97 protein-coding genes and 5 pseudogenes (2 of these 102 only partly in view) are annotated in these 115,343 nt (G+C 64.5%); 62 read left to right on the top strand and 40 right to left on the bottom strand.

Annotation, left to right across the window (positions count from 1 at the left end; all coding sequences use genetic code 11):
• Window positions 1-211 (bottom strand): annotated as a pseudogene (locus tag NDY25_RS03790) (alpha-N-arabinofuranosidase) (it extends 1,351 nt beyond the left edge of the window).
• A 287-nt stretch (window positions 212-498) separates the two neighbouring features.
• Between NDY25_RS03790 and NDY25_RS03785 the strand changes: the two are divergent.
• Window positions 499-1,553, top strand: a pseudogene (locus NDY25_RS03785) (aldose epimerase family protein).
• A 52-nt stretch (window positions 1,554-1,605) separates the two neighbouring features.
• Here NDY25_RS03785 and NDY25_RS03780 read toward each other — a convergent pair.
• Window positions 1,606-2,397, bottom strand: a complete 792-nt coding sequence (locus NDY25_RS03780; protein WP_074056958.1) for a cytochrome C assembly family protein — start codon at window positions 2,395-2,397, stop codon at window positions 1,606-1,608.
• A gap of 192 nt (window positions 2,398-2,589) precedes the next feature.
• Here NDY25_RS03780 and ffh point away from each other — a divergent pair, with 192 nt between their 5' ends.
• Entirely contained in the window at window positions 2,590-3,966 is a 1,377-nt protein-coding gene (ffh, locus tag NDY25_RS03775; RefSeq protein ID WP_168957924.1) for a signal recognition particle protein, read from the top strand.
• Between the two features lie 306 nt (window positions 3,967-4,272).
• On the opposite strand, the pseudogene NDY25_RS03770 reads toward ffh, so the two are convergent.
• Window positions 4,273-5,195, bottom strand: a pseudogene (locus NDY25_RS03770) (IS110 family RNA-guided transposase).
• Between the two features lie 508 nt (window positions 5,196-5,703).
• Here NDY25_RS03770 and NDY25_RS03765 point away from each other — a divergent pair.
• From NDY25_RS03765 to rplS, 7 genes are all read left to right on the top strand, one after another.
• On the top strand, window positions 5,704-6,534 hold the full coding sequence (locus tag NDY25_RS03765) for a DUF2314 domain-containing protein (RefSeq protein WP_168958292.1): 831 nt from the start codon (window positions 5,704-5,706) through the stop codon (window positions 6,532-6,534).
• Between the two features lie 100 nt (window positions 6,535-6,634).
• A complete protein-coding gene (locus tag NDY25_RS03760; RefSeq protein ID WP_233366502.1) occupies window positions 6,635-7,633 on the top strand; it encodes an NAD(P)H-dependent flavin oxidoreductase in 999 nt (332 codons plus the stop codon).
• Entirely contained in the window at window positions 7,624-8,421 is a 798-nt protein-coding gene (locus NDY25_RS03755; protein WP_168958294.1) for an aminotransferase class IV family protein, read from the top strand. The genes NDY25_RS03760 and NDY25_RS03755 overlap by 10 nt, the downstream gene beginning before the upstream one ends.
• Before the next feature lie 110 nt (window positions 8,422-8,531).
• Window positions 8,532-8,792: a 30S ribosomal protein S16 gene (gene rpsP / locus NDY25_RS03750; RefSeq protein WP_006449156.1), complete on the top strand. Its 261-nt coding sequence runs from the start codon at window positions 8,532-8,534 to the stop codon at window positions 8,790-8,792.
• Window positions 8,793-8,833: 41 nt separating this feature from the next.
• Window positions 8,834-9,346 (top strand): ribosome maturation factor RimM, encoded by a 513-nt coding sequence (rimM, locus tag NDY25_RS03745; protein ID WP_168958295.1) that lies wholly within the window; start codon window positions 8,834-8,836, stop codon window positions 9,344-9,346.
• A gap of 79 nt (window positions 9,347-9,425) precedes the next feature.
• Window positions 9,426-10,196, top strand: a complete 771-nt coding sequence (trmD, locus tag NDY25_RS03740; RefSeq protein WP_168958296.1) for a tRNA (guanosine(37)-N1)-methyltransferase TrmD — start codon at window positions 9,426-9,428, stop codon at window positions 10,194-10,196.
• A gap of 147 nt (window positions 10,197-10,343) precedes the next feature.
• Entirely contained in the window at window positions 10,344-10,751 is a 408-nt protein-coding gene (gene rplS, locus NDY25_RS03735) for a 50S ribosomal protein L19 (RefSeq protein WP_006449159.1), read from the top strand.
• Window positions 10,752-10,912: 161 nt separating this feature from the next.
• On the opposite strand, the gene NDY25_RS03730 is transcribed toward rplS, so the two are convergent.
• Window positions 10,913-12,388 carry an MATE family efflux transporter gene (locus NDY25_RS03730; RefSeq protein ID WP_256627779.1) on the bottom strand — a complete coding sequence of 492 codons (1,476 nt, stop codon included), beginning with the start codon at window positions 12,386-12,388 and terminating at the stop codon, window positions 10,913-10,915.
• Between the two features lie 320 nt (window positions 12,389-12,708).
• On the opposite strand from NDY25_RS03730, the gene NDY25_RS03725 reads away from it, so the two are divergent.
• Window positions 12,709-13,116: an RNA-binding S4 domain-containing protein gene (locus NDY25_RS03725; RefSeq protein WP_006449161.1), complete on the top strand. Its 408-nt coding sequence runs from the start codon at window positions 12,709-12,711 to the stop codon at window positions 13,114-13,116.
• Between the two features lie 305 nt (window positions 13,117-13,421).
• Here NDY25_RS03725 and katG read toward each other — a convergent pair whose 3' ends face one another.
• The 3 genes from katG to mutS all read right to left on the bottom strand — a co-directional run bounded on the left by katG (window position 13,422) and on the right by mutS (window position 19,597).
• Window positions 13,422-15,668, bottom strand: a complete 2,247-nt coding sequence (gene katG, locus NDY25_RS03720; RefSeq protein WP_168958297.1) for a catalase/peroxidase HPI — start codon at window positions 15,666-15,668, stop codon at window positions 13,422-13,424.
• Window positions 15,669-16,040: 372 nt separating this feature from the next.
• Window positions 16,041-16,655 carry a DUF937 domain-containing protein gene (locus NDY25_RS03715; RefSeq protein ID WP_168958298.1) on the bottom strand — a complete coding sequence of 205 codons (615 nt, stop codon included), beginning with the start codon at window positions 16,653-16,655 and terminating at the stop codon, window positions 16,041-16,043.
• Window positions 16,656-16,975: 320 nt separating this feature from the next.
• Complete coding sequence (gene mutS / locus NDY25_RS03710) at window positions 16,976-19,597, bottom strand: DNA mismatch repair protein MutS (protein ID WP_168958299.1); 2,622 nt, start codon at window positions 19,595-19,597, stop codon at window positions 16,976-16,978.
• A 1,192-nt stretch (window positions 19,598-20,789) separates the two neighbouring features.
• On the opposite strand from mutS, the gene NDY25_RS03705 reads away from it, so the two are divergent.
• From NDY25_RS03705 to NDY25_RS03665, 9 genes and pseudogenes are all read left to right on the top strand, one after another.
• The gene (locus NDY25_RS03705; RefSeq protein WP_168958300.1) at window positions 20,790-21,320 is read left to right on the top strand and encodes a VOC family protein; all 531 of its coding nucleotides are present in this window, start codon (window positions 20,790-20,792) and stop codon (window positions 21,318-21,320) included.
• A gap of 17 nt (window positions 21,321-21,337) precedes the next feature.
• Window positions 21,338-21,697 (top strand): annotated as a pseudogene (locus tag NDY25_RS03700) (tryptophan 2,3-dioxygenase family protein); the annotation flags it as partial.
• 65 nt (window positions 21,698-21,762) lie between these two features.
• On the top strand, window positions 21,763-22,500 hold the full coding sequence (locus tag NDY25_RS03695) for a tryptophan 2,3-dioxygenase family protein (protein WP_315974243.1): 738 nt from the start codon (window positions 21,763-21,765) through the stop codon (window positions 22,498-22,500).
• An 88-nt stretch (window positions 22,501-22,588) separates the two neighbouring features.
• The gene (locus tag NDY25_RS03690) at window positions 22,589-24,043 is read left to right on the top strand and encodes an NAD(P)/FAD-dependent oxidoreductase (protein ID WP_168958302.1); all 1,455 of its coding nucleotides are present in this window, start codon (window positions 22,589-22,591) and stop codon (window positions 24,041-24,043) included.
• 94 nt (window positions 24,044-24,137) lie between these two features.
• Window positions 24,138-25,325 carry an aminotransferase class V-fold PLP-dependent enzyme gene (locus NDY25_RS03685; protein ID WP_256627778.1) on the top strand — a complete coding sequence of 396 codons (1,188 nt, stop codon included), beginning with the start codon at window positions 24,138-24,140 and terminating at the stop codon, window positions 25,323-25,325.
• A 72-nt stretch (window positions 25,326-25,397) separates the two neighbouring features.
• Window positions 25,398-25,670: a Rossmann-fold NAD(P)-binding domain-containing protein gene (locus tag NDY25_RS03680; protein ID WP_256627777.1), complete on the top strand. Its 273-nt coding sequence runs from the start codon at window positions 25,398-25,400 to the stop codon at window positions 25,668-25,670.
• A gap of 13 nt (window positions 25,671-25,683) precedes the next feature.
• Window positions 25,684-26,112 carry an SDR family oxidoreductase gene (locus tag NDY25_RS03675; protein WP_256627776.1) on the top strand — a complete coding sequence of 143 codons (429 nt, stop codon included), beginning with the start codon at window positions 25,684-25,686 and terminating at the stop codon, window positions 26,110-26,112.
• A gap of 11 nt (window positions 26,113-26,123) precedes the next feature.
• Window positions 26,124-27,248, top strand: a complete 1,125-nt coding sequence (locus NDY25_RS03670; RefSeq protein ID WP_168958304.1) for an aminotransferase class I/II-fold pyridoxal phosphate-dependent enzyme — start codon at window positions 26,124-26,126, stop codon at window positions 27,246-27,248.
• A 325-nt stretch (window positions 27,249-27,573) separates the two neighbouring features.
• Window positions 27,574-29,500 (top strand): annotated as a pseudogene (locus tag NDY25_RS03665) (alpha-L-fucosidase).
• Window positions 29,501-29,759: 259 nt separating this feature from the next.
• Here the strand turns inward: NDY25_RS03665 and galA are convergent.
• From galA to NDY25_RS03645, 4 genes are all read right to left on the bottom strand, one after another.
• Entirely contained in the window at window positions 29,760-32,327 is a 2,568-nt protein-coding gene (gene galA / locus NDY25_RS03660) for a beta-galactosidase GalA (RefSeq protein WP_168958306.1), read from the bottom strand.
• A complete protein-coding gene (locus tag NDY25_RS03655) occupies window positions 32,324-33,535 on the bottom strand; it encodes a glycoside hydrolase family 53 protein (RefSeq protein ID WP_168958307.1) in 1,212 nt (403 codons plus the stop codon). The genes galA and NDY25_RS03655 overlap by 4 nt, the downstream gene beginning before the upstream one ends.
• A 159-nt stretch (window positions 33,536-33,694) precedes the next feature.
• The gene (locus tag NDY25_RS03650) at window positions 33,695-36,382 is read right to left on the bottom strand and encodes a TonB-dependent receptor (protein WP_256627775.1); all 2,688 of its coding nucleotides are present in this window, start codon (window positions 36,380-36,382) and stop codon (window positions 33,695-33,697) included.
• 375 nt (window positions 36,383-36,757) lie between these two features.
• Window positions 36,758-38,143 carry a helix-turn-helix domain-containing protein gene (locus NDY25_RS03645; protein WP_168958309.1) on the bottom strand — a complete coding sequence of 462 codons (1,386 nt, stop codon included), beginning with the start codon at window positions 38,141-38,143 and terminating at the stop codon, window positions 36,758-36,760.
• Between the two features lie 124 nt (window positions 38,144-38,267).
• Here NDY25_RS03645 and NDY25_RS03640 point away from each other — a divergent pair, with 124 nt between their 5' ends.
• The 7 genes from NDY25_RS03640 to NDY25_RS03610 all read left to right on the top strand — a co-directional run bounded on the left by NDY25_RS03640 (window position 38,268) and on the right by NDY25_RS03610 (window position 47,222).
• Entirely contained in the window at window positions 38,268-39,773 is a 1,506-nt protein-coding gene (locus tag NDY25_RS03640; protein WP_168958310.1) for a CoA-acylating methylmalonate-semialdehyde dehydrogenase, read from the top strand.
• Window positions 39,774-39,783: 10 nt separating this feature from the next.
• The gene (locus NDY25_RS03635; RefSeq protein WP_168958311.1) at window positions 39,784-40,965 is read left to right on the top strand and encodes an acyl-CoA dehydrogenase family protein; all 1,182 of its coding nucleotides are present in this window, start codon (window positions 39,784-39,786) and stop codon (window positions 40,963-40,965) included.
• Window positions 40,962-41,759 (top strand): enoyl-CoA hydratase, encoded by a 798-nt coding sequence (locus tag NDY25_RS03630; protein ID WP_168958312.1) that lies wholly within the window; start codon window positions 40,962-40,964, stop codon window positions 41,757-41,759. The genes NDY25_RS03635 and NDY25_RS03630 overlap by 4 nt, the downstream gene beginning before the upstream one ends.
• A complete protein-coding gene (locus NDY25_RS03625) occupies window positions 41,744-42,946 on the top strand; it encodes an enoyl-CoA hydratase/isomerase family protein (RefSeq protein WP_180336550.1) in 1,203 nt (400 codons plus the stop codon). Before NDY25_RS03630 ends, NDY25_RS03625 begins: the two co-directional genes overlap by 16 nt.
• A gap of 156 nt (window positions 42,947-43,102) precedes the next feature.
• Complete coding sequence (mmsB, locus tag NDY25_RS03620) at window positions 43,103-44,005, top strand: 3-hydroxyisobutyrate dehydrogenase (protein ID WP_168958385.1); 903 nt, start codon at window positions 43,103-43,105, stop codon at window positions 44,003-44,005.
• Between the two features lie 798 nt (window positions 44,006-44,803).
• Window positions 44,804-45,769, top strand: coding sequence for a cation diffusion facilitator family transporter (locus NDY25_RS03615; RefSeq protein WP_168958314.1), 966 nt, complete (start codon window positions 44,804-44,806; stop codon window positions 45,767-45,769).
• Window positions 45,770-45,938: 169 nt separating this feature from the next.
• Complete coding sequence (locus NDY25_RS03610; RefSeq protein WP_168958315.1) at window positions 45,939-47,222, top strand: aspartyl/asparaginyl beta-hydroxylase domain-containing protein; 1,284 nt, start codon at window positions 45,939-45,941, stop codon at window positions 47,220-47,222.
• Between the two features lie 12 nt (window positions 47,223-47,234).
• Here the strand turns inward: NDY25_RS03610 and NDY25_RS03605 are convergent, their stop codons facing one another.
• Window positions 47,235-48,737 carry a tetratricopeptide repeat-containing sulfotransferase family protein gene (locus tag NDY25_RS03605; RefSeq protein WP_168958316.1) on the bottom strand — a complete coding sequence of 501 codons (1,503 nt, stop codon included), beginning with the start codon at window positions 48,735-48,737 and terminating at the stop codon, window positions 47,235-47,237.
• 142 nt (window positions 48,738-48,879) lie between these two features.
• On the opposite strand from NDY25_RS03605, the gene NDY25_RS03600 reads away from it, so the two are divergent.
• From NDY25_RS03600 to NDY25_RS03590, 3 genes are all read left to right on the top strand, one after another.
• A complete protein-coding gene (locus NDY25_RS03600) occupies window positions 48,880-49,356 on the top strand; it encodes a hypothetical protein (RefSeq protein ID WP_425526357.1) in 477 nt (158 codons plus the stop codon).
• Window positions 49,357-49,396: 40 nt separating this feature from the next.
• On the top strand, window positions 49,397-50,968 hold the full coding sequence (locus NDY25_RS03595; RefSeq protein ID WP_168958317.1) for a tetratricopeptide repeat-containing sulfotransferase family protein: 1,572 nt from the start codon (window positions 49,397-49,399) through the stop codon (window positions 50,966-50,968).
• 400 nt (window positions 50,969-51,368) lie between these two features.
• On the top strand, window positions 51,369-54,221 hold the full coding sequence (locus NDY25_RS03590) for a TonB-dependent receptor (protein ID WP_168958318.1): 2,853 nt from the start codon (window positions 51,369-51,371) through the stop codon (window positions 54,219-54,221).
• A 170-nt stretch (window positions 54,222-54,391) separates the two neighbouring features.
• On the opposite strand, the gene NDY25_RS03585 is transcribed toward NDY25_RS03590, so the two are convergent.
• On the bottom strand, window positions 54,392-56,473 hold the full coding sequence (locus NDY25_RS03585) for a 3-hydroxyacyl-CoA dehydrogenase NAD-binding domain-containing protein (RefSeq protein ID WP_251754790.1): 2,082 nt from the start codon (window positions 56,471-56,473) through the stop codon (window positions 54,392-54,394).
• A 235-nt stretch (window positions 56,474-56,708) separates the two neighbouring features.
• Here NDY25_RS03585 and rpoE point away from each other — a divergent pair, with 235 nt between their 5' ends.
• The 9 genes from rpoE to recO all read left to right on the top strand — a co-directional run bounded on the left by rpoE (window position 56,709) and on the right by recO (window position 65,511).
• A complete protein-coding gene (gene rpoE / locus NDY25_RS03580; RefSeq protein WP_168958386.1) occupies window positions 56,709-57,329 on the top strand; it encodes an RNA polymerase sigma factor RpoE in 621 nt (206 codons plus the stop codon).
• A complete protein-coding gene (locus NDY25_RS03575; RefSeq protein ID WP_168958320.1) occupies window positions 57,326-58,207 on the top strand; it encodes a sigma-E factor negative regulatory protein in 882 nt (293 codons plus the stop codon). The genes rpoE and NDY25_RS03575 overlap by 4 nt, the downstream gene beginning before the upstream one ends.
• Window positions 58,208-58,317: 110 nt before the next feature.
• Window positions 58,318-59,904 (top strand): DegQ family serine endoprotease, encoded by a 1,587-nt coding sequence (locus NDY25_RS03570; protein ID WP_256627774.1) that lies wholly within the window; start codon window positions 58,318-58,320, stop codon window positions 59,902-59,904.
• A gap of 187 nt (window positions 59,905-60,091) precedes the next feature.
• Window positions 60,092-61,882: a translation elongation factor 4 gene (lepA, locus tag NDY25_RS03565; protein WP_168958387.1), complete on the top strand. Its 1,791-nt coding sequence runs from the start codon at window positions 60,092-60,094 to the stop codon at window positions 61,880-61,882.
• A gap of 104 nt (window positions 61,883-61,986) precedes the next feature.
• Window positions 61,987-62,787 carry a signal peptidase I gene (gene lepB / locus NDY25_RS03560; RefSeq protein ID WP_256627773.1) on the top strand — a complete coding sequence of 267 codons (801 nt, stop codon included), beginning with the start codon at window positions 61,987-61,989 and terminating at the stop codon, window positions 62,785-62,787.
• Window positions 62,788-63,195, top strand: coding sequence for a DUF4845 domain-containing protein (locus NDY25_RS03555; RefSeq protein ID WP_176340642.1), 408 nt, complete (start codon window positions 62,788-62,790; stop codon window positions 63,193-63,195).
• Window positions 63,185-63,865 carry a ribonuclease III gene (gene rnc, locus NDY25_RS03550; protein ID WP_023903249.1) on the top strand — a complete coding sequence of 227 codons (681 nt, stop codon included), beginning with the start codon at window positions 63,185-63,187 and terminating at the stop codon, window positions 63,863-63,865. Before NDY25_RS03555 ends, rnc begins: the two co-directional genes overlap by 11 nt.
• Window positions 63,862-64,761, top strand: a complete 900-nt coding sequence (era, locus tag NDY25_RS03545; RefSeq protein ID WP_023903250.1) for a GTPase Era — start codon at window positions 63,862-63,864, stop codon at window positions 64,759-64,761. The genes rnc and era overlap by 4 nt, the downstream gene beginning before the upstream one ends.
• Window positions 64,762-64,788: 27 nt before the next feature.
• Window positions 64,789-65,511: a DNA repair protein RecO gene (gene recO / locus NDY25_RS03540; RefSeq protein ID WP_256627772.1), complete on the top strand. Its 723-nt coding sequence runs from the start codon at window positions 64,789-64,791 to the stop codon at window positions 65,509-65,511.
• Between the two features lie 152 nt (window positions 65,512-65,663).
• Here the strand turns inward: recO and NDY25_RS03535 are convergent, their stop codons facing one another.
• On the bottom strand, window positions 65,664-66,386 hold the full coding sequence (locus NDY25_RS03535) for a response regulator (protein WP_168958323.1): 723 nt from the start codon (window positions 66,384-66,386) through the stop codon (window positions 65,664-65,666).
• A 157-nt stretch (window positions 66,387-66,543) separates the two neighbouring features.
• Here NDY25_RS03535 and rlmD point away from each other — a divergent pair, with 157 nt between their 5' ends.
• On the top strand, window positions 66,544-67,878 hold the full coding sequence (gene rlmD / locus NDY25_RS03530; RefSeq protein ID WP_168958324.1) for a 23S rRNA (uracil(1939)-C(5))-methyltransferase RlmD: 1,335 nt from the start codon (window positions 66,544-66,546) through the stop codon (window positions 67,876-67,878).
• Between the two features lie 70 nt (window positions 67,879-67,948).
• Here the strand turns inward: rlmD and NDY25_RS03525 are convergent, their stop codons facing one another.
• The gene (locus NDY25_RS03525) at window positions 67,949-68,596 is read right to left on the bottom strand and encodes a hypothetical protein (protein ID WP_256627771.1); all 648 of its coding nucleotides are present in this window, start codon (window positions 68,594-68,596) and stop codon (window positions 67,949-67,951) included.
• A gap of 95 nt (window positions 68,597-68,691) precedes the next feature.
• Here NDY25_RS03525 and NDY25_RS03520 point away from each other — a divergent pair, with 95 nt between their 5' ends.
• From NDY25_RS03520 to NDY25_RS03480, 9 genes are all read left to right on the top strand, one after another.
• Entirely contained in the window at window positions 68,692-69,216 is a 525-nt protein-coding gene (locus tag NDY25_RS03520; RefSeq protein ID WP_168958326.1) for a CYTH domain-containing protein, read from the top strand.
• A gap of 115 nt (window positions 69,217-69,331) precedes the next feature.
• Window positions 69,332-70,015 carry a DsbA family oxidoreductase gene (locus NDY25_RS03515; RefSeq protein WP_168958327.1) on the top strand — a complete coding sequence of 228 codons (684 nt, stop codon included), beginning with the start codon at window positions 69,332-69,334 and terminating at the stop codon, window positions 70,013-70,015.
• A gap of 15 nt (window positions 70,016-70,030) precedes the next feature.
• Window positions 70,031-71,065, top strand: a complete 1,035-nt coding sequence (locus NDY25_RS03510) for an NAD(P)/FAD-dependent oxidoreductase (RefSeq protein WP_425510773.1) — start codon at window positions 70,031-70,033, stop codon at window positions 71,063-71,065.
• A gap of 4 nt (window positions 71,066-71,069) precedes the next feature.
• Entirely contained in the window at window positions 71,070-72,635 is a 1,566-nt protein-coding gene (locus NDY25_RS03505) for a cryptochrome/photolyase family protein (RefSeq protein ID WP_168958329.1), read from the top strand.
• Window positions 72,636-72,891: 256 nt separating this feature from the next.
• Window positions 72,892-73,896 carry a beta-N-acetylhexosaminidase gene (nagZ, locus tag NDY25_RS03500; protein ID WP_168958330.1) on the top strand — a complete coding sequence of 335 codons (1,005 nt, stop codon included), beginning with the start codon at window positions 72,892-72,894 and terminating at the stop codon, window positions 73,894-73,896.
• A complete protein-coding gene (locus NDY25_RS03495; RefSeq protein ID WP_168958331.1) occupies window positions 73,896-74,450 on the top strand; it encodes a hypoxanthine-guanine phosphoribosyltransferase in 555 nt (184 codons plus the stop codon). Before nagZ ends, NDY25_RS03495 begins: the two co-directional genes overlap by 1 nt.
• Window positions 74,451-74,536: 86 nt before the next feature.
• Window positions 74,537-75,289, top strand: coding sequence for an S-methyl-5'-thioinosine phosphorylase (locus NDY25_RS03490; RefSeq protein ID WP_115038373.1), 753 nt, complete (start codon window positions 74,537-74,539; stop codon window positions 75,287-75,289).
• An 87-nt stretch (window positions 75,290-75,376) separates the two neighbouring features.
• Entirely contained in the window at window positions 75,377-75,583 is a 207-nt protein-coding gene (cspE, locus tag NDY25_RS03485) for a transcription antiterminator/RNA stability regulator CspE (protein WP_003488188.1), read from the top strand.
• A gap of 96 nt (window positions 75,584-75,679) precedes the next feature.
• A complete protein-coding gene (locus NDY25_RS03480; protein WP_233366488.1) occupies window positions 75,680-76,975 on the top strand; it encodes an FAD-dependent oxidoreductase in 1,296 nt (431 codons plus the stop codon).
• An 86-nt stretch (window positions 76,976-77,061) separates the two neighbouring features.
• On the opposite strand, the gene pdeM is transcribed toward NDY25_RS03480, so the two are convergent.
• From pdeM to NDY25_RS03425, 11 genes are all read right to left on the bottom strand, one after another.
• Window positions 77,062-77,706: a ligase-associated DNA damage response endonuclease PdeM gene (pdeM, locus tag NDY25_RS03475; RefSeq protein WP_168958332.1), complete on the bottom strand. Its 645-nt coding sequence runs from the start codon at window positions 77,704-77,706 to the stop codon at window positions 77,062-77,064.
• The gene (locus NDY25_RS03470; protein WP_168958333.1) at window positions 77,696-80,191 is read right to left on the bottom strand and encodes a ligase-associated DNA damage response DEXH box helicase; all 2,496 of its coding nucleotides are present in this window, start codon (window positions 80,189-80,191) and stop codon (window positions 77,696-77,698) included. Before NDY25_RS03470 ends, pdeM begins: the two co-directional genes overlap by 11 nt.
• The gene (locus tag NDY25_RS03465; protein WP_168958334.1) at window positions 80,188-81,792 is read right to left on the bottom strand and encodes an ATP-dependent DNA ligase; all 1,605 of its coding nucleotides are present in this window, start codon (window positions 81,790-81,792) and stop codon (window positions 80,188-80,190) included. Before NDY25_RS03465 ends, NDY25_RS03470 begins: the two co-directional genes overlap by 4 nt.
• Entirely contained in the window at window positions 81,789-82,022 is a 234-nt protein-coding gene (locus NDY25_RS03460) for a hypothetical protein (RefSeq protein ID WP_168958335.1), read from the bottom strand. Before NDY25_RS03460 ends, NDY25_RS03465 begins: the two co-directional genes overlap by 4 nt.
• Window positions 82,019-83,029: a ligase-associated DNA damage response exonuclease gene (locus NDY25_RS03455; protein WP_168958336.1), complete on the bottom strand. Its 1,011-nt coding sequence runs from the start codon at window positions 83,027-83,029 to the stop codon at window positions 82,019-82,021. Before NDY25_RS03455 ends, NDY25_RS03460 begins: the two co-directional genes overlap by 4 nt.
• 354 nt (window positions 83,030-83,383) lie before the next feature.
• The gene (locus tag NDY25_RS03450; RefSeq protein ID WP_168958337.1) at window positions 83,384-83,749 is read right to left on the bottom strand and encodes a hypothetical protein; all 366 of its coding nucleotides are present in this window, start codon (window positions 83,747-83,749) and stop codon (window positions 83,384-83,386) included.
• The gene (locus NDY25_RS03445) at window positions 83,746-84,321 is read right to left on the bottom strand and encodes a bactofilin family protein (RefSeq protein ID WP_168958388.1); all 576 of its coding nucleotides are present in this window, start codon (window positions 84,319-84,321) and stop codon (window positions 83,746-83,748) included. Before NDY25_RS03445 ends, NDY25_RS03450 begins: the two co-directional genes overlap by 4 nt.
• 96 nt (window positions 84,322-84,417) lie before the next feature.
• Window positions 84,418-86,127 carry a diguanylate cyclase gene (locus tag NDY25_RS03440; RefSeq protein WP_168958338.1) on the bottom strand — a complete coding sequence of 570 codons (1,710 nt, stop codon included), beginning with the start codon at window positions 86,125-86,127 and terminating at the stop codon, window positions 84,418-84,420.
• A gap of 257 nt (window positions 86,128-86,384) precedes the next feature.
• Window positions 86,385-86,711: an XAC1346 family secretion chaperone gene (locus NDY25_RS03435; protein WP_115038383.1), complete on the bottom strand. Its 327-nt coding sequence runs from the start codon at window positions 86,709-86,711 to the stop codon at window positions 86,385-86,387.
• Between the two features lie 257 nt (window positions 86,712-86,968).
• Window positions 86,969-87,310, bottom strand: a complete 342-nt coding sequence (locus NDY25_RS03430; RefSeq protein WP_039528386.1) for a hypothetical protein — start codon at window positions 87,308-87,310, stop codon at window positions 86,969-86,971.
• A gap of 122 nt (window positions 87,311-87,432) precedes the next feature.
• Window positions 87,433-88,608: a thiolase family protein gene (locus NDY25_RS03425; RefSeq protein WP_168958339.1), complete on the bottom strand. Its 1,176-nt coding sequence runs from the start codon at window positions 88,606-88,608 to the stop codon at window positions 87,433-87,435.
• A 173-nt stretch (window positions 88,609-88,781) separates the two neighbouring features.
• Between NDY25_RS03425 and NDY25_RS03420 the strand changes: the two genes are divergently transcribed.
• Window positions 88,782-91,631 carry an autotransporter serine protease gene (locus tag NDY25_RS03420; protein ID WP_256627770.1) on the top strand — a complete coding sequence of 950 codons (2,850 nt, stop codon included), beginning with the start codon at window positions 88,782-88,784 and terminating at the stop codon, window positions 91,629-91,631.
• A 43-nt stretch (window positions 91,632-91,674) separates the two neighbouring features.
• Here the strand turns inward: NDY25_RS03420 and NDY25_RS03415 are convergent, their stop codons facing one another.
• The 3 genes from NDY25_RS03415 to NDY25_RS03405 all read right to left on the bottom strand — a co-directional run bounded on the left by NDY25_RS03415 (window position 91,675) and on the right by NDY25_RS03405 (window position 94,763).
• Window positions 91,675-92,775, bottom strand: coding sequence for a Glu/Leu/Phe/Val dehydrogenase dimerization domain-containing protein (locus tag NDY25_RS03415; RefSeq protein WP_023903276.1), 1,101 nt, complete (start codon window positions 92,773-92,775; stop codon window positions 91,675-91,677).
• Between the two features lie 156 nt (window positions 92,776-92,931).
• A complete protein-coding gene (locus NDY25_RS03410) occupies window positions 92,932-94,200 on the bottom strand; it encodes a 2OG-Fe(II) oxygenase (protein ID WP_168958341.1) in 1,269 nt (422 codons plus the stop codon).
• 35 nt (window positions 94,201-94,235) lie between these two features.
• Window positions 94,236-94,763, bottom strand: coding sequence for a M48 family metallopeptidase (locus tag NDY25_RS03405; RefSeq protein ID WP_168958342.1), 528 nt, complete (start codon window positions 94,761-94,763; stop codon window positions 94,236-94,238).
• Between the two features lie 176 nt (window positions 94,764-94,939).
• On the opposite strand from NDY25_RS03405, the gene NDY25_RS03400 reads away from it, so the two are divergent.
• On the top strand, window positions 94,940-95,113 hold the full coding sequence (locus NDY25_RS03400; RefSeq protein WP_006452844.1) for a DUF1328 domain-containing protein: 174 nt from the start codon (window positions 94,940-94,942) through the stop codon (window positions 95,111-95,113).
• A gap of 196 nt (window positions 95,114-95,309) precedes the next feature.
• Here the strand turns inward: NDY25_RS03400 and NDY25_RS03395 are convergent, their stop codons facing one another.
• On the bottom strand, window positions 95,310-95,564 hold the full coding sequence (locus NDY25_RS03395; RefSeq protein WP_006452845.1) for a DUF2789 domain-containing protein: 255 nt from the start codon (window positions 95,562-95,564) through the stop codon (window positions 95,310-95,312).
• Between the two features lie 131 nt (window positions 95,565-95,695).
• Here NDY25_RS03395 and NDY25_RS03390 point away from each other — a divergent pair, with 131 nt between their 5' ends.
• Entirely contained in the window at window positions 95,696-95,962 is a 267-nt protein-coding gene (locus NDY25_RS03390) for a DksA/TraR family C4-type zinc finger protein (protein ID WP_115038393.1), read from the top strand.
• A gap of 16 nt (window positions 95,963-95,978) precedes the next feature.
• Here NDY25_RS03390 and NDY25_RS03385 read toward each other — a convergent pair whose 3' ends face one another.
• Together NDY25_RS03385 and NDY25_RS03380 are read right to left on the bottom strand one after the other, a co-directional pair.
• The gene (locus tag NDY25_RS03385) at window positions 95,979-96,572 is read right to left on the bottom strand and encodes a mechanosensitive ion channel family protein (RefSeq protein ID WP_168958343.1); all 594 of its coding nucleotides are present in this window, start codon (window positions 96,570-96,572) and stop codon (window positions 95,979-95,981) included.
• A 72-nt stretch (window positions 96,573-96,644) separates the two neighbouring features.
• Window positions 96,645-96,893 carry a hypothetical protein gene (locus NDY25_RS03380; RefSeq protein WP_233366487.1) on the bottom strand — a complete coding sequence of 83 codons (249 nt, stop codon included), beginning with the start codon at window positions 96,891-96,893 and terminating at the stop codon, window positions 96,645-96,647.
• A 187-nt stretch (window positions 96,894-97,080) separates the two neighbouring features.
• Between NDY25_RS03380 and NDY25_RS03375 the strand changes: the two genes are divergently transcribed.
• Genes NDY25_RS03375 through NDY25_RS03365 form a run of 3 tightly spaced genes read left to right on the top strand, consistent with a single transcriptional unit; the run spans window position 97,081 to window position 99,088 of the window.
• A complete protein-coding gene (locus NDY25_RS03375) occupies window positions 97,081-97,668 on the top strand; it encodes an RNA polymerase sigma factor (RefSeq protein ID WP_168958344.1) in 588 nt (195 codons plus the stop codon).
• Window positions 97,665-98,192, top strand: coding sequence for a hypothetical protein (locus tag NDY25_RS03370; RefSeq protein ID WP_168958345.1), 528 nt, complete (start codon window positions 97,665-97,667; stop codon window positions 98,190-98,192). The genes NDY25_RS03375 and NDY25_RS03370 overlap by 4 nt, the downstream gene beginning before the upstream one ends.
• A gap of 11 nt (window positions 98,193-98,203) precedes the next feature.
• Window positions 98,204-99,088: a DUF4097 family beta strand repeat-containing protein gene (locus tag NDY25_RS03365; RefSeq protein ID WP_168958346.1), complete on the top strand. Its 885-nt coding sequence runs from the start codon at window positions 98,204-98,206 to the stop codon at window positions 99,086-99,088.
• 74 nt (window positions 99,089-99,162) lie between these two features.
• Here the strand turns inward: NDY25_RS03365 and NDY25_RS03360 are convergent, their stop codons facing one another.
• The 4 genes from NDY25_RS03360 to NDY25_RS03345 all read right to left on the bottom strand — a co-directional run bounded on the left by NDY25_RS03360 (window position 99,163) and on the right by NDY25_RS03345 (window position 102,895).
• Complete coding sequence (locus NDY25_RS03360; RefSeq protein WP_010366034.1) at window positions 99,163-99,348, bottom strand: hypothetical protein; 186 nt, start codon at window positions 99,346-99,348, stop codon at window positions 99,163-99,165.
• A gap of 232 nt (window positions 99,349-99,580) precedes the next feature.
• Window positions 99,581-100,936 (bottom strand): Hsp70 family protein, encoded by a 1,356-nt coding sequence (locus NDY25_RS03355; RefSeq protein WP_168958347.1) that lies wholly within the window; start codon window positions 100,934-100,936, stop codon window positions 99,581-99,583.
• 124 nt (window positions 100,937-101,060) lie between these two features.
• On the bottom strand, window positions 101,061-101,534 hold the full coding sequence (locus NDY25_RS03350) for an FKBP-type peptidyl-prolyl cis-trans isomerase (RefSeq protein ID WP_168958348.1): 474 nt from the start codon (window positions 101,532-101,534) through the stop codon (window positions 101,061-101,063).
• 290 nt (window positions 101,535-101,824) lie between these two features.
• The gene (locus NDY25_RS03345; protein WP_425526348.1) at window positions 101,825-102,895 is read right to left on the bottom strand and encodes a cation diffusion facilitator family transporter; all 1,071 of its coding nucleotides are present in this window, start codon (window positions 102,893-102,895) and stop codon (window positions 101,825-101,827) included.
• Window positions 102,896-103,010: 115 nt separating this feature from the next.
• On the opposite strand from NDY25_RS03345, the gene NDY25_RS03340 reads away from it, so the two are divergent.
• On the top strand, window positions 103,011-103,346 hold the full coding sequence (locus NDY25_RS03340; RefSeq protein ID WP_168958350.1) for a zinc ribbon domain-containing protein YjdM: 336 nt from the start codon (window positions 103,011-103,013) through the stop codon (window positions 103,344-103,346).
• Between the two features lie 117 nt (window positions 103,347-103,463).
• Here the strand turns inward: NDY25_RS03340 and NDY25_RS03335 are convergent, their stop codons facing one another.
• The 3 genes from NDY25_RS03335 to NDY25_RS03325 all read right to left on the bottom strand — a co-directional run bounded on the left by NDY25_RS03335 (window position 103,464) and on the right by NDY25_RS03325 (window position 107,007).
• Window positions 103,464-104,255, bottom strand: a complete 792-nt coding sequence (locus NDY25_RS03335; RefSeq protein WP_233366484.1) for a hypothetical protein — start codon at window positions 104,253-104,255, stop codon at window positions 103,464-103,466.
• A 205-nt stretch (window positions 104,256-104,460) separates the two neighbouring features.
• The gene (locus tag NDY25_RS03330; protein WP_168958352.1) at window positions 104,461-105,516 is read right to left on the bottom strand and encodes a L,D-transpeptidase; all 1,056 of its coding nucleotides are present in this window, start codon (window positions 105,514-105,516) and stop codon (window positions 104,461-104,463) included.
• A 372-nt stretch (window positions 105,517-105,888) separates the two neighbouring features.
• On the bottom strand, window positions 105,889-107,007 hold the full coding sequence (locus tag NDY25_RS03325) for an alkene reductase (protein ID WP_168958353.1): 1,119 nt from the start codon (window positions 107,005-107,007) through the stop codon (window positions 105,889-105,891).
• 221 nt (window positions 107,008-107,228) lie between these two features.
• Here NDY25_RS03325 and NDY25_RS03320 point away from each other — a divergent pair, with 221 nt between their 5' ends.
• The 7 genes from NDY25_RS03320 to NDY25_RS03290 all read left to right on the top strand — a co-directional run bounded on the left by NDY25_RS03320 (window position 107,229) and on the right by NDY25_RS03290 (window position 112,639).
• Window positions 107,229-108,434: an MFS transporter gene (locus tag NDY25_RS03320; protein WP_168958354.1), complete on the top strand. Its 1,206-nt coding sequence runs from the start codon at window positions 107,229-107,231 to the stop codon at window positions 108,432-108,434.
• A 149-nt stretch (window positions 108,435-108,583) separates the two neighbouring features.
• Entirely contained in the window at window positions 108,584-108,754 is a 171-nt protein-coding gene (locus NDY25_RS03315; RefSeq protein ID WP_043908770.1) for a hypothetical protein, read from the top strand.
• 227 nt (window positions 108,755-108,981) lie between these two features.
• On the top strand, window positions 108,982-109,437 hold the full coding sequence (locus tag NDY25_RS03310) for a PA2169 family four-helix-bundle protein (RefSeq protein ID WP_168958355.1): 456 nt from the start codon (window positions 108,982-108,984) through the stop codon (window positions 109,435-109,437).
• Between the two features lie 268 nt (window positions 109,438-109,705).
• Window positions 109,706-110,308 (top strand): RNA 2',3'-cyclic phosphodiesterase, encoded by a 603-nt coding sequence (gene thpR, locus NDY25_RS03305; protein ID WP_168958356.1) that lies wholly within the window; start codon window positions 109,706-109,708, stop codon window positions 110,306-110,308.
• A gap of 35 nt (window positions 110,309-110,343) precedes the next feature.
• Window positions 110,344-110,949: an HD domain-containing protein gene (locus NDY25_RS03300; protein ID WP_168958357.1), complete on the top strand. Its 606-nt coding sequence runs from the start codon at window positions 110,344-110,346 to the stop codon at window positions 110,947-110,949.
• A gap of 62 nt (window positions 110,950-111,011) precedes the next feature.
• Window positions 111,012-111,194: an oxidoreductase-like domain-containing protein gene (locus tag NDY25_RS03295; RefSeq protein WP_023903301.1), complete on the top strand. Its 183-nt coding sequence runs from the start codon at window positions 111,012-111,014 to the stop codon at window positions 111,192-111,194.
• 71 nt (window positions 111,195-111,265) lie between these two features.
• The gene (locus NDY25_RS03290; protein WP_168958358.1) at window positions 111,266-112,639 is read left to right on the top strand and encodes a virulence factor; all 1,374 of its coding nucleotides are present in this window, start codon (window positions 111,266-111,268) and stop codon (window positions 112,637-112,639) included.
• Between the two features lie 213 nt (window positions 112,640-112,852).
• On the opposite strand, the gene mprF is transcribed toward NDY25_RS03290, so the two are convergent.
• A protein-coding gene (gene mprF / locus NDY25_RS03285) for a bifunctional lysylphosphatidylglycerol flippase/synthetase MprF (RefSeq protein ID WP_168958359.1) crosses the window boundary here: on the bottom strand, window positions 112,853-115,343 show its 3' portion. The gene runs 74 nt beyond the window's last position; only the last 2,491 of its 2,565 coding nucleotides appear in the window; its start codon lies beyond the right edge, outside the window; the stop codon is at window positions 112,853-112,855.

Below are 115,343 nucleotides of genomic sequence, written 5' to 3'. Positions count from 1 at the left end.
CGACCCACACCCCGCCATAGATGCCGGTGCCCAGATGCTCGGCGAACTGGCCGAACAGTTGCCGCGACACCAGCGCACCGGGCTGATCCGCCCGCAGCGTACCGCTCACCTTGACCTCGGCAGCGGAGGCGACGAGCGCGCTGACGAGCAGGGTGATGCCAGCCATTGAGGGCAACAACGGCCTGCGTGAGCTCTGCATTGCGAAAGACATCCACTGCATGGGCTTGGCGCTCCTGTGCTGGTCGGTTGAGTCGGTCATGCGCTACCGGTTGGGCACGCGCTGTCTAGCGTAGTGCGTGCAGCGCCGTGCTGTCTGTGTGCATCGGCGCAGTGAGACCCACGCCGGACTAGCATCCGCAGACGAACGCAGCCGCGCATACCTTTGCATGCGATGTGCAGCCGTCAGTCGCTTCGCAGGCCAGTCTGTGCGCATCGGCATGGCGGCCAGCTATGCGACACCGCTATGCTCGCCAGCTTCCACTATCGGCGGGACGATCCATGCAGCGCGTATTCGGGCAGTTGCCAGACCCAGACGGTGTTGAGGTCCATGCGCTTACGCTGCGCAGCGATGCCGGGCTGGAGGCGGAAGTGCTCACCTATGGCGGCATCCTGCATGCGCTGCGGCTCACCACCGCACGGGGCGTGGTGCCGCTGCTGCTGGCCTTGCCGGACCTGCCTGCCTACGCGGCCGACGGCGACAGCCTCAATATCCTGGTTGGCCGCTTCGGCAATCGCATCGCCGGGGCGCGTTACACATTGGATGGCGTCACCCACACGCTGGCGGCCAACGAAGGGCGCAACCAGTTGCACGGCGGCTTGCGCGGCTTCGGGCGGCGTGTGTGGCGCGTGCTGGAGCAGGCGTCGGATCAGGTGTTGCTCGGCTACGACTCCCCGATGGCGAAGAAGGCTATCCCGGTAATCTGCAGGTGCGTGCGCGGCTGCAACTGGAGGGACGCAAGCTGCAGCTGGATTTCGAGGCGCAGTGCGATGCCGCCACCCCGTTGAATCTCACCCATCACCCGTACTTCAATCTATCCGGCGACCCGCATCACCGCGCCGCCGCGCAGGTACTACGCGTGCCGGCCGATCGCTATCTGCCGGTGGATGCCGAATCGATTCCGACCGGCGAGATCGCTTCGATTGCCGGCACGCCGTTCGATTTCCGCATTGCTGCCGCGTTGGCCAATAACACTGACCCATCGCATCCACAAGTGGTGCTAGGCAAAGGCTACGACCAATGCCTGGTGCTGGCAGCCGACGCCGATTGCGTTGCCGAGCTGTATTCGCCGCGCAGTGGCGTGGCGCTACGCATCAGCAGCGATGCACCGGCGGTGCAACTCTACGAAGGCCAGCATCTGGACGCACATCATCCCGGCCTGGGCCGCGGCGTGTGTCTGGAGCCGCAGGACTATCCGGATGCGCCCAATCACCCCAACTTCCCGTCGACGATCCTGCGGCCCGGCGAGATCTACCGCCGCCGCATCGCCTATCACTTCGCCAGCGCTGGCCCGGATCAGCCGTGGGCCGCGGTGAACGCTGCGCTGGATGCCTGAGCGCGGGTACCGCAACGACGGTGAGGCCAGGACGCTCCTGAAGCCAACGCCATCAGCGCGGCCCCAACACCAGCTCGATCACGAACTTGCTGCCGAAGAACGACAGCACCAGCAGCACCATCGCGGTCAGCGTCCAGTGCACCGCCTTGGTGCCGCGCCAGCCATTGCGCCAGCGGCCGATCAGCAGCGCCCCGAACACGATCCACGACAGGATGCTGAGCACGGTCTTGTGCAACAGCCGCTGCGCCAGAAAATCCTGCACGAACAGCAGGCCGGTCAGCAGGGTCAGACTCAGCAGCACGAAGCCCACCGTGATCGTGCGGAACAGCAGCGTCTCCAGCTCGGTCAACGGCGGCAGCGCACGCAGCCAAGTGTGGAAGTCGCGTCGGCGTAGCGCGCGCTCCTGCAACCACAGCATGATCGCCAGCAGCGCGGCGATCCCCAGCGTGGCGTAGGCCAGTAGCGCCATCCACGCGTGCAGCTCCAGCCGCCAGCCCAGGTCCGAGCTCGGTTCGTGACCGTAAGCGTGATAGCAGGCCAGCAGAATCGCCGACAGCGGGAACACCACCACGCCCACCGCCGCCATGCGCCCGCGCCCGCCGAACACCGCCGTCAGCGCGGCCATGCCCAGCCCGCACAGCGATAGTGCCGCGAAGAAGTGCATGTCCGGCCCGCCGGCGGTGCGGAATGCCACCAGCACGTGGTACCCGGCGTGCAACGCCACTGCCGCCAGCGCCGGTATCAACCAGCGTGCAGGCGCCTGGTTGCCATCGCGCAGCACCGAGCGGGTGAGCAGCGCGGTGGCCAACAGATACAGGGCGAACGCGATGAGAACGATTGTCATCGTGGAAGTTTCGCACACTGGGGGCTGGCGCCGGAATCGGGAATCGGGAATCGGGAATCGGGAATCGGGAATCGGGAATCGGGAATCGGGAATCGGGAATCGGAAGAGCGGGCATGCCCAGCCGGGCAGGGCGGCAGATTGGGCTGTGCCGCTATAATCGACGCCCGTTTCCCCTTACGCGGTCCTTTGCGCATGTTCGAGTCCCTTACCCAACGTCTCTCCGGCACCATGGAGCGCCTGCGCGGCCGCGGCCGCCTGACCGAGGAGAACATCCGCGAAGCCACCCGTGAAGTGCGCATCGCATTGCTCGAAGCCGACGTCGCGTTGCCTGTGGTACAGGCCCTGATCGAACGCATCAAGGTGCGCGCGGTCGGCCAGGAAGTGCTCAAGTCGCTGACCCCGGGCCAGGCGCTGATCAAGATCGTCCGCGACGAACTGACCGCGGTCATGGGCGCGGCCGCCACCGACCTCAACCTCAACGTGCCGGCGCCGGCGATCATCCTGATGGCGGGCCTGCAGGGTGCGGGCAAGACCACCACGGTCGGCAAGCTCGCCAAGCACCTGAAGGAAAAGCGCAAGAAAAAGGTCATGGTGGTCTCGGCCGACGTCTATCGCCCGGCTGCGATCGAGCAGCTCAAGACGCTGGCCGAACAGGTCGGCGTGCTGTTCTTCGCCTCCGACGCCTCGCAGAAGCCGGTGGACATCGTGCGCGCCGCCATCAGCGACGCGCGCAAGTCCTTCGTCGACGTGCTGCTGGTCGATACCGCCGGCCGCCTGGCGATCGATGCGGCGATGATGGACGAGATCAAGGCGCTGCATGCCGCGGTCAACCCGACCGAAACCCTGTTCGTGGTCGATGCGATGACCGGCCAGGACGCGGCCAACACCGCCAAGGCCTTCGGCGAGGCATTGCCGCTGACCGGCGTGGTACTGACCAAGACCGACGGCGACGCCCGTGGCGGTGCCGCGCTGAGCGTGCGCTACATCACCGGCAAGCCGATCAAGTTCGTCGGCACCGGCGAAAAGACCGACGGCCTGGACGTGTTCCATCCCGACCGCGTCGCCAGCCGCATCCTGGACATGGGCGATGTGCTGTCGCTGGTGGAGCAGGTCGAGCAGAGCGTCGATCAGGAAAAAGCCGCCAAGCTCGCCGCCAAGGTCGCCAAGGGCAAGAAGTTCGACCTCAACGACATGAAGGAACAGCTCGAGCAGATGCAGAACATGGGCGGCATCCATGGGCTGATGGACAAGCTGCCGGGCATGGGCCGGATCCCGGACAACGTCAAGCAGCAGGTCACCGGCAAGGAAGTGCCGCGCATGATCGCGATCATCAATTCGATGACCAAGAAAGAGCGCCGCAACCCGGCCCTGCTCAACGGCTCGCGCCGCTCGCGCATCGCGCGCGGCTCGGGCATGCAGCCGGCCGACGTCAACAAGCTGATGAAGCAGTATCAGCAGATGGAAAAGATGATGGGCAAGCTGGCCGGCGGCGGCATGAAGGGCCTGATGCGCAACATGAAGGGGATGATGGGCGCCATGGGCGGCCGCGGCGGCATGCCGTTCCGTTGAGTTCAGTGATGCGCTGACACGGCCAGCGCGGCGCCACACGGTCCCTGCGCTGGCAATGTAGGGCATCGCGCAGATGCAGCTGCGATTGCGTGGATGCAGTCAGAGGTCCAGATCAAACGCTGCGTGGGTCGAGGGCGCGGTGCCCTCACCGCTCGCGGGGCACGCCGTAAATCCATCCGTGGAGCAACTGTGTTGATCAGGACCCCGATTCGCGGCCTTCGATCGGTTTCCTTCGGGTGCGTCCATCGGTAGGTGCCGGCCGCTGGCCGGCACGCTTTTGCGTTTGCGCATGGCCGTCAAATGCGCTCAGGCGGGCTTCATGGCGGCTCTTTCATCGCGCACGCGCGCATTGAGGATCACCAGCATCTTACGCATCACCGCCACAAGGGCGACCTTGCCCTCCTTGCCGCGTGCCCGCAGCGCTCTGTAAAAATCGCGCAGACGTGGCTCGTGCCGAGCTGAGGACATGGCCGCCATATACAGCGCCTGTCGGATGTCGGCTCGGCCTCCGCCAATCCCCCGTTTACCTCGCATCGCGCCGCTGTCGCGCGAGAGCGGGGCAACGCCAACCAATCGGGATATCTGCTTTCCGCTGAGCGTCCCAAGCTCTGGTAACCGGCACGCCAGCACGGCCAGCAGCACCGGACCGACCCCTTTGAGCGTCTTCAACGCAGCCAGGTGCGGTTGCTCGGTGAGCAGCGTCTTCAGCTGCCCGGCGATCAGTTTGTCTAACCGCGCCACACTGCGCACAAGCTGGTTCACGTTGCCCTGCAGCAGCTTGCGCAGCGCTTTTCCGCAACCTGCTGCAGCTGCTGCCTTGCTGTTTTCAACAGATCCACCAGTTGCCGACGGGCACGCACATGCTCGCCCAGATCGCGCTGCCATGGTTCCAGTGGAACATACTGATGGAGCTCCATCTTCTCGGCCATGCAGGCCAACATGGCGGCGTCCAGCCGGTCGGTCTTGGCCAGTCCCAAACCGTTGGCCAAGTTGCGTGCCCGTTGCGCATTGACGCGCGCCACCGGCAATGCGGCGTGATGCAAGGCATCCAGCGCTGCCAGCTCGTAGCCCCCGGTCGCCTCCAGCACCACCTGCCGCACCGACAGCGTATTCAGCCAATCGACAAGCTTCCGATGACCGCCTGCGGTGTTGGTGAACTGACGGGTCTGGCCTCGAAAAACCGCAACGTCAAGAGAGTGTTTGCACACATCGATCCCGATTCCGCTCATGGGAAATCTCCGCTAGGCTAGAAATGTCGAGAGCTCCCTCGCTTGCCCAGTCTTATCGTTTCGAGTGTCACCTCGGGCAACTGTTCGGGCGAATCAAGGGAGAATCCGGCGTGGGTACCAAGCTACACGACGATCGCTGAGATCCAGGCTCTCACGGTGGCCCACGCCGGCTCTCGACACCTAAACTGCCAGATTCCGAACAGATAAGGCTCAGTGGCGGCATCCATGCCGCCACATGGTCCCGCAATCGGTGAGGGCGCCGCACCAGAGAGTGAGTCGGTTGCTTTGAGAAGAGCTACGCACACCGACCATCTCGACTGGTCCTTGCCGGCCCACCGTCGCGGGACCTTACGCGGCATGGATGCCGCGTAAGAGCCTACATGGACGTACTTGCGGCGTGTCCCGCGATGGTGGGCCGGCAAGGGCCCTGCAGCCATGCCGCAGATCAGCCGGCCTGCATTAGACTGACGTGAAGTAGTTTTGTAGGCGGCTCTTCGTCGAGGTAACCATGACCGATAACCGCATGTATTTCGCAAACGATGAAGACGCTGCACTGCAGGCGGCCTACGCCGCAGCGCGCGACACCTTCAAGTTTTTCTGGCGCGAACTGTCCTGGGAATACCGCCGCATCGTGCCGGGCCTGGAGATGGCGGCAGTGAAACTGCCTTTCGCCACCGACGCTTCCGCGACTGATGCGCCTTCGCACGAGCATATGTGGATCTCCGACGTGCAGTTCGATGGCGAGCAGGTCTCCGGCAGCCTGCTCAACGATCCGGAATGGATCGCAGGACTCACCGCCGGTGACGCCGTGTCTGCACCGATCACCGACCTGGAAGACTGGATGTACGTGACCGATGGCCAGGTCTACGGCGGCCATACCATTGCAGCGATGCGTCGCACGATGTCGCAGGCCGAACGCGCCGAGCACGACGCTGCGTGGGGCCTGGACTTCGGTGAGCCGGGCGTAGTGCGCCTGGTGCCTGCACCTGTGCCGGAGCGCAAAAGTGGCTTGTTCGGCAAGATGTTCGGTAGCAAGCCGGCTCAGGTCGTTGCAACGGAGCAGGCTCCGTCCGAGCGCGAGCATCCGATGAGCGAGAACATGGGCGCAAAGTTCGACGAAGGCCTGCGCGATCAGCCGGACATGGTGCATTTCCGCGACGACGCCGGTTGGACGCTCCTGCAGCGCGATGCCTTGGCGGGCAACTATCAGCCGGTGTCATTGTTGCTGAAGCACGGCGCGGATGCGTCGCTGCGCACGCCATCGGGCAAGACGGCATTGGATCTGGCTCGGCAGATGCAATGGCCCAGAATCGTGCAGCTCCTCGAAGGCGATCACTGAGGTGTCGGTGACACCGTCGCTTGCGTCGGATGGCCGGTACGCAAACGTCGCGCGTTTTTGCCGGCGTTTTGGCTTAGGCGCTCCCATTCTGCTCAGCCCCATGGCCGGCGCCTGCCCGGTGCCGTTGTCGACGGCGGTTGCCGAAGCCGGTGGCATGGGCGCGATGGGTGCGGTGTTGTCGCAGCCGCAGGAGATCGTGGCATGGATGATGGCGTTTCGTGACGCGAGCACCGGGCCCGCGCAGATCAATCTATGGATTCCCGATCCTGCACCGGTACGCAACGCAGATGCGGAAGCGCGCATGCGGGAATTTCTATCGCAGTGGGGGCCGCCAGTTTCTGCAGCCGTAGGTGACACAACGCCAGCCGACTTCGACGCACAGTTCGAGGCCTTGCTCGCCGCGCGTCCTGCGGTTGCCTCATCGATCATGGGGCTGTTTCGGCCCGATCAGGTTGCGCGTTTGAAGGCTGCCGGCATCGCGTGGTTCGCCTGCGCCACCACACTGGACGAAGCGCTTGCGGCACAGGCAGCAGGTGCCGATGCGGTGGTCGCACAAGGGGCCGAAGCCGGTGGCCATCGTGGCGCCTTCGATGCCAGCCAGGCCGAGCGCCAGACGACCGGGTTGTTCGCCTTGTTACCGCGATTGGTCGATCACCTGCACATCCCGGTGATCGCCGCAGGCGGCATCGCCAGCGCACGCGGCATTGCTGCGGCGCTCACACTGGGCGCAAGTGCAGTGCAGATCGGTACCGGCCTGCTGCGTACGCCCGAAGCTGCACTGCCGAGCGCCTGGGCCGAGGCACTGACGCAGGCCGAACCGGAACAGACCCAGCCGACCCGCGCATTTTCCGGCCGACTGGGTCGTGCGCTGGTCACACCGTATGTAAGCGCCGCCAGCGCTGCAGATGCGCCGCCGCCAGCGCCGTATCCGGTGCAGCGCGCGCTGACCGCGCCGATGCGCCAGGCCGCCGCGCGCGACAACCGCCTGGATGCCATGCAGGCCTGGGCCGGGCAATCGGCCTGGATGGCGCCCGCGCAGCCCGCCGCGCAGGTGGTAACGCAATGGTGGGCTGACGCGCAGGCGCTGTTATGTCGGTGATCTTCTGCAATGGCGTACCCGCCAGCGCGGCGCAGCTCGGGGCTGCCGCGCTGATCAACTACGGCCACTTCACCACGCTACAGGTGCGCAGCAGTGCCACGCTCGGGCTGGATCTGCATCTGCAGCGCCTACAGCAGGGCAGTAGCGCGCTGTTCGGCATGGAGCTGGCGCAGGAGGCATTGCGTCTGCAAATGCACGCCGCGCTGGAAGCCTCGGCAATGGCCGATGCCAGCCTGCGCGTCACCGTGTTCGCGCAGGATTACGACTTTCGCGATCCCTTGCGCGAGGTCGCGCTGGACGTGCTGGTTGCGGTGTCGCCGCCAGCGGACATGCCCGAGACCGGGCTGCGCGTGCAGGTGACCAGCTATGTGCGCGATCAGCCCGAGCTCAAGCATGTCGGGACATTTCCGCTGTTGCGTCTGCGCCGGCTGGCCATGAATACCGATCACGACGATGTCGTGTTGCAGGATCCGCAGGGCAGGGTGCTGGAAGGCGCGTTCTGGAATCTGGGTTTGTGGGAGCGCGGTGGCGTGGTCTGGCCGCAAGGCCCGGCCTTGCTGGGAACGCGTCAGCAATTGCTGCAGACCGGGCTGGAAACGCTGGGGATCAGCCAGATTCGGCGGCCGGTGCAACTGGACGAACTGGATCGTTTCGATGGCGCCTTCGCCTGCAATGCGCGCGGGCAGCAGGCGATCGTGGCGATGGGGCCGGCCCGCTGGGGCCCACATGCAGCGCAGCTGCCGCTGCTGGAGCAGGCCCTGCAAACCCATGCGTGGCAAGCGATCTGAGGCTTGGCGCGGGGCGGTCACCGGGTGACTTGGCTTCGCCGCCGGGGCCCGCTATAATCGCCGGCTTACCGCGCCACTCTGGCGACTGGGCAACTCAGGAAAACGACACCATGGTCAAGATTCGACTGACCCGCGGCGGCGCCAAGAAGCGTCCGTTCTACCACATCATCGTGACCGACGTGCGCAGCGCGCGCGACGGCCGCAACATCGAGCGTCTGGGTTACTACAACCCGGTTGCCCAGGGCGCAGAACCGCGCGTCGTGCTGGACATCGCGCGCGTCGACCATTGGGTCGGCCAGGGCGCACAGCTGACCGACAAGGTGCGTAACCTGTATCGCGAAGCATCCAAGCCTCAGGCCGCCGCGGCCTGATTTGGGAGGGCCGAGCGCATCGCTCGGCCTAGCTGACGCAAATGAAACAGACCGAGCGCCGTATCCTGCTGGGCAGGGTTGCCGGCGCTTTCGGTGTCAAGGGCGAACTCAAGATCGAGTCCTGGACCGAGCCGCGTAGCGCAATCTTCCGGTACCAACCGTGGATTCTGCGTACGCCCTCGGGTGAGGAGTCGACACTGAGCGGAGCGCGCGGGCGCGATCAGGGCAAGCATCTGGTCGCAACATTCCCCAACGTTTCCGATCGCGACACCGTCGAAGCCATGCACGGGATCGAGATTTACGTCTCGCGCAGCGTGCTGCCGCCACCCAAGCCCGATGAATATTATTGGGTGGATCTGGAAGAGCTGCAGGTGGAAACCGTCGAAGGCGTCAAGCTCGGCACGGTGTCGCATCTGTTCTCCACCGGCTCCAATGACGTGATGGTGGTACGCGGCGATCGCGAACGGCTGGTGCCGTTCGTGCTGCCGGATTTCGTCAAGTCGGTCGACTTTGAAGCCAACGTGATCGTGGTGGACTGGGATCCGGATTTCTGATCGGAATTTCTGATCTGATCTGAGCGGTGCTTGCGCTCCGTTCTTGCTGTACCCATTCCCCAATCCCGATTCCCATCCAGTGCGCATCGACGTCATCAGCTTGTTCCCCGAGTTCATCGCGCAATGCGCGGCGTTCGGCGTGGTCGGGCGGGGGCAGGAGCGTGGCTTGCTGGAACTGCAGGGCTGGAATCCGCGCGACCATGCGCAGGGTAACTACCGCCGTGTGGACGACCGTCCGTTCGGTGGTGGGCCCGGCATGGTGATGTTGATCGAGCCGTTGCGGGCCTGTCTGGCTGCGGTGCAAGCCGCAGACACGCGTCCTGCACCGGTGATCTACCTCAGCCCGCAGGGGCGGCCGCTCACCCAGCCGCTCGCCCGCGAGTTGGCGCAGTTGCCGCGCATGGTGTTGGTGTGCGGGCGTTACGAAGGCGTGGACGAGCGGTTTCTGGCGCAGGCGGTGGATATGGAAATCTCCATCGGCGACTACGTGTTATCCGGTGGCGAGCTTGGCGCAGCGGTGCTGGTGGATGTGGTGACGCGGTTGCAGGAAGGCGTGTTGAACGATGCCGAATCTGCGGCCCAGGACAGTTTCGAAGGCCCGCAGGGTCTGCTGGATTGCCCGCACTACAGCCATCCATCGGCCCACGACTGGGGCGATGTGCCGGACGTGCTGCGCTCTGGTAATCACGCTGCGATTGCGCGCTGGCGCCGGCAGCAGTCGCTGGGCCGGACCTGGCTGCGTCGCCCGGATCTGCTCGACGAGGCAGGGTTGGACAAGAACGATCGCCGCTTGCTGGAGGAGTTTCGTCGCGAACTCGCCTCAGGCGACGATAAACCAGGCAACAAGTAATAAGGGCTCACCCCTAGCTCTTGCAACATTGATTGGGGTACAATATGCGGCTTGCTGGCCAGCCTTGCGTCTGGCCCTCCTACGAACCTCGAGCAATCGCCGTGCGGCGACTGCCGGTCCAATATCACCAGACACGCGGTGCCCATCGTGAGCAAACTCAACAAGACCATCCTGGCTGACTTCGAAGCCGCCCAGATTCAGCGCCAGCTGCCGGAATTCAACCAGGGCGACACCGTTGTGGTGAACGTCAAGGTGAAGGAAGGCAATCGCGAGCGCGTGCAGGCCTATGAGGGCGTCGTGATCGGTACCAAGAATGCTGGCCTGAACTCCGCGTTCACCGTCCGCAAGATCTCGCACGGCTTCGGCGTCGAGCGCGTGTTCCAGACCCACAGCGCCATCATCGACTCGGTCGAAGTGAAGCGTCGCGGTAAGGTTCGCGCCGGCAAGCTGTACTACCTGCGTGGTCTGGAAGGCAAGGCTGCCCGCATCAAGGAAGATCTGGCCGCCGCTGCGCAGGCCAAGGCTGCTCGCCAGGCTGCTGCCAAGGCTCAGTAAGTCACACTGGCAGGTTGCTTCTGCCACTGCCAAACGGCCGCTTTCGGGCGGCCGTTTGCGTTATGAGAATCGGGATTCGTGAATCGGCAGGTGGTGATCCCACAACGTTCGCGGGAACGTGTGGGCGCGCGAGCGTCTGTTCTTCGCACTGCCAGTGGACATCAGCGCTGGCGAGGCCTCGGCAATTCCGTCAACGGTGCCGTATCGGCGACCGGCGAAGCCGGGTGTGCCGGAACCTCCGCAGCGGCCGCCAGCTCCGCCGGATCCGCAGGCGTGGTCAACATGCGCGCCTTGCGCCAGCCGCCCCAGCGGTAATACGCCAGCGACAGCAGCATCGAGCAGACCGAACTGATCGGAAGACTCCACCAGATGCCGTCGGCTCCCAGATGCGGGATCAAGGCGTTCGCCAGCGGCACGCGCACACCCCATAGACCGAATGCCAGGATCAGCAGTGGCGGGATCACCGCGCCGGTCGCGCGCACCACGCCGGAAATGACGAAGCTCACGCCAAACAGCAGGAACGACCAGATGCCGATGTGATTGAGATGCCGCGCCACTTCCAGCGTCGGGCTGTCGGTCGGCAGGAACAGGGCGAGCGTCCAGTGATCGAACAGGATCAGCAGCACGATCAGAATGCCGGTCATCAAGAAGTTGGCGACGATGCCGGTGCGTGCGGTCGCATCGACGCGGTTCCAGAGCCCGGCACCCACATTCTGCGCCGCCATCGTGGAGCATGCAGCGCCCAGCGCCATCGCCGGCATCTGCACATACGTCCATAGCTGCAGCGCTGCGCCGTAAGCGGCCGCAGTGTCGGTGCCGAAGCCGTTGACCAGCGTCATCATCGCGATCATGGACAGCGAGATCAGCACCATCTGCAGGCCCATCGGCACGCCTTTGACGATGAGCGCGCGCAGGATCGTCGGTGAGATCCGGAACAGCTGCAGATCGCCGCGCCCCAACCACAGGACATGGCGTTTCTTGCGTAAATACAGCAGCAACCCGCCGAGTGCGACCACTTGCGCCAGCAGCGTGGCCCAGGCCGCACCGGCGATACCGAGTGCCGGAAACGGGCCGAGACCGAAGATCAGCAATGGGTTGAACACGATGTCCAGCACCACCGACACCAGCAAGAAGCGGAACGGTGTGCGCGCATCGCCGGTACCACGCAGTGCCGCCGACAAAAACGCGAACACATAGATCAGCGGCATCGCCAGGAAGATGACACGCAGGTACTCCTCGGCCAATGTCTGCGACGCCGGTGGTGTACCCATCGCGGTCAATAGATGCGGCGCCAGAAACCAGCCGAAGACCGCAATCGCTGCCGACAGGCCGCCGAAAAAACTGGCGCTGGTGCCCATGACCTTGCGTGCCTGCGCGATGTCGCGTGCGCCCATCGCCTGGCCGATCAGGATGGTCGAGGCCATGCCGATGCCGAACACCGAGCCGATCAGGAAGAACATGATGCTGTTGGCGTTGGCTGCCGCAGTCAGTGCCGCCTCGCCGAGGTAGCGGCCCACCCAGATCGCATTGATCGAGCCGTTGAGCGACTGGGCGATATTGCCTGCCAGGATCGGCGGTGCGAACAGCAGCAGATTCTTGCCGATCGGGCCTTCGGTCAGGACAGCGGATTTAGGCATCGCAGACGCGCCGTGGTGCGGAAGCTGCGAACACTAGCATTGGCGTGTGTGCCGCGTGCGGTCGCCTGGCAAATCTCAACAGCCGCGGAAGAGCGAGCTCGCCAGGCCGATGTCACGGGGCACCACACGGGCCATGCAGCTCTGCCTGTATCGGTCAGCCAGTGTGTGGCAGGCAGGCTGGATCTGGCCGGCGGTGGCGCTTGAGTTCCGGTGCGGTTGCCCAGATATTTCTTGCTCGATGCAGCCGGTTGCACCGCGCCGATGCAGCGCGATGACCACACCGGCATGCAGCCAATGGACCCAACGGCAAGCACAACGCGATGACTCAATTGGTGGAACAAGCGACGACGGTCAGGCTGGATGTGTGGTTGTGGGCAGCACGCTTCTTCAAGACCCGCAGCCTGGCCAAGACGGCGGTGGACAACGGAAAGGTGGATGTCGCCGGCCAGCGGCCAAAGCCATCGCGTGCGGTACGCCAGGGCGAGCAGTTGCGCATCGACCGTGGCGGTGAAATCTTCGAGATCACGGTTGCCGCGCTCAGCGACGTGCGCGGGCCGGCACCGGTGGCGCAGGCGCTGTACGTGGAAAGCGATGCCTCACGCGAGGGACGCACGCAGTGGCGGCTGCAGCGTGTGGCCGAACGCACCGGCTATCGTGCACCTATCGGCAAACCGGACAAGCGTGCACGTCGGTTGATCACTGCGTTGGGCGATATCGACGCGTTGTAGCGCTGCGTGATTGTCGTGCTGCGTCTGGAATGATGGAAACGCAAACGCCCCGATTATTCGGGGCGTTTGCGTTAATGCGGTCATATGCCTGCATTGCGCTTGACGCGTGGAAACCAACATCGCCGCAACCGCCATCCGTGCTCAAGGGCCTGCTCGATGCAAGCTTCTCGATGCCACGTTGATTGGGCGACAAAAGTATCCAGCAATCGTCAGTCGCGCATTCGGAATAGCACGCGTGGCAAGTGCCGCCCCGAGCAACGACGGCACACACCTGGTGGCAAGTGCCGTCGTCCTGATCGCCGCTGTTACGCCAGATCGAAACGATCTAGCTGCATCACTTTGGTCCAGGCCGCGACGAAGTCGTGCACGAACTTTTCCTGTGCATCGGCGCTGGCGTAGACCTCGGCGACCGCACGCAGGATGGAGTTGGAGCCGAACACCAAGTCCACACGCGTGCCGGTCCACTTCTGTTCGCCGGTGCTGCGGTCGCGGCCTTCGTAGAGGTCCTTCGCTTCGGAGGTGGCTTTCCACTCGGTGCGCATGTCGAGCAGGTTGGCGAAGAAGTCGTTGCTCAGCACGCCGGGACGGGTGGTGAACACGCCATTCTTCGAGTCGCCGACATTGGCGCCGAGCACGCGCAGGCCGCCGACCAGCACGGTCAACTCGGGCGCGGTCAAAGTGAGCAACTGCGCCTTGTCGATCAGCAGCGCTTCGGCAGGCACCGCGTAGCTGCGCTTGGCGAAGTTGCGGAAGCCATCGGCCACTGGCTCCAGCACAGCGAACGATTCAACGTCGGTCTGCTCCTGAGAGGCATCGGTGCGGCCGGGTGCGAACGGCACGGTGACGCTGTGGCCTGCGGCGTGCGCTGCATGTTCCACCGCGGCGTTACCGGCAAGCACGATCAGGTCGGCCAGCGAGATCTGCTTGCCGCCGGCATGCGCGCCGTTGAACTCGGCCTGGATGCGCTCCAGCGTGCGCAGCACGTTTGCTAGCTGCTCGGGCTGATTGGCCTGCCAATCCTTCTGCGGTGCCAGACGGAGACGTGCACCGTTGGCGCCGCCGCGCTTGTCCGAGCCGCGGAAGGTCGATGCCGATGCCCACGCGGTGGAGACCAGCTGCGCCACGCTCAGGCCGGAATCGAGGATGGTCTGCTTGAGAGCAGCGGCGTCCTGCGCATCGACCAGCGGGTGGTCGACGGCGGGCACCGGGTCCTGCCACAGCAGTTCTTCGCTCGGCACCTCGGTCCCCAGGTAACGCGAACGCGGACCCATGTCGCGGTGGGTGAGCTTGAACCAGGCGCGCGCAAACGCATCGGCGAACTGGTCGGGGTGTTCGTGGAAGCGACGCGAGATCGCTTCATAAGCCGGGTCGAAGCGCAGCGCCAGATCGGTGGTCAGCATGGTCGGCCGGTGCTTCTTCGAGGCATCGTGCGCATCGGGAATGATGGCGTCGGCATTCTTGGCCACCCACTGGTGCGCGCCGGCCGGGCTCTTGCTCAGCTCCCACTCGAACTTGAACAGATGATCGAAGAAGTCGTTGCTCCATTGCGCCGGGGTGGTGGTCCAGGTGACTTCCAGGCCGCTGGTGATGGTGTCTGCGCCCTTGCCGGTGCCGTAGCTGTTGTGCCAGCCCAGGCCCTGGCTTTCCAGATCGCTTGCTTCCGGCTCGGCGGCCACGTTGTCGGCCGGGCCGGCGCCGTGGGTCTTGCCGAAGGTATGGCCGCCGGCGATCAGCGCCACGGTCTCTTCGTCGTTCATCGCCATACGCGCGAAGGTGTCGCGGATGTCGCGCGCGGAGGCCACCGGGTCGGGCTTGCCGTCCGGGCCTTCCGGATTGACGTAGATCAGGCCCATCTGCACGGCGGCCAACGGGTTTTCCAGATCGCGGGTGTGCGGCACTTCGCTGTCGTCGTCCTTCACCAGCACGCCGTGCGCTTCGTCCACGCCTGGCGAGCCGCGCGAGTAGCGGTCGTCGCCGCCCAGCCACTTGGTTTCGCGGCCCCAGTACAGATCCTGATCCGGCTCCCAGGTGTCTTCGCGGCCGCCGGCAAAACCGAAGGTCTTGAAGCCCATGCTTTCCAGCGCGACGTTGCCGGTGAGGATCATCAGATCGGCCCAGGAAATCGCCTGGCCGTACTTCTGCTTGATCGGCCACAGCAGGCGGCGCGCCTTGTCCAGGCTGACGTTGTCGGGCCAGCTGTTGAGCGGTGCGAAGCGCTGCTGCCCGCGACCGCCGCCGCCACGGCCATCGCCGATGCGATAGGTGCCGGCGCTATGCCAGGCCATGCGCACGAACAGCGGACCGTAATGGCCGAAGTCGGCCGGCCACCAGTCCTGCGAATCGGTCATCAGCGCGCGCAGTTCCTGCTTGAGCGCAGCAAGATCGATGCGCTTGAACGCCTCGGCGTAATTGAAGGTCTGGCCCAGCGGGTTGGACTTGCTCGAATGCTGGCTGAGCAGGTCCACACGCAGCTGCTTGGGCCACCAATCGCGGTTGGTGGTTCCGGTACCGACGACGGCGTGATTGAACGGGCACTTTGCTTCGGTTGTCATGGCAATACCTGTGTGCGTGAGCACTTGGGGAGCTGTGTGCCGAAACTGCGGACACGTGCTGGTGGAGTCGAAGTGGTGGGCAATGCGTCAGCTGTGGTGATCGATCGAAGGCGCACATGCGGCCGTGGGGTCATCGAGCATCGTTGCCGCGTGTGCCGATGCTAGCGCCTGCCCGCAGGGGCCGGTATAGGCCGGTATCCGGAATGTGACTGGCGGAGCTGCGCATCAGGCGGACTCATCGTGGCGGCGTGTGCACACGATAAGGAGCATCGATCGGTTGGGGAATTCGAATTATTCAACAATATCGATAGGGTGTCGCTATGGATGGGGAGGAGACACCCGGGCGGAACCCTGGCGCACGGCAGCGACCTGTCAGCGCTTGCCGAACAGGCTGCGGCCGAGTTTCATGACATCGCCCAGGCCCAGCTTCCCGTCGCCATCCTGATCCAGCACGCTGCTCAGCAGGCCGCTGACGCCGCTATTGCTGCCGACTTGCTGGCGTTCCTGTGCCAAGGCCGGGCCGAGCTGACTGCTGGCCGTCGTCGTGCCAGTGAGGAAGCGCCTGGCCAGATACGCCATCACGATGGGCGCCAAGAGTTGCAGCAGTTGGCTGGCCTTGCCGGTTTCCAGCCCGGTGGCCTTGCCCAGGCCCGCAGCCGCCTGCGGTGCCTTGTCGCCGAACAGATGACTCACGATGCCGGCGCCATTGCCTTGCGCACCATTGGCCGAGCCGCCCAGCAGCGCGCCAAGCAGGCTGCCGATGTCCGGGCTGCCGGCGTGGTCGCGCTGCAGGGCGACCAACAAGGCATCGGTGCCGCCGGCCTGCTGGCTGTTGCGGCCCAGTGCGCCCATCAACAAGGGCAGGGCGGTCTGCACCGCCGATTGCGCCTGCTCGGGCGCGATGCCGAGCCGGCTGGCGAGTTGCTGCAACTGCGGGCCCTGCAGTTGCGCGGCCAGTTGATCGGTCAACGAGGCGGGCGTAGTCATCGGTGTGCTCTCCGGTTGGACAAAACGTCGAGGCAGGGTGCGCCTGTCGCGGCAGCAGAGCAAACCGCGCGGTGTGCGTCACCGTGCAGCATGATGTCGCGCGAGCCGGCGCTATTGCAGGGCAGCGTTCAAGCGAACGCACAAATCTGCAACTGCACTGGACTAGCAGGCCACGCAAGCTTCAGTCTTGCAGCTACGCCGTGACGAATCCCCCGAACCAGCATTCAAACGGCCACCCAACCCCGTTGCCGCAACGGATCCGCAAGCGCCTCAAACGGCGCTGTTACGAATCCCAAATCCCGACCCTCCAATCCCCGCACTCACAGCAACGCCTTCAGCCGATACAGCGCCTCCAGCGCCTGCTTGGGCGTGAGTTCGTCCGGGTCCAGCGCCTGCAGTGCTTCTTGCGCAGCAGAGGAGGGCGCGGTGAACAGGCCGAACTGCTGCGGCGCATCCAATGCGGCCGGGGCCATCTGCGCGACATGGCTTTCGCCGCCGCGTTGTTCCAGTTCAGCCAGACGATGACGCGCCTGGGTGACCGCAGCCTTGGGCAAGCCGGCCAGCGCGGCGACCTGCAGACCGAAGCTGCGATTGGCCGGGCCGTCCTTGACCGCATGCATGAACACCAGACGCTCGCCGTGTTCGACCGCATCCAGATGCACGTTGGCAATGCCGCTGGCACCGCCGGCATGCGATTCGTCGGCCAGTGCGGTGAGCTCGAAGTAATGCGTGGCGAATAGCGTGTAGCAGCGATTGGTGTGGGCCAGATGGCGTGCAACGGCGTCGGCCAATGCGAGGCCATCGTAGGTGGAAGTGCCGCGGCCGATTTCGTCCATCAGCACCAGCGATTGCGGCGTGGCGTGATGCAGGATGTAGCTGGTTTCGGCCATTTCCACCATGAAGGTGGATTGCCCGCGGGCCAGATCGTCGCCGGCACCGATGCGGGTGAGGATGCGGTCGATCGGCCCGATCACTGCACGGCTGGCCGGCACATAGCTGCCGATATGCGCCAGCAACACGATCAAGGCGTTCTGGCGCATATAGGTCGATTTACCGCCCATGTTCGGGCCGGTGATGACCAGCATGCGGCGGTCGGTGTGCAGGTCCAGATCGTTGGGTTCGAACGGTTGGTCGCGCACCGCTTCTACCACCGGGTGGCGGCCGCGCTCGATACGCAGGCACGGTGCGCTGTCCAGTTCCGGCTGCGACCAGTCCAGTGCCTGCGCGCGTTCTGCGAACCCAGCCAACACATCCAGTTCGCTCAATGCACTGGCGCAGCGCTTGAGGCCCTCAAGCTCGCCGCCGAGCGCGTCGAGCAGGCCTTCGTAGAGCAGTTTTTCGCGCGATAGCGAACGCTCGCGCGCCGATAGCACCTTGTCCTCGAAGCTCTTGAGTTCTTCGGTGATGTAACGCTCGGCGTTGGTCAGCGTCTGCCGGCGGCTGTAGTGCAGCGGGGCCTTTTCGGCCTGGCCCTTGCTGATCTCGATGTAGTAGCCATGCACGCGGTTGTAGCCGACCTTGAGCGTGGCGATGCCGCTGCTGGCGCGTTCGCGTTGTTCCAGGTCGATCAGGAATTGGTCGGCGTTGGTGGACAGGCGACGCAACTCGTCCAGATCGGCGTCGTAACCGGTGGCGATGACGCCGCCGTCGCTGAGTTTGAGCGGCGGTTGCTCGGCCACTGCGCTGATCAGCAGATGCGCGGTGGCATCGTGTTCGCCGAGTTCTGCGTACAGCGTCTGCAGGCGCGGCGAATCCAGTGGCGCGAGGATGGTGCGGACCTTCGGCAGCAGCGCCAGGCCATCGCGCAAGGTGGAAAAATCGCGCGGGCGCGCCGAGCGCAGTGCCACCCGGGTGAGGATACGTTCCAGATCGCCAAGCGCGCGGAAGGCCTCGCGCACGTCGGCATCGGCGCCGGTGTCGATCAGGCTGCCGACTGCGTGGTGGCGCTGTACCAGCACCTCGCGCAGGCGCAACGGGCGATGCAGCCAACGGCGCAGCAGGCGCCCGCCCATCGGCGTGACCGTGCTGTCCAGCACCCCGAGCAAGGTGTTGCGGGTGTCGCCATCGACGCGCGTGTCCAGCTCCAGGTGCCGGCGCGTGGCCGCGTTCATCGAGATCGCCTCGCTGGCCACTTCCATCGCGATGGAGGTCAGATGCGGCAAGCGCTGTTTCTGGGTTTCTTCGACATAGCCGAGCAGCGCGCCGGCCGCCGCAGTGGCGCAGGGCTTGTCGTCGATGCCGAAGCCGGACAGGTCGTGCAATTTGAAGAACGCCAGCAGCTGGCGCCGGCCGCTATCGGCGTCGAACAACCACGGCGGCCGCCGCCGCACGCCGATGCGCCCGCGCAGGAATTCCGGCCAGTTGTCTTCGTCGGGCACCAGCAGCTCGGCCGGTTCCAGGCGCGCGATTTCCGCTTCCAGCGCATCCACGCTGTCCACTTCATTGACCAGAAAACGCCCGCCGGCCAGATCGGCCCAGGCCAGGCCGTAGCCTTGTTTGCTGCGCGAGATCGCCATCAACAAGGTGTCGCGACGCTCGTCCAGCAGCGCCTCGTCGGTGACCGTGCCGGGCGTGACGATGCGCACCACCTTGCGTTCGACCAGGCCCTTTGCTAGCGCCGGGTCGCCGATCTGCTCGCAGATCGCCACCGACTCGCCCAACGCCACCAGCCGCGCCAGATAGCCCTCGTAAGCATGCACCGGCACGCCGGCCATCGGAATCGGCGCACCACCGGAACTGCCGCGCTGGGTCAGCGTGATATCGAGCAGCCGCGCGGCCTTGCGCGCATCGTCGTAGAACAGCTCGTAGAAATCGCCCATGCGGAAGAACAGCAGCAGGTCGGGGTAGTCCGACTTGGCTGCGAAGAATTGCTTCATCAACGGGGTGTGCTCGGCGGCGCCCGTGCTGACTTTGGTGGTGTCTTTGGTGTTGATGGTTTGCAAGAACGTTGTCCGGAATCTGGCGGCCGATGGGTGCGCGAGTGGTGCGTTGCGGGTCTTTGCGGCGCTATGTGGCTGCGCGGCGCGAAAGAGGCCGATGCGCTGTCGCGACCAACCGACCGGGTTGCGATGGAACGGAAGAGGGCGGCGGCCGGAGTGCGTCTGGCCGTTGAGAAGCAAGTTTAGCCGACAGACCGAAAAATCCTTGGGTTGTTCGTCTAGGCTGCCGGCGACTTGTTGTACGGGGCGCACTAGCGCGTTAGGGATCTGGGAGTGCTGGGGATGCTGGGGATGCAGATTCCTGTGGGAAGTTGCGTCTCTCCGCTGGAAACGCACTGGCGCGGAAGAACCCATGTTCGCTGGCGGGAAATGTTGATAGGTCAGCGAGGTCTGTGCAGCTGCGGCGGCGACTGCCGGATCTTCAGTGCGATGGGGTTGGGTCGGTTCCGCTGCGGTGCCTGCTGCGATGTTGGCGGGTGGAGATGGCGATGTCCTCCGTCGCTTCCTTGTCTATCTGCTCTGTGTTGCCATACCGCTGCAGCTCGACATATAGACGATCGCTTGAGCCCATCGGCAAGGCCTACCTCATGCAGCGTGCACAGTGAGCCCTCGCTGGAAAATGCATGGATCCCGCCGCGCTTCGCAGTTGCAACCCGAAGCACTTGGTGTGCTGAAAGGAAGCAGGTGAGGTGTGAAGCACTCAGGTTAGCGCAACGCCTTTTCTGCAGTTGGATATATTTTCCAACTAATACCTCGTACCTGGATCGGATTATTGCGTTCGCTTCCAAAGTGCGAGTCGCAAAAAATTCTGTGTCGTCATTCGTGATGTCAGTCGCGTGTGGATTGCGTGCTCATCCGCAGATGACGATCCATTTGCTTGTTTTTCGTGATTTCGATTTATGAAGTCGCCGCACATTTGGTGGATCGATCATAAAAACCTCTTGGAGATTTTTTCGATATTGCCGAGAGTTGCGCAACGGAGGCTTGGCTGAATTGGCAGGGCCGAGCATCTTCAAACTCAATCCAGTGATGGTGCCTCGAAAAATCGAGTGGCGTTTTTTCGCCTATTGAAAAATATATAGATTTATAACCCGTCGGTATGCCGCTTGATGAGTGGATTCGCCGCGTGAGTTATTAAGTTCGGCAGCAGTGAGCTGGATCTGTTTTCGTTTTTCAACGAATCAAGCGAGGGTTTATGCTGAGTAAGCTTCATCATGTGGGATATCGCTGCCGGGACGCAGTTGAAACCGTGGATTTCTACGTCCAGGAAATTGGCTTGAAGTTTGCTGCCGCGTTGATCGACCACGTGCCGTCCAGCGGGCTCCGGGCGACCAATAACAACGTCTTCTTCGAAATGGAGGACGGCAGTTATATCTGTTTCTTCGAGGTGCTTGGCAGCGACCAGCCGCTGGTACCGGTGCCGGACGACTGGGCGCAGCATCTGGCGCTGGAGGTGCGCGATCAGGCCCGGGCCGAAGAAATCAGTGCGCGCCTGCAAGCGCGCGGTGTCGCAGTCGAAGGCCCGGTGATTCATGACGTGGCAGGCGATGGAATCCATGGGGAGTTGGCGCGCTCCTGGTATTTCCGTGATCCAAACGGGCACCGCATGGAATTGATCGTCAAGCCCGAGGTGGCCCAGACCGCAATCTGGAACGATCTGGAAAAAGCCGCTTATGCAAATCTCGCTGAGTGGGAAGCGCTGAAAAGAGCCTTTGTCGCCGCATAGGTGCTACCGCGCGCTGATTGTCTGGTCGATGTGAATATCACAGCAGCGATAAACCCCACCGAGGAATACGATTGAAGGCGATCAATTACTGGGATTACATCAAGGTCGAGCAGCTGCTTGCCTTGCAGGGCGGCTTCGATAACGACGAACACGGCATCAGTAATGATGAGGCGCTGTTTATCAGTGTGCACCAGATCTATGAGCTGTGGTTCAAGTTGATCCTGCGGGAGCTGAGCGCGTTACGCACGATTTTAGCGACGCATTCGAGCAAGAGCCCGGAGATTGTGCTGGCTGTGCGCTCATTGAAACGCGCCATTTCGGTCTTTGGGCAAGCCAATCAGCACTTTCAGCTGATGGAGACGATGACGGCGCGGGATTTCCTGGAGTTCCGCGAGCGCCTGGCTCCGGCCAGCGGTTTCCAGTCGGCGCAGTTGCGTGAGAAATCGAGATCCTGCTGGGCCTGGAGGATACGCAGCGTATTTCGATCGGCAACGGGTGCTCGTATCGGGACGCGCTCAAACTACCGGATGGCGCGCTCTCATCGTCGGCGCGGCGGGTGGAAGCACGTACGGCCGATGGGCCAAGCGTCAAGCAGTGTCTGTACGACTGGCTGGTACGTGTGCCGATCAATGGCTCGAATGCGCCGGCCGAGATCACGCGGTTTCTCGAGGCGTACATGGCGTCGATACGTGCGGAGAATGCTCGCCGTCTCATGCTGGCAAGCGGCAACCTGGCTGCTGCGGAGGTCGAGCAGCTGAGGGCACGCTACGCGGCGGAAGATGCCAGCGCGCAAGCCTTCTTGCTGGCCGAGGACGACCCGCTGGCCAGCGATGCGGAGCGAGAAACGCAACGCGCGGTGCGCGCGGCGATGCTGTTTATCGAGAGCTACCGTGAGTTGCCGCAGCTTGCCTGGCCGCATGCCTTGCTCGAAAGCGTGCTGGAGCTGGAGCAGGCCATGCTGATCTGGCGACAACGGCATGCCCGCATGGTGGAGCGCTTTATCGGGCGGCGGGTGGGCACCGGTGGCTCCAGTGGCGTGGACTATCTGGATCAGACCGCGCTGCGTTACCGCGTCTTCGCCGAGTTGTGGATGGTGCGCTCCTTGTTGCTGCGCAAGGCTGCCGTGCCGGAGATCCGATCGAGTGCGGGCTATGGATTCGTGATGGAGGGCTTTGCTTGATGGATGCTTCCTCGGATGTTGCGGCCAACGCGCAAATGCAGCGTGTCGTACGAGAGTGCAAAGATGCAGCGCGGCTGGCGGTGTCTCCATGAGCGCGCTCCCCGTCGTGGTACTCGGCGGCAGCGTGGCCGGCCTGATGACAGCGCTCGCACTCGCGCGCACTGGAACGCAAGTGGAGCTGGTCGAGCGCGATGCGCTGACTGCGCAGCCGTCAGAACCCGCGATAGCGGACAACACCATCGAACATTGGTGGCGAAAGGGCGCACCGCAGGCGCGGCATACCCACGCACTTGCCGCGCTCGGGCGGCGGACATTACAGGCGCGCGCAGCAGATGTGTGGCAAGCATTGATCGACGCAGGCGCCATCGAGATGCCGTTCGGCGCGCAGCTGGAAGGTGCCATGGCGTTGCCACGATGTGCGGACCCGGAGTTGTTTGGATTGTCGGTGCGGCGCTCGCTCGTGGAGGATGTCCTCAAGCCGCTGGTGTTGGCCGAACCCATGATCCGCGTGCAAGACCAGACCAGCGTGAGCGGTTTGCTGATTCGCGCTACCGACATCCCGGTGGTGGAGGGTGTGACGACCACGCAAGGCGATCTGCGTGCAGCGTTGACCATCGATGCGCTGGGGCGTGGCTCCTCCTTCGCCAAGTGGCTGCGCGCAGCCGGTGTGCAGCCGCCCGAAGACACGGTGGAAGGCTGCGGCCTGGCCTATTTCACCCGCTGGTATCGCATCTTGCAGCGGCCAAGCGTGCGGCTTGATGCGGGCTTTTCGGCCGGTGGCTACGCGCCGTCGAGTGGGTGCATCGTGTGCCCGGCCGACAACGGCTACGCGTCGATCACCATGATGGTGCCGTACGCCGACAAGGCGTTGCATGCGTTCACCGAGCCGGCCGCGTTTACCGCTGCGGCACGGTTGCATGCCGGCATTGCGCCATGGCTTCAACCCGGCGTCATGGAAGCGCTCTCGGGCGTGTTGCGTTGGCCGCTCTGCGAAAACCGCTATCGTACTGCGCTTGTTGAAGGGCGCCCGCGCGTGTTGGGTGCGATCGCGGTTGGCGATGCGCTGTGCATCACCAACCCGACCTATACGCGCGGCATGTCGCTGGCGATACGGTATGCGTTTGCCATCGCCGATCTGCTGCAGCGCGATGGTCTGAATGATGCATATCGGTTTGCAGTGAATGCGGATGCCCTGGCACAGGATCTGGTGCGTCCCTGGCATGACGATAGTGTGGCGCAGGACCGCGTGCGCACAGCGCTCTGGGCGGGCGGGCCGGCTCCAGCCACGCCGCCAGGTGCGATCACCTTGCAGCAGATCGCGATGGCAGCGCGCCACGATGAAGTTGTTTGGCAGCCGCTGGCGCGGCGCTCGGGCATGCTGGATGCGCCTGAGGCCATCTTTCACCAAGCCGATGTGCTGGCGCGTGTGCGTTCCACCCTTGCGCAGATGCGGCCGTCGCCGCCGGCCGGGCCATCGCGAGCCGATCTGCTGCGTGTGCTCGAACAACACCGCAACGTTGATGTCGCGCATCCACTTGCGTGATGCCCTTGATCGTTATGGAGTCCGCCATGCAGTCCACGTGGGAGTTGGAGGTCAATCCAACACGCTTCAAAGCGCTTTTTCGCTGGATACGGGCGTGGCATGCCTCAACCACGGCATGCTCGGTGCCTGCCCAATTGCAGTGCAACAGCGGCAAAGTGCGTTGCGTGCACAGATGGAGCGGCAACCGGCTGCATTCGTGCTCCGCGCGTTACCCGGCTTGCTCGATGACGCGCGGCAAGCCTTGGCCGAGCTGGTCGGTGCCGACCCGCAGGATCTGCTGCTGTTACCTAACGTCACCACTGCAATGAGCGCGGTGCTGCGCTCACGTACCTTCGCGCCTGGCGACCAGATTCTGACCACCGACCACGCCTATCTTTCCTGCAGCAATCTGCTGGATTTCATTGCGCGCAGCACCGGTGCCGAGGTGGTCCTCGCGCAGGTCGAGGTGCCGGTGCAACATCCCGATGAGATCGTCGACGCCGTGCTCGAGCAGGTCACCCCGCGCACCCGCCTGGCGGTGCTGGACCATGTCACCAGCCCGAGCGCGATCGTGTTCCCGATTGCCGTTCTGGTCGAGCGGCTTGCAGCGCTCGGCATCGACACATTGGTGGATGGTGCGCATGCCCCGGGCATGCTGCCGCTGGATGTCAGTGCCATCGGTGCAGCGTATTACGCCGGGGATTGCCACAAGTGGCTGTGCGCTCCGCGTGGTGCAGGGTTTTTGCACGTGCGCCGCGATCGGCAGGAGGGTTTGCATCCGCCGGTGATCAGTCGCGGCTACGGCGATGCAACGCAGGGCAGGCCGCGGTTGCATCTTGAATTCGATTGGCTGGGCACCGCCGATCCGACCGCATTGCTGTGCATTCCCGCTGCGATCGAATTTCTTGCCGGGTTGCTGCCCGGTGGGTTGCCGGCCGTGTACGCACGCAACCATGCACTGGTGACGCAGGCCGCAACGCGGTTGGCGCGGGCCTTGCCGCTCACGCGCCTGGCCCCGGATGCGATGGTGGGGAGCATGGTGGCATTCCAGCTGCCAGACGTTGCAAGCGACGCGCCCGACGCTGCAGCAGCGGCATTGCAACGCTGGCTCTACGACGCACATCGCATCGATGTGGCAGTGACGCCTTGGCCGCATCGAAGCAGCCGCACCTTGCGTATCTCGGCGCAGGTCTACAACACAGTGGAGGATTTCATGCAGCTGGAGACACCACTTGCGCGGTGCTTTGCCGCCGATGATAGGCCGCTGGACGATCAGCACCGCACTGCCGAGACGATGCGATGAACACGACAGGACTCGAAGACAAGCACGTGTTGATCACCGGTGGCGCCGGCGGCATCGGGGGAGTTGATCCGCGTGTTCGCAGAGGCATCCTGCCGGGTGAGCTTTACCCATCGGCCGGGCGAAGACAGCCGGCGCCGCGCGCTGGATCTGGTTGCCGCGTTTGGCAACGATCGCGTGCAAGCGCACGCGCTGGATGTCGGCGATCGGCAGAGCCACGCGGATTTCATGCAGGCCTTGAGCATGCCGGTGGATATTGTGATTCACAACGCCGGGGTCGGAACCAAGACCGTGGAGCGTGCGGCTGCCACCTACAAGGGAACAGGACGAGGCGTTCTTTCGCGTTAACACGATCGGCCCGTTGTGGTTGAGCGAGGATCTGATTCCGGGCATGCAGGCGCGCGGGCAGGGCAAGATTCTGTTCATGAGTTCGGTGGATGGTGGCATTACCCACTTTCCGCGCTTCCGTGCCGCCGATGGCATGAGCAAGGCCGCGGTTGCGTTTTTGGGCAGGCAACTCGCAGCCACGCTCGCCTTCACCGGTATCGACGTGTTCACCGTGTGCCCGGGTGCTACCGATACGCCGATGTTTCAAGCCAGCACCTTGAACGCGCTCTCGCCGGAACAACGGCAGGAACTGGAAGCCTCGCTGCCCGGTGGCCGTTTGATCGAACCAAGCGAGATTGCCGAGCTGTGTTTTTACCTTTGCCGCGATGAGGCACGCATCTTGCGCGGCGCCGTTATCGATGCATCGCTTGGCCTGGGTGTCTGCCCGGCCGTCATGGGATAAGGAACCTGCGCATGCCTGTACCGTCGAACAGTTTTTGGGAGCAGTGGCTCACTGCGCATCGTGCCAAGCCCGAGGCGTGCGTGACGTACTCGCTGTCGCCTTCGCCGCCGCTGCAGCAGTTTCTCTCGCAACTCGATCCGGCGCTGTCGCTGGACTGGTCGGGCGAGGATTACCAGGGATTGCCGAGCCTGCGCGAGCGGGTGCTGGATCAATACGGATATCGCCCCAGCTGCGGCGTGGACGATGTGCTGATCACCGCCGGCGCGCAGGAGGCCAATTACCTGGCGCTGACGCAGCTATTGGGCGCGGGCGACGAGTTCGTCATCGATGCGCCAGGCTGGCAACAGCCGCTGGTGCTGGCCGAGCAAATCGGTGCGATTCCCAGGCGCGTAGCACGCACGGAAGCAACCGGATGGGCGCTGGATATTGCACAACTCGAATCGCTGGTCACACCGAAGACCAAGCTCATCTTCCTGTGCAACCCGAACAATCCCACTGGACGTGTGGAAGATGCGCAGACACTGCAACGCATCATCGCCGCGGCAGATCGGGTCGGTGCGTACATCGTGTCCGACGAGGTGTATCGGGGCCTGGAGTGGATCGATCAGGAGACGCCGCGCATCGCAACGCTGTACGAGCGCGGTATCAGCACCGGTAGCGTGTCCAAATTACTGGGTTTGCAGGGCTTGCGGACTGGCTGGATGGTGACGCGCGACCGTGCGGTGCTCAATGCTGCGATGGTGCTGCGCGAAAACACCAGCGAGATCATGAACGTGCTGGGCGAGCGCGTGGCCGAAGTTGCCTTGCGACCGGAGCACTTCAATACGGCGGTGGCGCACTCGCGCGCCGTCGGGCGCGAACGGATCGCCTTGCTGGATCGCTTCGTCGTCGAACAACCTGCGCTGACCTGGACACCGCCGCAAGCCGGGCTGCTTGGGCTGGCACGATTGCAGTTGCCGATCAGCGCCGATGATTTCAGCAAGCAGCTGCTGGCGCCGCCGTACAACACGTTCGTGATGTCAGGCGCTGCGTATGCGTGCCCGCAGCATCTGCGGCTGGGAGCGGGTGGTGTGTCGTTGCCCGAGCTTGAGTTGGGGCTTGCACGGATGGCGCAGTTGTTGGCCGTCGTTGGATGAAGCCGATGGCTGCTTGATTGCACAAGTGTCTTGCGATCGTGGTTTGGTCAGAACACGGTGCCAACCTGCCAGGATCCTTTGCGCCGGAATCGGGGCTAGCCGGACGCCGCCTGCGATGCCATGCGCGCTCCAACTAGGTATCGCGGGGTCGGGCAATCAGCCGTCAAGCCACGAACGCTCGCTGCTTGCTTCGCACGCCCTCAACGCCAGCCGCACAGGGGCCTGCCCGTGCGCGGCTGCTTGCACACCCCTTGTTGCTTCGGGGAGGACTCTTTCGTCCTTGGAAAAGCTAAGATCGAGGACTTGTGCAAAGTTGGAGGCGCTAATGATCGACCGTCGTACCTTTCTTGCCACGGGTGTGGTAGCCGCTGCCGCCAGCTACAGCGCATCGGCGGCGCGTATCGCGCAGACGCCGCGCGCCAGCGGGCCGGCGCCGTGGGGTGCGCTGCCCAGCAAGCGACAGCTGCAGTGGCATCGGTGGGAGCAATACGCCTTCGTGCATTTTGCGATGAACACCTTCACCGACAAGGAATGGGGCTACGGCGACGAGGATCCGCGCAAGTTCGATCCCAGCGATTTTTCGGCCGATCAAATTGTCGCTGCCGCCAAGGCCGGTAATCTGAAAGGGCTTATTTTCACGGCCAAGCATCACGATGGCTTCTGCCTCTGGCCCACGCGCTTGACCGAGCATTGCATCCGCAACTCGCCCTACAAGGACGGCAAGGGCGACATCGTCGGCGAGATGGCTGCGGCGTGTCGACGCGCTGGCCTGGCATTCGGCATCTACCTCTCCCCTGGGATCGCAACCACGCCGAGTACGGCCGGCCCGGCTATGTCGACTATTTCCGCAAGCAGATCGTCGAACTCTGCACGAGCTATGGCGACCTGTTCGAGTTCTGGTTCGACGGTGCCAATGGCGGCGACGGTTATTACGGTGGGGCGCGCGAAACGCGCAAGATCGATGCGCCCGCGTACTACAACTGGCCACGGATGATCGAGCTGGTGCATCAGCACCAGCCGATGGCCTGCACCTTCGACCCGCTCGGCGCCGATATCCGCTGGGGCGGCAACGAGGATGGTATCGCAGGCGATCCGTCCTGGCCGACCATGCCCGATGCTCCGTACACCCAGGAAAACGGCAATTCCGGCGTGCGCGGGGCGGCGTTGTGGTGGCCGGCCGAAACCAACACCTCGATCCGCCCGGGCTGGTTCTACCATGCCGATGAAGACGGCAAGGTGCGCAGCCCGGAGAATCTGGTGCGCTATTTCGACACCTCCGTCGCGCGCGGCACCAACATGAATCTCAATCTTCCGCCCGACCGACGCGGCCGCATCGCCGACCACGACGTAGCGGTGCTGCAGAGTTTTGGCGACGCGATCCGCGCCAGCTTCGCCATCGATCTGGCCAAGGGCGCCAAGGCCAGCGCCAGCGCGTCGCGCGGTGCCGGATTCGAACCGGCGCGCGTGCTCGATCGCCAGCCGGACAGTTACTGGTCCACGCCGGACGATGTCACCACGCCGACGTTGACGCTGGAGCTGTCGGCGGTGCACAGCTTCGACCTGATCCGGCTGCGCGAATACCTGCCGCTGGGCGTTCGCGTCACCCGCTTCGCGGTCGAAGCCGAGATCGATGGACAATGGCGGCGGCTGGCCGAAGCGCAGTGCATCGGTGCGCAGCGAATCGTGCGGTTGGATCGTCCGGTCGCCGCGCGCCGTGTGCGCCTGGTCGTGCTTGAAGCGCCGGTGTGCCCGGCGATCAGCGAGTTCGCGCTGTTCCGCGCCGTGGCGCCAGTGCCGGTTGCGCGGCCAACGGCGAATGCGCCGGACGTGCTGTCCACCGCTGGCTGGCGCATTGTCGAGGCGAGCGCGCCAGGGGCAGAAAAATTGCTTGACGACGATGCCGGCACGGTCTGGATCACGCCCGCTCCCAAGCCGGGACATCCCGTGCAGGCGATCATCGACCTCGGTGCGCTGCGTCAGGTTGCCGGTTTCAGCCTCACGCCCTCGCGTACGGTGATGAACGGTGCGGCGCCGCCAAGGGCTATCGCGCCGAAACCAGCGACGATGGCCAGCATTGGCAGCCGGCCGGCGCCGGTGAGCTGGCCAATATCGCCTATGCGCTCTCGACCCAGCGCCTGAATTTCCCCGAGGTCCGCCAGATCCGCTACCTGCGGCTGTCGTTCGCGGAAACGGCAGTGCCCGCCGAGCGCCTGGCGATCGCGGGTATCGGCGCGTTCTCGCGCTTGCGATGAGCGCTTGCGCTCCTTAGCGGCCATACGCCGCGCGGGAGTGCATCGCTGGGGCGTGCCAGTGTCACGAGTTTGAAGATGCGTGAGGTGAGGCCCTTTGCGCAATCTACTGGCGACGATGATCTACGCGGTGATGCAGAGCCAGTGCCAAGGTGCCGATGGATGACCCCGGCTAGGGTTTGACGTCAGCGCATTGCCGAGGCCGATGCTGGCCGCGGCAATGCCGTAGTTCTCATCGCATCGCGCAGCGACTACTGCTTCTTCAAACCACCGACGCGCGCGATTTCGTGGCGTCTGCCTGCAGGCGCAGCGTAGCCGAGGTCAGCCCAGGCGCACTGGCCTCCAACACAAGGTCGCCAGCCTTGCGCGTGGTTTGCAGCAGCGCCGCACACAGCCCATTGAATGCCTTGCGCTGCGCTGCCTTGTCGTCCTCATGGCTACTGGGGTCGCCGTTGCCGACGCCGATCAGTTTGCCTGCGCCGCGTAAAGAGAATTGCACCAGCGTATCGGCGGTGGGAACGACGCGGCCCTGTGCATCGACAATTTCGACCTTTACCACCGCCACGTCTTCGGCATCGGCGCGCAATGCGTTGCGATCGCAACTCAAGCGGATTGCAGCCGGCTTGCCGACCGTCTCGCGACGTTCGGTGAGCACCAGCTTGCCGCCGCGATAGCCGCGCGCTTCGATCACGCCCGGCGCATAAGCCACGCGCCATTCCACATGCCCGTAGGCGGGCACCTGCTGCAGGCCCTGGCTGACGCCGTTGACCAGCAGTTCCACCGCGTCGAGATTGCTATGGCACCAGACGGCGACGCGGCCTTTGTCGTCGGGCTGCAGCAGGCCGTCCCAGTTCCAATGCGGGAACACGTGCAGCACCGGCTCGCTGGTCCATTGCGCGCGGTAGTACCAGTAGTTGTCCTTGGGAAAGCCGCAGCTGTCGAGCACGCCGAATTGCGAGGCGACATTCGGCCAACGGTTATACGGTGTGGGTTCGCCGCGGTAGTCGAAGCCGGTCCAGATGAAGCCGCCAGCGATGTACGGTCGCTGCGCGACGTAGCTCCACCAGGCTTCGGCAGTGCTGGCCCACCACGGGTGGTCGGTGTCGTAGGCGCGTGTGTAGCCGCGGCTATCGTCGCGCTGGTAGTTGCCGCGCACCGACACGGTGCTGCCGGTTTCGCTGCCGTAGATCGGAATGTTCGGGTATTGCGCGTGGAAGCCGTCCATCTGGCTGGTGCGGTAGTTGAAGCCCACCACATCGACGACTTGCCCGACGCCATCGCCGAAGCCCTTGTCCATCGCAAACGTGGTGGGGCGGGTGGGGTCGAGTTGACGCACGCGTTGCTGCATGCGGCTCACGATCCGTGCGCCACGCTCGGTGACCTGCTGCGGCTCTTCGTTGCCGAGCGACCACAGGATCACGCTGGGATGATTGCGCCCGCGCCTTACCATCGTCTCCAGTTCGCCCATCGCTTCCGGGTCGGTGGACATGCGCCGGGTTTCTTCGATGACGAACATACCGAGGCGATCGCATAGCGCGAGCAGTTCGGGCGTGGCTGGATTGTGCGAGCTGCGATAGGCGTTGCAGCCCATCGACTTGAGCTGGCGCAGGCGCCACTCGTGCAGGCTGTCCGGGATGGCGGTGCCGACGCCGGCATGATCCTGGTGGTTGTTGGTGCCATGCAGTTTGAGCGGTGCACCATTCAAGAGAAAGCCGCGTTGCGCATCGAAGGCAATGCTGCGTACGCCGAACGGCGTCACTAGCGCATCGACCGCGTTGCCGTCACTGTGCACGCTGGTGGTGAGGCTGTAGAGCTGCGGAGTTTCGATCGACCACAGCGCGGCTTGGCCGAGCGGCACGGTTTGTTCGACAACCTGCACCTGTCCCGGTGCAACGGTGACCGCTGCACTGACCGCTTGTGCGACGACGCGCCCATCCGGTGCAGTGACACGTGCTTGCACGGCGCACTGGCGCGGGGCGATGCCGTCGTTGCGGACTTCGGTGGACACCTGCGCGGTTGCGTTGTCGCCTTGTACGGTGCTGCGCACGAACACGCCGTCCTGCGGCAGATGCAGCGAGTCGGTCTTTTGCAGCCACAGATGCCGATAGATGCCGGCACCTTCGTAGAACCAGCCTTCGCCCAGCGTGGCATCTACGCGCACGGCAATGAGGTTGGGCTTGCCGTAGTCGAGCACTTCGCTGAGGTCGACCTCGAAGCCGCAATAGCCGCTGGCATTGCGCCCGACGATGTGGCCGTTGCAGAACACGATGCAGTCGCGGAACACGCCGTCGAACACCAGGCTGATGCGCTTGCCTAAATCGCTTGCGGGAATCTGCAGCGTGCGGCGATACCAACCCACGCTGTGTTCCGGAAAGCTTGTGCCCAGCGGTTTGTAGCCGTGCGCGGCGGCCGGGTCTTCTTCGGTGATGGTGGCGGAGATCGGTTCCTGGCGGAAGGGCAGGGTGACGGCCCAATCGTGCGGAAGATCCAGCAGTTCCCAGGCACTGTCGTCGAAGGCGAGCTGCGCGGCGGTGGCGGTGTCCTTGCCGGCCTTGGCAAAGGTGCGCTGGAAGGTGCCGAACTCGAAGTCGCGCGACGCATCGCTGGCATGGCCGAGATGGAAGCGCCAGCCGAAGTCGAATAACAGACGTTCGCGCGGTGCCAGCGTTGCATCGCCAAGCGCGCCAAGCGGCATGGCGTTCTTATCTACGGCTGGCGCTGCACCGGCGATGGCGGGCACTAACGCACCGGCTGCGCCGACGGGGAGAGCGGCGCTTACTCCGCTTGCCAGCATGCCGCGCAGCAGCTCGCGGCGATTGATGCCGGTCATGGCTGTGTCCTCTTGCTGGCGTCGGCAGCTCGGTCTTGTTTGGTCGAAGCAGGGTTGCCTGTTGCCCGCTTGCGCGATGCAGGCACGCCCGTATACGGGTGGCGCATGAAATCGATCGCCGGCAACATTTCATTGCCGTGCTTGAAATCGAAGAAGCTGGCGTTTTCCCACGACGAGCCGGTGCCCCATCGCGTCTTGCAGCTGCTGCTGGTCCATGCCGGTTCCCAATACACCACGCCGGCGCCGCCGGTGTCGATCACCAGCTGGGTGAGATCGATCATGTACTTGGACTGGCCTTGCGGTGTGGCCGGGTAACCGGGAATCAGCGAGTCCTGGCCGAGCAGATTGTGCGAGGTGTCGCCGGACTCCAGCGTCCACGGGTAGGCGGTTTCCACCACCACCACATCGGCATCAAAGCGGCCGCGCAGGCGCTTGATGGTCTTGCCCAGCTCGGCCATCGATTGGGTCGACCATTTGCGGTAGTAGCTGATACCGATCAGGTCGTAGTCGGTAACGCCGGCCTTGGTGGCGGCTGCAAACCACGGCTCCACATTTTCCGGCTGGGCGATATGCAGCATCACCCGTGGCTTGATCGCCGAGCGTGCGCTGATGTCACGCACCGCCTTGATGCCGGCGTTGAACAGTTTGGCATTGCGCTGCCAGTTGATGGGGCGCTTCTTGTCCCAGGGAATGCTGTCCATCAGATCGGAATTGCTTTCGTTGCCCACCTGCACCAGTTCCGGCATTAGGCCGGCACGGTCGAGCGCGCTGAGCGTGTCGTAGGTGAAGCCATACAACGTGCGCGCCAGCTCATCGGTGTCGGTGATACTGGCCCAGGCCTTGGGAATCAGCTGTTTTTCGCCATCGGCCCAATCGTCGGAGTAGTGCAGGTCCAGCAAGACCTGCATGCCTTGCGCGCGTGCACGCGCGATGGTCTTCTTGACGTCGGACAGGTCGCTGTAGCGGGTCCAGCGTGCGTCGTTCCACAGCCGCACACGTACCAGATTGGCACCGTGGGCGTGGAAGAGTTCGAACGGGTCTTTGACCACGCCGTTCTCGCGGTACTGCACACCGCACTCTTCCATCTCGTTGACGTAGGACAGGTCCGCACCGAGATACAACGTGGCGGGGGCCGGGGCGGCGTGTGCGAAGGTGGAGATGGCCAGCGCGAGTAGCGCGGGCGTCCAGAGACGGCGTGTAGAGCGCATGCAATTCCTCGACGGAAAACGTGGAGCGGCTGACAGCATGCCGCATGGGGCCGTGCTGTCGTGTGGTGTGTGCGCGGAATCAGAACGTCGATGACAGATCCGATTCCGCGCATGCACCGCACCTGTGTAGCGGTTACGCAGTAAGGGTGTCGGCCGCGCTTAGAACTTGTAGCTGGCTTCTAGCGCATACCGACGGCCGAACACCTGGTAGCCGCCGTCGTCCTGATTGGCCAGACGATTGGGCTTGTTGTCGGTGTAGGCGCGCAGCGGTTCGTTGGTGAGGTTGCCGGCCTGGAAGCGGAAGCTGAGCTGCTTGCTGTACTGCCAGTTCAGGCTTAAGTCCACCGTGCCTTCGCTCTGCAAACGGGCAAGACGCGCCGCATTCCAGCCGTACACCACGGTGTAGGGGCTGTGGTACTTGTAACCCACACGCGCCTCGAAGCTGCCGTTGCTGTACCAAAGATCGAAGGTGCCAGTCTTGCGCGCCAGGCCGCTCAGCGGCAACGGGTTGTCGACCGGCGAGAATTCCTTGAGGTTGGAATCGACCAGCGAGAAGTTGGAATAGACGCCGAAGTTTTCCATGTGCGGGATGAAGTAGAACGGCGTCTGGAAGGTGAGCTCCACACCGTTGATATGTCCGCCGCCGCCATTGAACGGTGCGCTGACCAGGTAATCCAGGCCGTTGATCACTTCACGGTCGGTGCGGTAGCCGATGCTGGAATCCACTTCCTTGCGGTAGACCGCAATCGCCGCGAGCGCTTCCTTGTGGAAGTACCACTCGTAGGACACATCGACCTGGGTGGCCTTGAACGGATCCAGCTGCGGGTTGCCGCCGCTGCCGGTGAGCTGGCCGACGGTGACATTGGGGTCGTCCAGACGACGGCCGGTGCGCAGCTCGTCCAGCGGCGGACGCGCGATGACCTTGGCCACTGCAAAGCGCAGGATGCGCTGATCGTCGATCAGGAAGTTGACCGTCGCACTGGGCAAGACGTCGGTGTATTCCTTACTGTCGGTGCTGGCCTGCACGGTGGTGCCGACCGAATCGAAGCCGTCGCTGGTGGTCTTGGTGTTGACCAGGCGCACGCCGATATTGCCGGTGACATCGGTGCCGAACACCTGCGAGCTGAACACCGCTTTGGCGAAGGCTTCGCGCACGTCTTCCTTGACGTTCCAGTGGTCGAGCAGTTGTTCGTCGAGCGTGCTCGGATCGAAGCCGCCGAAGCCGATCTCGGCGATGGCAGCCATGTTGCCGCCGGTCAGCGTGGGCACGTTCAAGTCCGGCATGGTCACCGGATAGATCAGGCCCTGATACGCAGAAATCGGTTGGTCGTAGCCGGATTGATTGCTGATGAAGCGGCGGTTCTGCTTTTCGCGACGCGCGGCGCGTACGCCGAATTCCAGCGAGGTGAAGGCCGCTGCATCGACCGCGCGGCTGGCGTTGAGCGCGAGCGCGGCGATCTTGTCGCGCAGCGCCTGCGGCTCGGTCTGGCCGGCGATGCCGTATTCGGGCGTGTCCGAGCTGGTGCTGATGGTGGGGGTGACGCTACGGCGGAAATCGAACGAGACAGTGTCCGGATTGCTGCCGAAGCGCACCGCCTGCCAGGTGTTGTCGCGCTTGGCCTGCGAGAACGACAGGTCGCTGCCCAGCGTCCACACATCGCCGTTCCACTTGGCGTTCAAGCCGCCGGCGGTGAGCGTCTTGACCTCGTTGTAGTGGCTGACCACATGGTCGACCTGCAGGTTCGAATTGGCCAGCGTACCGGCGACCACATCGCCATCGACGATGGTGTAGGACGAGCCAGGCGTGGTGTACGGATTGGCACCGGTCGAAAAGGTGCTGAAAGCCAGCCCGTTGAACCAGTTCTGCAACTGGTCTTCGTCGATTTCGATCCGCGAATACAGGCCGTCGAACTTCAACTCGAAGTTGCCCGAGCGCCATTGCACCGTGCCCATTGCACCGGTGCGGGTCTGGTCGGTCAGCTTGAGCTGGTCGGCCGCGCCGAATGGCGTGGGATCCACGGTGCCGTCACCATCCACATCGCGCGAGGTGGTGGCATCGGTGTAGCCCCAGCTGCCGATCGAGGAGTTGGAGTTCTTCTGCTTCTGATAGGTGGCGCCCAGCGCAACCGCCAGGTTGTCGTTGATCTTGTGCACCCAGCTGGCGCCGAAGCGGTTGCCCCACGGGGTGTAGCCGTCCACGTCCTTGGCGTGGTCGTAGAACACCGGGCCGGCGGTGCCGACGAAGCCCGGGCCGGTGTAGTCCAGCGGGCTGATGGTGGAGATGTCCACCGTTGCGGCAAGGCCACCGGCCACCAGATCCGCCGACTGGGTCTTGTAGACCTTGACGGTGGAGACGATCTCGGTGGGGAACACTTCCCAACGCACCGCGCGGTTAGGCTCGGACGAGGCGATCTCGCGCCCGTTGACGGTGCCCATGGTCATGCGCGGGCCCAGGCCGCGCACGGTGGCCAGGCTCTCGTTGCCGCGGTCGCGGGTGCCGTTGACGCCGGGCAGGCGCACCAGCGCTTCGGCCACGGTGACATTGGGCATCTGGCCCATGTTGTCGGCGGAGATCACTTCCATGACGTGATCGGACATCTGCTTGGCCTGCACGGCCTGATTCAGGCTGGCGCGCTGGCCGATCACGGTGATGTTGTCGAGCGTGACCGGTGGCGGCGCGGCGGCGCTGTCGCTGGCCGGCGCTGCGGCAGGCGCAGGCGCGCTGTCCTGAGCGTGCGCACTGAACGCGCTGGCCAGAACGAAGGCGATGGTGGTGCAGAGGACGTCGCGCGCAGGGGTGCGGCGCAGGCGCCGGCTGGCCGAGTGGCCGGTGTGGTGAACGGGCATCGTTTGATCCCTCCCAGGATAAAGTTACCGAATGGAGATGGTGGCCGTTGCTGCGGCCGTCTGGCGCAGGGGCGCTTCTGGCGCATCCGCGCGGGCATGACTGAGGTGGTGCGGTACTGCGGTGTGAAGCACGGTTCGTTTGCGCGACGCTTTAACGATCATCGAGCGATCGCGTTGGCGTCCCCCTGTCCTGCATGTGTCCGCTTCAGGGTAGAAGCGCAAGCCATTCCATTCCAATGAAGCATTTTGCGTGAGCTATCTCACGTTGGAATGCTGCAGTGCAGCGATAGCGAATGGCCCGTCACAGTTGCGGCGTAAGTGGCGACACGGCCACCAAAGGTTGCACTGGAGCGCATGCGCAGCCTTGTCTGCTGCCTAGCGCGTGCTGGCAGGCAATCGAGGCAATGCCGGGAAGGCACGCTGCACGCAGTCGCTGCGCTCGCAGGTCAGGCAGCCCGGGCCGATCGGCACCGCATCGTCCACCGCATCCAGGTCCCAGCCGCGCGCATACACCAGTTGATCGGCATGGCGCAGGTCGCAGCCCATCGCCAATGCAAAGGTCTTGCGCGGGCGGCCGTAACCGGGCGCGCCGCTGCTGACCTGGCGCGCAAGCCAGAAATAGCGGCGGCCATCGGGCATGCGCGCGATCTGGGTCAGGATGCGGTCGGGCTGATTGAAGGCTTCGTAGACGATCCACAGCGGGCAGGCGCCGCCGACATGCGAGAAGTGGAAATCGGTGGCCGAGTGGCGCTTGGACACATTGCCGGCGCGGTCCACCCGCATGAAGAAGATCGGCAAGCCGGCCGCACCGCGCCGTTGCAAGGTGCTGAGCCGGTGGCAGACTGCCTCGAAGCCCACATCGAAACGATCGGCCAGCCATTCGATGTCGTAGCGGCAGGCCTGCGCGCTGTACAGAAATTCGCCATACGGCATCACCAGGGCGCCGGCGAAATAGTTCGACAAACCGATGCGCGACAACGCGATGCGCTCGGCATCTTCGAATCCGGCATCGGCAATGCGCGCCTCCAGCAGCGGCGCACACTCCAGCAACGCCAACTGCGCCGCCATCTGGAAGGCCTGCTGGCCGGGGCGCAGATGCGCAGGCAGCCACAGCACGCGCGCCTGCGTATCCACGCTGCGTTTGTCGCTGAGCAGGTCGGTGGCGTCCTGCACCAATAAGCCATGGCGATCGGCCAGGCGTTGGCGCAGCCGCAGCGCAAGGTTGTCCGGGGTCAGCCCGAGTTCGGCATACAGCGCTTCGGCGCGCTCATCCAGTTCGGGCAGGTAGTTGTGCGCGCGATTGAAGTAATCGCGCACCTGCTCGCCGGGCGACAGCGAGGGCAGTGCGGCGTGGTCGGCACCGATCTGCAGTTCCAGTGCGGCATTGCGCTCGAGCAGATGCCGATGGGCGCGGTGCAGATCCAGCAGTGCCTGCGCCACCTGCGGCAGATTACCGGTGAGCACGCGCAGCTCGGCGGCCGACAGGCTGTGGCCCAGGCTGCGCAGCGATTCGTCCAAGGGTTCCACCAGCGCGGCGGGGTCGTCCAGGTCCAGCAGGCCTTCGAGGTCGCCCAGGGTGGCCTTGAGCCGCTGCTGGATCGCCAGCGTCAACGGGCGCTGGTTGCGCTCGATCTGGTTGAGATAGCTCGGCGACAACGCCAGCCGGCGCGCCAGTTCGGCCTGGGTCAGGCCGTGGCGCTGGCGCAGCCGCTGCAGGCGCAGGCCGAGCTGGTGGCGCAGAGGTGGCTGCGTGTGTGGCATTCGCAAGATTCGCAAAATTATGCCGCCAGCTTAGCGCGATTAAGCAATTGGCGGCTGGGAATGCCAGCGAGGGGTGCGAACAATGCGAAGCATCTGCATCGACCCTTCTGCGAGCGAACCTGCAATGAGCGAATCCGTCCCCCGCGTGTCCCTATTGATCGATGGCGAATTTGTGGTTTCCGACAGTTCGCACTGGCAGGACGTGGTCAACCCGGCCGACCAGTCGGTGCTGGCGCAGGTGCCGTTCGCCACCACGGCCGAAGTCGACGCCGCAGTGGCCGCCGCCAGCCGTGCCTTTGTCAGCTGGCGCAAGACGCCCATCGGCACCCGCGCGCGTGTCTTCCTCAAATACCAGCAACTGATCCGCGAACACATGCCCGAGCTGGCCGCGCTGCTGAGCGCCGAGCAGGGCAAGACCCTGGCCGATGCCGAAGGCGATGTGTTCCGCGGGCTGGAGGTGGTGGAGCACGCCGCGGCGATCGGCAATCTGCAGCTGGGCGAGCTGGCCAACAACGTCGCCAACGGCGTGGACACCTACAGCCTGTTGCAGCCGCTGGGCGTGTGCGCCGGCATCACCCCGTTCAACTTCCCGGCGATGATTCCGCTGTGGATGTTTCCGATGGCCATCGCCACCGGCAACACCTTCGTGCTCAAGCCCTCCGAGCAGGATCCGATGGTGACCATGCGGCTGGTGGAGCTTGCGCTGAAAGCCGGCATTCCCAAGGGCGTGCTCAACGTGGTGCACGGCGGCGAAGAGGTGGTCAACGCGCTGTGCGACCACCCCGAGATCAAGGCGCTGTCGTTCGTCGGCTCGACCAAGGTGGGCACGCACGTCTACCGGCGCGCATCGCTGGCCGGCAAGCGCGTGCAATGCATGATGGGCGCCAAGAATCACGCCGTGGTGCTGCCGGACGCCAATCAGGAACAGACCCTCAACGCGATGGTTGGTGCCGCTTTTGGTGCCGCGGGCCAGCGTTGCATGGCGGCATCCACCCTGGTGCTGGTGGGCGAGGCGCAGCAATGGATTCCGGCGCTGGTTGCCAAGGCCAAGGCCTTGAAGCTGGGTGCGGGCAATGCGCAGGGCACCGACGTGGGCCCGCTGATTTCCTGCGCCGCACGCGAGCGTGTGGAGAGCCTGATCGCCTCCGGTGTGGAGCAGGGCGCCACGCTGGAACTGGATGGTCGAGCGCCGACCGTACCTGGGTTCGAACAAGGCAATTTCGTCGGCCCGACGATCTTCTCCGGCGTCACGCCGGGCATGCGCATCTACGACGAAGAAATCTTCGGCCCCGTGCTGGTGATCCTGGGCGCAGACACGCTGGACGACGCGATTGCGCTGGTCAACGCCAATCCCAACGGCAACGGCACCGCGTTGTTCACTCAGTCCGGTGCTGCCGCGCGCCGTTTCCAGGAAGACATCGACGTGGGCCAGGTCGGCATCAATGTGCCGATTCCGGTGCCGGTGCCGCTGTTCTCGTTCACCGGCTCGCGTGCCTCCAAGCTCGGCGACCTGGGCCCGTACGGCAAGCAGGTGGTGATGTTCTACACCCAGACCAAAACCGTCACCGCGCGCTGGTTCGACGACCAGACGCTGGGCCATGGCGTCAATACCACCATCTCTCTCAAGTGATCCGATCGCCATGAATGCAGCCATCCAGCTACACCCCAACGCGGCCGATTTGAACGACGAGCAGGAGGCCTTCCGCGCCGCCGCGCGCGACTTCGCCGACAAGGAGCTCGCACCGCACGCCGCGCGCTGGGATGCGGAAAGCTACTTTCCGCGCGAGGCGATCGCCAAGGCGGCGGAGCTGGGATTTTGCGGGCTTTATACCGATGAAGGCGTGGGCGGCCTGGGCATGCGCCGGCTCGATGCGGCTGTGGTGTTCGAAGAACTCGCCACGGTCGATCCGTCCACCTCGGCCTTCATCAGTATCCACAACATGGCCACCTGGTTGATCGCCAGTTACGGCAACGACACGGTGCGCGCGCAGTGGGGCGAGGCGATGACCAGCGGTACCAAGCTGGGCTCGTATTGCCTGACCGAGCCTGGTGCCGGCTCGGATGCGGCATCGCTCAAGACACGCGCACAGCGCGACGGCGACAGCTACGTGCTCAACGGCAGCAAGGCCTTCATTTCCGGCGCCGGTGCCACCGATGTGCTGGTGGTGATGGCCCGCACCGGCGAAGACGGCGCTCGCGGCATCAGTGCCTTCGTGGTGCCTGCCGATGCGCCGGGCATCGGCTACGGCCGCAAGGAAGAGAAGATGGGTTGGAACAGCCAGCCCACGCGCGGTGTGAGCTTCGAGAACGTGCGCATCCCAGCCGACAATCTGCTTGGCAAGGAAGGCGAGGGCTTCAAGATGGCGATGAAGGCGCTCGACGGTGGCCGCATCAATATCGCGGCGTGTTCGCTGGGTGCGGCGCAAGGCGCACTGGACGCGGCGCGGCGCTACATGGGCGAGCGCCGTCAGTTCGGCAAGAAACTGGCCGATTTCCAGGCACTGCAGTTCAAGCTGGCCGATATGGCCACGCAGTTGGTGGCAGCGCGGCAGATGGTGCACACCGCGGCGCGCAAGCTCGATGCCGGCAGTCACGATGCCACCGTGTGGTGCGCGATGGCCAAGCGCTTTGCCACCGATGCCGGCTTTGCGATCTGCGACGACGCCTTGCAGATCCACGGTGGCTACGGCTATATCCGCGAGTACCCGATCGAGCGCTTGCTGCGCGACAGCCGCGTGCATCGCATTCTGGAAGGCACCAACGAGGTGATGCGCATGATCATCGCGCGCCATCTGCTCAACGGCGAGGAGGAGCTGCGATGAGTGCTTGGGAAGGACGCGTGCATAGCGGGCTGCAGGTCGAGCGCGATGGGCATGTGGCCATCGTCACGTTGAGCAACCCGCCGGCCAATACCTGGACCGTGCACAGCCTTGCAGCCCTACGCGATCTGGTACACGCGCTGGATGCCGACCGCAGCATCTACGCCTTGGTGATCACTGGCGAGGGCGAGAAGTTCTTCAGTGCCGGCGCCGACCTCAAGCAGTTTGCCGATGGCGACAAGGCCGCTGCACGCGAGGCCGCGCGTCGCTTCGGCGAAGCGTTCGAGGCCTTGAGCGCCTTCCGTGGCGTGTCGATTGCCGCCATCAACGGCTATGCCATGGGCGGCGGCCTGGAATGCGCGCTGGCCTGCGACCTGCGCATTGCCGAGCAGCAGGCACATCTGGCGCTGCCGGAAGCCAGCGTCGGTTTGCTGCCGTGCGCGGGTGGCACCCAGAACCTGCCGCGCCTGGTCGGCGAGGGCTGGGCCAAGCGCATGATCCTGCTGGGCGAGCGTATCGATGCCGCCACCGCGCACCGAATTGGCCTGGTGGAAGAGGTGGTGGGCAAGGGCGAATCGCGCGCGCTGGCAGTTGCATGGGCGCAGCGTGCCGGCAAGCAGAGCCCGGTGAGCGTGGCGGCCTGCAAACGCCTGGTGCAATCCACCCGCCATGGCACGCACGCTGCGGCCTTGGTTGCCGAGCGCGAGGCCTTTGTCGACCTGTTCGAGCAAGCCGATCAGGCCGAGGGCGTCGCGGCATTCCTCGAGAAGCGCACGCCGCAGTGGAGCAATGGCTGATGGTGGATGTCAACGCAACTGAAGAGGCACCGGTGCTGTTCGAGCAACGCGATTGCGCGGACGGGCATCGCATCGGCATCGCCACCCTGAATTCGCCCAAGACGCTCAATGGCTTGTCGTTGCAGATGACGCGCCTGCTGGATGCGCAGCTGCGCCTCTGGGCCGACGATGCGCAGATCGCCTGTGTGGTGTTGCGTGGCGTCGGCGAGAAAGCGTTTTGCGCTGGCGGTGATCTGCATGGTCTGTATCAGAGCATGCGCGCGCATCGCGATGCGGTGCCGGATGCGCAGGAACGCATCGGGCAACCGCAAGGCAATGCGCACGCCGCTGCGTTCTTCGAAGAAGAATATCGGCTCGATCATCGCATCCATACCTATCCCAAGCCGCTGCTGTGTTGGGGCCACGGTATCGTCATGGGCGGCGGCATCGGCCTGATGTCCGGCGCCAGCCATCGCGTGGTCACCGAGCGCTCGCGTCTGGCGATGCCGGAGATCAGCGTCGGCTTGTTTCCCGATGTCGGTGGCAGTTGGTTGTTGCGCCGCGTGCCGCACGGCGCCGGCCTGTTTCTCGCATTGACCGGCGCACCGCTCAATGCCAGCGACGCCATCTACGCGGGTCTGGCGGATGTGCGTCTGGAACATGCGCAATATGCCGCCGTGCTGGATGCTTTGAGCGCGCACGCCTGGACGGGCAATGTGCCGGACGACCGCGGCCAACTCAGTGCGTTTTTGCACGGCATTGCGCAAGCTCTGGAGCCCGGCCCCTTGCAAGTGCATGCGGCCTTGATCAAACAACTGGTGGCGGGCGACACGCTGGAAGAGGTGGTCGCTACGATCCTGGCACTGCAAAGCGAAGACGCCTGGCTGCAAGCCGCACGCGCAACGCTCGCAGCTGGCGCGCCCAGTTCCGCGCGACTGGCCTGGGAGCTGCAACGTCATCCGGCTACAAGCACCCTGGCCGACACCTTCCGCACCGAATACGTGGCGGCGCTCCATGTCGCCGCACATGGCGACTTTGCCGAAGGCATCCGCGCGCTGCTGATCGACAAGGACCGCCAGCCGCAATGGCAACCGGCCTCGCTGGAAGAAGCGGATACGCAGTGGGCTGCTGCATTCTTTCAATCGCCCTGGCCAGCCGCAGAGCACCCGCTTGCCGATCTTGCTGTACGTGAAGTCGGTGAACGCTGAGTGGCTGGCAAATGCGGTTGATGGCTAGCGCAACGCGCACGCGGCGGGGGAATCGCAAGGTTCGCATTGGCACCGGCAAGCCTGAAGTTTGCGACAGCCGCCTTGCGATCCAGCCGCCAATCCATGACCGCACTAACTATTGATGATCGTTCTAACCTGGAAACCGACACCATGAGCAAGATCGCCTTTATCGGCCTGGGCAATATGGGCGGGCCGATGGCTGCCAACCTGATCAAGGCCGGGCACCAGCTACGCGTCTTCGATCTGGTGCCCGCCGCACTGGACGCCGCCGCCGCAGCCGGCGCGCATGCCGCCGGCTCGGCGCACGACACCTTGGCCGATGCCGAGATCGTGATCTCGATGCTGCCGGCCAGTCGCCATGTCGAAGGACTGTACTTCGGGGAGGCCGGCATTCTGGCGCAAATTCCCGAAGGTGCCTTGGTGATCGACTGCAGCACTATCGCACCGGTCACCGCGCGCAAGGTCGCCGCCGCAGCGCAGGCGCGTGGCCTGGCGATGCTGGACGCGCCGGTTTCTGGCGGTACCGCGGGCGCGGCGGCCGGCACGCTGACCTTCATCGTCGGCGGTGCAGCCGAGACGCTTGAGCGCGCCCGCCCAGTGCTGCAGGCAATGGGCAAGAACATCTTCCACGTTGGCGACAGCGGCGCCGGCCAGGTCGCCAAACTGTGCAACAACATGGCGCTGGGCGTGATCATGGCGGCCACCGGCGAGGCACTTGCGCTCGGTGTCGCGCAAGGGCTGGACCCGGCGGTGCTGTCGCAGATGATGGCGGTCAGCACCGGGCGCAGCTGGGCCACCGAAGTCTGCAATCCCTGGCCGGGCGTGTTGCCCAACGCACCGGCTTCGCGCGGCTACAGCGGCGGTTTCGGTAACGACCTGATGCTCAAGGATCTGGGGTTGGTCGCCGAATCCGCAGTGCAGGCGGGCGTGTCGATTCCGCTCGGCGAGCTGGCGCGCAATCTTTACGCGATGAACAGCCAGGCCGGTAACGGTGCGCTGGATTTTTCCAGCGTGATCAAGCTGGTGGCCAAGGTTTGAGAGTGGCTAATAGAGCTACTACGCCCACCACCAGGTGGGCGTCGCCGGCGTTGTAACTCGCATCCGTCTTGATGTAACTCGCATCCGTTTTGATAGGTGATTGAACGGGTATGCGTCGGGTGCAGAGCGGATGATTTGCGGCTTGGCTGCGAGGCCCTTGCCCGGCCACCATCGCGGTACACGCCGAAAGGCAGAGCGGCTGATCTGTGGCTTGGCTGCGAGGCCCTTGCCCGGCCATCATCGCGGGACACGCCGCAAGGCAGAGCGGCTGATCTGTGGCTTGGCTGCGAGGCCCTTGCCCGCCCAGCGTCGCGGGACACGCCGTAAGGCAGAGCGGCTGATCTGTGGCTTGTCTGCAGGGCCCTTGCCCGCCCACCATCGCGGGACACGCTGCAAGTACGTCCATGTAAGCTCTTACGCGGCATCCATGCCGCGTAAGGTCCCGCGACGGTGAGCGGGCAAGGACCAGTCGAGAGTGTCGGTGTGCATGGTTGCAAGCAGGGCAAGCAGTGCGGCCGTCCGATGATGTGCGGTCTGATCGGCTCCTCTCGATCCGAGCAATGTCACTGCCACTGCCGACATCACTCCACTCACCAACGAAGGCAGTGTGGCCAGCACGTTGCCGCCATCGCTGCGGCGTTCGAGAACTTTTGTTAGCCGCTCCAAGTTGCCACCCGGCCTGTGGGCAATAAGGCACATCACCGCGCCCACGTGATGTGATGTCATCACGCCCAGGTGTAATAGTCTCCGCCATCGCGTGCGCCTAAGGTGCGCGGATCGCACGAGGCCACCGCATCCATGGGACACGACCACAACCACGCACCTAGCGAGATCCGCCACGAGAAGCCGTTGTGGTGGGCGCTCGCACTGACCGCCACCTTCCTGTTGGCGGAGGTCATCGGCGCGTTCATCACCAACAGCCTGGCGCTGCTGTCCGACGCCGCGCATATGGCCACAGACACCGTCGGCCTGATGATCGCGCTGGTCGCGGTGCGGTTGAGCCGACGCCCTGCCGACGCGCGTCGCACCTATGGCTATGTGCGTCTGGAGGCGCTCGGTGCGCTGGCCAATGGCGCGCTGTTGTTCGCAGTCGGCGCCTACATCCTGTGGGAAGCCGCGCAACGCTTCCGCGCACCGCAGGATATTTCCTCCAGCGGCATGCTGCTGATCGCCGGCTTCGGCCTGGTGATCAATCTGATCGCGATGAAGCTGCTGCACGCCGGCAGCGGCGAGAGCCTCAACGTCAAGGGTGCCTATCTGGAAGTCTGGAGCGACATGCTCGGCTCGGTGGCGGTGATCATCGGCGCGCTGCTGATCCGCTGGACCGGCTGGCAGTGGATCGACCCGGTGCTGGCCGTGCTGATCGGCCTGTGGGTGCTGCCGCGCACCTGGGTGCTGCTGCGCGAAGCGATCAATGTATTGCTGGAAGGCGTGCCGAAAGGCATCGATCTGCCCCAGGTACAGCAAGCGCTGAGCAGTTATCCCGGCGTCGAAGATGTCCACGACCTGCACGTCTGGGCGCTGGCCTCCAGCACTCCCGCACTCACTGCACACGTGGTGGTCAGCGAAACCACCGACCGCGACCGCCTGCGCGAGGCGCTCGGTGAACTCCTGCACGAGCGCTTCGAGATCACTCACGTCACTCTGCAGGTGGAAAGCGGCGACTGCGGCACCGAGCCGTGCGGGACGCCAAGCGCGTCGAAAGAGGCTGCGGAGCACGAACACCAGGGGCACGCGCACTCTCACAGCGGCCACTCGCACTGATGCGTTGTTGCGGGGCATAAGCATCCTGAAGCGGTGCCGCTGGCAGGTCGTCGCTCACAGCAGCGTGTGCAGGTCGCGCACAGGCAACGTGCTACGTAGCAGCCTGGCTGTTGCGATGCCGCTCAAGCCGTATGATCGAGCCGGGGAAGGCTGACAGGCTGCGGGTGTCATGGCGGTACAGATCGAACAGACCAACGAACAGATCGCCGCGCTGATCGCCGAGGCAGGTGCAGCGGCGTCGGCGGGGCAATGGCAACAGGCCGAGCAGTTATGGGCACAGGTGCGTCAACTGGCGCCTGCGCATCCGCAAGCCTTGTATAGCCTGGGCGTGCACGCCTATCAGCGGGGCGACACAACGGCAGCGTTGGAGTATCTGAGCGGCGCACGCGCAAGCAGCCCAGGCGACCCGATGATCGTGCTGACCATTGCGGTGGTGAAGCAGGCGCAGGGCGACCTGGATGGCGAGTGGCAGGCCATCAGTACCGCCTTGGCGCTGGATGCCTACTTCCTGCCCGGCCTGCTGGCCAAGGCGGCGTTTTTGGAAGCGCGCGGTCGCCCACGTGCAGCCGCCGCGGTCTATCGCGATGCTTTGAAAGTGGCACCGCCAGAACCGCAATGGCCGGCGGTGTTACGTCGCAAGCTAGCCCTTGCCAAGCAAGCGGTGGAACAGGACACGCTGGAACTGGAAACGCAGTTGCGGACCTTGCTTGCGAGCCCAAGTGCAGCGGTGGATGCAGCGCTACAGGGACGCTGGGACGAGGCCGCAGCGATCGCCTGCGGGCGCAGTCGCCCCTTCCATTCCCAATCCAACCGCCTGTATGTGCCGCGATTGCCGGCCTTGCCGTTTCATGCAACGGAAGCCTTACCGTGGATCGATGTGGTGCAGGACCAGACCGACGCAATCGCACAGGAGTTGCATGCGGTGATGCACGACGATCAACGCGGATTCGCCCCTTATATCGCCTACGCGCCTGATCAGCCGGTCAATCAATGGAAAGACCTCAATCATTCGCCTGCGTGGAGTTCCTATCCGCTCTGGGCCCATGGCAAGCCGGTGCAGGAGCATCTCGTGCGGTGTCCCGCCACTGCAGCCGCATTGTCATTGGTCGACGCCGCGCAGATCGACGGCGTGTGTCCCAACGCGATGTTTTCGGTGCTGGCGCCGCAGACCGTCATTCCGCCGCACCATGGCGAAACCAATGCGCGTCTGATGGCGCATCTGCCGTTGATCGTGCCGGAGGGCTGCAGTTTTCGCGTGGGTTATGACTGGCGGCGCTGGGAGGTCGGCAAGGTGCTGGTGTTCGACGACTCGATCGAGCATGAGGCGCGCAACGAGAGTTCTCGGGTGCGCGTGGTACTGATCTTCGATATCTGGAACCCGCTGCTGACCCAGGAAGAGCGCAGCATGGTCAATGCCATGGAGACCGCCATCGCGCGCCACCGCGCTGGTTGAAGACAGCTAGGTTCAATCGGCAAGCGTCATGCCGGCTTGGGCAAGCGCGGCGCGCAAAGGAGAAAGTTGCGCAGCGTAGTGTCGCCAGCGTCCAGACGCATCCGCATGCAAGGGGCGACGCACCTGCCAGTAGCTGGCGGTTCTCACTGCGCCACCTGCAAGGTGAAAGTCCAGGCAGTCCGGTTCCCACGGCAACTGCAGAAAGTCCAGCAATGCGCGCAAGGTCGGTTCTGGCGCGGCGACGAATGCGTCATAGTCGAAGGTGTGGATGCTGTCTGGATACAGCGACAGCCAGTGCTCCATCAACCGTTGATAGTGCGCATAGAAATGGCCGATATTCTCCAGCCGACCCGCATAGCCAAACCCGTGCGGATTGAGCTGCTGCATAAAGATCGACAGCCCGTTGTCCAGTGGATGGCGACGCGTGTGCACGATCCTGGCGGCAGGAAACAGCTGCTTGATCAAACCGATCAGCTGGAAATTATCCGGTCGCTTGTCGGTGATATAGCGCAGGCGTGCCTGCTCGGGAACGGCAGCTGCCACACGTTGCCGATAGCGTGTTGCCAACTGCGCCAGGGTTTGAGCGGGCAGCGCATGTGCGGCTTGCGGAAACGGCGACAGCGACTGTGCAACCAGCCGTGGCAGCGCATCCAGTTCACCGCCCGCAGCAATGCAGGGATGGCGCGATAAGGCCTGTTCGATCAAGGTGGAGCCGGAGCGGAACATGCCGCAGATAAATATCGGAGACACCGTGTCGTGCTCAGCAACCTGCGGCAGCGGGGTGGTCGCGTCACCGGCTGCGGCAAATACCTTCGCGATGTGGTCGAAATGCTGTTGTGTCCGGAGCGGGTCGTAGCGCCTTGCCTGTGCATGAGCATGACGATTGCCAGCGCTTGCTGCGTCGAATGCGCGTGCGTGCAGACCGAGACGGTCGTAGGCGTGGGCCAGCGCATGCAGCAAGCTGGCGACAAGCTCCGGATCCTGGTTGGGTGCCGAGACTGCCTGCCCGAGGGTGAGCAGGCGAACGTCCTCGGCGTGGGTAGGCGGCTCCAGATGCAGCAGGCGTGCAGTGGCTTGCAGTTGCAGCGCGTGCGTAGCGGCGTCGGTATCGACAAGAGCGACAAGTCGGCAATAGGCTGTAATCGCCTGATCGCGTGCGCCCAGTTCCTCGTGCAGATTGCCCAGATTGAGCAGCGCCGGAGCGTAGTCGGGCCGGCAGCGCAGCGCCAGGTCGAGTTCGCGCAACGCCGCCGCCTCCTGATGGAGATGGTCGCTGTAAAGTGCGGCGCGATTGAGGTGGATCTGCTCGGGCGATGTCGCGCCACAGAGCAATGCCTGCGCATAAGCGTCCAGCGCACCGGAGGCGTTGCCGGTCCGGCGCAACAAGTATCCCAGGTTGTACCAGGCATCGGCCGAGCGCGGCTGTGTCTGCAGCACGCGCTGATACGCCACGATCGCCTGCTGCAACTGGCCCTGCTGCAGTAGTTGTGCGGCCTGCTGCAACGACATGTTCAAGGCGTATTCCCGGGCGGCGGTGCGTCAGTTCAGACCCGCAGCTTAGATGGCGCTCGCAGCCTGTTCAATCGATGCCAGGCAAAACAGTGCCGGCCTGTCTCTCCACCGCCGTCCGGTTGCCTTGTATGCTCAGGCGCAATCGATGATTGAAGATGCGCAAATGCACAAGCGGAGATTGTATGGGCTGGCAATCATGTGCTGCACATGGGCTGTGGTGGCTCAGGAGGCTCCAACGCATCGATGCGCGTCGGTACTCGAGCCATTGCCGCGGCTGGCCTGTTATGACGCCAGCTTCCCGCCAGCGCAGGCCGTGCGGGCCGTAGAGGCCAGCAGGGGCGTGCGCGAGTTTGGCCATAGCGCAGATAAAGTATCTGCTGCTGCTGTGGCGAGACGGTCGTCGCCTGCACAACTGAGCGCAACGGTGCTTGCAGTGACCTATCAGGCAGATGGCACCCGCACGGTGTCTCTTGATACGCACCAGCGCTGGGCATTGACAGAAGCAAGCAGCCGCGGCCATTTGGCCGAAGGTGATGTGATAGTGCTTCGCAAGGCGGCAATGGGCAGTTACATGCTGGTGACCGCTGCCGGCGTGACGCTGCGCGCGCGTCGTATCGACTAGCCGGATGACCGGCCACAGTGCACCAAACAGGGAGAATGGATTGACTGAGACACAACTGCGCGCCCTCTTGCGCGACGGATATCAATTGCTGCGTCAAGGCCGTTATGCCGACGCAATTGCTCTGGCCGATCGCGCCTGCGCAGACCAGCCTGACAACGCGCACCTGCTCGAATTCGCAAGCGAAGCCCGGTTGGCCAACGGTGATCCACACGCTGCAGCCGAGTGCATCGCCAACGCTGCAGCGGTGGCATCGTCGCCACTTCCCTTATTGATCAAATATGCCAGCCTGCTGATACAGCTGCGCCGTCGCCGTGAGGCGACGTTGGTCGCGCGTCAAGCGCAGGCGCTGGCAGCAGCGGATGGCAACGCGTGGTGGCGGATCGGCGCGCTGTACAGTGGCTGCCAGGACGTGGCCGCAGCCCGTGACGCGTATCAGCATGCGCTGACGCTGCTGGGGGACCAGCCCTCCTTGCTGTACGACCTGGCGACCATGCAGTTCTTCGGTGGCGAATTCGATGCCGCCGAGGTCACCGTGGAGCGGCTGTTGCAACTGGCCCCAAATGCTGGCGATGCGCTGTACCTGCGCGCCACGCTCCGGCGGCAGACCGGGCAGCACAACCATCTGGACGATCTGCGTCACCGGCTGGCAACCACGCTATCGGAGCCATCTGCCAGGGCCGCAGGCCTGTACGCCTTGGCCAAGGAACTGGAAGATCTTGGGCAACATGCACAGTCCTTCGAAACGTTGACGGCAGCAGCGGCATGCAAGCGCAAGACCTTGCAGTACGACGTGACCGCCGAGTGTGCGCATATCGCTGCGGTGCGCCAAGCCTATGCTGCGGATGCCCTACGCACGTTGCGGCCGGGTCACGACGGTGAGGGTGTGATCTTCATCGTCGGCCTGCCGCGGTCAGGCACCACCTTGTTGGAACGACTGCTCATACAACGCGGCGGCGCGCGCTCTGCAGGCGAATTGATGGATTTCGGAGCAGTTCTTGGAAGCGCCACCTCTGGCGTGATGGCGAGCAATCCCGGCCTGACAGCGGCGCAGGCATCGCTGAAGATCGATTTCGCAGCAGTCGGCAAAGAGTATCTGCGCGGCGCTCGCGAAGTGGTGCATGACCATCCGGTACTCATCGACAAAATGCCGGTCAATTACCTTTACTGCGGCATGATTGCGACCGCGCTGCCGCGAGCGCGCATCATCCATCTGGTGCGCGATCCGCTGGACACGTGCTATGCAATGTACAAGACCCTGTTCTATAACGCGTATCCGTTTTCATACGCGCTCGATGAGCTTGGCGACTATTACCTCGCGTACCAGCAGACCATGCGCCACTGGCACACGGTACTGCCCGAGAAAATTCTCGATGTGCATTACGAAGATCTGGTGCGTGATACCGAGCATCAGATCACGCGGGTGCTGACGTGGTGCGGACTTTCATCGAATGAAAATACGTCCGAATTTAAGGACGTGGCGTTTGTCACTGCCAGCGCTGCGCAGGTGCGTGGCGAGGTCCATCAACGGTCGGTGCACAGTTCTCGGCGGCATTTGAATGAGCTCGCTCCGTTAATGAAGCGGCTTCAAGCGGCGGGTGTGAGCGTGTCTTGAGTTTCAGATTTTCGGGATTCGCTCTCAATTACCAACAAGCCCAACTGGCACTCGCAAGCGAGCTCTAGCTTGTGTGGGATAGACAAAACCGTGATTGCGGAGACCAGCCTCTACAGGTCGTGGAGGTGCATCAAGGCAGTTTTTCCGTGACGGGCGCACTCTTTTGGGGCTTCAACGCACCTATTCAGAGCATTTCTGAATGGCGCTTTAACTTTCGTCAACATCGTCTTAACATCGGGTTGGCAACGTTTTTCGGAGCGCTCTTCGCCCGGCCGTTTGCCAGTTTGGCTGTGCAATTTGAATGCGTTCGCCAACGATGTCGCAGTCGATCCGCGCTCGCATCACTTCAGATGCCGACGCATTGCGCTGCTTTCCCCCGTTCGGACTTTCGGAGAGAAAGATGAGATTGAAGACCACCAAGTTGCGCGATGCCATCAGGGTATCGCTCACGGTTGGCGCTGCTGCGCTGGCCTTGTCGGGAACCGTCATGGCACAGGAGCAGCCGTCGTTGGATGCCAAGAGCCTGGACACGGTCAATGTCACCGGCACGCGCATCAAGAGCCAGACAATGACTGCCTCCAGTCCGGTGGCAGAAATCAACAAGGAAGAATTCCAATACTCCGGCTCGACCAAGGTCGAAGATCTGATCAATCAATATCCGCAACTCGCTGCCACCTTCGATAACTTCGCCAACAATGGGTCGGCCGGCTATGCAACGGTCGATCTGCGCGGCCTCGGTGCGCAGCGCACCTTGACCCTGGTCAATGGCAGGCGCATTCCCAAGGGCATCGGCGAAAGCCCGGATATCAGCATCATTCCCGCGTCATTGGTGCGCCGTGTGGACATCCTGACCGGTGGCGCCTCTGCGGTGTACGGCTCGGATGCCGTCGCCGGTGTGGTCAACTTCGTGCTGGACGACGAGTTCGAAGGTGTCAGCGTCGACATGGGCTACAACGCCTACCAGCACGACAATGGCAACAAGCTGATGCGCGGCCTGATGGATGATGCGGGATACGATTATCCGACCGGCAATTCCGGCTTCGACGGTATCTCCCGTAACGTGGACCTTGCCATCGGCGGCAGCTTCGGCGAATCCGGTCACGCCACCGCATGGGCGACCTGGCGCGAGAACGATCCATTGCTGCAGGGGCAGCGCGACTACTCTGCGTGCGCATTGAGCAACCGTGGTACCGCTTGCGGTGGTTCGGCCACCGCCGACCCGGCAAACTTCTACGTCGTCGCGCCGTCTGCGGGTGCGTTCTACGTGCAGCCTTCCGCAGGCGGCACCTGGTCGCAGGTGGCGTCTCCGAATCTCTACAACTTTGCGCCGGTGAATTACTACCAGCGCCCGGATACGCGCTATACCGCCGGCAGCAGCTTCAAGTACGAAGTGAACGAGCACTTCAAGCCCTACCTCGAAACCTTGTTCGTCAACCGCAAGAGTTCGACGCAGATTGCGCCATCGGGTGCGTTCTTTACCGATCTCAATGTCAATTGCGGCACTTCGGTGCTTGGCAGCCTGTGTAACGATGTCGGCATCACCGATGACGAGTTCACCGTGTACGTTGCCAAGCGCAACGTCGAAGGTGGCCCGCGTATCACCAATTCGGACAGCAACAGTTTCAGCATCACCAGCGGTGCGCAGGGCGATATCAACGACAACTGGTCCTACGACGCATCGTTTACCTACAACCGCAGCACCACCAAGTCCGAGAACATCAACGACTTCGTGACCACCCGCGTGCGTGATGCACTGTTGGGCTGCCAGCCCGGCTCGTTCGACGGCTGCGTTCCGTACAGCGTGTGGAACGATAGCGTCACCGCAGCCGAGGCAGAAGCCCTGCAGGGCGTGGGTATCGTCAATTACGAAACCTCGATGCGCGTGTTCAACGCCTACGTGACCGGCAACTTTGGCTATAGCCTGCCGTGGGCCGGCGATAACCCGATCAGCGTGGTCGGTGGTGTGGAAACCCGCACCGAGACCTTCAAGCGGGTGGCCGACAGCAATATGCAGACCGGCAACTTCACCGGTCTGGGTGGTCCCACCTCCAACGTGTCCGGCGACATCAGCGTCAAGGAACTGTTTCTGGAAGGTGCGGTGCCGTTGTTGGCGAAGGCAGGTAGCCTGGACAACCTCGACATGCAGCTTGGCTATCGCTACTCGGACTACGACATCTCCGGGGGCGTCAGCACTTACAAGGCCGGTCTGGGTGCGACGTTTGTCGATGGCAAATACCACCTGCGTGCAGGCTGGAACCGTGCGATCCGCGCTCCGAACGTCACCGAGCTGTACAACGAAAATACAATCAATTTGTGGAACGGGAGCGACCCCTGCGCTGGCGCCAATCCGACATTTACCCAGGCCCAGTGCGCCAACACTGGCGTGACGGCGGCGCAGTACGGCCGCGTTGCAGCAAACCCGGCGGGTCAGTACAACGAAATCGGCGGCGGTAATGCTTCACTGCAGCCGGAAACGGCCAACACCTGGACCGTCGGCTTTGCTGCCAGCCCGATCAAGGGGCTCGATCTGAGCGTGGATTACTACGACATCAAGATCGACGATGCGATCCGTTCGATCGGTTCATCCAACATCCTGACCGCCTGCGGTGTGACCGGCAATGCGGATATCTGCAGCCGCGTCCGCCGCAATGCCACGACAGGCGATCTGTTCCGCGGCAGCGATGCGGACATCTCCGGTCTGATCTTCAATTCCCAGGACAATTTCGGCTCATTGCACTTCCAGGGTATCGATCTGACTGCGTCGTATGCATGGAGTGTCGGCCCGGGCCGCCTGACCGCCTCGATGATGGGTAGCTATGCCCTCAAGCAGGAATACGAGCCGGTTCCGGGTGTGCAGGAAGTGACCTACGACTGCGCGGGCGTGGTCAACGTAGCGTGCAACAGTGCCGAGTGGCGGCATGTGCTGAGCACGCGCTACAACTTCGATCGCTACACCGTCAGTCTGCGCTGGCGCTATATCGGTGAGCTGGACTACCAGAACACCGACGGCACGCCGGGGACCACCGACGTGCGCCTGGTCAATCAGGACAACAAGGTCTCTGCCTACAACTATTTCGACCTTTCCGGTTCGATGCAGTTGGGCGATTACGTGACCTGGACGCTGGGCGTCAACAACATCGCAGACAAGGAGCCGCCACTGGTGGGTGGCAGCTTGACCTACAACGGCAACTCGCTCGGCGGCTACGACCAGGCTGGCCGCTACGTCTTCACCAGTGTGGGCCTGCGTTTCTGAGTCAATTTGCAACTGTGTAAACAACAACGGCGAGCCTTGGCTCGCCGTTGTTGTTGGTTGCTTGCAACGTCTCTGTCGATGGCTTGCTGCGCAACGATGTTCAGATCATCTCATTCGCCAATTGCTTCTCGATTGAGCGTCTGATTGCAGCAACAGACACCCTCAACATCTCACGCCACCGCTTCACGCAACAACGGCGACTCCCAACCTGGGCGCGGCGCAAAACGATCGCCGTAACGCGCATGCAGTGCCTGCAAACGTTCCAGTAGCGCGTCGGCGCCGACACTGCGGATGTGCTGGATCGGGCCGCCGCGGAACGGGGCAAAGCCGGTGCCAAAGATAACGCCCGCATCGAGCAGATCCGCATCGGCCACTACGCCGTCGTGCAGGCAGGCGACCGCTTCGTTGAGCAGCGGCAGGATCAAGCGGTCTTCAAGATCGGCCGGTACCGCGTAGCCGCTGGCGACCTCGGGTTTGACCGCGCGCCCGTTCTCCCACTTGTACAACCCCTGGCCGTCCTTCTTGCCGCGCTTGCCTGGCTCCACGGTGGCCAGCGCCGCAGGAATCGGCAGGTGCAGGAACGGCGCGAGCTCTGCGCCCACGCCGGCGGCAACATCCAGCCCCACCGTATCGATCAGTTCGATCGGTCCCATCGGCATGCCGAACTTCACTGCGGTCTTGTCCAGCACCGGGCCCGGCACGCCTTCGGCATACGCGGTGGCCGCCTCGAGCAGATACGGGAACAGCACGCGATTGACCAGGAAACCGGGTGTGCCGGCCACCGGCACCGGGAATTTGTCCAGCGCCTTGCAGAACGCGGCCAGGCGCGCGACGTTGGCCGGATCCAGGCCGTCGTGCTGCACGATTTCCACCAGCGGCATCATCGACACCGGATTGAAGTAGTGCAGGCCGGCGAACTGCGCCGGACGCTGGATGTGTCCACGCAACTCGGTCAACGGAATCGACGAGGTGTTGGTGGTCAGCAACGCATCGGGCTTGAGCTGTGGCTCGATGGATTGATACAGATCGCGCTTGGCCTGCGGATTTTCGATGATCGCTTCGATCACCAGGTCCGCCTGCGCCACGCCCGCACCGGCCAGATCGCCGCGCAGGCGCGCCGCCACTGCCGGCCGCTTGGCCTCGTCTTTCACGCGCTTGTCGAACAACTCGCCGCCGCGCGTCAGCGCGGTATCGATAAAGCGCTGCTCGCGATCCTGCAGCGTGACCTCGAAACCCTTGTAGGCCGCCCAGGCCGCGATATCGCCACCCATCACGCCGGCGCCGATCACATGTACATGGCGGATAGGAGCCAGCGCCGCAGTGCCAGCGTCCTTGCCGCCCAGTGCTTTCAAGCGCTCGGTGAGGAAGAAGATGCGGATCAGATTGCGCGCGGTCGGTGTGCTGGCGAGTTTCACCACCGCCTTGCGCTCGGCGGCCAGACGAGCCTGGATGCCGCCGCCGCCGGCACGTTCCCACACGTTGATCAGCGCGTACGGCGCCGGGTAATGCTCCTTGCGCGCCTTGCGTGCGACCTGCTTGCGCATCTGTGACGCCAGCAGCTTGCGCGCAAGCAAGGTGTTGGTGGCCCACGCAGTGGCGCGTTGTTTGAACGGGCGTTTGCTGCCGGTGAGCGCCAGTGCGGCGGCGACATCGACCAGCACCGCAGGCGCAGCGACCTTGTCGATCAGGCCCATCGCGCGCGCGGCCTTGGCCGACACGGTACGGCCGGTCAGCATCAAATCCATCGCTGCCGGCGCACCGATCAAACGCGGCAAGCGGGCGCTGCCGCCCCAGCCGGGAAAGATGCCGAGCTTGGTTTCCGGCAGGCCGATGCGCGTGCTGCCATCGTCGGACGCCACGCGGTAACGGCACGCCAGCGCAATCTCGGTCCCGCCGCCCATGCAGAAGCCGTGGATCGCCGCGACCGTAGGGCAGGGCAGTTCGGCCAGCTTCTGAAACACGCTCTGGCCGCGCTGGATCGCGTCGTTGACGGTGCCTTTGCGGTCGAATTCCTGAAATTCCTTGAGGTCGGCGCCGGCGATGAAGCCGTTGGCCTTGCCCGAGCGCAGCACCACGCCCTTGGGCGGCTCCAGTGCCAGTCGTTCGATCAGCGCGCCCAGTTCGAGCAGCACCTCCTGCGAAAACGCGTTGACCGGTGCACCTTGGCGATCAAGGCTGAGCACGACCACGCCGTCCTCGCGCAGGTCGGCCTGCCAATGGCTGAATCGGAGCCCGTCGAAACCTGGAAGCATGCGTCTGGCCGTCCGGAGATATAAGGAAAGATCGTTATCATCCAGAGGTTGTTTCCTTCACGTCAAATACCCATACCTGTCGACAGGGCCGCGTGCGCTTGGTGCGAGGCGTCGCCAGCGGCGCATCGGTGCCGCTACCCTGATGCGTGACGATCGTACGGATCGGTATGAACTTTTCTTTTCAATGGCGGTCTCATTGCCCGACTTCGGTGGGCTGACAGGAGTGCGGCCCGACATGGCCGAAGTCGATACACCTCAGGAGCTGGACCTGGAACTGGTCCGGCGTGCGCAGCGCGGAGAGAGCGCAGCGTTCGATGTGCTGGTGCGCAAATACCAGCACCGCATCGTTGCGTTGATCGGGCGCTACATCGCCGATTGGAGCGAATGTCAGGATGTGGCCCAGGATACGTTTGTGCGCGCCTACCGCGCGATCAACAGTTTCCGCGGCGATTCGCAGTTCTATACATGGTTGCACCGCATTGCCGTGAACACTGCCAAGAACCATCTGGTTGCGCACAACCGCCGTCCGCCCACCGACGACATCGAGATCAGCGATGCCGAGCAGTTCGATGGGGCGACACGCTTGCGCGACACCGACACCCCGGAGCGCGAATTGATGCGACAGGAGCTGGAACAAACGGTGATGCGTGCGGTCCAAGCCCTGCCGGAAGAACTTCGGTCGGCCATCACCCTGCGCGAGGTGGATGGGCTGAGCTACGACGAAATCGCGCGAAAAATGGATTGCCCGATCGGAACGGTGCGCTCGCGCATCTTCCGGGCGCGCGAGGCCATCGACATCGAGCTGCGGCCTCTGCTGGAGACCGAAAGCGCTACCCGTGAGCGACACCGCGTATGAGCCATACCCCTGTGATGTCCACCACTGACAAGTTCGAGCTTCACTATCGCCAGCAGCTGTCTGCGCTGGTGGATGGCGAATTGAACGCCGACGAGTCGCGCTTCTTGTTGCGCCGTCTGGCCCACGACGACGAGCTGGCCGGTTGCCACGAACGTTGGCAGCTGTGCGGCGATGTGCTGCGTGGCGCAGCCAGTGCGCCTGCACCGCTGGATTTCGCAGCGCGTGTGCGCACGGCTATTGCCGAAGAGCCCGTACCTCAAGCGCAGCCATCCACGCGTCCGGCAGCACGCTGGCGCTGGGGTGGTGGCGCGGCGATTGCGGCATCGGTCGCAGCGATCGCCTTGTTCATGGCGCGCGAGCGTTTGCCCGAGACGGCGCGGCCCGCCGCCCAGGTGCCGGTATTCGCCTCGGCCGCGCAGATGCCCGCCGCAGTGCAGCCGCCTGCTGCGCCGAAAGCGCCGGCGACACCGGATCCGGCCGCACCTGACGAGGTTGTCGCGCTCGCTGCAGCGGTGCCTGCCGCCGCGCTGGCTTCCGCCCGTCGCGGTGCGGCCACGCGCAATCAGCAGGCCGCACGCAGTGTCGCTGCCCGCCAGCAGCAGACGCCGAACCGCATGGTGGCCGCTGCCACGCCGGCACCGGTTGCCCCGGCAGTGAGTCCGGTCGCGCCGTCGAACCCGTTCACGCATTCCGAGACGACATTGCAGGCGCGGCCCTGGCCGCGCGCGGCCTTGTCCGGTGCTGGCGACAGTCCGCTCAATGCCAGCTTCAGTCAAAGCCGCCCGGGCCCGGCGTTCTATCCGTTCGAGCCTGCGCCGCAAGCGATTGCCAGCCCGTCAGCGAGCCGGCCGCTGCCGGTGCAGCCGCCGCAAGACTGATCCCGCCGCCAACCTTCATCCGTTCGGCGTCCTCCCTTCCGTTATCGTGCCGGACCCCTGCAAAGGCAGGGGCTTTGGCCCCTGTCGCCCTGCCATCGGAGGCAATCCTGATGAACCATCGCATCCGCACCCAGATGTTCGGCCTGATCGCCATGACCCTGCCGTTGGCCGCCTGCGCGCAGCAGCCCGCGCCCGCTGCCAAGGACGCCGCACCGATTGCCGCCAACCGCAGCGCCACGCCGGCGCCGCAGCTGGTGGCGGGCCTGCCGGACTTCACCAATTTGGTCGAACAGGTCGGCCCGGGCGTGGTCAATATCGAAACCACCATCACCCGCAAGGACGCCATGGCGCGCCAGCGGCGCGGTGGGCCGGGTGGGCAGGACGGCGGCGCGATGCCGGGCGATGAGCAGATGCCGGAGTTCTTCCGCCGCTTCTTCGGGCCGGATTTCCAGATGCCGGGCGGGCCGCGCCAGGGGCCGGGTGGCCCAGGGCAGGGAGATGACGATGGCGGCATTGCCGGCAAGTCGATGGGCTCGGGCTTCATCATTTCGGCCGATGGCTATGTGCTGACCAACCACCACGTGGTCGATGGCGCCAGCGAAGTGACCGTCAAGCTGACCGACAGGCGCGAGTTCAAGGCCAAGGTGGTCGGCAGCGACGAGCAGTTCGACGTGGCGCTGCTGAAGATCGAGGCCAAGGGCCTGCCAACGGTGCGCCTGGGCGATTCCAATCCGCTCAAGCCGGGCCAGTGGGTGGTGGCGATCGGCTCGCCGTTCGGGTTGGATCACTCGGTGACCGCCGGTATCGTCAGTGCCACCGGCCGCAGCAACCCGTATGCGGATCAGCGCTACGTGCCCTTCATCCAGACCGACGTGGCGATCAATCAGGGCAACTCCGGTGGCCCGCTGCTCAACACGCGTGGCGAAGTGGTCGGCATCAATTCGCAGATCTTCTCCGCCTCGGGCGGCTACATGGGGATCAGTTTTGCGATCCCGATCGACCTGGCCTTCAGTGCCGCCGAACAGATCAAGGCCACCGGGCATGTGAGTCGCGGCATGCTGGGTGTGGCGGTCGGCCCGATCGATTCGCTCAAGGCGCAGGGCCTTGGCCTGCCGGACACGCGCGGCGCGCTGGTCAACGACATTCCCGCCGGCAGCCCGGCAGCAAAGGCCGGGATCGAAGTGGGCGATGTGATCACCGCCGTCAACGGCAAGCCGATCGAGGCGGCCAGCGATCTGCCGCCGATGATCGGCCTGATGGCGCCGGGCACCAAGGTCACGCTGGATGTCCTGCGCGACGGCAAGCCGCGCAAGGTGACGGTCACGCTGGCGACGCTGGACAACCCGGCCGGCAACGCTGCACCGCGCACCGCTGCCGACGACAGCAAGCCCAGCGCACCGGCCAGTGTGGAATTGCTCGGGCTGCAGCTCGCCGATCTGACCGCCGCCGAGCGCAGTCGCCTCGGCCTGGAAGCGGGCGAGGGCGTGCGCATCGCCTCGGTCACTGGCGCGGCAGCGCGCAGCACCCAGCCGCCGTTGTCGCCGGGCCTGATCATCGCGCGTGTCGGTCGCACCAAGGTCGGCAGCGTCGCCGACATCAATCGCGCGCTGGCCAGTGTCAAGAAGGGCGATGTGGTCATGCTGCTGGTCACCGACGGCAAGGCCACCAGCTATGTCGCTTTGAAGGCTGGCGGCTGAGGGAGGGAATGGAGAATCGGGAATCGGGATTGGCAAGAGCGGCTCCGCGAGGCGATAGCTCGCCTGGCTTTTCCGATTCCCCACTTCCGATTCCCGATTCTCGGCCCTGCGGGGCCGTAGCGTGCGATAATGCTGCGTTACCCTGACGACGGCACCGCCGGCGCCCACCTCAATGTCCTCTGATTCAATGCGGAACATCCGCAACTTCTCCATCATTGCCCACGTCGACCACGGGAAATCCACCCTGGCCGACCGGATCATCCAGCTGTGCGGCGGCCTTCAGGCGCGCGAGATGGAAGCCCAGGTGCTCGACTCCAACCCGATCGAGCGCGAGCGTGGCATCACGATCAAGGCGCAGTCGGTGTCTTTGCCGTACACGGCCAAGGACGGGCAGGTCTACCAACTGAACTTTATCGACACCCCCGGGCATGTCGACTTCTCCTATGAAGTCAGCCGCTCGCTGGCCGCGTGCGAAGGCGCGTTGTTGGTGGTGGATGCAGCCCAGGGCGTGGAAGCGCAATCGGTCGCCAACTGCTACACCGCGGTGGAGCAGGGCCTGGAAGTGGTGCCGGTGCTCAACAAGATCGACCTGCCCACCGCCGACATCGAGCGCGCCAAGGCCGAGATCGAAGCGGTGATCGGCATCGATGCCGAAGACGCGGTGGCGGTCAGCGCCAAGACCGGCTTCAACGTCGATCTGGTGCTGGAAGCGATCGTGCAGCGCATTCCGCCGCCCAAGCCGCGCGATACCGACAAGCTGCAGGCGCTGATCATCGACTCCTGGTTCGACAACTACCTGGGCGTGGTCTCGCTGGTGCGCGTGATGCAGGGCGAGATCAAGCCGGGCAGCAAGATCCTGGTGATGTCCACCGGCCGCACCCATCTGGTCGACAAGGTCGGCGTGTTCACCCCCAAGCGCAAGGAATTGCCCGCGTTGGGCGCCGGCGAAGTGGGCTGGATCAACGCCTCGATCAAGGACGTGCACGGCGCGCCGGTCGGCGATACCTTGACCCTGGCCTCCGACCCGGCACCGCATGCGCTACCCGGGTTCCAGGAAATGCAGCCGCGCGTGTTCGCCGGCCTGTTCCCGGTCGATGCCGAGGATTATCCGGACCTGCGCGAAGCGCTGGACAAGTTGCGTCTGAACGATGCCGCCCTGCGCTTCGAGCCGGAAAGTTCCGAGGCGATGGGCTTCGGCTTCCGCTGCGGCTTCCTGGGCATGCTGCACATGGAAATCGTGCAGGAGCGGCTGGAGCGCGAGTACAACCTCAATCTGATCTCGACCGCGCCGACCGTGGTCTATGAAGTGCTCAAGACCGACGGCAGCATTATTCCGATGGACAATCCGTCCAAGCTGCCGCCGTTGAACCATGTGGAAGAGATCCGCGAGCCGATCATTCGCGCCAATATCCTCACCCCGCCGGATTACGTCGGCAACATCATCACCTTGTGCGAAGAAAAGCGCGGCAGCCAGATCGGCATCAACTACCTGGGCAGCCAGGTGCAGATCAGCTACGAGTTGCCGATGGCCGAAGTGGTGCTGGATTTCTTCGACAAGCTCAAGTCGGTCTCGCGCGGTTACGCCTCGCTGGATTATCACTTCCTGCGTTTCGATGCCGGCCCGTTCGTACGTGTGGACACGCTGATCAACGGCGACAAGGTCGATGCGCTGAGCATCATCGTGCACCGCAGCTACGCCGATCGGCGCGGCCGCGAGCTGTGCGAGAAGATGAAGGAATTGATCCCGCGACAGATGTTCGACGTGGCAATTCAAGCCGCCGTCGGCGCGCAGATCATCTCGCGCTCCACGGTCAAGGCGATGCGCAAGAACGTGTTGGCCAAGTGCTATGGTGGCGACGTTTCGCGCAAGAAAAAGCTGCTGGAAAAGCAGAAAGAAGGCAAGAAGCGCATGAAGCAGGTCGGCCGCGTGGAGATTCCGCAGGAGGCCTTCCTGGCTGTCCTGCAGATGGATAAGTAGCTGGGAATGGTAAATCGGGAATCGGGAATCGTAAGGGCGCAAGCGCTCCTGCTGTTCCGATTCCCCATTCTCGATTCTCGATTCCCTTTCCGAAAGGAACATCAATGAAATGGTTTGAAATCGCCCTGGTCGTACTGACGCTGGGCACCGGCTTCATCTGGCTGCTGGACAAGTTGTTTCTGGCCAAGCGCCGCGCCGCACGTGCCGGGCTGCTGGACAGTGAGCCGGCGATCATCGACTACTCGCGCGCGTTCTTTCCGGTGTTGGCGGTGGTGCTGATCCTGCGCAGCTTCGTGGCCGAGCCGTACAAGATTCCGTCCAGTTCGATGATGCCCAATCTGCTGATCGGCGACTTCATCCTGGTCAACAAGTTCGCTTACGGTTTCCGTCTGCCGATCACCAATACCAAGTTCATTCCGACCGGCGAGCCCAAGCGTGGCGACGTGGTGGTGTTCAAGCTGCCGCATGCGCCTGATCAGAACTGGATCAAGCGCGTGGTCGGCCTGCCCGGCGACAAGATCGGTTTCCACGGCGATACGCTGTACATCAACGACAAGCCGATGCGCTACACGGTCAAGGGCGAGTACATCGGCAAGGGCAAGGGCGCCGAGATGACCGGTACCACGTTGCTGGTCGAGGATTTGCCGGGCCGCACGCACACCGTGCTGGAATGGGTCGATCGCAACATGCCGGCCGGGCAGGGTGACTGGACCGTGCCGGCAGCCAGCTATTTCGTGATGGGGGATAATCGCGACAATAGTGAAGACAGCCGGTTCTGGACCCAGACACACTTTCTGCCGGAGGCCAATCTGCGCGGCAAGGCGTTCCTGATCTGGCTCAATTGCGAAGGGTGGTTCTGCAAGGGGAGTTTCGATCCGTCGCGGATCGGGACCGGAATCCAGTAAATGCACGCACAGCGTGCCAGAGGAAGCACAATGAAGCGCAAGCAGAGCGGTATGACGTTGACGTCGTTCGTGGTGGTGCTGGCGGTGGTGGGGTTTGGCCTGTATCTGGGAATGAAGCTGTTTCCGATGTATCAGGAATATTATTCTGTGCGCACAGCGATGAAGGGTCTGGCCAAAGAGCCCGGCGCCGGCGAGATGGATCCGTCCAAGTTGCAGGATCTGTTCTTCCGTCGGCTGTACATCAATTACTCGGAAAACGTCAAAAAAGAAGACGTCAAGTTCGAGCGCATCGAAGGCGGCTGGCGCATGAAGGTTAACTACGAAGTGCGTCGCGAAATGATCGGCAATCTCGATGTGGTCGGCAAATTCGATACATCGCAGGACATGACTGGACGTGGTGGGCAATAGAACTTTCCAGCGTGGCGATCCGATCGGGCACGCGTTTGCCGATCCGGGTCTGCTCGCCCAGGCGCTGCGGCATCGCAGCGCCGGGACCCCGCATAACGAACGACTGGAATTCCTCGGCGACGGCATCGTCAATCTGCTGATCGCCGAGGCGCTGTATCAGCGCTGGCCCAAGGCCGATGAAGGCGCATTGACCCGTGCGCGCGCCGAACTCGTTCGCGAAGGCGCGCTGGCCGTCATCGGTCGTACGCTGAATCTGGGCGAGCGGCTGACGCTCGGTCCGGGCGAACTGAAATCCGGTGGCCACCGGCGCGATTCGATCCTGGCCGATGCGGTCGAAGCGATCGTTGCGGCGATCTATCTGGACTGTGGCTTCGAGCGTTGCCGTGAGGTGGTGCTGCCCTGGTTCGAGCCTTCACTGGCTGCGCTGCCGGTGGGCAAGGCTGAAAAAGACCCCAAGACCCGGCTGCAGGAATGGCTGCAGGCGCGACAACTCCCGCTGCCCAATTACGCGCTGATCAGTGAAAGCGGCGACGAGCATGCCAAGCAGTTCCATGTCGCCTGCATTCTGGAACAGCCCGTCGCCCGCGCCGAAGGCCAGGGCACCTCGCGTCGCCTCGCCGAGCAACAGGCGGCCACCCTCGTCATCGCACAACTGGATTCAAACACGTGAGCGAAACCTCTTCCCCCCACCGTAGCGGCAGCGTCGCCGTGATCGGCCGTCCCAATGTCGGCAAGTCCACCCTGACCAATGCGCTGGTCGGCGCAAAGGTCAGCATCGTGTCCAACCGGCCGCAGACCACGCGGCATCGCTTGTTGGGCATCGCTACTTTCCCCGAGGGTCAGCTGGCACTGGTGGATACGCCCGGATTGCATCGCGAGCAGAAGCGCGCCATGAACCGGGTGATGAATCGCGCCGCGCGCGGTTCGCTGGAAGGCGTGGATGCCGCAGTGCTGGTGATCGAGGCCGGCCGTTGGGACGAGGAAGACACGCTGGCCTTCAAGGTCCTGAGCGACTCCAAAGTGCCGGTGGTGCTGGTGGTCAACAAGGTCGACCGGCTCAAGGACAAGACGGCCCTGTTCCCGTTCCTGGCCCAGGTCAGCGAAGGCCGCACCTTCGCTGCAGTGCATCCGGTGTCGGCGCTCAAGCGCAAGGGCCTGGAAGCGCTGGTCGGCGATCTGCTCAAGCTGGTGCCCGAGGCCGAGGCGATGTTCGGCGAAGACGAGATCACCGATCGCAGCCAGCGCTTTCTGGCCGGTGAACTGGTGCGCGAGCAGTTGATGCGCCAGCTCGGCGAAGAACTGCCGTATGCCACCACCGTGGAGATCGAGCGCTTTGCCGAAGACGGCGCATTGCTGCGCATCGGTGCGGTGATCTGGGTCGAGCGCGAAGGCCAGAAGGCGATCGTGATCGGCAAGGGTGGCACCCGCCTGAAGGAAATCGGCGGCAAGGCGCGCCTGCAGATGGAACGGCTGTTCGGTGCGAAAGTGTTCCTGGAAACTTGGGTGCGCGTCCGCGAAGGCTGGTCGGACGACGAAGCGGCATTGAAGGCGTTCGGGTACGAGTAAGGCCGGGACCCGGTCCCGCCTGCCGCCATGTTGATCGACAACGAACGCGGTTTCGTCCTGCATGTGCGTCCCTGGCGCGAGACCAGTCTGCTGGTGGAAGTGCTCACCGAGCAGCAGGGGCGGGTGGGGTTACTGGCGCGTGGTGTGCACGCGCCGCGCAAGCAGGCCTTGCGCGCTGCATTGCAGCCATTGCAACTGATCCAGTTCACGGCAATGCAGCGCGGCGAGCTTGCGCAACTGCGCCAGGCCGAGGCCTTGGACACTGCACCGCGCCTGGCCGGCGAAACCATGTTGGCCGGCTTCTATATCAGCGAGTTGCTGCTGCGGCTGGCTCCACGCAACGACCCGGTGCCCGAGCTGTTCGATTGCTATGCGCGGGCGCGGGCGCATCTGGCCTCCAACCTGCCGTTGGCCTGGGGACTGCGCCAGTTCGAGCGCGATGTGCTCGATGGGCTCGGATTTGCGTTCGATCTGCAACACGACAACGATGGCCAACCGATCGACCCGGCGGCGCGCTACCGCCTCGATCCGCAGGAAGGCGCATTGCGCGTGTTGAGCGAGCGGTTGGCGCAGGACCGGCGTGAGACCGTGACCGGCGCTGCGCTATTGGCGCTGGGCGAAGACGTCGTGCCGGCGGCCGACGACATGCCGGGATTGCGTCGCAGCATGCGCGGCGTGCTGCTGCATCACCCGGGCGGACGCGGCCTGAAATCTTGGGAAATGCTCGAGGATCTGGCGCGCCGGCGTTGAGAAGCGCAAGGCGGGTCAGCCAAACCTGGCGTGTACTAGCAAGATGCGCGTTGGGGACCATGCGCACTCCGCCGTGCATGCGTAGTGCTCAATTTCGCCTGTTTCGATCGCTGACACTGCGCCGAGTCTAGAGACATCGGTGCAGTCGTCCTTCAGTGCAGCAACGCCGCCACCGCCGCATGAAACTGCGTCTGCGCCGTGCTCGATTGCGGGTCGCCGCGCAGTAAACGCACCGCACCGGCAAGCCGCGCCGCGCCGACAAAGCCGCAACTGGCCTGCAGCCGGTGCAGATGGTTGCGCAGTGCCGGCTCGTCGCTGATCTGCAGGGCCGAATCCACCGCGTCGCGCGTGCCCGGCAACTCGGCCAGGAACAATTCGCGCAGCGCATTCAGATGGTGCTGCTGACCGTTGAGCGCGCTGAGTGCGGCCGCTTCGTCCCAATCGCTGGCGGCGATGTCGATCACGCCGACCGGCGCCACGCTGTAACGGCCGCGCGCCAGTCCGCGACGCACCGCCTGCAGCAGACGTTCGGAGCTCAGCGGCTTGACCAGCATTTCCAGAAACCCATCGGACTGCAGGCTGCGTTGCATGGTCATGGTGCCGTCGGCGGTGTGGGCGAGTGCGGGGACGTCGGGATGCAACAGGCGCAGTGCGCGCAGCAGCTCGCTACCGGTGCCATCGGGAAGATTGACGTCGATCAGCCAAAGGTCGTGACGATGTTCGCGGGCGCGGTCGAGCGCCGACGACAGCGAATCGGCGCAATCCACCCGGGCGGGCAGGTCTTCCAGGACGGCCTGGAGAAACCCGCGGCTGATCGGGTCGTCTTCCACCAGCAAGAGTCGTGGGTGGGGTTCCTGACGTGTCGCCATATTCATGCTGCCTCCTTGTCAGCGATGCCGCGTCGTGACCGCCGCGCGCAGCCGGAGTTTGCCTGTGTTTGCGGCGCACGACAATTGTCCCATTGCTTCAAGCGGCCTCCATCGATCGCATCTGCGACAATAAGCACCCTTTTTGCCCGCAGCTCGTCGCCACGTGGCCAGAACCAGAAACCGTTTCGACCGTACCCCGTTCCAGACCGCCATCATCGACCTCAGTCACGACGGCCGCGGTGTTGCGCGCCGCGAGGGCGAAGGCGGCAAGGTCACCTTCATCAGCGGCGCCCTGCCCGGTGAGGTGGTGCGTGCCGAACCCACCGCGCGCAGCCGGCATTTCGATGAGGCCAAGACGGTGGAGGTGCTGGAGGCATCGCCGCAACGGGTGATCCCGCGCTGCCCGCATTTCGGCGTCTGTGCCGGCTGCGTGCTGCAGCATCTGGACGAGTCGCAGCAGATCGTGGCCAAACAGCGCGTGCTGATGGATAACCTGGAGCGCATCGGCCACGTCACCCCGCAGGCGACCCTGCCGGCGTTGGTGGGCGACAACTGGGGCTACCGCCGCAAGGGGCGCTTCTCGGTGCGGCGGGTGGAGAAGAAGGACAAGACGCTGGTCGGTTTCCGCGAGCTCGATCCGCGCTTCGTGGCCGATCTGTCGGTCTGCTACACGGTGATCCCGCACATCGGCGAGAAGATTCCGTTGCTGGCCGCGCTGGTCGAAGGCCTGGACGGCAAGCGCGACATCCCGCAGATCGAATTCATTGCCGGCGACGACGCAGTCGTGCTGACCATCCGCCACATGCAGCCGCTCAGCGAGCGCGATCTGCAGGCGCTGACGGAATTTGCGCAAGCGCACGCGTTTGCGATCTTCCTGCAGCCGGGCGGCGTGGAGAGCGTGCATCCGCTGTGGCCGCAACAGGTGCCGCTGTCGTTCCGCTTACCGCAGTGGGACGTGGAGCTGGCGTTCCGGCCGCTGGACTTCATCCAGGTCAACGCCTCGCTCAACCAGAAAATGATTGCGCATGCACTGGCATTGCTTGACGCCAGGCCCGAGGACCGCGTGCTGGATCTGTTCTGCGGCCTGGGCAATTTCACCCTGCCGCTGGCGCGCGGCGTGCGCGAAGTGGTCGGCGTGGAAGGCGATGCCGGGCTGGTGGCGCGTGCGCGCGAGAATGCGCAGCGCAATGGACTGGAGAATGCGCAGTTTTACGCGGCCGACCTGACCCAGGATCAGCGCCACACCGCGTGGATGCGGCAGGGCTTCGACAAGCTACTGCTGGACCCGCCACGGTCGGGTGCGTTGGAAGTGCTGCAGCAGCTGCCGTTGAAAAAGTTCGAGCGCATCGTCTACGTAAGCTGCCATCCGGGGTCGCTGGCGCGCGACGCCGGCTATCTGGTCAACGAGCAGGGCTTTACGCTCAAGGCCGCCGGTGCGATGGACATGTTTCCGCATACGGCGCATGTGGAAAGCATCGCGGTGTTTGAGCGGCGCTAGGCCTTTATGTTCCGGGCGTCGGTTACCCGTCGCCCGCCTTGCGGCTGCGCAGTAGTTTTGTCAGCCGCTCTTAGTCTTTCTTTTCTACGGCGTTTTGCCACTGCCCGTCGACCAGCGCGAAGGCCATCGGCCGCGTGCCGCGTTTGCCCTCGGCTTCAACGATGACGTCGCACTCGACCACTGGCGCCTCACTGCCCAGTTTGCAGTGCTCGACACCGGAGACTTGCGCGGTACGCGCGGCGTCTTGAATGCGCGTGCGCATCGCCGCGTCGTTCTCCTGCGCAAGCATCTGGCTGATGGCCTCGCGCAGGAGCACCTGCACGCGATCCTGCGGCGGTACCGGCGCGGCGACTTCCATTTCCTTCTCGCTGTGCTGCAACGCCCACGCGTTCCCTTTCGGGACAAACCGCAGCGTCATGTGTCTTTCGCTGGGCCCGGCCTGGCCGGTGACGATGCAATCGAGCGTCTCCGGTTTGGCGTCGACAGCCGGCAGGCAGCCGGTCAACGCGGTCAAGCGCGGACGGAACATGGCGGACATGAGCGCGTCGCCCTGCTTCTGCGGGTTGGCTGCCATGTCATCGGCGATGGCCGCATCCAGTGCCTGTTGCGCCTGGGCCAGCGAGAGCGTGGCTGCAGCAGCGCCGGCTGTGGCAGTTGCGCACACCAATGCGGCAGTGAGCGCCGCAATGTGCAGGGTGGAGTATCGGCTGACTGTCATGGTGTTCTGTCCTTGAATGAGAGGGGGCGGAGTGTAGAGGTCGCGAGGCTGCGTCGGCCAGGCATTTTTCTGCAGGTCCCGCCATACTTGTGGACATGGGCATTGAAATCGAACGCAAGTTTCTCGTGACCGGCGACGGTTGGCGTAGCGCCGCGCATGCGGTGATCCCGATGGCGCAGGGCTATATCAACGACCAGGCAGCGATGCGCAGTGGCGCGCAGAACGCGTCGGTGCGCGTGCGCATCCAGGGCGACAGCGCATTTCTCAATTTGAAATCGCGGCAGGTGGGGCATACGCGGCAGGAGTTCGACTACCCGATTCCTGTGGTCGATGCGCGTGCGCTGCTGGCGCTATGTGTCGGCGGTTTGATCGACAAGCGCCGGCATCTGGTCGAGTACCAGGGCCATGTGTGGGAAGTGGACGAATTTCTAGGCGACAACGCCGGGCTGGTCGTGGCCGAGATCGAACTCGGGCGTGCCGATGAGGCGTTCGCCAAGCCCGAGTGGATCGGTGCGGAAGTCACCGACGATGTGCGCTATTACAACCTGGCGCTGGCCTCGCATCCGTTCACGCAGTGGGTGGAGAGCCGGGATTCGGGATTGGGCATTCGGGATTCGTAAAAGCTGAAAGGTGATGCGTCGGCCTTGGGCTGATGCGTTGCGACTCCCCAATCCCTGCCTTGGAATAGGGCTTATGCTCTGCCAATCCCCAATGACGAATCTCCAATCCCCGCCCATGCGCATCGATATCTGGTCTGACGTTGTCTGTCCCTGGTGCTGGATCGGCAAGCGCCGCTTCGAGCAGGCGGTGGCCTCGCTTGGTGCGCAGGCACCTGCGCTGGACATCCATTACCACGCGTTTCAGCTGGACCCCGACGCCGGTCTGGAACCGACACCGTTGCGCGATGCGCTGGCGCAAAAGTTCGGCGGTGCTGCGCGCGTGGATCAGATGCTGGCGCAGACGCAGGCCACTGCGCGTGCCGAAGGTTTGCCGTTCGATTTCGGGCGCGGCCAGGTGCAGGTCAGTACATTGCGCGCGCATCGGCTGATCTGGCTGGCCAGCCATGAGGGTGATGTCGAAGCAGTGATCGAAGCACTGTTCCACGCGCATTTTGCCGAAGGCCACAACCTGGGCGCGACCGAAACGCTGGTGCATGCCGGTGCCGCTGGCGGTCTTGATGAGGCGCGCGTGCGCGCACTGTTGGACTCCGACAAAGGCATCGTTGCGGTGGAGGCGCAATTGGCGCAGGCCACTGCGCTGGGAATCCGTGCGGTGCCAAGTTTCGTGATCGATGGACGCAGCCTGATCCAGGGCGCGCAGCCGCCGGAGAGTTTTGCGCAAGCACTGTTGCAGCTGGCGGCCGAATCGGCGCCGATCGGTGGTCCCAATGCCTGCGGGCCGGACGGCTGTGCGGTGTGAACTGCCGGCGGCGTCTTGCAACTCCCAACCCATGACGAGATGACACAGCCCGCCCGCCCGAAGACGGTTGCGGTGATCGGCGCCGGATTGGCAGGGCTTGCCTGTGCGCAACGGCTGCAGGCGGCGGGATGGACGGTAACGCTGTTCGAGCAGGGCGATGCACCCGGCGGGCGCATGCGCAGTTGCGCAGGCGATGGCTGGCAGTGCGACCACGGCGCGCAGTATTTCACCGCACGCGATCGTGCGTTTGCAGCGGTAGTGGACGAATGGATTGCCACCGGCGTCGCGGCGGCCTGGCCTGCGCGCGTCGCGAGCTGGGATGGCATCGAATTCCGTCCCTCGCAGAGCGTTGTGGCGCGCTTTGTCGGTGTGCCGGACATGGCCGCACCGGCGCGTGCGCTTGCGGCAGACCTGGATGTTCGATCGGGCGCCGCTGTGCGATCTCTGCAGCGCGACGGCGACACATGGCGGCTGGCTGTGTCGGGAGACGAGACAAAACACGCCTTCGACACAGTGTTGCTGGCGGTGCCGGCGCCGGTTGCAGCTGCATTACTGGAGCACATCGCGCCCACGCTCGCGACGGTTGCCGCTGGCGCCAACATGCAGCCGGCCTGGGCGGTGGTGCTGCATTTCGACACGCCGCTCGACCCTGGTTACGACGCCTTGTTCGTCAACGCCGGCCCGTTGCGCTGGGTGGCACGCAACGCCAGCAAGCCTGGACGAACCGGCAGCGAAACCTGGTTGCTGCACGCAAATGCCGATTGGAGCCAGGCGCATTTCGACGCGACGCCCGAGGCGGTGATTGCCAGTGTGTTGCCAACACTGGCCGCGCTTGGGTTGCCAGTGCCGCAGTCCTGCGCTGCGTCTCGCTGGACTGTGGCCAGCACGGATCCGCCCCTGCAGATCGGCTGCGCCTGGGATGCGCAATCGGGCATCGGCCTGTGTGGCGACTGGTTGGCCGGCGGCAAGGTGGAAGGCGCCTGGCAAAGCGGCGTGGCGCTGGCGGAGCGTGTGTGCGCCAGCGATGCCGTGTGCAGCGATCGCGATTAGCGCTGTGGCACGCGCAGCCGACCTCAACCCGCAGGTACCCGCACACACGCTGCGCCTGATTCTGGGCGATCAGCTCAATCCGCAGCACAGCTGGTTCGATGCGACCGATGCGGGCGTGGTCTACGTGCTGATGGAAGTGCGCGAAGAAACCGATTACGTGCTGCATCACGCGCAGAAGATTCTGGCGATCTTCGCGGCGATGCGCGCATTCGCTACGCGCCTGCGGCAGGCCGGTCATCGTGTGCGTTACGTGGCCATCGACGACCCCAGCAATCGGCAGTCGATTCCCGCCAATCTGGGCGCGTTGATGGCGCATTACCACGCCGCACATCTGGACTATCAGGCGCCGGACGAATGGCGGCTGGATGAAGCGCTGCGAGACTGGTGCGCGCGCCAGCCATTCGCCACACGCATGGTCGACAGCGAGCATTTTCTGACCGAGCGCGATGAGGTAGCGGGATGTTTTCGCACGGGCAGCCAATGGCGCATGGAGGTGTTCTATCGAAAGATGCGCCGTCGCCATCGGGTCCTGCTTGATGCATCCGGCGAGCCGGAAGGTGGGCGCTGGAATTTCGATCACGACAACCGCGCGCCGTGGCCGGGCGACCCGCCGGCACCGCAGGAGTGGCGCACAGCGCACGATCAGCGCGCGCTGTGGAGCTGCATCGAAGCGGCCGGCGTGCGCAGCTTCGGCGCACCGAACGCCGATGCCTTGCCATGGCCGCTGGATCGTGACGAAGCGTTGCAGCACCTGGAGGCGTTCATTACGCACGCATTGCCGCACTTCGGCCGCTACGAAGATGCGATGAGCACGCGCAGCCCACGCTTGTTCCATTCGCTGTTGTCGTTCGCGCTCAACGTCAAGCTGCTGCATCCACGCGAGGTGATCGCGCGCGCGGAGGCGGCCTTGCATGACGGACATGCGCCGCTGGCATCGGTGGAAGGTTTCATCCGGCAGATTCTGGGCTGGCGCGAATACGTGCGCGGGGTGTATTGGTCACAGATGCCGGGCTATGCACAGTCCAATCAGCTGGCGCAGCATGCGCCGCTACCGCACTGGTTCTGGGACGGGCAGATCGGCATGCGCTGCCTGGCCGATGCCATCGGCAACTCGCTGGCCAACGCGCATGCGCACCATATCCAGCGGCTGATGGTGATCGGCAACTTCGCGCTGCTGGCGGGGCTGGAGCCGCAGGCGCTGCATCGCTGGTACCTGGGCGTCTACATCGACGCGTTCGAGTGGGTGGAGTTGCCCAATACGATCGGCATGAGCCAGTTCGCCGACGGCGGCCTGCTCGGCAGCAAGCCCTACATCAGCGGCGCGGCCTACATCGACCGCATGAGCGATTACTGCGGCGGCTGCAAGTACCAGCGCAAGGCGCGGGTCGGCGCGGAGGCCTGCCCGTACAACGCGCTGTATTGGGATTTCCTGGCGCGGCAGCGCACGCTGCTGCACGCCAACGAGCGGCTGGCGATGCCGTACCGGCAGCTCGACGACATGGCGCCGGAGGTGCTGGCCCAGGTGCAGGCGCAGGCCGCGCATTGGCGGGCGAATCTTGAGGTGCTCTGACGTGCGCTGGATCAGGGCGGCTCTAATGACGTCCCGAGCGGCCTGGACACGGCTCAGTCCGCAGGGGCAGGGCGGCTGCGGGCCTTGGGCGAAACCAGCCAGCCGACGTCGGTGAGTGCAGAACATCGCCCGGGTAATCAGGCGCGTAGACGTACCGGTCCGGCACCTGCCTGAATACGCAATCTGACGCTGCAACGCGCATCTGCGACAATGCCGCGCTGCGCCAACGTGGCGCCTGGCCCGGGAGTCCCCCAACATGCTTCTGATCGGCGTTGCCGGTACCGAACTCAGTGCACAGGAGCGCGACTGGCTGCAGCACGATGCGGTCGCCGGCGTGGTGCTGTTCAAGCGCAACTTCGCCTCGCGCACACAAGTGGCCGAACTGTCCGCGTCCATCCGCGCCGCGGCACCGCGCCCGGTGTTGATCTGCGTGGACCAGGAAGGCGGGCGCGTGCAGCGGTTTCGCGACGGTTACAGCGCTCTGGCGCCGCTGCAGAGCTTCGGCGCGCAGTATGCGCAGGACCCCGAGGCCGCGCTCGCTGCGGCGCGCGCGCATGCGCAGCTGATGGCCAGCGAAGTACGTGCCAGCGGCGTGGATCTGAGCTTTGCGCCGGTGGTGGATCTGGGCCGCGGCAACCGCGCCATCGGCGATCGCGCCTTCAGCGACGACCCGCAGATCGTGGCCAGCTTCACCCGCGCCTATGTGCAGGCGCTGCACGGCGCTGGCATGGCCGCCACGCTCAAGCATTTCCCCGGGCATGGCACCGTGCTGGAAGACACCCATGTCGATCACGCCAGCGACCCAAGGCCGCTGGAGGTGCTGCTGGCCGAGGATCTGGTGCCATTCGTGGCCGGGATCGAGGCCGGTGCCGACGCGGTGATGATGGCGCACGTGGTCTACCCACAGGTTGCGCCGGAACCGGCCGGTTATTCGCAGCGCTGGATCGAGCAGATCCTGCGCGGGCAACTGGGCTTCCGCGGCGTGGTGTTCTCCGACGACATCGGTATGGCCGCCTCGTTCAGTGCCGGTGGCGTGGCGGGCCGGGTGCATGCGCACCTGGATGCCGGCTGCGACGTGGTGCTGGTCTGCCATCCGGAACTGGTCGATGAATCGCTGCAGGCCGTGCAAGGCCGCAGCCTCAATACCGCAGCATTGATCGGCCTGATCGGCCGCGGCGCGCTGGGCTGGGATGGCCTGCTCGCCGGCACCGACGCCTCATTCACCACTTCCCCTTCCGCCCCTTTCGGAACAACTGCCTGATGTCCACGCTCACCATTTCCCAGGCCCTGGCCCAAGCCGATCTGCTGGTCGACCGCCCCGCCATCGACGCGGCCGTCGGCAGCATTGCCGATGCGATCGCGCGCGACTACGCCGGCGAAGTGCCGGTGTATCTCACCATCATGCATGGCGCGCTGCCGTTCTCCGGCCAACTGGCGCTGGAGCTGGGCGCACGCGGCCAGGACCTGCAGTTCGATTACCTGCATGCCACCCGTTATCGCGGCGAAATCACCGGCGGCGAGCTGGTCTGGAAGCACCGCCCGGCCACCGCGTTGTTCGGCCGCCGGGTGATTCTGGTCGACGACATTCTCGATGAGGGTTACACGCTGCAGGGCGTGCGCCAGTGGTGCCTGGAGCAGGGCGCTACCGACGTGCGTGTGGCGGTGTTGACCGTCAAGCGCCATGACCGCTGCGTGCCGGGCGTCGCTGCCGATTATGTGGGCGTGGAAGTGGCCGACCGCTACGTGTTCGGCTTCGGCATGGACGTCAACGAGCAGCTGCGCGGCATTCCCGCCATCTATGCGATGAAGCAGTAACTCCCGCAGTGTGCCCGCATCGCTGCGGGCAGCCAGGCGCGCACGCGTGCGCGCGCCGTCATGTCTTTTCGTAGCAGAGGTCGGTTGTGTCCCCCAATTCCATCGCATTGGCCGTCATCGGCGGCACTGGTGTCTACAAGCTCGCGCAGCTGGACGAGGTGCAGACGCACCAGATCGAAACACCGTACGGCGCGCCCTCCGGGCCGATTCGCGTCGGCATGTTGCTGGGTCACCGCGTGGCGTTTCTGGCGCGTCATGGTGAAGGCCATTCGCTGCCGCCGCACAAGGTGAATTACCGCGCAAACATCGCTGCGCTGCAGCAAATCGGCGCTTCGCGCGTGCTGGCACTCAACACCGTGGGCGGCATCACCGAGCGGTTCGGCCCGCGCGTATTGGCGTGCCCGGATCAATTGATCGATTACACCTGGGGCCGCGTGTCCACCTTCGGCGAAGAGCCGGGAAGCGAGGTGCAGCACGTGGATTTCGGTCATCCGTATTCGCCGATGTTTCGCAGCAAGGTCATCGCCGCGGCCAAGGTGACGGGTGTCACGCTGGTTGCCGATGGATGTTATGGAACCACGCAGGGACCACGGCTGGAAACGATTGCAGAGATCGCCCGCATGCGTCGCGATGGCTGCGATCTGGTCGGCATGACCGGCATGCCCGAAGCGGGTCTCGCACGCGAAAAAGGCCTGGAATATGCGTGTTTGGCGATCGTTGCGAACTGGGCGGCCGGCTGCGGCGACGCGCAGGAAATCACCATGGCCGAGGTGCTGAGTAACGTCGATGCGGCCTCGTCCGGATTGCCGGAGCTGATTGGCGAACTTGCACGCGGGTGATTGTCATTGGGGCATAAGCTTTGCATACTCGGCGCGTACGCATCGCCGTACACCACCCATTAATTATTGCAAAGGTCTCGCATCACCATGCCGAACGGTACCGTCAAGTGGTTCAACGACGCCAAGGGATTTGGCTTCATCTCACCGGAGGACGGCAGCGCCGATGTCTTCGCGCACTTCTCCGCGATCAACTCCAAGGGCTTTCGCAGCCTGCAGGAAGGCCAGCGCGTCAGTTATGACGTGACCCAGGGCCCCAAGGGTGCCCAGGCTTCGAACATCACGCCGGTCGAGTGATGTGACTCGATTGTGCGGTTGAAGAACCCCGCCACGGCGGGGGTTTTTTTGCACCGGTCCATGCGGGATCGGTGCTAGCGAAACAGAGCAGGGACGATGCAACGAGCATTACGGATTGCGGTAGTGGGCTATGGCACGGCGGGGCAGGCACTGGCCGTGCTGCTGGGCGCCGATGGGCATCGACTGGACGTGTTCGAGCGCGCCGTCGCGCCCGGGCCGGTGGGCGCAGGATTTCTGCTGCAGCCCAGCGGCCTGCAGGTGTTGTGGAAGATGGGATTGCTGTCGCAGGCGCTTGCGCATGGCGCGCCGGTGCGGCGGCTGTATGGCGAGACGCCGTGCGGGCGCGCGGTGATGGACATGCAGTATCGCGATCTGGATACGCGGCTGATGGGCTTGGGCATGCAGCGCGGCGCCTTGTTCGCGCTGTTGCGCGAGGCATGGCCGGAGCCGGCGCAGCTGCATGTGGATACGCAGATCACCGCGATCGATCACGACGGCGTGCGTGTGCAGGACCAGCGCGGGCACTGGCATGGTCCGTACGATCTGATCATCGCCGCCGATGGCTCGGCCTCCACGCTACGCGCGCAGGCGCAGGGCACGCGGCTGGATCGGGTCTATCCGTGGGGCGCGCTGTGGTGCCTGTTGCCACGCGAGGATTGGCCGTTCGTCGATGAGCTGCGACAGCGGTATATCGGTGCGCGCAAGATGATCGGTTTGCTGCCGGTGGGCACGCGCCCTGGCGACCACACGCCGCGGCTGAGTTTTTTCTGGAGCCTGCCGTGCAGCGATTTTGCCGCGTGGGAACAGCGCGGCATCACGGCATGGCGCGATGAAGTGGCGCAGATGTGGCCGGATGCACACGCCCGCCTGGAAACCGTGCAAGTGCATGGCGCACTGGCGCGTGCCAGTTACCGCGACGCGGTGGTGACGCGCTGGCATCGCGGCCGTTTCGTGCTGGCTGGCGATGCCGCGCATGCGATGAGTCCGCAGCTGGGGCAGGGCGTCAATATGGCGCTGCTGGACGCGTTGGCGATGCGCGATGCGTTGCGGGTTGGCACCGATCTGGATGCGGCCTTGCAGCACTATCAGCGCGAACGCCAGGCGCATGTGGCGATCTACCACCGCTGGAGCCGTTGGTTGACGCCGCTGTTCCAGTCCGAACGCGATCTATGGGCACACGGACGCGACCTGCTGATGCGCCCGATGGGCCGCGTGCCTGGCGGGCGCGGACATATGCTTCGTGTGCTCAGCGGTACCCAGCAGGGTTGGTTCGGCAAGCTGGCGTTGGCGCCGGAGTTTGTGGAGGCGTTGTCGCAACCAGTGCCGCAGCCGCAGCTGTCGCCGCAGCTGCAAACACCTGCTGAGGACGATGGCGTTAAAGCCGTGATGTAGCGCGTGTGGGTTGTTGCGGGCCACACGCGTGATCTATCTGATGCGTGCTGGCGTGCTGTCGTGATCGCAGTCGCACTGCTGTGTCGTTAGCGTACCGGCAATGCCACCGCATCGCCTTCCACACAGGCGACCAGGCGCTCGCCTTCGATCAGCGTCGGGACGATGCCCGCGGTGAAATGCGAGAACGCCGGCAGGATGGTGACGCGCTCGCGCAACCAGAATGCCGGCCAGCGACGCGACATGCCGGGCAGCGCGGCCAGCGGATGCAGATGCCCGCACAGCACGTGCCCGGTAGGGTGCGGCAAGGGATCGTGGCGCAGCACGAACGGGCCGTCTTCGACCTGCTCGCCGGCCGCTTCGATATGCAGATCCGCACCGGCCAGGGCGCGGTCGTGGTTGCCGCGGATGGCGATCACGCGCAACGCGCAATGACGCTCACGCCATGCGCTCCAGCGGCGATGCCAGGCCGCGCGCGGGGCAGGCCCGTGCAGCAGATCGCCGAGGATCCATAACGCCTCCACGGCGCGTTGTGCCAGCAACGCATCCAGCCGATCCAGATCGTGCGCAGTGCCGCCGGCCGGCATCCCGATGCCGGCGCGACGGAACACATCGGCCTTGCCCAGATGCAGGTCGGCGATCAACAAGGCGCGTTGCGCCGGTCGATACAGCGCACGCTCGCCGAGCAATTCCACTGTTTCGCCGGCCAGCCGCAGTTGCACGCTATCGCCCATGTTTACGCTCCAGTTGTTCGGCAGCGCGCAGCACGCGGGCCTTCCAGTCTTCGGTACTCAGCTGGCCGCGCACACGTTCGGCCCATAACGGAAACGACAGGGGAGTCAGACTGCGCGGTTTGCACAGGCGTAGTTCGCGGCGTGCGCAATCTTCCAATGCATGCGCAAGCCGCGCCAGTTCGAGCTGGCCTTCGAACACTTCGCGCTCAGCTTGAGCAAGCAGCAGATGCTCGGGATCGAAGCGCTGCAAGACGTCGTAGAGCAAGCCGCTGGAGGCCTGCAGCTGACGCAGGCTGCGTGGTGCACGGCCAGGCAGCGATGGCGACAGCAACCCGGCAACGCGGGCGATCTCGCGGAATTGTCGGCGTGCCAACTCGCCCAGATTGAGGCTGTCGCGCAGATCGTCGAGCAACCCGGATGGCGACAGCAAGCTCTGCAGCACGCTCGCGTCGAGTTCCACATCCTGCGCGGGCGAGAGCACAAAGCCATAATCGTTGGCGGCAAAACTAAACGTATTGCGCTGACGCCGCCCCCAGCGCGCCGCAAGCAACGCAGCCAGCCCTTCGTTGACCTGGCGGCCGGCGAACGGATACACGAACACGTGCCGGCCATCGCGCGCCTTGATGCTTTCCACCAGCAGATGATCCGGGCCGGGCAGGGACGATAGCGACGATTGCAAGCGGAGTAACGGCGCAAGCGCCTGCATTTCCGGCGCATCGCCGGGATCGGCGAATACTGCTTCCACCTCACGGCCCAATGCCGACGACAACGGCATGCGCCCGCCCATCCATTTGGGTACCACGCCACTGCCGCCCTTGGCCACGCGCACATAAGCGGTCATGTCTTCCAGCCGCACCAGCTCCAACAAACGCCCGGCGAACTGGAACCGGTCGCCACGGCGCAGACGGCCGACGAACTGTTCTTCCACCGCACCCAGGCGCCCGCCGCGCAAAAACTGCACGCGCACGCTGCCATCGCTGGTGATCGTGCCGATGGACAAGCGATGCCGCAGCGCGACGCGCCGATCGATGACGCGATACACGCCCTCTTCGTCGCGCACGACTTTATGGAAATCCGGGTAATGCGCCAGCGCGCTGCCGCCTTGCACGATGAAGTCGAGCACCGCTTGCCAGGTGGCTTTATCCAGCGCCGCAAATGCATCGGTGCCGCGCACTTCTTCAAACACTGCATCGGCGCGGAAACCGCCGCCGAGTGCGAGGGTGACGCAGTGCTGCGCCAATACATCCAGCGACAGGCGCGGCGGTGGGCGCGCTTCGATATGGCCATGCACGATCGCGCGCCGCGCAGCGGCGTATTCCACCAGTTCCAGCGCATGCGAGGGTACGCACACCACGTGTCCGGATTCGCCCGGGCGATGACGCGCGCGGCCGGCACGCTGCAGCAAGCGCGCAATGCCTTTCGGGCTGCCGACCTGCAGCACCTGATCCACCGCCGGAAAATCCACGCCCAGATCCAGGCTGGAGGTTGCCACCACGCAGCGCAGGCTGCCGTCGCGCAAGCCGAGTTCGGCCGCTGCGCGCAGCGACGGGTCCAGCGAGCCGTGATGCAACGCGAGCGTGGCCGGATCGTCCGGCCACACCGCGTTCAAGGCCTGATGCCACAACTCGGCCTGCGCGCGCGTGTTGGTAAACACCAGGCTGGTACGTTGCTGCATGATCTTCTGCAGCACGCGCGCCAGCTGCGCCAGGCCCAGATGCCCGGCCCAGGGAAAGCGTTCGCCGCTCTCCGGCAACAAGGTCTCCAACGTCATCGCGCGTGGTTTGACGCCCGAGACCAGCGCAGCATCCGGGCGATGCGGCAACAGCACATCGCGTGCTTGGGATAAGTTGCCCAGCGTCGCCGACAAGCCCCAGATGCGTAGTGGCGGCGCCCAGCCGCGCAGGCGCGCCAAGCACAGCTGCAGCAGCACGCCGCGCTTGTTGCCGAGCAGCTCATGCCATTCGTCGACGATCACGCAGCGTAGCGCCGACAACTGCGGCGCGGTATCCGGGTACGACAGCAACAACGCCAACGATTCTGGCGTGGTGACCAGTACATCGAGCTTGCCGCTGCGCGCCAGCCGCTTGTCGCGCGCGCTGGCATCGCCGGTACGCAAGCCCACCTGCCAATCCAGCCCCAGTGCTTCTACCGGTTCACGCAGGGCGCGTGCGGTATCGGCGGCGAGTGCGCGCAACGGGGTGATCCACAGTACTTGCAGTGTGCGTTGCTGCTGACGACGCGCAGTCGTCGTGACAGATTTGATCGGCGTGCGGCGCCCGCGTGCAGCCAACGCTTCCAGCAGCGGCCCGCCGAAGGCCGCCAGCGTCTTGCCGCTGCCGGTTGGCGTATGCAGCAAGCCGGATTCGCCATCGAGATAGCGCTTCCACACATCGCGTTGAAACGGTAACGGCGCCCAGCCGCGCTGCGCGAACCAGGCACGCCATTGCTGCAACGGCGTGCCGCGTGTCTGCTGCGCGCCGCTCACCGTGCCAGCGCCTGCAAGCTGCTCAGGTGATCGGCCTCGGCCATCGGCTTGTCCTGGCGCCAGCGCAAAATCCGCGGGAAGCGCACTGCAATGCCGGACTTGTGCCGCGCGCTGCGATTGACCGCTTCGAACCCCAGCTCGAACACATGATGCGCGGTGACCGCGCGCACCGGGCCGAAGCGCTCGGTGGTATTGGCGCGGATCCAGCGATCCAGCTGCAGAATTTCCTTGTCGTCCAGACCGGAGTAGGCCTTGGCGATCGGCACCAGCTGGCCCTCGTGCCACAGCCCGAACGTGTAGTCGGTGTACAGCGTGCTGCGCCGGCCATGACCGGCTTGCGCATACAGCAGCACCGCATCGATGGTGAGCGGGTCGATCTTCCATTTCCACCAGTCGCCGCGTCGACGACCGGATTGATACACCGAATTGGCGCGCTTGAGCATCAGCCCTTCCACGCCGCGCTCGCGTGCATCCAGACGCACTTGCGCGGCGGCCTGCCAATCGCTCACCTGCACCAATGGCGAGGCAACGATGCGTGGATCGGCGAGTGTGGCCAGCACGCCTTCCAGCAGTGCACGACGCTCCTGTAATGGACGTTCGCGTAAATCCTCGCCATCCAGCTCAAGCAGATCGTAGGCGACCACACGTGCTGGCGCTGCTGCCAACGTCTTTGGCCCGGGCTTGAGCCGCTGGATGCGCGTCTGCAAGGCGGTGAACGGCATCGGCAACGGTTGCTCCGGTTGCCAGGCCAACAGCTCGCCATCGATGACGGTGCCCTCTGGCAACTGCATCGCGGCCTGTTCGATTTCCGGAAAACGACCATCCAGACGTTCTTCGCCGCGTGACCACAACGCCGCTTCGCCAGCGCGTCGAATCAGCTGCAGCCGAATGCCGTCCCACTTCCATTCCAGCAGCCAGGCATCGACCGCGCCCAGCGTTTCGACCTCGGCTTCCAGTGGCGAGGCGAGAAAGAACGGGTAGGGCTGCTGCCGATCGCCGGGCAATTCTTCGGCGGTCAGCAGGTTGGCCAGATAGGTCGGATGCGGCCGCCAGCTGCCGAGCATGCGCTGCGCGATGCGCGCGATCTCTATCCCGGACATCTCGGCCAAGGCCTGTTGCACCAGTCGCTGCGACACGCCAACGCGCAGCGCGCCGGTCAGCAGCTTGTTGAATACCAGACGCTCGTCGAAGGCCAGGCTGCGCCATGCCTGCACGATGCAGGCCTTGCGTACATCGACGTCTTGATTGGCGATCGGCAGCAGCCGCTGTTCGATCCATTCTGCAAGCGGTAAATCGGCCGCTTCGGTGGCCGGGTCATCCAACAGCAAGGCCAGCGTTTCAGCCAGATCGCCGACGTGGTCGTAGCTATCTGCAACCAACCAATCGGCAATGCCGGCGGTCTCGGTGATCCATTCGCGCAACTCGCCGCTGCTGGCGATGCGCATGCGTGTGCTGGCCACCTTGCCGCCGGCCAGTAAATACAACGCCCACGCCGCATCAGGCGGCGGCGCGCTGCCGAAATAACGCACCAACGCGGCACGCTTGTCGAGCGTGCCGGTACTGCGATCCAGGGTGCGGTACAACGCGGCAAAACGCTTCACAGCAGTGCCTGCGCAGTTGCGCATTTGTCTGCGGCGCGCAGTTTCATTGCGCGTTGCGTAAACGCACTCAAGCTGCGTACGCGACGCTGCGGCTGCGGCGGTCCGACAATGGCGGCGGGCGCAGCGCGATGAATGCGAAACGCCAAGGCGTGCCGACGAAACGCAAGCGCGCCGCTCAGGCGAATGCGAGGACGTGCGCGAACATAACGGCGTGCGGGCAGCGGGTTCATTCCTCGGCTCCGAAATCGGTGCGGAAGGCTTCGGCAGCGACGCCGCGTTCCAGCAGATGCTGGATCAAGGCATCGGTGTTGCCGTGGGTGGCGATCACGCGCCGCGCGCCAGTCTCCTCGATGGTGCGCAACAGGTCCGGCCAATCGGCATGATCGGACACCACAAAACCGCGGTCGTAATTGCGCCGACGGCGATTGCCGCGAATGCGCATCCAGCCCGATGCAAAGCCCTGTTGTGCATGCCGGAAGCGACGGATCCAGGCGCTGCCGGCCGCCGAGGGCGGCGCCAACACCAATTGCCCGGCATAGTCGGCGCCGCGCGCGTGTTCGCTGACCGGTTGGGTATCCAGCATCGCGATGCCGGCCTGGCGATACACCTCCACGCCCACCGCGATCGCGCCATGCAACAACGCCGGTTGCGTGTCCCAGGCGCGCAGCTCCGCCAACACCCGTTGCGCCTTGCCCAATGCATAGCAATACAGAATGGCCGCTTCGCCGCGCTCGGCGCATTCGTGGCGCCAGGCGACGATATCGGCCGCGACATCTGAGGTCTCCGGCCAGCGATACACCGGCAGCCCGAAGGTCGCTTCGGTGATGAAGGTGTCGCACGGCACCACTTCGAACGGCTTGCAGGTGGGGTCGTGCTGGCGTTTGTAGTCACCCGAGGCGACCCAGACCTCGCCATCGACTTCGATGCGTACCTGCGCCGAGCCGAGCACGTGTCCGGCCGGATGCAGCGACACCTGCGCACGTCCCAGGCGAAACGCTTCACCATCGGCATGCGTGTGATAGACCTGCTCGCCAAGGCGCCACTGCAGGATCGGCAGGCTCTCGTGCGTGCAGTGGTAGTCGCCCATACCGCTGCGCGCGTGGTCGCCATGCCCGTGGGTGATCACCGCACGCGGCACCGGCCGCCAGGGATCGATATGGAAGTCGCCCTGCGGGCAATACAGACCCTCGGGCCCAAGCACCACCAGATCGCCAGGTTTGTCGTTGCCGTTGCGCATGCGGCAACTCTGGCCAAGCCGGTGTGCAGATCCTGAGAATGGGAATGGCATGCATCGGCGTAGCGCCTCGACACGTGCTTGCACGGCGAGGTTCGGGTGGACGCGTGCGTGCTTACGAGAAAGCGTCTAGCGCGACGCGGTCGAGCGTTTCGCGTGGCGAGACGTGCGCATTCAACGTCGCTGGGACGCTAGGACGTTGCCTTTTGCTGCATCGAGAACGCAAATAAAACCTGACAAGCGAACATCAAAAGCGAGGAGTGATCGGCGTTATCCGCGTTGATCCCGCTCCGATCCTGATCTCCCGCACGCCCGATCTCCCGCATGTCTTCCATCTGGCGCTTACCGTCTTACACCCTAATGCCGGGTACGCCGCCCGGGTAAGCGCACCGCAGTCGCTTCGACGGCCAAGGTAAATCCACGCTCTTCGCCGCCCTGCATTGCGCCGACATCCACGACCTGGCGGCGAATCTCTTCGCCCTTGCCGTTACGCACCGACACCACCACGGTGTATTCCCATGGATCGCCATCGGCAGGATGACGGATGGTGCCTTCGACCTTGAGCGGCACGATCGGGGCGGGCTGCGCATGTTGCACAGCTGCCGAGTCGAAGCGCAGGTGATGCTTGCACGCAGGGCAGACGCTGGCGCTTTCCAGAATCGTCGCCTTGCAATGCGGGCAGCTGCGCGTGGCACCGGGCGTGCCCGGGCGGGGTGCACTCATGTGGCGTCGCTGTCTCCGCTCACGATTGCCTTGCTCGTGCCAACCGGTTTGCCGGTGTCTTCGCCCCAGCCGAAATCGGCCTGGCCGCGCATGCGGGCGCCCGACGCCACGGTGAGGCTACCGGCCTTGACGTCGCCGACCAGCACGCCGGAGGTCTGCAATTCCACTTGCGCGGCAGATTCGATATTGCCCTCCAGTTCGCCGGCGATGATCACCTTGTTGGCGCGCACGCCGCCGTTGAGCTTGGCGCCGCGTTCGATGGTGAGATCGCCCTTGACGTTGACGTCGCCCTTGAAACGGCCGGCCAGACGCACGTGCCCGGCGCCTTCGATCTTGCCTTCGATGCTGATGTCGGCGGCGATCAGCGATTCTTTCGCCTCATTCTGGCGCTGCGGGGCCGCAGTGCTGGCTGCCGGCGTCACCGGCGCAACACTGGGCGGGGCGGTGGCAGGCACCGGCGGAGCGGGGCTGGCCTCGGCGGTGAACAACCGGCCATCGGCGGCGGGAGGAACTTCGGGTGCGGCCGGAACGCCGTCTTTCTTGTTGGGACCTTGATCGCGCCACATCGACATCGGATTGCCTCGCTTGGGGGTCAAGGCCGACTATCGCCGCGTCGATGGATCTTTTGTGTGACGAATTGCGCAATCCAACATCGACGGCGTGCGTGCTCAATCCAGTGGGGGCGTGGCGGCGCCGTGCTGCTCGACCCGGTTACGTCCGCGGTGTTTGGCGATATACAGCGCCGCATCGGCTTTCTGGATCAGGCTCGATCCCAATTCGCCGTCGACCGGGAAGCTGGCCACGCCGATCGAGGCGGTCACGCGCGGCAACGCGCGCTGGCCATCGGTGACCGCCAATGCGGCGATAAAGCCACGGATCTGCTCGGCCACGCGCATGGCTTCGGCGCCATCGGTCTCGGGCAGGATCACGGTGAATTCTTCGCCGCCGTAGCGGCAGGCCACATCTTCGGCGCGCAGGCGGGTCAGCAGCAGCTCGCCCACCGCTGCCAGCAGCAGATCGCCGCCGGCATGGCCCTGGCTGTCGTTGAACTGTTTGAAGTGGTCCACATCCAGCATCAGCACCGACAACGGCAGGTCGCGGCGTGCGCAGCGCGCCAGCTCGTGGCTGAGCGATTCTTCCAGATAGCGCCGGTTGTACAGCCCGGTCAGCGCATCGCGAATGGATTGCCGGCGCAGCGATTCGCGCAGACGCAGATTGCTCAGCGCCAACGACAACTGCTCGGCCGCGGCCTCGGCGATTTCCAGGCGCGGCATCGGGCCAGGGCCGGGCGAGGACAGAAACAGAAAGCCGAGCTGGGTGCCTTGCGCCGACATCGGCAGGCAGGCGGTAGTGATCGGCGCGGTGGTGTCGGGCACGGCGATATGCGCACACAGCGCATCCCGGTGCAGGTCTTCGATGATGTGCGGCTGACCCCGGCGCAGCGCCCAGCACTCTTCCGGCAGCAGATGCGGCGCGCTTTGCAGCAGCGGCTCGCCCCAGTGGCTGATCGCTTCGGCGCGATCCTGCGACGCGCGCAGCAGATACACGCTTCCGGCCACGCCGGGCAGCAGGCCGGCCAGGGTGCGGCTGGTCACCACCAGCGCCTCTTCGGCGCTGATGCAACTCTGCAGCAGGCCGGTATAACGGCTGAGCAGATTGAGATCGGCGGTACTGCGTTGCAACGCGTCGACACTCTCGCCCAGCTCGCGATTGGCCTGCGCTGCCAGCCGCTCGGCCTGCGCGCGATTACTCAGTTCGCGCATCAACAACCCGTAGACGGTGCCGACGACGACCAGCCCGAATGGAATGCCGGCCAGCGCCAGCACCAGCAGCAAGGTCGCACTTTGCCGGCTGCTTTCGGCGCGCTGCACCAACAGTTCCTGTTCGCGCTGCACCATGCTCAGCGACTGCTCGCGGATCGCGCTGGTGGTACGGAAAGCGTTCTGTCGAATGCTTGCGCGCGCCGGTTCCAGACCGCTTTGCGTATAGAGGTCGAGGGTATGCTGGATCTGTTGCAGACGCGTCTCCACCAGCTGCTGCAAGCGGTCCAGATGTTGCTCCTGGGTGGTGTTGTCGGTAATCAGCCTTCGCAGGTTGCCGAGCAGAATCGGCAGGCGTTCGACGCTGGTCTGATAGTCGAGCAAATATCCATCGTTGCCGGTGAGCAAAAAGCCGCGCTGCGCCGACTCGGCATCCAGCATGCGCGCCTGGATCTCGTCGATCCGGCCGATCACTTCATGCGTGTGTGCCACCCACGCGGCATCGGCCAGCGAGCGGCGTGCACCGACGAAGATGCCGATGCCGATGGCGATAAAAATCAGCGCAGAAAAAGCCAATGCAAGCTGATTGCTGCGGCGCGAGGTAAAAGAAGAGGGCATGCGCCGATGCTAGCCTGCCGTGTTCGACAACATGCGCTTTCTGCCGCCGACAAACGCACACGCCGGCTCGATAAAGCCGGCGCGTGCGTAAAGTGCCAACGGGGTCACGCGGTGTTTCGGAGTGGCTGACAAGCGCGGCCGGCGGTCCTTGGTGGCACGAACGGCGCAGAAGAGCCGGCGTGTGCGTGATACATGGCGCTTTCCGAGCACCGACCGTGCCCGCCTAGCGGTGAGCGCAGTCGTTGTGACAGTCGCTCTTAGTGCTCCGGATGCTCTGCGTCGTGCTTGTCGGCGTTCTGCTCGGCCTTGTTGGCCATCTCGCGGGTCTTGTCGGCGGTGGCGTCGGCGGCGTTGGCGGTTGCGCGGCTGGCATCGGCCGCCAGTTCGCGAGCGGCAACGCGTGCGTCGGCAGTGGCAGCCTTGGCCTGCACGGCAGCGCGATCGGCGGCCTGCTCGGTGGCAGCAGCAGCGTGCTTGGCAGCGGATGCAGCATCGCGGCGCGCCTGCTCTGCATCAGGGCCTTGGCAGGCGGCGAGCGTAAGGGCGGCAATGGCGCTCAACGACAGCATGCGGATCGTCTTCATGGGTGGGTCCTGTTCCTGTTCCGGTGTTGGAACGCGGAGCTTATGCAGGAGCTAATGCAGTGCGCGTCAATGCCGCACTGGCCATTCAGCCGCGGGCGGGCATGCCGCTACGCGATGGCGAGTCATTTGTCTAATGGCGACGCGTGATGCATCCAGTGCAGGCGGATCAGGGGCGGATTCCGGGAGAAATTTCAGGCAAAGAAAAAGCCGCTGGAAACCAGCGGCTTTCTCCGAACTCGCTTGGAGCTAAGAAGTGATTACTTCTTGGCTTCTTCGGCGGTGTCCTTAGCAGCTTCGGCGGTGTTTTCAGCCGTCTTGGCAGCGTCGGCAGCCTGATCAGCAGCAGCGTCGGTCGCGGCGCCGGAAGCAGCCTGGGCAGCGTCAGCAGCGGTGTCAGCCGAAGCAGCAGCGGTGTTGGCAGCAGCCTGAGCGGCGTCAGCCGACTGCGAGCCCGAGGCAGCAGCCTGGTCAGCAGCGGTCTGAGCGTCGGCAGCAGCTTCGTTAGCCGAAGCAGCAGCGTCCTGAGCCTGTTCCGGCTTCGAGCAAGCGGTCAGGGCCAGGCCCAGAGCCATTGCGATCAGCAGCTTGTTAATGGTCATTGTTTCAATCCTCGTCGTTAGATTAGGCAACGCGCTATTGCGCGCCCCCGACATGATGACGGCCACAAGACTAGTGTCAAGCGTGCGCGCATTCAGTTTTGCAAAATCGCCGTTAAAAACAATCAAATCAATTCGATAGCGATGGCAGTCGCTTCGCCGCCGCCGATGCACAGCGTCGCGATTCCGCGCTTGCCGCCGCGCGTGCGCAACGCGTTCACCAATGTCACCACCAAGCGCGCACCGGATGCGCCGATCGGATGACCGAGTGCGCAGGCGCCGCCATGCACGTTGACCTTGTCGTGCGCGATGCCCAGTTCCTTGATCGGCACCATCGGTACCACCGCGAACGCTTCGTTGATTTCGAACAGATCCACCTCGTCCAGATGCCAGCCGATCCTGCCGACCAGGGTCTGGATCGCGGCCACCGGCGCGGTGGTGAACCACTCAGGTTCCTGCGAGTGGGTGACATGCCCCACGATGCGCGCCAACGGCCTGATGCCACAACGTTGCGCATCGTCTGCGCGCATCAGGATGGTGATTGCCGCGCCGTCGGAAATGCTCGACGAACTGGCGGCGGTGACGGTGCCGTCCTTCTTGAAAGCCGGCTTCAGGGTCGGAATCTTGGCCACATCGGATTTGCCGGGCTGCTCGTCGCTGTCCACGACGACCTCGCCCTTGCGCGTTGCCACGGTGACCGGAACGATTTCATCGGCGAACGCGCCGCTGCGCTGCGCCGCCTGCGCACGCTCGACCGAGGCGATCGCGAACGCATCCTGATCGGCGCGACTGAAATCGAACTTCTCCGCAGTGGCTTCGCCGAACACGCCCATCGCCTGGCCGTCGTACGGATTGGTCAGACCATCCCAGGCCATGTGGTCGACTGCCTGGAAGTTGCCGTAGCGGTTGCCGGTGCGCGAGTTGGGCAGCAGATGCGGCGCGTTGCTCATCGACTCCATGCCGCCGGCGACCACGATGCTGGCCGAGCCGGCCTTGATCAGATCGTGTCCGAACATGATCGCCTTCATGCCCGAGCCGCACACCTTGTTGATGGTGGTGGCGCCGGTGGAAGTGGGAATGCCTGCCGCAATCGCGGCCTGACGTGCAGGCGCCTGGCCGAGGTTGGCCGGCAGCACGCAGCCGACGATGACTTCTGAAATGTCGGCCGCTGCGATCCCGGCTTGCGCCAGCGCACCCTCGATCGCGGCGGCGGCAAGCTTGGGCGCCGGCACGCCATTGAATTGGCCAAGGAACGAGCCGATGGCAGTGCGTTTGGCAGCAACGATGACGATGTCGGACATAGAGGAGATACCGTTTAAAGTGAAACGATTATCTGCCTCATACTCCGTTCGCGCCAGCCGCGACACGCGCTACGCAGTTAGCTGCGACAGTGGCGTGACGATGCGTTATAAAGACCTCGTTCGGGTCCGGATTGGGCCCTATCCATGGAATGGGTTCGGGGAGAACAACTCAGATGAAGAAGAGAGACGTCGGCAGGACTGTCCTGGCCTCGGCGTTGGCTGTGGCGTTGACCGCGTGTGGCGGCGGTGGAGGTGGTGGCGGCATTCGTCCGACCACACCGACTGCACCGCCACCGACCTCGCCACCGCCACCACCGCCGCCAACCTCACCGCCGCCACCGCCACCGCCGGTAGTGGCACCGCCGACGACACCGGAACCCGCATTCGACGCGCATCTGACGCTGACCAATGCGCGCGCCGCGCAGGCGTTGGGGTTCACCGGTGCGGGGTATCGCATCGGCGTGATCGATACCGGCATCAATACCAATCATCCGGCCTTGCAGGGGCGGGTCAGCGACAGCTTCATCTATGTCGATCCGCGCACCAACAATGTCGCTGCGGGCGATGTGGTGGGCCACGGCACCGTGGTGGCGCAGCTGGCGGCCGGGCGTGCAGTGGGGCAGTGGCCGGGCGGCATCGCCAGCGGCGCAGGCCTGGTGTCCGCACGCATCATCAGCGATGAAGCGCCGGACGATGACGATAGCGGCGAAGGCAATGAGGTCGATGGCCCGCTTGGACTGGCCGGCGTGCATGCCGACCTGATCAGCGCAGGCGTGCGCATCATGAATAATTCGTGGGGCGGGCTGTATTGGAACGACCCGGCGGTGACCAATCAGATTGCGCAGGAATACCGGCCTTTCATCATAGGCAACGATGGGCTGGTGGTGTTTGCGTCGGGGAATGAATCAAGACCGGAACCCTCCGACACTGCGGCGCTGCCCAGTCAGTTGGGCCCGAATGGAACGCTGCCGGCCGCCGATCTGGAACGCGGCTGGTTGGTGGTCGCCGCGCTGGATACCGCCAATCCCACGCAGCTGGCCTCGTACTCCAATGCCTGCGGCGTTGCGATGCGTTATTGCCTGGTGGCGCCGGGCACCTCGATGTTTCTCCACCCCGATGCCACCGCCAGCAACATCCGTTATTTCTATGGCAGCGGCACCTCGTTTGCCGCGCCGCTGGTGTCCGGTGCAGCCGCACTGGTGTGGGAGGCGTTTCCGTATTTCAACAATGATCTGGTGCGCCAGACCTTGCTGGGAACTGCCACCGATCTGGGCGCAGCGGGCGTCGATCCGACGTTTGGCTACGGCTTGCTCAATGTCGGCAAGGCGGTGCTGGGACCGGCACGTTTCGATTGGGGGACGGTGGATGTCACCGTCAATACCTTGCGTTCGACCTGGGCCAACGACATCAGCGGCAGCGGTGGGCTGACCAAGCGTGGGACCGGTACCTTGGTGTTGAGTAGCGATGCCAACACCTTTGCCGGCGACACCCAGGTGCTCGGTGGCATCTTGCAGACGGCCAGTCTGCAGAGTGCGCGCGTGGGCATTGCCAATGGCGCCAGGCTGGTCGGTGCCGGCAGGATCGGTGGAACGGTGAACAATGCCGGCACGCTGCAGGTCAACAGTGCGGCGCTGTCTGTCACCGGCAATTACACCCAGGCGGGTGATGGCCGTCTGGCCTTGAACGTCGGCGATCGTTTGAACGTTGCGGGCACCGCGACGATTGCAGGCGATCTGCAAGTGCTCGGCCGGCGCGATTACGTGATCGACAACAACACCTACACCTTGCTGCAAGCCACCAACGGGCTGCAGGGTCGGTTCGATTCGCTCAGCAACGGGCCGGCAGTGACCTTCCTCGATGCCAATCTGAGCTACGACAGCAATAGCGCGTATCTGACGTTGCGGCGCATGGATGTCACTGCAGTCGCGGCAACGCTGGGCGTCATCGGCACTGCGTCGATGGATTCGGCAGTGCGTGTCGAGCAGGCGTTCCAGCAGGTGGATGCGCAGCAGTTCCAAGGCAGCGGCGCGATCAGCAACGGCTTCATTCGCGCCGCAGCGGCGTTGCAGCAATCGCCGAATGCGAAGGCTGCCGCCGATTCGTTGCGCAGTCTGTCCGGTCGTGCGCATGCGGCTTCCGCAGCGATGACCTTCGACACCATCGATCTGGGCCGGCGTGCGTTGGCGGCGCATTTCGATGGCTTGTCGCAGCAGCCGCGCATGCTCGGCGTCTGGCAACGTGCGCTCGGCGGGCCGGGCGAGGGCGGGGTGACCACGTCCGGATTCGCCACCTCCGGCTGGATGATGGGGAATGATCTGCGCCTGGCCTCCGGCGCGGTCGCGGGTTTTGCCTTCGGCGAAACGCGCTCCAACAGCCTGGGCGATCTGGATGGTGCACGTGGGCGCGATCGTCAGGTGCAAGGTCAGCTGTACTGGGGCACCACGCTGGGCTCGGCCTACACGCTGGGTCAGCTGGGTTTCGGCAATGTCGATCGGCAGATCGAGCGCAGCCTGCAGTTCGGCGAAGACCGCAGCAGCGCCTTCAGCGACTACAGCGGCAGTTACCTCAGCGGCAACCTGGAAACCGGCTATCGCTGGGGCGGTGCACGCACAACGCTGACGCCGTACATGGGCCTGGATTATGTGCGGCTGCGTAGCGAAGGTTTTCGCGAAAGCGGTGGCGACGGCTTCGGCCTGCGTGCCGATGCCAGCACCTCCTCGCGCACCCAGGTGCTGGCCGGTGTGCGTTCGGCATATCGCTGGCGCGGCATCCAGTTGGGCGGTTATGCCGAGTGGCAGCAGGCATTGAGCAGCGAAGGCTTGATGCTGGATGCCAGCTTCATCGGTGTGGATGCGTGGGCGCCGTTGCGCGGCATGCAGCCGGCGCGCTCGGGTGGTTTGTTTGGCATCGCTGCTTCTGCACCATTCGGTAATCAAAGCCAGCTGCGTTTCGGTTACGACCAGCGGGTGGGCGAGCGCGGCGACGACCGCGCGTTGAGCCTGCGTTACAGCGCCGATTTCTGATCGGCGTCCTGCATGCCCAGGCACTGCTGCCTGGGCATGCGGATCACTCGCCGCGCAGCTTGTGCAAAAAGCGCGGTGCGGTGCGGCCCAGCGGCAATTTGAGCTTGCTGATGGCCTCGATGCGCGTTTCGGCGATCTGATCGGCTGCCTGCTGCGGCGGTACGCCCAGCTGCGTGGACAGATCGAACACCTTTTCCAGATTGTGATAGATGCTGCGGATCAGCCGCATCGCGCGCTCGCGGTTGTAGCCGTCGATCTCCAGCGACACATTCATCACGCCGCCGGCATTGACCACATAATCGGGTGCGTACAGGATGCCGCGCTTGTGCAACTCTTGCCCGATGGCGGCGCTGGCGAGCTGGTTGTTGGCGGTGCCGCAAATGATCTTGGCCTTGAGCCGTGGCAGGGTCTGTTCGTTGATCGCGCCTTCCAGCGCGCACGGCGCGAACACATCGGCCGGAACTTCGTAGATCTCGTCCACACGCACGGCTTCGGCGCCGTATTCGGCCACTGCGCGGTCCACCAGCGCCGGGTTCAGATCGGTTACATATAGTTTTGCGCCGCGTTCCTTGAGCAGCTTCACCAGCTCCATGCCGATATGGCCCAGGCCCTGGATCGCGATGCTGGACTTGCCGACTTCTTCATGGCCGAGCCTGCGATTGAGCGAGGCCATCAGCGCCTGCAGCGCGCCGTAGGCGGTGAACGGGGCGGGATCGCCGGAGCCGCGATGCACCTGATGCACGCCGGTGACGTACTCGCTCTCCAGGTAGATCTTTTCCATGTCGTTGACGTCGGTGCCCACGTCCTCGGAGGTGATGTAGCGCCCGCCCAGGGTGTCGACAAAACGGCCGAACGCGCGGAACAGCGCCTCGGACTTGTCGGTCTTGGGGTCGCCGATGATCACCGCCTTGCCGCCGCCGACATTCAGTCCGGCCAGTGCGTTCTTGTAGGTCATGGTGCGGCTGAGCCGCAGCGCGTCGTCGAGTGCCGCTTCGCTAGTGGGGTACGGGCGCATGCGCACGCCGCCCAGTGCTGGCCCGAGACGGGTGCTGTGCAAGGCGATGATCGCTTTGAGGCCGGCGTCGCGGTTGTGACAGAAAATCACCTGCTCGTGGCCGGTGGTATCGAGGGTTTCGAAAAGCATCGAAGGCTCCGCGGGGCTGCGTGATGTGCCTTCCCTGAGGCCGGGTCTGGACCCGTGCAATGGGAAACAAAAAACGCGACGTCTGCAGACCCTGTCCGATCACGTCGCGCTGCAACATTTTAAACCACGTCGGTAGGGGCTTGTGTATGAATCTGTTCACCAATGCCGATAACGCTGCTGCCGAAACCACAAGGTTCCCAGCCATTTGCTGCCCGTGGTGACCGGTAGGCCGGCGTGCAGCGAATCGGGATCGGGGCGGCCATCGGCCTGCAGGTTGTCGAAGCACACCACTGACCCGGCACGCGGCTGTACCCGGATGCCAGCAACAGGGAACTCGGTTTCGCCGCCTGCGCCGACAGCGTTGAGATAGACGCATGCGGTGCGCAGCCGATTGCCGGCGCCAGGGTGGTCTGCGGCGATCGTGCCGGGCGGCAGGTAGTCGCGATGGGCGCGGTAGTGCTCGCCCGGCGCGTAGCACAGCACCGACAGCGCTTCGGCGTGGGTCAACGGCAGCTGCGCGCAGGCCGCCACGCGCGCCTGCGCTGCACGTGCAGCGAAGTCTTCGAGGATCGGATCCAGCGTGGCGCCGCGGCTGGTGCGGATCGGCGTTCGGTGCGTGCTCGCATCGTTGGGGTCCACCACCTGCGAAGCACGCAGATGCGGCCGTGCCAGCAGCATCAGCAAGCGGCATTCGTCGACAGACAGCACAGCGGAGACTTCCTCGATCATGGGCGCGTCGTGGCGCCGCGTCGTCACGTTTCTTTGGGGCGCGAAACTGATGTGGTCCTCGTCGCCAACGGGGTCGCCACCGGGATCGGGTGGCGGGATCCGCACATCGGGCAGTGCGGCGATGCCCAAGGGTTGCAATTGCCGCAACAGCTGCGCCGCGGCCTCAGGCTGCGGCGGGACGCCTTCGCCGCGCAGCAAGCGCTCTGCCAGCAGTGCGGCCGCCAGCGCATCGCCGCCTGCGGCGGCGCGCTCCAGCAGGGCGACGCAGCGGCGTTGCTGTTGCGGGTGATCGATGCGGCCGTGCTGGATGGCCAGTGCGCGGAGTGCGAGTGGGTAGTCGGCCAAGGCTGCGGCGTGCAGTTGCGCGTATGCCTGCGGCGCCAGCGCCAACGGGGTGTCGGTGACCGCCAGCGTTGCCAGCAGATAACGTGCTGCTGCGGAGTCCTGGCGCTCGGCCTGCTGCCAGTGCGCCAGCGTCTGGGCACTATCCACATCGCAACCGATACCGTAGGCCAGCATGCGCCCGGCTTCGATCAGTGCAGTGGGATCGCCGGCGGCCGCGCCCCGTGTGTACCAGACCAAGGCCTGCTCGGTCTGCCCGGCGCGCACCAGCGCCTGTGCCAAGGCATTCATTGCGGCGGGCTGTTGCCCGTTGGCAGCTTGCGTCAGGTCGGCGAGTGCATGCGTCTGTTCCATCGCGGCATCCTAAGCCCTGCCCGGGCGATGCGCGATCAGCTGCTCGCCGACAGCGCCAGCTGGGTCAGATACAGGCGCAGATCGAACTCCAGTTGGTGGTAGTCGCGCGTCATGTGGTTGCACAGCTGGTAGAAGGCCTTGTTGTGATCGGCCTCCTTCAGATGCGCCAGCTCGTGGGCCACGATCATCTGCAGAAATGGCTCTGGAGCATCGCGGAACAGCGAGGCGATGCGGATTTCGCGGCTGGCCTTGAGCCGGCTGCCGTGCACGCGCGAGATGGCGGTGTGCGTGCCCAGCGCATGCTTCACCACCTGCAGATGGTTGTCGTACATCGCCTTGTGCAAGGTGGGCGATGAGCGCATGTAGCGCTCCTTCATCGCTTTGACGTACTCGTACAGATGGCGGTCGGTGCGGATCTCATGGCGGTCCGGGTAGCGCCGTGCCAGCACCGCTGCGAGTTTGTCCTGCGCGATCAGCGCGCGCACCTGATCCAGGACGGCGGGCGGGTAACCGGTGAGATAGCGGAGAGTGTCCATGCCGATCGAGTGCTGCGAAGTGCACATGATCGCCGATGCAGGTGCCGGTGGCGAATCTGCGCGCGCGAATGTGGCGGTGTGTGTCAAGCGTATTCACGAATGCGGCACACCTGGATGCGTAGCGTGCAGCGCATGTTTTGCGGTGTGTTGCCGCAGGCACACGACTAAAAACACGGCAGCGTGCCGGACGAGGAGACAACAACATGATCAAGTGGGCCATTATTTTCGCCATCATCGGACTGATCGCCGGTGCGCTCGGGTTTGGCGGCATGGCGGGCGCTGCGATGGGCATTGCCAAGTTTCTGTTCTGGGCCGGCATCATCATCGCCATCGTGCTGTTCGTGCTGGGTGTGACGATCGCCAAGAAGGTGACCTGACGTCCGAGTGCTTGGCGTCGGCGCGCGCTTCGCACGCCAGCCACGTTACCTGGAATGCAAAAGAGCGGCCACTGGCCGCTCTTTTTTGTTATTGCAATCTGATCAATCGAATCGGCCGGGGCAGGTATTTGGCCGGCGCAAGTAAAAGACTACAGGCGAGTTCTACCGCAATGCTTTCGCTGCGCTCTTGCGTAGATCAGACGCCGGTGTCTTCGGCGGTGGTGTGCAAGGCGATGTTGAGTTGATCGATGGTCACGATCCAGTCGGCATCGTCGAGGCGTTCTTCACGCAGCAACTGTGCCTGTGCCGGAGTCCAGAAGGGCGCCTCTTCCAGACGCACATCGCCCGGCAATGGAGAGTGCTCATCGATAAAGTCGCGAATGCTGACTTCGTCCGATGGCAGACCCAACTGGGCGAATAATTCGGAGAACGGGTGGACGGGTTGTTCCATTGCAGATTCCTCAACGAGTGCGAATACCCCGATGCTAGAGCACCCGATTTGAGCGCACTGTGCACGTCCGGCTTGGATTTGCCTTTGGGCATGCCCATATTCCACTCCTGAGCCAACAAGCCGAGGCGATCATGGCGACCGGATGGGCGGGTGATGGGGCGGTGCAGGACCAGATCGATGCAACCGTCGAGGATGCGATCAAGCGCGCGCGGAGCCAGCTGCATCAGGGCCCGAGCCTGACGCATTGCGAAGAGTGCGATGCAGCGATTCCCGAAGCGCGCCGCAAGGCAGTGCCGGGCGTGCACCTATGCGTGAATTGCCAGGAAGCGCACGATCTTGAGCAAGCGGCGCAAGGCGGCTACAACCGCCGCGGCAGTAAGGACAGCCAGCTGCGTTGACAGCTGGATGGGCGTCTTAGTGGGTGTTGAAGTGGCTGGTCTCGCGCCAGCGACGCGTGGTGCGCTGGAAGAACAGGCTGTTGGGAACCTGCAGCACGCTGCCTGCATGGTCGCCGGTTTCTTCCAGTGTCGTGTAAATCACGTTGATGTCGATCACGCGGCCTTTCAGGCCCGGCTTGTCGCCACCTTCGAGCAATTCGATATGGTCGTGCAGGCGGAACGGGCGCGTGGTGATGATCAGGAACGTGCAGAAGATATTGGACAGCACGCTCCATGCCGCGAAGAACGCCACCGCACCGACCGCCGCGAACCCGGTGAACGCGGTCCACAAGGTGCCGCTGGAGACGCCAAGCACGTTCAGCACCGTCAGCACGGCGGTGACCGAGATGACGAAGCTGCCCACACGCCGGATACCGATCATCATTTCTGCCGGCAGGCTGTAGCGCGTACACAAGCGCCGCAGCAGTTGCCGCAGCAGCAGCCGTACCAATGCGGCAACGGCGACGATCAACACGATCTGCACCGTTGGCACTGCGACAGCCAGCCACTGCGGATTCCAGTGCGGCAGCAGGCTACGGATCATGGTGGGCAACGCATCGGGCGCGGACATCACATCATGCAGGTTGGGCGGATGCCCATTGTAACGGGGCGCTCGGGGAAGACAGCATGCAGTTGCAGGCGGCTAGCGCGTAATACCCGCACTGGATGCGGAGAGCGCGACCAAGCGCTGCCAGCGCTGTTCCAGGTGACGCACCAGCGTCCATTCCCATGGTGTGCTCATCGCGACGCAAGACACCTGCTTGAGCGGTAAACGCAGCAGACACAGCTCCAGGCGCGCCGGGGTCAGTGTGAGCTGCAGCGCATCCATCGGCAGCGGGGCCGGGCAGTGGGTGGAGCACAGGCTCAGGAGCAATCCAAGAACATGCGGCATGTGGGCTTCCGATCAGAATGCCTGCGCTTGGAGCGGCCGATGACCGTGCCCAGGCAAGCGATGCGACGCAGGAGTGCGCTATCGAAAGGATTGGATGCGCCGGCAGGCGAAAAGGTTTACGCCGTGCTCGAAGAAAAACAGTTTGCCGGGTTTAAACCTTTGCGCTGTCTGGCGCATCGAACTGGATATGCTCGACACCGCCATGCCCATCGATGCCTCAGAGTGCGACAGCCCCGCCGACCGCGATGACGCCGGCTTGGCGCGTGCTGCTGCGCGCGGAGATCGCGCTGCCTACGAGACCATCTATCGCCGCCACTCGCCGCGGTTGTATGCGGTGGTCTGGCGCTTGTGCGGTGGCAACGCGGCGCGCGCCGACGATGTGCTGCAGGAAACCTTCATCGCGGCATGGAAGGCCTTGCCGCAATTCCGTTTTCAAAGTGTGCTGGGTACCTGGCTGCATCGCCTGGCGGTCAACACCGCCTTGATGGAGTTGCGTGCGCGCTCGGCTGCGAGCGACCACATGGTGGACGATGCCGACGGCGAGATTCTCGCGGCGATTCCTGGCGCAGCGCATTGCCAATCGACCCGGATGGATCTGGAGCGCGCGCTGGAAACATTGCCGCCGCGTGCACGCGCGGTGCTGGTACTGCACGACATCGAGGGCTGGAAACATCAGGAGATTGCCGACCAATTGCACATGGCGGTCGGCAGTTCCAAGGCACAACTACATCGCGCGCGCGGCTTGCTGCGTGCGCGGCTGGGAGACACCGTATGAATCACGATCCGCATGACCCTCGCGATACCGACGACGCTGCGTTGTGCGCGCGTTTGCGGGCATTGCCGCAACACCGCCAGCCACCGGCGCAGGTGTGGGAGCGCATTGCGCCCGCATTGACGGCGCACTCCAACGTGGTCGCATTGATGCCACGCCGTCATCGCGCATGGGCCTGGCCTGCACTGGGTGTGGCGCTGGCCGCTGCGCTGGCGTTGGTGGTCATCGTGCCCGGGCTCGATCGGCAGGCACGTACGCCCGTCCCCATGCAGCCCGCGCTGGTGGCGCAGGCACAGGCGATGGCCGGGCAGTACCAGCAGGCGATTGCGGCATTTCCAGTCCAGCAGGTGCCGGCCGATCTGCGTCCGGCGCTGAATGAGCTGGATCAAAGCGTACAGGCCATCCACGCCGCGATCGCGCAGAGCCCGGGCTCTGCATTTTTGTTGTCGCAGCTGCAGCGTACCTATGCGAAGCGGCTGCAATTGACCCGTCTTGCCGCACAGGGCGAGGCGTCTTTTCCTAGCTGAGGAGCATGCACATGCGTTACGCCCATCTTTCCCTGTTGCTGCTGGCTGCGGTGTGCGCCGTGCCGGCAGCGGCGCAGACCACGCTGAAGCAGACCCATCCGCTGGCGCGCGGTGGGCGCGTGGAGGTGGAAAACATTGCCGGGCAGATTCGCGTGCGCGGCTGGGATCGCGACGAGGTGGCGCTGACCGGCAGCTTGGGCGAGGGGCAGCGGCTGGATGTCGACGCAAGCCCGGACTTGCTGCAGCTTGAGGTGATCTACCCGCGCAACGGCCGCAACAGTAAGGGCGCTCAACTGGAGTTGCGGGTCCCGCGTGCGGCGTTGCTGGACGTGGAGGCGGTAAGTGCCTCGGTCGATGTCGATCAGGTCGATCTGGCGCGGTTGCAGCTCAAGTCGGTCAGCGGCGATGTGGTCGCCGGTGGGCGCGCCAAGGAGGCGCAACTGGAAACCGTCAGCGGCTCGCTGCGTAGCTCGGTGGCCAGCGGGCGGCTGACGCTGGGCACGGTGAGTGGGCAGATCGATGCGCCCTCGGGCGCCAGCGGGGTGATCTCGGTCGAGTCCGTCTCCGGCCAGATCCGGGTTGGCGCGGGGCAGGTGTCGCAGCTGCGCGCCGAGAGTGTGTCCGGGGGAACGGCGCTGACGGTGACCGGGCTGGCGCCTGGCGGCAGTATCGCGGCGGAGAGTGTCAGTGGCGCGATCACCCTGGGCGTGCCGCGCAATGTCTCGGCAGCGCTACAGGTGGACGTGTTCAGTGGTGACATCCGCTCGGTGGCCGGGCAGGTGGAGCGGCCGGAGTACGGCCCGGGCAAGAGTCTGAAAACCAGGCTGGGGGCGGGCAATGGCGACGTCAAACTGGAATCGCACTCGGGCTCGGTGCGCATCGATTACAGCAACTGATGGCTGGATTCTGATTCCTGAAACAAGCGTGCCACCTTGCGGTGGCACGTTGAGCAAACACTTCGGAGCAACGCTTAGGCGATCTTGTCGCCATCGTTGCGAGCTGGGCCGAAGTTGGTGGTGAGCACTTCAATCCTGCCGCCGGTCTTGCGGAACGCGGCGATGTCGGCAGCGATACGCTCACGACTGAGCGGCTGCGACTTGCCTTCGCTGCGAGCGATGCTGGGCTGGGATTTCTGCTTGGTCGCGGGACGTGCCATGTGGCCTCCTGTAGCGGGGAAGTGCAAGGACATCGCGTGCGGCTAGGGTGGCGCGCGCAGAAGCGATGTCGAGAGGTGCGATCGCGTTCGGTGCGCAATCGCGGCGGCACGGCAAGCGTGCCTTGCAGACAAGACGGCGGGGCGTCCGGCAGCAACCGTGCATTGTATGGGAAGTTGCGCCGGATTGCGTTAACGCGTGCTGTGCACAGCTAACCGACCATCTAGCTGCCGCTTACCGCGCGGCAGCCCAGGCCAGGCCCTGGACCACACCAAAGGACGGATCGCCTTGCACCAGGCGCGATTCCGGGAAGGCGGCCGCGACCGTGTCACGGATATAGCCTGCGCGCGACATGCCGCCGGTGAGGAACAGCGTGGCCGGCGGCGCGGCCAAGTCGGCACGCACCTGCGCGAGCAGGCCTTCCAGTTCGCCCAGATAGTTGGAAGCGGACGCCACCAGTGCGCTGGCCTGCACATCCACGCCCAGCCCACGCTCGATGAAGTCCAGCGCCGCCTGGTGCTGGTCGCGCTCGCTGAGCGCGATCTTGCAGGCTTCCACGCCGCGATACAGGCGCGCGGTGTTGCCGGTGTCCTGCAGCGCCTGCAGACGCTTGTCGAACGGGGCGGGCACGTCCTGGTACTTGTGCAGGCGGAATTCGCGCTGGCGGGTCATGTCCTGCATCATCGCCGCTTCCACATAGTGGTGGGTCGGCACGCGGGTGATGCCGCGGCCGAACAGCGGCATGTAGGCGGCCAGGCTCAGCGCAAGATCGATATCGGTACCGCCGCGTGCGATGCCCCAGGCGCGGTGCACCTGCGGCGCGTCGCTGCCGCCGACGCTGGCATGCGCGATGTCGGTGGTACCGCCGCCGATGTCCACCACCACGGTGTCGTGCCGGGTGTCGTGGCTGACGTGGTAGTGCATGGCGGCGGCTGCGGGCTCTTCGAGGAAATCCACTGTATCGAAGCCCGCAGCGATGGCGGCGGTCTGCAGGATCTCCAGCGCCTGCGCATTGCCGGCCTCGCCGATCGAGCTGCGGAACTGCACCGGGCGGCCTAGCGTGGCGCTGCGGATGTTGATGTCGAACTGGCGCGAGGCGGTGAGCCGGATGTGTTCCAGCACATGCGTGGCGATGCCGGTGATGGTCTGGCGCGCACGCGGATGCAGGTTATAGCCCAGCATCGACTTGGGGCTCTGCACCAGGCTGCCTTCGCCTTCGAGGAAATACGCATCCAGCGCTTCGTCGCCATAGACCGCGTTCTGCAGCAGGGCGGCAGAGCTGCGCGGCTCGCGTACCTGTTCTTCCATCCATTGGCGGCGCACGATGCGGATCGCATCGCGGCGCAGGCTGTCGTTGGCGGGCGTGCGGCCGGCGGCAAGCGCGTCGCGGCGACCCGAGTCGATCAGCCGTTCCACCTCGTATTCCAGCGCCGGGGTGAGGCTGAAATCGTCCGGGTCGCGCATGGTCTCGGGGAAATACACCGTGGTGCGGAACTGCAGGTCCTGCCCGAACCGCACCGGCACCACCTGGCCATCGACGATCGCCGCAGCGGCGGAATTGCTGGTACCGAAGTCGATGCCGAGTTTCATGCAGGCGGGCCTATGAGCGGGCCGCGCACTTTACTACTTCTGCCGTTTGCGTCGTGGGCAAGGGTCCGCGCGCAGGTCGCAGCAGCCGAAGCGCCGTGCACCCGCAGGCGCACGGCGCGATGACTCATGCCGCAAGGTTGGCGACGTGACCTTCGTTCAGTTCTTCGGTGGTGGCTTCGCGCACTTCGATGACTTCGACCGCGAAATGCAGGGTCTGCCCGGCCAGCGGGTGATTGCCGTCGACGGTGACATGCTCCGGGCCGACGTCGGTGACCGTCACCAGCACCGGTCCTTGCTGGGTACGGGCCTCGAACTGCACGCCCGGCACCACTTCGATATCGGTGGGAAAGGCATCGCGCGGCACCTGCTGGATCAACTGCGCATGGCGCGGGCCATAGCCTTGTTCGGGCGCCACATCGGCGGTGAGCGTTTCGCCCAGGCGCTTGCCGTCCAGCGCCTGCTCCAGGCCCGGCACGATATTGCCGGCGCCGTGCAGATAGGTCAGCGGCGTGTCCGGCGTGGAGCGGTCCAGCACCTGGCCGGTGTCGTCGGAAAGAGTGTAGTGAATGGTCGCAACGCGACCCTGGCTGATTTCCATTGGAAACCTCCATGACGGTGATCGAGTGGAATGCATCGGCTGATTCACGATGCGAAGAGATGCTGCACGCCCACCGTAGGCAATCGCCTTCGATCATGCAACCGCAGCCGATCCGGCGGTTAGGGCGAGGATCAGCTTGGTCGTGGTGGTGTCAGATTGGGCCATGCCTGCAGCCGAAGGTCATGCGTCGACTGTCTGGCTGCACTGGAACTACGCGGCGGATGTTTTGCATCGCACGTCAGCAGGTGTTTCGCATGTTTCAACGTGCACCCAAACGCACGTGCTGCGCGCTAGTCGGGTTGTGCCCCGCGTTCGATCTCGGAGCGACGTGCATGCCAGGTTTCAGGCGTTTGCGGCTTGATGAACAGTGCGGTGAGCTCGGGGTGCTGGCGTTTGGCGGCGGCCTCGATGCGCCCGACGCAGGCTTCGATCTGCGGCGTGGTGCGGCTGTCTTCGAACTCGGCGCTCAACGCAGCCACCACTTGGTTCGGGCCCATCTGCATGGTGAGGACGCCGTTGGCGGCGCGCACGTCCGGGTCGCTGGCGGCAATGCGCAGCAGCGATTCGGTGACGTGCGCATATGCGGGCTCGCCGATCAGCAAGCCCTTGGTTTCGCGCGCCAGCAGGAACGCGGTGACCGCCAGTACGCCGGCGATGCCGATCGAGGCGATGCCATCGAGTTCGGGCATGTCCAGCAGTTGCGCGCCGGCAAGGCCAAGCACGGCCATGAACAAACCGATCAATGCGGCGCTGTCTTCGAGCAACACGGTGAACGTGCTGGGATCCTTGCTTTGCCGAAACGCCTGGAAATAGCCCATGCGGCCCTTCTTCGCGCGGAACTCGCGCAAGGCCACCACCCAGGAAATGCCTTCGAACACGATCGACACGCCGAGCACGATGTAGGCGATCAGATGGCTCTTGGCCGGCTCGGGATTGCGCAGATGCACGATGCCTTCGTACAGCGACACGCCTGCGCCCATCGCAAACACCAGTAGCGCGACGATGAAGCTCCAGAAATACAGCTCGCGTCCGTAGCCGAACGGATGGGTAGGCGTCGGCGCCTGCGCTGCGCGCCGCAGGCCGTAGAGCAGCAGCACTTCGTTGATGGTGTCCACCAGCGAATGCACGCCTTCGCTGAGCATCGCCGAGCTGCCGGAAATGCCGGCGGCGATGAACTTGGCGATTGCGATGGCCAGGTTACCGGCCAGCGCCACGTAGACGACCAGGTGCGAGCCAGTCTTCTTTGCGGCACTGGCATTGGCATTTGCCGCGCTGGGTCCGGTGGCCCCAGGCTCGGCAGCGCGATGCTCTGCAGATTCGGGCGCGCCGCAGGGCGGATTGGGGACCGATTGATTGGACACGCGCGACCTGCAAGGCATTCGACAAGCGCCGCACTATCGCGCCACCGCCGTGCCGGAGACGTGATCGCGCGGCCGGGGCGCTACAATCCACGCCCGTTTTGAGCTTAGGAATCGCATGTCCACCGTTCCCGCCTGTCCGCAATGCGGCCTGGACAACACCTATGTCGACGGCACCTTGTCGATCTGCGCAGACTGCGGCTTCGAATGGAGCGCCGGCGACTCCGCCGCGACTGCGACGGTGGTGCGCGACAGCAACGGCAATGTGTTGCAGGCCGGCGACACGGTGAGCGTGATCAAGGATCTGAAGGTCAAGGGCTCGTCGATTCCGCTCAAGCAGGGCACGCTGATCCGCAATATCCGCCTGGTCGAGGACGATGCCGAGCACATCGAAGGCAATTCGGAAAAGATCAAGGGCCTGGTGTTGAAGACCTGTTTTCTGCGCAAGGCGTGAGGCGATTGTGGCTGCGGCAATGCCGCGTACGGCGTGTGTAGGAGCGCGCTTGCGCGCGATGAGGCGTTATCGATAACGCTTCATCGCGCGCAAGCGCGCTCCTACGACGCGGCACTTTCAATCGCGTGGGTAGACCGCTGCAACCGTGCAGCTCTGGCGCATTCGCGCGGCCAGGCCACCGCGCGTGGCGCTCAGGTCGCCCTGCTGGCCGGATTCGGCAGCCGCGCCGGCAAGCGCCATCTCGTCGAGCACGTCGACCTTGTCGCCGGGATTGCCGCAGATGGCATTCAAGCCCATGCCGGACACGAAGCGGATCGGCGGCGCGCCGCTGAGTTCGCGGCAGCTGTCCATCAGTTCCACACGGTAATGGCGATGCGTACCGGGATGACGTGGCGAGACTTCCACCACCAGACCTTGGCCATCTTCCGACCAGGAGCGCAGCATGCTGGGATTGAAGCAATAGCTGGATGAGCCGGCGAAATTGCGCCGACGCGACTCGCGCACGCTGATGCCTTCCAGGGTCGGTACGCCGCTGTGGTCGCGTTGCCTGGCTGCGCTGGCGTACTCGCGCGCACTGAGCGTGGCGACCTGGCTGATTGCGCAGCGTTGCTGAGCGGTGCTCACGTACGCTTGCGCACCATTGCAGACCCAACCGTGCGCCGCCAACAGGCTGGCATCCGCTTGCGCGGCAAGTTGCGGGCAGTCCTGCGCCAGGGTGAGGCGGAACAGTCGTCCGCCGTTTTCGGCCACGGCCAGCGTGCGTGCATCGACTTGATGCAGCTCGGCCAGCTGGCGTGCATCCAGACACTCGGCGTTTGGTGCGGCCGGGCGCACCGGCTCTGCCGATGCAGTGGATAACGCGCAACTGAAAAACGTGCTGCCGAGCAGAACCGCAGTGAGTACACGCATCACGCACATCCTTGGCAATGAGGTATGGCTGCATCATCTGCCAAGCAGGCTGCGCTGACAATCGCAACGTGCGACGCGTCGAGCGTTCGACAAAACCGTGCGGGCGGCCTGCGCGGGACATCGCCAGCGACCATGCGCGCGCGCAACCTCACGCGCACCTTGCACCTTGCACCTTGCTGCTGCGATAACGCTGCGCAGCTTGCGCTCAAGGCGCCTCGGGCGGATCCGAATTCAGCACCTGCAACTTGCCGCCGTTGGTCTCGGGAAGAATGCGTTGATCGGTGGCCACCAACACTACGCCAGGCGTCAGCAGCGGCAGCAATCCAGCCAGAAATGCCGGTGGAACCTGCAGCCGCGCGATTGTGTCGGCGTCCAGTGCTTGTCCTGCTGCGGCACTGCTGCCGGGGATGCCGATGCGCATCCAGTTGGGCATGCGTTGACCGGGCAGGCCGGGCACCTCGCCGGGCAAAAATCCCTGGCCGACAATAAAGGCCTGCGTGCCCAGCGGCGCGGCGCCCGGTTGCGCGTGCAGCGCGACTTGCGCACGTCCGATTTCCACACCATTGCGATACACCACCAGCTGCTGGTCGCTGCTGCTGACCAGCATCGAGATCGGGCCGGTGGGCGCCAGTTCCGGTTGCCATGCAAATGCCTGGCCGTTGGGTAGCGGCAGCAATGCGCGCTGCGCGCCGGTGGTCGGGTCGATCGGGCTGAGTGCGCGTGGATGCACCACTGCGTCGGCATCCACGCCCGCCTGCGCGACCACCACCACCATGCCCATGTTGGAGTTGTCGAACAGCAGCCGCGCGAATTCCGATGGCAGATGCACGCAGCCATGCGATTCCGGATAACCGGGCAAGCCGCCGGCATGCAGGGCCACGCCATCCCAGGTCAGTCGTTGCTGATACGGCATCGGCGCGGCATTGTAGATGTTGGAGCGGTGGTCCTTGTCCTTCTGCAGGATGGTGAACACACCGGTAGGCGTCTCGTGCCCGGGCTTGCCGGAACTGATGGTGGAGACACCGATCAGGATGCCGTTGCGATACGCATAGGCGCGTTGCTCGGTGAGGCTGACGATCACCGCCATCGGCCCCCAGCCTTTGCTGATGCCGCCCCAGATCCATTCGCCCGGTTTGAGCTGTGCGGGCGCGGTTTCGGCAGGGCTGGATTGGCGCGCGCCCCAGAACGGCACGGCAATGGCGTGCCCGCAGATCAGCAGCGTGCACATAAGAACGGAAGTGAGCAGGGGCCGCATCGGCATTCCAGAAAGCAGTGTCGGCACGATCCTAGCGGGGCAGGGTGTGCGCGTCATGTGGTTGGTGTTGGTGTTGGTGCGCGATGCGAAGGTGCCGGCGTTGCGATGGGCGCGATGTGTCCGCGGTTGGGTATCCAACGAGCCTGTGGCGCAACCAACGCATAAGCGTTCGGCCTTGCGCGCTGGGTCAACGAGTGACTTGCAGACGCAAAATGATCGCCCAATCGCGATGGCAATCGGGCAAGAGGTGCGTGTTGTGCTCACCTGAAACAGTCGGCAGGCGATCTGCTCAGAACCGCAGTGCGCGCATGTACAGGCAGATCTGAAGCATCGACTGCACTCGCTTGATGCTGAGCGCAGCCGGTGTGCCAGCCGGGCTTAGTTCGGCAATGCGGGGTAGTCGGTATAGCCTTCGGCACCGCCGCCGTACATGGTGGCCTGGTCGAAGTCGGCCAGCGGGGCGTTTTCGCGCAGGCGACGCACCAGATCCGGGTTGGCGATGTAGGGGCGGCCGTAGGCGATCGCATCGGCATAGCCGCTGTCGATGGCCTTTTCGGACAGCGCCTTGTCGTAGCTGTTGTTGGCGATCCAGGTACCGTCGAACTTCGCGCGCAGCGCGGCGTAGTCGAAGGCCACGTTGTCGCGCGGACCGCCGGTTGCACCTTCGATCACGTGCACGAAGGCCAGCCCGCCGATCAGGTTGAGACGCTCGACCGCACGCTCGAACAAGGGCTGCGGATCGGAGTCGTGCATGCCGTATACCGGTGTGACCGGCGACAGGCGCACACCGGTGCGCTCGGCGCCGATCTCGTCGGCAATGGCCTGCACTACTTCGGCCAGCAGGCGAGTGCGGTTTTCGATATCGCCGCCGTACGCGTCGGTGCGCTGGTTGGAACCGTCACGCAGGAACTGGTCGAGCAGGTAGCCGTTGGCTGCATGCACTTCCACGCCGTCAAAGCCCGCATCGATGGCGTTGCGCGCGGCGATGCGGTAGTCCTCGATCAGGGCGGGGATTTCGTCCAGCGCCAGTGCGCGCGGCTCGGACACATCTTCAAAGCCATTCTTGGTGAAGGTCTTGCCTTCGGCGCGGATGGCGCTGGGCGCGACCGGCGATTCGCCCGGCGGCAGCACGCTGGTATGCGACACGCGGCCCACATGCCACAGCTGCAACACGATCTTGCCGCCGCGGCGATGCACTTCCTCGGTGACCGCCCGCCAGCCTTCGATTTGTTCTTTGCTGTGGATGCCGGGCGTGTCGAGATAACCCTGACCGAGCGGGCTGATCTGGGTGCCTTCGGCCACGATCAATCCGGCGCTGGCACGCTGGCCGTAATACTCGGCGGCGAGCGGCGAGGGCACCTGACCGGCGACGGCGCGGTTGCGCGTCAGCGGCGCCATGATCACGCGGTTGGCAAGATCCAGCGCGCCCAGGCGCACCGGGGAGAACAACGGAGATTCAGTGGATTTGGACATCAGCAACCAGTTGAAGTTGATCACGCGCCAGGCGCGACACCGCGCCGATCGCGAGTGCCCCCTAGCGATGGTGGCGGACCCAAGCGGATTCGAGCGATGCCGATAGGACACAGCGTCTTTCATTGCAATGGAAGGCGCTGAACTGTGACGTGTTGGGGCTCGGCGCTGAATCGCTGCAGGCGGCATCCTTTCGCTCGATGCTGCATTGCACAATAATAAGCCGCCCCGTCATTCTGGAGTCGGGCATGTCCGATACCGATCTCTCACCGCCGCCCGTCTCGCGGCGCGATTACGTGCTGATCCTGTTTGCGTTGGCGATGGGCGGCTTTGCGATCGGCATCAGCGAATTCTCGACCATGGGGTTGATGACACAGATCGCGCAGGGGCTGCAGATCAGCGAGCCGCAGGTCGGTCACATCATCAGTGCCTATGCGTTAGGTGTGGTGGTCGGGGCACCGTTGCTGGCGATTCTTGGCGCGCGCTGGCCACGGCGCACCTTGTTGCTGCTGTTGATGGTGTTTTACGCGTTGGGCAACCTGGCCAGTGCGTTGGCGCCAAGCTATCACACGATGTTGCTGTGCCGCTTTATCGCCGGTTTGCCGCATGGTGCGTACTTCGGCGTGGCCTCGTTGGTGGCCGCATCGATCAGCCCGCCCAATCAACGCGCCACTGCGGTGGGCCGCGTGTTGATGGGCTTGAGCATCGCCTTGCTGGTAGGCAACCCGCTGGCGACCTGGCTGGGCCAGATCGTGAGCTGGCGGTGGGCGTACGCGGCGGTGTCGGTGCTTGCGCTGTGCACGGTTGCCGCAGTGGCAGCGCGCTTGCCGCCTGCGCCGGACGAGCCACGTCAACAGCCGTTGCGCGAGCTGCGCGCGTTCAATCAGCCGCAGGTGTGGCTGGCATTGGCAATCGGCGCGGTGGGTTTTTCCGGCATGTTCTGCGTCTTCAGTTATCTGGCGCCGACCTTGACTGCCGTCACCGGCGTGGAGCCGGCGCGGATTCCCCTGGCCATGGTGGCGTTCGGTGTCGGTGGTGTGCTCGGCAGCATCCTGGGCGGCTGGCTGTTCGATCGTATGCAGTTCCGCGCGGTGCCGGTACTGTTGGTGTGGTCGGTGGTGGTGATGCTGACGTTTCCGTTGGCCGCGCAATCGGGCCTGTGGGTGTTCGTCTCCATCGTGGCCGTGGGTACCATGGGCGCGTTGGCCCCCGCATTGCAGACGCGTTTGATGGATGTGGCAGCCGAAGCGCAGACCCTGGCGGCGGCATCCAACCATGCGGCGTTCAATACTGCCAATGCATTGGGCCCATGGCTGGGGGGCATGGCGATCACCGCAGGCTGGGGATGGACGTCCACCGGCTATGTGGGTGCGGCAACCGCGCTGGGCGGTTTGTTGGTGTACGCGCTGGCGGTGTGGCAGGAGCGTCGGCAACGTGTGTTGGTGGCGAGCTGATCCGCATTGCCGCGTTCGGTAGCGCGTTTTTCTGGGGCTTCAACGGCAATCGGTCACGCGATGCAGCACAGACGCATCGCGTATCCACAGCCAACTCACGGCATCGCACCGAGACTGCAGGCTCGAACACAAGCGGACCGAACAGTGCCATGACCGAGTTCACTCCACCGCCGTGGAAGCGCCCCAATCCCAAGCGTAAATCTGCCTCCACGCCACTAAGCGATGCGCAGAAAGCAGCGGCCAGACAACGTGCGGAAGAAGCAGGGCGGCCGTATCCCAATCTGGTGGACAACATGTGGGCGAGCCGGCAACCCAAGTGAGTTTTGACTTCGCGTTGGCATCGATGAATCGCTATTCATTGCCTGCATGACCGCGTGAGGAAGCGACCCCCATAACTCACATGCGGATTATGCGCGCGCCGCCACTATGGGCCCGTACACAACGTCAAGGCAGCGCAATCAACGCATCGATTGCCTCATCCCCAAAGCCGGCGCGACCGCATCTGCTAGACGACGCAGCGCTGGCCCACCGCAACAAGGAGCGACACATGAGCATTCAGAGCAAGACCGAGCATAGCCTCAACGACCTCATCGCCATTTCCCGCGACGGCAAGGACTTCTACGATGAAGCCGCAGCCAAGGTCGACGATGTAGAACTTGCGACGCTGTTCCGCCGCATCGCTGGCGTCAAGTCCGACATCGTCAGCAACCTGAGCACTGTTGTCGCAGCCGCCGGCGGCGAGCCGAAGACCAGCGGCACCATGGTCGGCAGCATGCAGCAGTTCTACGGCAAGGTCCGTGCAACGCTGGGCGACACCAAGTATGGCTACGTGGCAGAGCTGGAAGAGTCCGAAGACCGTCTGTTGAAGGCCTTCGATGAAACCATCGCCGACCAGGATACTCCGGCGGCTGCACGCGACGCCGCACTGCGCCTGCTTCCGGAAGTGCGTGCATGTCATGACGTGATGCGTAACCGCAAGCACGCGATGAAAAGCGCCGCATAAGCTGCGTGCGTGACCGCAGTGCATCCAGGTGATGCAGCTCGCGGAGTAAACCTATAAAGGCGGAAACGGGTAGCGCAAGCTGCCCGTTTCTTTTTGTGTGGGGCATGCAGGCGCACATGCAGATACGGCGCACGTGTTCTGTTCCACGCAACCGTGCGCGTTCCACGTTGCCAGCCACGTTTTTGCGTGTGTCAGACACCCGCCCGGTCTGCTAGTATCCGCCGCCCTTCCTCCGGCAGGCCCGCATGCGCGGTCGTGGACTCACCCCATGAAACAGCAGTTCCTGTACCTGTCATCGGCCGAGGCGCAGTTGTCGCTGGGCCTGGGGGAAGAGAAGACCACCGAGCGTCTGTTTTTTGCGGTGATGGCCGATGCGCGCACTGCCGAGCATGCGGCAACCATCGCCGAAGGGTTGCTTGGTAGCGGTCAGGTCGATGGCAAGCCGCTTGCGCGCGAACGGCTGCATGTGACCTTGCATCATCTGGGCGATTACGCAGGCGGTTTGCCGCCGTCGTTGGTGAGCCGCGCCAGTCAGGCGGCCGAGCGCGTGGCGCTGGATGCATTCGACGTGGTGTTCGATCGGGTGGGCACCTTCGGTGGACGGCGTTCGCAGTTGCCGTGCGTGTTGCGCGGCGAAGAGCAAGTGCGCGGGTTGTATGAATTGCAAGGCGCACTGGGTCGGCAACTGGCGCATGTGGGCATTGCCGGCGATGCGCAGTACACGCCGCATATGACGCTGCTGTATTGCAATCAGGCGTTGCCGCAGCGGCGCTGCGATACGCTCGCCTGGACGGTGCGCGAGTTCGCGCTGGTGCGCAGCTTTCTCGGCCAATCGCGTTACCAGATCGAAGGCCGCTGGTCGCTGCGCTGATGTGCAGGCGGGCGCGCACGCGGTAGCCTGCGTGCATGGACGCCACCACACCACTGCCATTGCAGGCCGAGCACCTGGCCGCGCTCGAACAGGCCTATGCCACGCCACCGCGCGCCTACCATCACTTCGGCCATGTGCGCGCGCTGCTGCAGCATTACGCCGAAGTCGCCGCCGGGCCGGGCTGGCAGCAGCCGGCCGAGGTCTGGCTGGCGGTGTTGTTTCACGATGCGGTGTATCAGCCCGGGCGCAGCGACAACGAGGCGGAATCTGCCAACTGGGCGGCGCAGTGCATTCCGCGCTGGTGGCCGCAGGCGCAGGTGGATGTGGAGCGTGTGCAAAGCCTGATTCTGCTGACTGCACGTCACGGGCAACTGCAGCCGCAGGACGTGGACGCCGAAGCGGCGTTGTTTCTGGATTGCGACATGGCGATTCTCGCCGCACCGGCAGCGGTGTTCGATGCGTACGACCGTGCCATTGCCGCCGAATACCGCGGACATGTGCCAAGCGTGCTGTTCCGGCTCAACCGCCGGCGTTTTCTGGCCGGCCTGCTCAAGCGCCCGCGCATCTTCTTGAGCGATGACTTCCATACGCGCTGTGATGCGGCTGCGCGGGCCAATCTTCGCCGGCGGCTGGGTCGCTGATCCGGTGCCGATGATCCTGGCGGTTCATCCAGGCACAGCAACAGCGCACGCTACAATAGCGCATGCACGACAGCGCCGTTTCCGCCACCGATCCACGCCCGCAACCCCCCGAGCCGCCTGCGCCCAATGAGTGCTGCGAAAGCGGTTGTCCGTTGTGCGTGCATGATCTGTACGCCGAGGAACTGGCGCGCTACCGGCAGGCGCTGGCAGCCTGGGAAGCGCGTCAGCAAGCGGGTGCGCCGTAAGCGAAGCGTCGCGCTTCGCGCTGCAGCCTGGAACGATTATCTTTGAATCACTTTTCCTTCGATGGTGCGACATGCGACGACTTGAGATTTGGAGCGCGCTCTGCGGCGCGGCGGTGTTGGCGCTATCGGGCGCGGTCGCCGCACAGGCGCCGCAACCGGTGAGCCATGGCCGTTTCGAGCAGGTGCCGGTGCTGATGCCCAAGGGCGAGCCGCAGCGTGTGGTGATCTGGCTGAGCGGTGCCGGCAATGCCGCCAAGCGCCAGGCGCAGGCAGAAAGCTTGCGTGCCGATGGCGCGATGGTGGCGATGGTGGACACCGCGCATCTGTACGCGGTGCTGCGCAAGGCCGGCGGTACCTGCGCGTTCTCGGTGGGCGATGTGGAGAACTTTTCCCGCTATCTGCAGGCCTTCTATCACATCCCCACCTACCGTCTGCCATTGCTGGTCGGCGACGGCGATGGAGCGGCACTGGCTTATGCGATCGGTGCACAAGCCAAGCCGCATGTGCTGGCCGGCGTGCTCACCGATGGGCTGTGCCCGGCGGCGGTCTCCGACCAGGCGATCTGCCAGCCGGGCGTGCGTCCGGGCAGCAACGCGCTGCTCCCGGTGCCGCTGCAGATTCCCTGGGTGCTGGCCGGCAGCCGGGACAAGCGTTGCCCGGCCGCGACCGAAGATAGCTTCCTCAAGCAGGTGCCGCAGGCGCGCACGTTCACGCGTTCCGCGCAGGGCGATATCTTGCCGGGCCTGCGCGCTGCCGCCCGCTCGTTGGGCGAGCAGAAGGGCGTGGCGCTGCCGCCGCCGCCGGGCGGGCTGGCCGATCTGCCAGTGGTGGAAGTGCCGGCCAAACCCGACGGCGACAGCGACGACGACACCTTTGTGATCTTCGTCTCCGGTGATGGTGGCTGGGCGGGTCTGGATGAAGAAGTGGCCGACGCGCTGGCCGCGCAGGGCATTCCGGTGGTGGGCCTGGATTCGCTGCGTTACTTCTGGACCGAACGCACGCCGCAAGGCTTCGCGACCGATCTGGACCGCATCGCGCGCTTCTATGCGCAGCGTTGGCAGCGCCAGCGGGTGGTGCTGATCGGCTTTTCGCAAGGCGCAGACGTGTTGCCGGCAGCGATCAACAAGCTACCGGCGCAGACCAGGCGGAACATCCGCATGACGGCGCTGTTGTCGGTGGGCAAGCTGGCGGACTACGAGTTCCATGTCAGCAACTGGCTGGGTTCGGACGACGATGGCCTGCCGATCGCGCCGGAAGTGCAGCGTCTGCCTGCCGGCACCACGGTGTGCATCTACGGCCAGGACGATGAGGACGCGCTTTGCCCGAGCCTGCCGGCGCAGGCGGCCAAGCGGGTTGCGCTGCCGGGCGATCATCACTTCAAGGGCGATTACGCCACCTTGGCCAAGGTGATCATGGAGCAGTTGCACGGGCTGTCGAAGCCGTGAGCTAGCGGGGCATCTTTCCATCCGCAGCTTTTCCTTCAGCCGCCGACAATATCCGAAGGTGCTTGCACGCGTGCCGGCATGGGACCTTACGCGGCATGGATGCCGCGTAAGAGCCTACACGGACGTACTTGCGGCGTGTCCCATGCCGGTACGCGCGCAAGCGCCCCTCAGTAAACCGAGCATTTCGCACAAAGGCGCAGGCATCACGCGACCTTATTCCTGCCTGCCAGGATCCACCGAGATCAAGCGAGTCACATCCAGCAACGCCGCCGGCAAGTGCATGCCGCCCGGCGCGACCAGATAGCGCGGGCGCCAGGTCGGCGCGAACTTCGACTTGAAGCGGCGCAAGCCGCTGAATCCGTAGAAGCGTTCGCCGTGCCGCGCGACCAGGCTGGCGAAACGGTTCCAGCGGCCGGCCAGTCGATGCTCGGCCATGCCCGACAGTGGCGCCATGCCCAGCGAGAAGCGCGTGTAGCCATTGGCCTGGCCCCACAGGAACAGCTCGATAAACAGGAAGTCCATGGTGCCCTTGGGCGCCTGCGCACTGTGGCGCATCAGATCCACCGACAGCTCGCCGCCGGCCGGCGCCCACCACACGTTGGCGAAGGCCATGATCTGTCCTTCCGCCTCGGCCACCGCTACCGGAAACCGTCGCAGGTACTCCGCATCGAAGCTGCCCAACGAAAAGCCTTTCTCTTCGCCGGCTTTTTCTTCCAGCCATTGCTCGGACACCTCGGCCAGCTGCGGCAGCACCGCCTCCACTTGCTCGGGTTGCAGCATGCGGAAGGTCAGGCCGCCGCGCTTGCCTCGGTTCCAGGCCTGGCGCAGGTCGGCACGGTCGCGGCCTTCCAGGGTGAAGCCTTCCAGGGGCACGATCGCCTCTTCGCCCAGCTTGACCAGGGTCAGCCCCATGTCGAGGTAGGTCTGCCAGTATTTTTCGCCGACCTGGTAGAACACCGGGCGCAGGCCCATGTGGTCGGCCTCTTCGCGGAAACGCCACATCAATGCGCGCGCAACCTCCGGCGGGCCGACCGGGTCGCCCATCGAGATCAGCGAGCCGCCGTAGCGCTGCATCATCACAAACCCACGCCCCTGCTCATCGAGCAAAAACGCCTTGTCGCCGGTCAACGCCAGGCAGGCCTGGGTGTCGGTGCTGATGGCCAGAATCGGTGCCAGCGTCTGCAGCGTCTGCGCATCGGCGGCCGGCATCGGGCGGCGCCCGCCACGCAGCAGGCGCGCCATGCCGAACACGATCACGCCCACGCACAGGATCAGCGCCGCGCGCAGCGCACGCGGGGCATTGGCCGAGGTGGCGAACTGCCACCACAGGTCGTTGCTGTATTCGACATGGCTGTAGACGAAAAACAGCAGCCAGAAGGTGGCCACCAGCACCAGGCCCAGATTGCTCAGCCAGCGCCACGACCAGGCTTCGTCCAGCAGCGCGCCCTGGCGATAGAACTCACGGCGTGCCGCCCACAGCGCAACCGCCGCCAATGCGGCCGACAGCGAGACCGAGATATGGCTGCCGCGCAACAGCGACAGCGGCGGCAGCAGCACGCACACGCCCAGCGCCAGCGCCCAGGCCGCATGGCTGCGGCGTTGCAGGCCTTGGCCGATCAGCAGCAACAACATGCCGCCCAGGCTGACCAGCAGATGCGAGGTTTCGATCAGCGGCAGCGGCGCCACTTGCTGACGCGCGCGCGGGGTGGGCAAGGTGCCGTCGATCATCAGCGCCGCACCCACCGCAAACACCGCCAAGGCCAGAATCTGCGGCAGCCACGGGCGAAACGCCTTCCACACCGTGCGTGCGGTGCTCGCACTGGCGCGCACTGGCGCACCCAGGCCGGAAGCGGCCGCCATTGCCACCGAGATCAGCAACGGCACGATGTAGTAGGTGACCCGGTAGGCCAGCGCCGCGGCCAGCACCGCGGCGGGGGTGACATGTGGCAGCAGCTTGAGCAGGCTCCACTCGAACACGCCCAGGCCGGCCGGCACGGTGGAGATCAGGCCGGCGACCACTGCCACCAACCAGATGCCGATAAAACCGAAATAGCCGGTGCCCGGATCCGGCGGCAGCAGCACGTAGAACGCGGCCGCAGCCAGGCCCAGTTCGACCACGCTCAGCGCGGTCACCCCCAGCACCGTGGTGCGATCGGGCAGCCAGAAGCGATGGCTGCGGATGCCGAATTCGCGGCCCTGTCTGCCGACCAATACCAGCATCGCCACGTAGCCGACCAGCAGGGCGATGCCCGCAATGCGGATGCCTTCGGCAGCGATCGGCAGGGCGCGTGCGGCCGCTTCCGGTTCCAGCATCAAGGCCAGGCCAAGCAGCACCCAGGCGCCGAAGATGAAGCCCAGTGTGCTCATCAGCACTACCTGGCCGATCTCGGCCAGGGTCAGCCCCACGCTGCCATAACCGCGCAAGCGCACCGCGCCGCCGGTCAGTGCAGCAAAGCCCAATGTCTGCCCGACCGCGTGCGCCATGAACGCGGTGATGCCCACCCGCGCCGGATGCAAGCGCTTGCCGGTGCGCTTGAGCCCCACCCAGTCAAAGCCCACCAGGCAGGCGTAGCTGCTCAAGCCCAGCAGCAGGGTGAGCGCGATCTGGCCGACCCCCAGTTCACGGAACGCCTGGCGGATCTGCCGATAGCCGTGGTCAGTGAACTGAGAGGACAGCGCGTGCAGCGCCATCGCCAGGATCGCC

The organism is Xanthomonas hortorum pv. pelargonii (assembly GCF_024499015.1).
GTDB lineage: Bacteria > Pseudomonadota > Gammaproteobacteria > Xanthomonadales > Xanthomonadaceae > Xanthomonas > Xanthomonas hortorum_B.
Note: the sequence above shows the minus strand (reverse complement) of the source record. Positions and strands in the feature narration are given on the sequence as shown.

What these genes read in the sequence shown, in the direction of transcription:
- NDY25_RS03780 (WP_074056958.1), bottom strand. Translation starts at nt 2,397, where the DNA reads ATGACAATCGTTCTCATCGCGTTCGCCCTGTATCTGTTGGCCACCGCG.
- ffh (WP_168957924.1), top strand. Translation starts at nt 2,590, where the DNA reads ATGTTCGAGTCCCTTACCCAACGTCTCTCCGGCACCATGGAGCGCCTG.
- NDY25_RS03765 (WP_168958292.1), top strand. Translation starts at nt 5,704, where the DNA reads ATGACCGATAACCGCATGTATTTCGCAAACGATGAAGACGCTGCACTG.
- NDY25_RS03760 (WP_233366502.1), top strand. Translation starts at nt 6,635, where the DNA reads ATGGCCGGCGCCTGCCCGGTGCCGTTGTCGACGGCGGTTGCCGAAGCC.
- NDY25_RS03755 (WP_168958294.1), top strand. Translation starts at nt 7,624, where the DNA reads ATGTCGGTGATCTTCTGCAATGGCGTACCCGCCAGCGCGGCGCAGCTC.
- rpsP (WP_006449156.1), top strand. Translation starts at nt 8,532, where the DNA reads ATGGTCAAGATTCGACTGACCCGCGGCGGCGCCAAGAAGCGTCCGTTC.
- rimM (WP_168958295.1), top strand. Translation starts at nt 8,834, where the DNA reads ATGAAACAGACCGAGCGCCGTATCCTGCTGGGCAGGGTTGCCGGCGCT.
- NDY25_RS03730 (WP_256627779.1), bottom strand. Translation starts at nt 12,388, where the DNA reads ATGCCTAAATCCGCTGTCCTGACCGAAGGCCCGATCGGCAAGAATCTG.
- NDY25_RS03725 (WP_006449161.1), top strand. Translation starts at nt 12,709, where the DNA reads ATGACTCAATTGGTGGAACAAGCGACGACGGTCAGGCTGGATGTGTGG.
- katG (WP_168958297.1), bottom strand. Translation starts at nt 15,668, where the DNA reads ATGACAACCGAAGCAAAGTGCCCGTTCAATCACGCCGTCGTCGGTACC.
- NDY25_RS03715 (WP_168958298.1), bottom strand. Translation starts at nt 16,655, where the DNA reads ATGACTACGCCCGCCTCGTTGACCGATCAACTGGCCGCGCAACTGCAG.
- NDY25_RS03705 (WP_168958300.1), top strand. Translation starts at nt 20,790, where the DNA reads ATGCTGAGTAAGCTTCATCATGTGGGATATCGCTGCCGGGACGCAGTT.
- NDY25_RS03690 (WP_168958302.1), top strand. Translation starts at nt 22,589, where the DNA reads ATGAGCGCGCTCCCCGTCGTGGTACTCGGCGGCAGCGTGGCCGGCCTG.
- NDY25_RS03670 (WP_168958304.1), top strand. Translation starts at nt 26,124, where the DNA reads ATGCCTGTACCGTCGAACAGTTTTTGGGAGCAGTGGCTCACTGCGCAT.
- galA (WP_168958306.1), bottom strand. Translation starts at nt 32,327, where the DNA reads ATGACCGGCATCAATCGCCGCGAGCTGCTGCGCGGCATGCTGGCAAGC.
- NDY25_RS03655 (WP_168958307.1), bottom strand. Translation starts at nt 33,535, where the DNA reads ATGCGCTCTACACGCCGTCTCTGGACGCCCGCGCTACTCGCGCTGGCC.
- NDY25_RS03650 (WP_256627775.1), bottom strand. Translation starts at nt 36,382, where the DNA reads ATGCCCGTTCACCACACCGGCCACTCGGCCAGCCGGCGCCTGCGCCGC.
- NDY25_RS03645 (WP_168958309.1), bottom strand. Translation starts at nt 38,143, where the DNA reads ATGCCACACACGCAGCCACCTCTGCGCCACCAGCTCGGCCTGCGCCTG.
- NDY25_RS03640 (WP_168958310.1), top strand. Translation starts at nt 38,268, where the DNA reads ATGAGCGAATCCGTCCCCCGCGTGTCCCTATTGATCGATGGCGAATTT.
- NDY25_RS03635 (WP_168958311.1), top strand. Translation starts at nt 39,784, where the DNA reads ATGAATGCAGCCATCCAGCTACACCCCAACGCGGCCGATTTGAACGAC.
- NDY25_RS03630 (WP_168958312.1), top strand. Translation starts at nt 40,962, where the DNA reads ATGAGTGCTTGGGAAGGACGCGTGCATAGCGGGCTGCAGGTCGAGCGC.
- NDY25_RS03615 (WP_168958314.1), top strand. Translation starts at nt 44,804, where the DNA reads ATGGGACACGACCACAACCACGCACCTAGCGAGATCCGCCACGAGAAG.
- NDY25_RS03610 (WP_168958315.1), top strand. Translation starts at nt 45,939, where the DNA reads ATGGCGGTACAGATCGAACAGACCAACGAACAGATCGCCGCGCTGATC.
- NDY25_RS03600 (WP_425526357.1), top strand. Translation starts at nt 48,880, where the DNA reads ATGATTGAAGATGCGCAAATGCACAAGCGGAGATTGTATGGGCTGGCA.
- NDY25_RS03590 (WP_168958318.1), top strand. Translation starts at nt 51,369, where the DNA reads ATGAGATTGAAGACCACCAAGTTGCGCGATGCCATCAGGGTATCGCTC.
- NDY25_RS03585 (WP_251754790.1), bottom strand. Translation starts at nt 56,473, where the DNA reads ATGCTTCCAGGTTTCGACGGGCTCCGATTCAGCCATTGGCAGGCCGAC.
- rpoE (WP_168958386.1), top strand. Translation starts at nt 56,709, where the DNA reads ATGGCCGAAGTCGATACACCTCAGGAGCTGGACCTGGAACTGGTCCGG.
- NDY25_RS03575 (WP_168958320.1), top strand. Translation starts at nt 57,326, where the DNA reads ATGAGCCATACCCCTGTGATGTCCACCACTGACAAGTTCGAGCTTCAC.
- NDY25_RS03570 (WP_256627774.1), top strand. Translation starts at nt 58,318, where the DNA reads ATGAACCATCGCATCCGCACCCAGATGTTCGGCCTGATCGCCATGACC.
- lepA (WP_168958387.1), top strand. Translation starts at nt 60,092, where the DNA reads ATGCGGAACATCCGCAACTTCTCCATCATTGCCCACGTCGACCACGGG.
- lepB (WP_256627773.1), top strand. Translation starts at nt 61,987, where the DNA reads ATGAAATGGTTTGAAATCGCCCTGGTCGTACTGACGCTGGGCACCGGC.
- NDY25_RS03555 (WP_176340642.1), top strand. Translation starts at nt 62,788, where the DNA reads ATGCACGCACAGCGTGCCAGAGGAAGCACAATGAAGCGCAAGCAGAGC.
- recO (WP_256627772.1), top strand. Translation starts at nt 64,789, where the DNA reads ATGTTGATCGACAACGAACGCGGTTTCGTCCTGCATGTGCGTCCCTGG.
- NDY25_RS03535 (WP_168958323.1), bottom strand. Translation starts at nt 66,386, where the DNA reads ATGAATATGGCGACACGTCAGGAACCCCACCCACGACTCTTGCTGGTG.
- NDY25_RS03525 (WP_256627771.1), bottom strand. Translation starts at nt 68,596, where the DNA reads ATGACAGTCAGCCGATACTCCACCCTGCACATTGCGGCGCTCACTGCC.
- NDY25_RS03520 (WP_168958326.1), top strand. Translation starts at nt 68,692, where the DNA reads ATGGGCATTGAAATCGAACGCAAGTTTCTCGTGACCGGCGACGGTTGG.
- NDY25_RS03515 (WP_168958327.1), top strand. Translation starts at nt 69,332, where the DNA reads ATGCGCATCGATATCTGGTCTGACGTTGTCTGTCCCTGGTGCTGGATC.
- nagZ (WP_168958330.1), top strand. Translation starts at nt 72,892, where the DNA reads ATGCTTCTGATCGGCGTTGCCGGTACCGAACTCAGTGCACAGGAGCGC.
- NDY25_RS03495 (WP_168958331.1), top strand. Translation starts at nt 73,896, where the DNA reads ATGTCCACGCTCACCATTTCCCAGGCCCTGGCCCAAGCCGATCTGCTG.
- cspE (WP_003488188.1), top strand. Translation starts at nt 75,377, where the DNA reads ATGCCGAACGGTACCGTCAAGTGGTTCAACGACGCCAAGGGATTTGGC.
- NDY25_RS03480 (WP_233366488.1), top strand. Translation starts at nt 75,680, where the DNA reads ATGCAACGAGCATTACGGATTGCGGTAGTGGGCTATGGCACGGCGGGG.
- pdeM (WP_168958332.1), bottom strand. Translation starts at nt 77,706, where the DNA reads ATGGGCGATAGCGTGCAACTGCGGCTGGCCGGCGAAACAGTGGAATTG.
- NDY25_RS03460 (WP_168958335.1), bottom strand. Translation starts at nt 82,022, where the DNA reads ATGAACCCGCTGCCCGCACGCCGTTATGTTCGCGCACGTCCTCGCATT.
- NDY25_RS03455 (WP_168958336.1), bottom strand. Translation starts at nt 83,029, where the DNA reads ATGCGCAACGGCAACGACAAACCTGGCGATCTGGTGGTGCTTGGGCCC.
- NDY25_RS03450 (WP_168958337.1), bottom strand. Translation starts at nt 83,749, where the DNA reads ATGAGTGCACCCCGCCCGGGCACGCCCGGTGCCACGCGCAGCTGCCCG.
- NDY25_RS03445 (WP_168958388.1), bottom strand. Translation starts at nt 84,321, where the DNA reads ATGTCGATGTGGCGCGATCAAGGTCCCAACAAGAAAGACGGCGTTCCG.
- NDY25_RS03440 (WP_168958338.1), bottom strand. Translation starts at nt 86,127, where the DNA reads ATGCCCTCTTCTTTTACCTCGCGCCGCAGCAATCAGCTTGCATTGGCT.
- NDY25_RS03435 (WP_115038383.1), bottom strand. Translation starts at nt 86,711, where the DNA reads ATGAAGACGATCCGCATGCTGTCGTTGAGCGCCATTGCCGCCCTTACG.
- NDY25_RS03430 (WP_039528386.1), bottom strand. Translation starts at nt 87,310, where the DNA reads ATGACCATTAACAAGCTGCTGATCGCAATGGCTCTGGGCCTGGCCCTG.
- NDY25_RS03425 (WP_168958339.1), bottom strand. Translation starts at nt 88,608, where the DNA reads ATGTCCGACATCGTCATCGTTGCTGCCAAACGCACTGCCATCGGCTCG.
- NDY25_RS03420 (WP_256627770.1), top strand. Translation starts at nt 88,782, where the DNA reads ATGAAGAAGAGAGACGTCGGCAGGACTGTCCTGGCCTCGGCGTTGGCT.
- NDY25_RS03415 (WP_023903276.1), bottom strand. Translation starts at nt 92,775, where the DNA reads ATGCTTTTCGAAACCCTCGATACCACCGGCCACGAGCAGGTGATTTTC.
- NDY25_RS03410 (WP_168958341.1), bottom strand. Translation starts at nt 94,200, where the DNA reads ATGGAACAGACGCATGCACTCGCCGACCTGACGCAAGCTGCCAACGGG.
- NDY25_RS03405 (WP_168958342.1), bottom strand. Translation starts at nt 94,763, where the DNA reads ATGTGCACTTCGCAGCACTCGATCGGCATGGACACTCTCCGCTATCTC.
- NDY25_RS03400 (WP_006452844.1), top strand. Translation starts at nt 94,940, where the DNA reads ATGATCAAGTGGGCCATTATTTTCGCCATCATCGGACTGATCGCCGGT.
- NDY25_RS03395 (WP_006452845.1), bottom strand. Translation starts at nt 95,564, where the DNA reads ATGGAACAACCCGTCCACCCGTTCTCCGAATTATTCGCCCAGTTGGGT.
- NDY25_RS03390 (WP_115038393.1), top strand. Translation starts at nt 95,696, where the DNA reads ATGGCGACCGGATGGGCGGGTGATGGGGCGGTGCAGGACCAGATCGAT.
- NDY25_RS03385 (WP_168958343.1), bottom strand. Translation starts at nt 96,572, where the DNA reads ATGTCCGCGCCCGATGCGTTGCCCACCATGATCCGTAGCCTGCTGCCG.
- NDY25_RS03380 (WP_233366487.1), bottom strand. Translation starts at nt 96,893, where the DNA reads ATGCCGCATGTTCTTGGATTGCTCCTGAGCCTGTGCTCCACCCACTGC.
- NDY25_RS03375 (WP_168958344.1), top strand. Translation starts at nt 97,081, where the DNA reads ATGCTCGACACCGCCATGCCCATCGATGCCTCAGAGTGCGACAGCCCC.
- NDY25_RS03370 (WP_168958345.1), top strand. Translation starts at nt 97,665, where the DNA reads ATGAATCACGATCCGCATGACCCTCGCGATACCGACGACGCTGCGTTG.
- NDY25_RS03365 (WP_168958346.1), top strand. Translation starts at nt 98,204, where the DNA reads ATGCGTTACGCCCATCTTTCCCTGTTGCTGCTGGCTGCGGTGTGCGCC.
- NDY25_RS03360 (WP_010366034.1), bottom strand. Translation starts at nt 99,348, where the DNA reads ATGGCACGTCCCGCGACCAAGCAGAAATCCCAGCCCAGCATCGCTCGC.
- NDY25_RS03355 (WP_168958347.1), bottom strand. Translation starts at nt 100,936, where the DNA reads ATGAAACTCGGCATCGACTTCGGTACCAGCAATTCCGCCGCTGCGGCG.
- NDY25_RS03350 (WP_168958348.1), bottom strand. Translation starts at nt 101,534, where the DNA reads ATGGAAATCAGCCAGGGTCGCGTTGCGACCATTCACTACACTCTTTCC.
- NDY25_RS03340 (WP_168958350.1), top strand. Translation starts at nt 103,011, where the DNA reads ATGTCCACCGTTCCCGCCTGTCCGCAATGCGGCCTGGACAACACCTAT.
- NDY25_RS03335 (WP_233366484.1), bottom strand. Translation starts at nt 104,255, where the DNA reads ATGCGTGTACTCACTGCGGTTCTGCTCGGCAGCACGTTTTTCAGTTGC.
- NDY25_RS03330 (WP_168958352.1), bottom strand. Translation starts at nt 105,516, where the DNA reads ATGCCGATGCGGCCCCTGCTCACTTCCGTTCTTATGTGCACGCTGCTG.
- NDY25_RS03320 (WP_168958354.1), top strand. Translation starts at nt 107,229, where the DNA reads ATGTCCGATACCGATCTCTCACCGCCGCCCGTCTCGCGGCGCGATTAC.
- NDY25_RS03315 (WP_043908770.1), top strand. Translation starts at nt 108,584, where the DNA reads ATGACCGAGTTCACTCCACCGCCGTGGAAGCGCCCCAATCCCAAGCGT.
- NDY25_RS03310 (WP_168958355.1), top strand. Translation starts at nt 108,982, where the DNA reads ATGAGCATTCAGAGCAAGACCGAGCATAGCCTCAACGACCTCATCGCC.
- thpR (WP_168958356.1), top strand. Translation starts at nt 109,706, where the DNA reads ATGAAACAGCAGTTCCTGTACCTGTCATCGGCCGAGGCGCAGTTGTCG.
- NDY25_RS03300 (WP_168958357.1), top strand. Translation starts at nt 110,344, where the DNA reads ATGGACGCCACCACACCACTGCCATTGCAGGCCGAGCACCTGGCCGCG.
- NDY25_RS03295 (WP_023903301.1), top strand. Translation starts at nt 111,012, where the DNA reads ATGCACGACAGCGCCGTTTCCGCCACCGATCCACGCCCGCAACCCCCC.
- NDY25_RS03290 (WP_168958358.1), top strand. Translation starts at nt 111,266, where the DNA reads ATGCGACGACTTGAGATTTGGAGCGCGCTCTGCGGCGCGGCGGTGTTG.